The sequence below is a fragment of the Ruegeria sp. AB9 genome, assembly GCF_056542585.1.
Genome location: NZ_JBQGAA010000010.1, coordinates 1 through 113243 on the forward strand (window position 1 = coordinate 1; position 113243 = coordinate 113243).

Below are 113243 nucleotides of genomic sequence, written 5' to 3' on the forward strand. Positions count from 1 at the left end.
GCAGATCCTCTGCAAGGCTCGGTTGGCCGAGAAGCGACATGATCGTGGGAACCCAATCCTCCATTGCGACCAGTTCGCCCGTTGTTGTTCCCGGTTCCACGACGCCGGGCCACTTGATCATCGCGGGAACTTTGAAGCCGCCCTCATAGCCCCCGACACCCTTGTCGGCTCTGAACGGATGATTGCCACCATCGGGCCAGGAATTCGGAGGGGACTTTTCGGTCGCGAAGGAATAGAGCACACCGCGTTGCGCAAATGGTGACGTTTCAAAAAATGTCAGTGGGATGGTCAGCCTGCTCAACATATTCACCGACATTGAGGTGATACAGAACGCCGAGCTGACGCCTTTTTCTTGGAGGTTTTCTTCCATCTACAGGCGGTCTCGCGTTTGACACCACGCGTCTTTGCAACCTCGCCAACGGAAAAACAACCAGCGCTCATACGCTGCCTCATTTCATCTTTGAATCTTCGGAGCCACAGATGGCAACCGTCTTTTCCAGCGGGAATTCGACGGCTGGTCAGAGGTTACCTAGGGGATCAGATGCAACGCTTACGGTGTTCCCGGTCCTTTTTCCTTTGGCTATTATCACAAGCGAGTCCAAGTCTGATGCGCGCAAATCGCATGTTCGCAGCCTTTGACCAGCAACTTGTCCCCCTGCAATGTCATCTGCGGCACAGCATCCACGTTGATCAATGGCACCCAGAACTCGCCCCCGCCATATTTTCCGCCGCCTTCACCGGACACATCCCAGAACAGCTTTTTGCCGATATTCGGAGTTTGAACTTCCTTGCCTGAAGCGTCATAGGCAGAGAGAATCTGGCCACAAAACTTGCTTCCGCACGCTGTGATTTTGATGTGCGAGACCAGATTTTTGCGGTCAGGCTCGGTTTTCCAAACACCCACGATTGGATCCGCGAAGACAGCGACTGGAAGACACACAGCAACAACTGGCAGCAGTCGTTTTTTCAGCCTGTCAATCAAGGCAGTACTCCTTTTTTGGGCCGGTATTCCAGCACCTCTCGCGGATAGAAGCAGCCTCAGGCAGCTTCCCCGTCCGATTGCTGGCGGTTCCACAGCTGAGCATATCGCCCGGACCGCGCCAACAATTCGTCATGCGCGCCCTGTTCGATGATTTCGCCAGCTTCCAGAACCACGATCCGATCAGCCTCGGCAATGGTGCTGAGGCGATGGGCGATGGTAATCACGGTTCGCCCTTCACCTGCACGCGCCAGGGCATCCTTGATGTCCTGCTCGGTATCCGTATCCAGCGCCGAGGTTGCTTCGTCCAGCAACAGGATCGGAGGGTTCTTCAGCAAAGTCCGTGCGATACCCACGCGTTGTTTTTCGCCCCCGGAGAGCTTGAGGCCCCGTTCACCGACCATGGTGTCGTAACCTTCGGGTAGCGAGATGATGAATTCGTGGATCTGCGCCGCTCGGGCTGCGGCCTCAACCTCCTCCGGGGTGGCATCGTCACGGCCATACGCAATGTTGTACCGGATACTATCGTTGAACAGCACCGTATCCTGCGGCACAACACCGATGGCCGCGTGGAGGCTGGTCTGGGTCACATCCCGCACATCCTGTCCGTCGATTTTCAGCGCCCCCTTGGTCACATCGTAGAACCGAAACAGAAGCCGCCCAATGGTGGATTTGCCGGACCCCGTCGCTCCCACGATGGCCACGGTTTGCCCCGCCGGGACGGTCAATGACACACCCTTGAGGATTTCACGCTCTGGGTCATATCCGAAATGCACATTGTCCAAAGTGACTTCGCCGCCGTTCACCTTCAGGTTAGGTGCACAGGCTTTGTCGGTAACTTCGGCGGGTTGTTCGAGCAGATCAAACATCTGCCCCATATCGACCAGCGATTGCCGGATTTCCCGATAAACGGTCCCAAGAAAGTTTAGCGGTACGGTGATTTGAATCATATAGGCGTTAACCATGACAAAATCGCCAACGGTCAGGTTTCCATTCTGAACGCCAATTGCAGCCAGAACCATCACTCCGATCAGACCGCAGGTGATCAGGAAAGACTGGCCAAAATTCAAAAATGCCAGCGAGTAAGCCGTTTTCAGCGCCGCCCCGGCATAAGCTTTCATCGACACATCGTAGCGTTCAGCTTCGCGCCCTTCCGCATTGAAATACTTGACAGTTTCGAAGTTCAGCAAACTGTCAATGGCGCGCTGATTGGCTTCTGTGTCCTGATCGTTCATCTCGCGCCGCAGCTTTACCCGCCATTCGGTGACGGCAAAGGTGAACCAGATGTACAGGCCAATGGTGACGGCGACGACAACCAGATACCAGACATCGAACAGCCACATCAGGATGATCGCGACCAGCAACAGCTCCAGAATCAGTGGCCCGATCGAGAACAGTAGGAAACGCAGCAGGAACTCGACGCCTTTGACGCCTCGTTCGATGATGCGGCTCAGCCCCCCCGTGCGGCGAGAGACGTGGTACCGCATAGAGAGATTATGAATATGCTGAAAGGTCTCGAGCGCCAGCGCCCGCAAGGCCCGTTGTCCGACGGGGGCAAAGGCCGCGTCCCGCAGCTGTTGGAAGCCCACAGTCAGCATCCGCGCCACGCCATAGGCAACCGTCAACCCGACCGCGCCCAGCGCCACCGGCGGCACGCCCTCACCTGCCAGTGCGTCAACTGCCCCTTTGTAGAGGATTGGCGTATAAACCGCGATCAGCTTGGCCAGAACCAACATGCCCATGGCAATGACCACGCGGCGTTTGACCCATGCCTCGTCTTGCGGCCAAAGATAAGGCGCTACCTTACGAATTGTTCGCCAGCCAGAGCTACGCTCGTCGCTCTGCGCCATATCGTCCGAGGTCATAGCAGGTGTTCGTCTCATCACGTACCTTGTCTGCGGTCAGAGATTTACCCCGGCCCGCGTAGGCCAGAGGCGCTGATTATTCAGGTATTGTAAATATCTGACCCGGATAAATCAGATCCGGATCGCGGATCAAGTCGCGATTGGCCTCGAACAGACGCACATAAAGGACACCGTCGCCAAACCTGTCGCGCGAGATGGCCCACAGCGTGTCGCCTTGCTGAACTGTGACAGAACGAATTGCGGGTGTTTCCCCCTGCGCCTCGGTCTGATCGGCTGCAACAGCGGCATCCAACACTTCGACCGGTTCCCGCTTGAACGGAGTTTCGACACGGCTGAGTACCGTCCCGTCCGTGTTCACCGCGTCCACGCGCAATGTGTAGACCCCCGGATCAATACCTTCCAGGTCGCTACGCCAGGATCCATCCTCCTGCGGATCCAGATCGGCGACCAGACGATTGTTCAGGTATAGTCGAACGGCGGCCCCGTCCTGCACACGTCCAGTCAACTGGACATCGCCGGTATCCGAATATCCGATTGTATCCAGTGCGATCTGATCGGGGGGGGTATCCCGCACCACCGGGGGCTGCACCAGTTCAACACCTTCTTCGCCTGACCGCAGCACCGCAATCTGCTGATCAGGTTCGGGTGTCTCTGCACCCCGGTCAGCGTTTTCCGTTTCCTCGGCTTCAGGCTCCGCGGTTTCGGTTCCAATCACTTCAACTTCTGCCGTTTGAGCTTCGGTGGCAGAGTCAGGCTCAGGTTCTGCATCGACTGTCGCGACAGTGGCATCTACGGCATCCGCAGGCGTGTCCTGATCGGCCACAGGTGCTTCTTCAGCGGAGGGTACTTCCTCGACCGGTTTTGGCAAAGCCGCGATCAGATAGTCGTCAGACTGCGTGATCCGTTCCCCATCCTTGCTTTGCAGGACCAACCCCTGAGCCGCGTCGCTGAACGGGATCGAAACGAACTCGGCAAACTGACCGCTGTTGTCCACCGTAAATGTGTGCACGACTTCTCCGTTCAGCAGCACCTCGATCTGGCTGCCGGGCTCTGCATCGCCGGACAATAATGCCGTTCCATCTGTTTCAACAAAAATCTGATCCAGCACCGGAGGGGCAGCGGGTGCCGGTGCGGCGTCTTCCGTCGGTACAGCGGCAGTATTGGTGTCAGAAGCGGCCTCGGCAGCTTCACTTGTGTCCTCGGCGGGCTCAATCGTGGGCTCTTCATCTGTTGAAGCCGCCTGTTCAGTCGGTTCTGGTTCCGAGACCTGCGCCTCAGGCACTTCCGCCTCCTGCCCTTCAGGTTCCGGGGCAACGGCGGATGCGGTTTCCTGCGGGGCGCTAGGCTCTGGCGCTTTGGTGAAAACACCGGATAGATACAATCCACCTGCACCCAATACCGCAACAAGACCCGCAATCACCCCCCAGATGAAATTGCCCGAGCTTCCGTTTCCCGATTTGGCGTCCATTATTTTCCTTTCACTCCACCGAGCAAAAGCTTTGCTTTAAAAAAGCTTTCCGGCGGACAGTTGAGCCAATCTACCAATCCCGCTATCACGGGTCAAAACCTCTGACACAACCCCGGAGCCCCCCTTTTATGTCTCAGAAATCAGTCTGTGTGTATTGCGGGTCACGCAATGGAGCCGAGAAGGCTTATTCTGAAACTGCACGGCAGTTTGGCAGCCTGTTGGCGCAGGAAGGCTGGCGGCTGGTTTATGGAGCCGGAGATGTCGGTTTGATGGGAGAAGTCGCCCGCGCTGCGCAAAATGCAGGTGGCGAGACCTTTGGCGTCATTCCGGTGCATCTGGTCAAGCGAGAAGTCGGGAAAACGGATTTAACCCATTTCGTGATCACCGAGACAATGCACGAGCGGAAGAAGGTCATGATCATGAACGCCGACGCTGTGGTGGTTCTGCCCGGCGGGCCGGGGTCACTGGACGAGTTGTTCGAGGCGCTGACCTGGCGACAGCTTGGCCTGCATGACAAACCTATCGTTGTGGTCAATGTGAACGGCTACTGGGACGCGTTGCATACATTGCTGGACCAAGTGATCGGGCAAGGCTTTGCCGACACTTCTCTGGCAGATTTCATCACTTGGGTTGAAGATGCCGATACAGCCATAGTCGCGTTGCGGGACAAAATCACCTGACCTTGAGAACGGTGCGGGCGGTATAGCCGCCCGCCGTATTGATCAGGCCAGTCGTGCCTTTGGTTGCAAGCTGTGGCGCACCACCTGCTCGACCTTGTGCAAAGGATGATTGGTCAGAGTCTTGTTGACCTCGGCCACGACCTTTCCCAGCACCTCACCGTGCAACCGGCGGCGCAACAGACCCAGAACATGGGGGCTGGCCACCAGAACCAATCGGTCATAGGCCCCTTTCAGCCCCTTACGGTTCAGCAGATTTGCCAGATCCTGCACAAACAGGGACTTTGCATGGGCCTTCCACGTGGGTTCTTCGACTGCTGATTTCTGTTTTGGCCCGCCGTCACTGCGGCGACCTGCGCGGTCCGTCGGTTTTCCGGCTGGGCCGTCCTGCTCCTCGACAGCGACGACGACAAGATTAGGATCGTCGGCATCGGTAATATTCTCCATTACCAGCGCTTTCTCTCCATCTGCAACAATAACCCAAGTTCCCTGTGTAAGTGCGACCATTACGATCTCCTGCTAAGGTTGTTTTCTGGCTGTCCCTCGACCTGCCGGGCATACGGGCTCGTTGACGCACCATCAGTGCGCCGCCCGATCATTGTATGAACTGATGTGCGGTTCTCTCCCTCCGCCCTACAGAGATGTGTACTGGAGAGCCGCAAACAAGATGCGGTCATATAGAAAGGGCCCGTATCGGCGGGTTTTCACCGGCTGTTCATCAACCCTTTAGGCGGTCATTTCAATGACCGTGATTTCGGGGGTCACGCCTAGGCGAACCGGCAGGATTGAACACCCGATACCGCCTGAAACGACCAGATCGCGCCCACTTTCGCGCACATGACCATAGGCATATCGATTGCCGAATTTTGATGGCACAACAGGCGACCAGCCGAACAGACGCACCTGACCACCATGTGTATGCCCCGACAAAGTCAAGGCTACCCGGTCGGACACGCGCGGGAAAACATCGGGCTCATGCGCCATCATCACAACCGGCGCATTATCTGTAACCTGCGCCAAGGTTCCTGACAAATCATCCAATCCCTGAGGTTTGCCTTTGCGCCAGATCGCCAGCTGATCCTCGAGCCCCGCCAACCAAATACCCAAGGTCTCAAGTTTAATTGCTGAATTGGACAGAACAGAAATGCCATGTTGTTCCAGAATATCAGCATAACGATTGGGTCCGGCCCCTCGCCGTTGCGCCTGCTTGTCATCCCACCAGTCGTGATTGCCCAGCACTGAAAAGACACCGTTCTTCGCCTCAAGCCCAGCCAACACCGGTGCCAGATCATGCATTTCTACCGATCCGGAAACGCCCCTGTGGCTTGCAAAGAAATCACCCAGCAGCAAAATGACATCCGGCCCAAGCGCATTCGTGCGCCGCACAATCTTTTCCACACGGTCAAGGCCGACGAACGGCTCACCAACGTGCAAGTCGGCCAGCACGGCAATCCTGAGTGGCGGCGCTGTCCAGTCGTCCCGCTGAATGCGCCATTTGCGCACGCGTAACCGCATCGCTGGTTCAATGAAGAACCCGTAGGTTGCCGAGGCAAGGCCTGCCAGCGTCACCGCCAGCAGGCCCTTTATAAACCGACGTCGGTTCAAGGATTTACATCCGCGATGCGACGTTTTCCCAGTTCACCAGATTGTCGAGGAAATTCGACAGGTAAGCTGGACGCTTGTTGCGGAAGTCGATGTAATAGCTGTGCTCCCACACATCACAACCCAGCAGCGCGGTCTGACCGAAGCACAGCGGGTTCACTCCGTTTTCAGTCTTGGTCACGGCCAGCGAGCCATCGGCATTCTTGACCAGCCACGCCCAGCCCGAACCGAACTGACCAGCACCAGCGGCGCTGAACTGCGATTTGAATTCGTCAACCGAACCAAAGCTCTCGGTCAGGGCCTTCTCCAGCTCACCGGGCATGGCATTACCGCCGGGGCCCATCATTTCCCAGAACTGGTTGTGGTTCCACAGCTGGCTGATGTTGTTGAAGATACCGTTCTGCGCGACTGCGTTTGCGTCGTAGGTGCCGACGATGATCTCTTCCAGTGACTTGCCGTCCCACTCGGTGCCGGCGATCAGCTTGTTGCCGTTGTCGACATATGCCTTGTGGTGCAAGTCGTGGTGATATTCCAGTGTTTCCGCAGACATGCCCTTGGCTGCCAGCGCGTCATGTGCATAAGGAAGATCAGGAAGTTCAAAAGCCATGTCGGCCCCCTGTTTAAATGTAAGTTGCGGTTCCCAACGGTTAAATGCTTTGGCAACCGCCGCAGGTCAAGGGGCGAGACGATAAAACCCGGAGGCAGGCGATGCTGACACAGGCGCGCAAGATGTTCTACCGCGCCCGCGGATACTATGCGGGCAACCTGAACGGCGAGCCATTTCGTCTTGACCCCTATCATTCAAAGTTTTGGCGCAAAGCCTCGGCGGGCGCTTGGGAGCCGGAAACTTTTGCCGTTTTGGATCAGTTCCTATCCCCAGAAAGCGACTATCTGGATGTCGGGGCGTGGATCGGCCCCACGGTCCTCTACGGCGCACGCAAAGCCCGCCGCGTCTGGTGTTTTGAGCCGGACCCCACCGCGTTCCGACACTTGGCATGGAACCTTGATCTGAATGACATTCAGAACGTTTCGGCCTTTGGAGTAGCTTTGTCCGATCAGTTTGGTGTAGCCCGCATGGCTTCTGTGCGCGGCGAGCCAGGGGATTCGACCAGCTCACTTCTGCATGACGGCGCACATGGATCGGATGCGTTGACAATCGAGTGGGATCAATTCGAAAAGACAAATGATCTGTCATGCGTTTCACTGGTCAAAATAGATATCGAGGGGGCGGAATTTTTTGTGGCACCTACTCTGGCCGCTTGGCTAAACGAACAACGCCCCGCCCTGCTTCTATCGCTTCATGCCCCTCTTCTGCCGGAACACGAGCGACGCGAACGTATTAGCGCGTTAATGGATGAGCTGAGTTTTTACTCGAGGCTGTCGGATGACAAAGCGCAGCCTCTTAAAGTTTCGGACTTGCTGACGGAAGACGGCGTAAACCGTTTCCACACGATCCTCTTGCAAGGGTAGAGCGATGGGCACTTTGTTCTTCGTGCACGCGAAGTCATGCTTGTATCATTTAAATGTATCAGATTGATTGTGCACATCAAAATCACAACCAACTGGATAAAATGAAAAGACTATTTTTGATTGCCGCCGCCGTAGTGTTTGCACAAACAGCTACTGCAGAAACAGTTACCTATCATTGCAAGATGACCAAACAAGACGCCCATGGCTGGATTGCGCCAGAGTATGGTTTCCAAGTGGACTCCGCAAAGGCTTCGGCGATGGCGGCAAGCTCGCATCAAGATTGGGCCAAGGCAAAATTTAAAGACCGCGGCGCCAAGGGGTATCGAATAATCTGGAACATCGATCAAAAAATGGTCGCCGGAGGCAATGTCCGTGTTCGATATCAAGCGAACCTGAAAACCTCCGACAACACAGTCGCCGTTCGCATGGCATTTGTGCAAGGGAATTTTGCGAACAAGCCTTTTGGAGTCGGAACCTGTTCCGTGGAAAAATGAGCGAAAGCCCCGATAATACCGGGGCTTCTCCTACTATTCAGTAAACTCCAACCTCACTGCCCGGTTGCGCTGCAACCTTGAGCAGTTTGAAGACGTAGTCCGCAGCCGAACGGAAGCAAACCACGCGGAAGGTCTGTTCATCGTCCATCCAGAACGCACCTGCCACCTGCGCCAGGCGCGAGCGACGGATTTGGCCGGGCTGGAGGGCATCTGCCGACAGATCGACCGGAGCAACCTTGCCCAGCACCTCTCGCGCACTGCCCCCAGAGATGCTAAAGACCGCGCGGGCATCCGAGACATTGACCGCCAAAGCGTGGGTGCCGCTGAGCGCACCGGCCATGTCGGCCAGTTTGGCTTCGACATCGGAGTAAGGCACCAGCACCAACAACTCGTCGGTCGACATCCAGCAGACGCCAGTATCGCCCTTGACCAACGCCTCGCGCTGACCGGGCACTTTCTGCCCGGTTGCATCCTTGACGGCTTTGGCCAGCACCTTATCCGACAGATCACCGCGCAGGGTGATCATACCCTGCAGGCCGCATTCCTCGACCTTGGCGATGCCGTCATAGCTTACGTGGTTCAGTGCGCTGATGGGTTCAGACATTCTGCTTCTCCCCGTCCTTGTCGAAGAAGATCGGATCCACGATCTTGGCTTTATAAATTTTGCCGTCAGTGCCCGGGAACTCGACGATCTCGCCCATGCGGTCGGGACCGTGTTTGATCAGACCCATGGCTATGCCCTTGCCCAGGTTGGCCGAATAGTAAGTTGAAGTCACGCGACCGATCATATTGCGCTGACCGTTGGCGTTGACGCCCTCGCCCACTGCGTAAGCGCCGTCGGGAATAACCGAACCATCCACAGTCTCAAGCCCAACCAGTTTCCAGCGCTCGGGATCGGCCATATGGCTGCGCGAATGGGCGCGCTTACCCAGGTAGTCTTCTTTCTTCTTCGAGAGCGCCCAGTTCAGCCCCAGATCCTGCGGGATCACGGTGCCGTCGGTCTCATCGCCGATCATGATAAAGCCCTTCTCGGCCCGCAGGATGTGCAGGCATTCGGTGCCGTAAGGCATAACACCAAACTCTTTTCCTGCGTCAATCAGTGCGTCCCAGAAGGCCTGACCCTGCGACGCTGGAACGGCGATTTCGTAGGACAGCTCACCTGAGAACGAGATGCGATAAGCACGTGCGTCGAACTCACCGATCTTGCCGTCACGCCATTCCATGAAGGGCAGCGCCTCTTTTGACAGATCCATGCCGCCGCCTGTCTGCGCGTTCAGCTTCTCCAGCACCTTGCGGGCGTTAGGACCGACCACGGCGACTTGTGCGTATTGCTCGGTCACGTTGGCGACGTAGACTTTCCAGTCCCACCATTCAGTCTGCAGCCATTCTTCCATGTGACCATGGATGCGCTCGGCCCCACCAGTGGTGGTGTGGCACAGCCACGTATCCTCATCAATGCGGGCAACAACACCGTCGTCGATCAGGAAGCCGTTTTCCGAACACATCAGGCCATAGCGGCATTTGCCGACCTTAAGCGTCGACATCATGTTGGTGTACATCATGTCGAGGAACTTGCCGGCATCCGGGCCTTTGACGATCAGTTTGCCCAGCGTCGAGGCATCCAGCAGGCCAAGGTTCTCGCGGGTGTTCTTCACCTCGCGATTTACCGCGTCATGAACGGATTCACCAGGACGGACATAGGCATATGTCCGGCGCCAGTGACCGACCGGTTCCCAATCGGCACCGTTCTTGTCGTGCCAATCGTGCATCGGGGTCTGACGGATCGGCTGGAATACATCACCGCGCGCTTCGCCACCGATCGCACCCATCGAGATAGGCGTATAAGGTGGGCGGAACGTGGTTGTACCGACCTTCGGAATTTCAGATTCAAGTGCGTCAGCAAGGATCGCCAAGCCGTTGATGTTGCTCAACTTACCCTGATCCGTTGCCATACCAAGCGTGGTATAGCGTTTGGTATGTTCAACGCTCTCGTAACCCTCACGTGCAGCCAGTTGGACGTCCGAGACTTTGACGTCGTTTTGGAAGTCCAGCCAGGATTTCATACGCAGTTGCACCTCGGCATTGGCGGGCATTAGCCAAACTGCTTCCATCGGCGCTTCGGCAGTTGTTTCACCAACTGGTGCCTTGGTGTTCTTCGGCTTGAAGCCAGCCGCCTTTGCGGCAGCCTTACCGGCAGCGTGGGCGTCAGTCAGGACGTCTTCCAACGCCAGAGGGCCGTTAGACGCGCCTGCGGCAACGACAAACCCCTCTCCGTTCGCACCCAAAGGCGGGCGAGACGGGTCGGGACGGAAATGAGCATTCGCGTCGTCCCAGATCAGCTTGCCGCCGCAATGGGACCACATGTGCACCACCGGAGACCAGCCGCCCGACATGGCGACCGCATCCGCCTCAACCTCTTCACGCGCACCGCCGACGCCTTCCTGATTGCAGATGGCAACCTTTTTGACGCGCTTGCCGCCTTTGACTTTGGCAATCGCCTTTCCCGGATCGACGCGGATACCCATTTGACGGGCTTCTTCCGCCAAAGGTCCTGCCGTTGCCCGGGCGTCAACAATACGCAAAACATCCACACCCGCCTGTTTCAGCGTAATCGCGGTGCGATAAGCGTCATCATTGTTGGTGGCGACGATGACCCGATCCCCCGGAGTCACCCCCCAGTTGACAACATAGTCGCGCATGGCCGAAGCAAGCATCACACCCGGAACATCGTTGCCAGCAAAGGACAAAGGCCTTTCAATTGCGCCTGTTGCAGTTACAACTTGCTTGGCACGAATACGCCACAAACGGTGACGTGGGCCTTGCACGCCCGGCGTGTGGTCGGTCAGACGTTCATATCCCAGCACATAACCGTGGTCGTAAACCCCTGCACCCATACAGCGCGAGCGCATGGTAACGTTGTCCATTGTTTCGAGTTCGGAAACCAATTGTTCCACGAACTTATCCACAGGCTCATCATCAACAGTGCCACCGTCAACCGGAGCGCGACCGCCCCAATGTGCGGTCTGCTCGATTAGCAGTACTTTGGCGCCCGATTGCGCCGCCGCCTTGGCCGCCTGCAGACCGGCCACACCGCCGCCGATTACCAGTACATCGGTGAAGGCATAAAAGTGTTCATAGGTATCCGCATCGCGGTCGTCCTTGTCGGGCGCTTTGCCCAGACCGGCAGATTGGCGGATGATCGGTTCGTAGACGTGTTTCCAGAATGGTTTGGGATGGATAAACGTCTTGTAGTAGAAACCGGCAGGCAGAAACCGGGCAAAGGCCGTGTTCACCGCACCGATGTCGAATTCGAGGTTCGGCCAATGGTTTTGCGAGATCGCGGTCAGACCGTTGAAGACCTCGGTCGTGGTGGCACGCTGGTTCGGCTCGAACCGGTTGCCCTGTCCCAGACCGACCAGAGCGTTCGGCTCTTCCGCACCGCTGGCGACAACGCCGCGGGGCCGGTGGTACTTGAACGACCGGCCCATCATCATCTGATCGTTGGCCAGCAGCGCCGAGGCAAGCGTATCGCCTTCGTAACCCTGCATTGCAGTGCCATTAAAGGTAAAGGTAACCTTTTTCGACCGGTCAATCAGCCGGCCTTGTTTTGCGAGACGGGTGCTCATGGTGCGGACCTTTCGCAGTTGGAAGCATTCGAGCTTCCGGCGGGAGTATTTCGGAAAAGATGAAGCATCAGGAGAGACCTCTCCAGGCCCATCCCGGACGTTTTGTCGTGATGGCGTCCTTGATTTCTTGCGGTGGCTCGGTGGTCTGGGCGGAATAGGTTCCAAAAACCTCGAGCGTTTGCGTACAGCGTGCGGCGTGGAACCACTTGCCGCAGCCATTGGCGTGCCGCCAGCGTTCAAAGTGAACACCTTTCGGGTTTTCACGCGTGAACAGGTAGTCGTGGAATTCGTCATCAGACGAGCCCGGACCGAAACGCTTCAGATGCGCTTCACCACCCGCAGCCAATTCAGTTTCTTCGGCATCTACGCCGCAATAGGGGCAATTCAGGATTAGCATGTTGTCATCCTTTTGGCGGTAGGTCGGCGCGGGGGCCGACCTGAATTCTGTTATCTGGCAACTTCGGGCAGCGCCCTTAGTGTGCCACCCCGGCGGCGACGCTTTCGTCGATGAAGCGACCTTCTTTGAAGCGGTCCAGCGAGAAGGCTTCAGTCAGCGGTGAGTGACCCGTGGCCATCAACTGCGCCATGCCCCAGCCCGATCCCGGAATGGCTTTGAAGCCACCGGTACCCCAGCCACCATTGATGAAGCAGCCTTGCAGCGGTGTCTTCGACAAGATGGGAGAGCGGTCACCGGTCATGTCCACGATCCCGCCCCACTGACGCAGCATCTTCAGACGCGAGATCATCGGGAAGGTTTCGACCAGTGCGCGGACTGTTTCCTCGATATGGTGGAAAGACCCGCGCTGAGTGAAGTTGTTGAACCCGTCGGTGCCGCCACCGATCACCATCTCGCCCTTGTCGGATTGCGACATATAGCCGTGTACGGTGTTGGCCATCACGACGACGTCCATACAGGGCTTGATTGGCTCGGACACAAGAGCCTGCAGTGCAATCGCTTCGAGAGGCAGACGGAAGCCAGCCATCTCGGCCAGTTGTCCTGAGTGCCCTGCCACCACGATGCCCAGCTTGTCACAGTCGATTGCGCCTTTGGTGGTGTCGACACCGACAACGCGGCCGTCCCGGGACCGGACGCCTGTGACTTCGCATTGCTGAATGATGTCCATGCCCATGGCTGAACACGCCCGCGCATAGCCCCACGCCACAGCATCGTGACGCGCGGTACCGCCGCGTTCTTGCCACAGCGCACCCAGTACTGGGTAGCGAGGGCCGTCCAGATTGATGATCGGCACCAGTTCTTTGACACGCTCAGGGGTAATCCATTCGGTCTTCACGCCCTGTAGCGCGTTGGCATGGGCCGTGCGCTGATATCCGCGAATCTCGTGCTGTGTCTGCGCCAGCATCATCACGCCGCGTGGGCTGAACATGATGTTGTAGTTCAGGTCCTGGCTCAGATCCTCGTAAAGACCGCGCGCCTTTTCGTAGATCGCCGCCGAGGGATCCTGCAGGTAGTTCGACCGGATGATGGTTGTGTTCCGCCCGGTGTTGCCGCCGCCCAGCCAGCCTTTTTCGATAACCGCGACATTCTGAATGCCGTAGTTCTTGCCAAGGTAATACGCGGTCGCCAGACCGTGCCCGCCAGCACCAATGATGATGACGTCATACCGTTTCTTGGGTTCGGGCGAGCGCCAGGCGCGCTCCCATCCGGTGTGATAGCGCAGAGCTTCCCGCGCCACAGCAAAGGCTGAATAGTGTTTCATGTGCGAATCCATCCGGTTCGGTGATTGGGCGCAGATATGCCGTGTGACTGCATTTTAACCCTGCCGTGCAACGCCGCAATATCGCACTATTGCGACATGTCGCTCATTCGCGGCCATTTGTCCCTTTTGTCGGACGCCTCACAGGTCTAAGTCAGGGCAACATCTTCGGAGGGACCATGACGTTCTGGGTTCTGATTTTTCTTGTCGCGCTGCTGATTGCAGCTTTCCTGAGCTTTACACTGCTGCGCAAACGCCGCGGGGATGAACCTGCGGCAGCGTACGATCTGCGGGTTTATCGTGAACAGCTGGCCGGTGTGGACCGGGATCTGGCGCGCGGAGTCATTGGCGAGGCAGATGCCGAACGGGTTCGCAATGAAATCTCCCGCCGCATTCTGGCCGCAGATGACCAAATCAAAAAAGATGGCTCGGGCGCAGGGCCATCTCGTGCCGTTTCAGTGTTGTCGATCCTGCTAATCTCGCTCATCATGATCGGCGGCGCGTTGGCGATGTACCATCGCACCGGGGCCGTCGGACTGCCCGATATGCCTCTGACGGCCCGGCTGGAACTGGCAAAGGAAGTGCGCGCCAACCGGCCATCCCAAAACGCCGCGGAAGAACTGGCGACCCCTCCCCAACCTGCGCAGCTGGACGAAAGCTATGCATCGCTTTTGAAGCAATTGCGTGAAACGGTTACGAACCGGCCGGACGATCTGCAGGGTCAGATGTTGCTGGCGCAGCACGAGACGAATGCAGGCAATTTCAAGGATGGGTACACCGCGCAACAAAGGGTGATTGAACTGTCCGGCGACACGGCCACGGCCGATACTTACGCGGATTTTGCTGAAATGATGATTCTGGCGGCGGGAGGATATGTCTCACCCGAAGCGGAACAGGCCCTGATCGAAGCATTGGACCGTGACCCTCGTCACGGACCGGCGCGCTATTATTGGGGGCAAATGCTGGCCCAGATCGGGCGACCGGACCTTGCCTATCGCATGTGGGTTGAAACGTTGCAGGATGCCCCGACAGGTGCGCCATGGGCCGGAGCAATACGGGCTCAGATCGACGAACTGGCGTTTCGAGCCGGCGTTTTCAATGCGCCGGACCTGAGCACAGAACCCGGCCCCAGTCAGGAAGACATGGCCGCCGCAGCCGACCTGAGCCCCGAAGAGCGGCAGCAAATGATCCAGGGTATGGTGGACCAACTGTCTGACCGTCTGGCGACAGAAGGAGGGTCCCCCGAGGAATGGGCTCGTCTGATCGCGGCGTTGGGTGTTCTCGGCGAGGGCCAGCGCGCTATCGACATTCGGGACGAGGCCATGGAAGTGTTTGCCGGCAACTCAGAGGCGCTGCAGATCATCGACGCGGCGGCCCTTCAAGCCGGGATCGCTCAATGATTCACGACGCTTTTGAAGATTTCGCGGCGGCACTACGACCAATGACCGCCCTGATGGGGCTCGACCTTGGAGAAAAGACAATCGGTGTCGCGGTTTCCGACCGGATGCGCGGGGTGGCCAGCCCGCTGGAAACCGTGCGGCGCAAGAAGTTCACGCTCGATTCCGCCCGCCTGATCGAGATTGTGACCGATCGTGAAATTGGCGGCATCCTGTTGGGGTTGCCCAAGAATATGGATGGAACCGAAGGGCCAAGATGCCAGTCAACGCGGGCATTTGCGCGCAATTTGTCCCGCCTGACTGATCTGCCCATCGGGTTTTGGGACGAACGTCTTAGCACAGTTGCGGCAGAAAAAGCACTGCTTGAGGCGGATACGACACGAAAACGTCGCGGACAGGTTATTGATCACGTTGCCGCCGGTTATATCTTGCAAGGGGCGCTGGACAGGCTGCGCTTTCTGTAACGGGTCGGAGACCAGTGATGACGAATATGGTTTGGAAACGGAATGAGGTCGAAAGCCCTTGCGTCCAGATCTGCGTCGTTCACCCAAGCGAACGTATCTGCACCGGCTGTTACCGCACGATTGATGAAATCACGCGCTGGTCCAAGATGGACAGCGGCGAACGCGCCGAGATCATGGAAGACCTGCCAGGCCGGAAACCACGGCTCAGCAAGCGCCGCGGCGGACGCGCAGCGCGTATGAACGGCTCGTAACATCAACTGGTTTGCTTTGGGGACGTGCCCCTATGGTTTTCGGACCTATCGCGATCCGGCCGGTTTGACTCATGCCCCCGCAATTCCGTCTGGAACAGAGCTGCAATTTCAGACCTGCTCATTTTTGCGTCACAGGAGATGTCCTGGGCACGTTGGGCACGTTTCTTGCCAGTCTGGCCCGCCTCGAATCCAGGCGTCTTACGTGTGGTCAATCTTTCTATCAAGAACTTAAGTGTCATCGCAAACTTCCCGCTTCCAATAACTGTGTCACCGCGGGCCGAGTTCGAGCTCCGAGGGGGGGCAGCTCATGAACGCATCTGTTCAACGTGAGTGGAGGCCCGCAGCGACATGGCGTAGGTAAGGGCATTTCCCGTCAAATTTAGGGGGAAAACGCACGCTTTTTGGTCCATTCTGACGTTTCGGCCGAAAAACCCACGGAAAATCCCACAATTCCCTTACGTCACAAATTTGATCCGGCACGGTATCAATCAATACATGCGCAGAGCACGAGGCTGCGGGAGCGGCTAATCGCCTTTGATCGATTCGCGTTCAGCTTACTGAGTTCTGACCAGCAAACGGGGCATTGGGGCCGCCTGATGGCAGCAGATCCACTCACAGCGCGTGAGGTTGCGGTGAAGGTCCTTACCCGGCGGCCAGCCAGGTTTTGGCGTTTTCGATATCCTCGGACGGGAAAAACTGTGTCCGGGTGCCCAACACATGACTGGCCACGCGCTGCGCCATATGCTGCCAGCTTTTGTCACCAACGATGGCCGCGCGGTCCAATTGCCCGATGTGTCGGCTGGCCAGACGAAAATGTGCTGCAAGCGCGGACAGTCCCTGCCAGCCATCGAATTCTCGCAGGTCGATCAGCAGGCGAAAACCTGACCGGTCCTGCAGCAGAGTATCCAGATCACGCTCAGCTTGCTTGTATTCTTCGGGGTCCAACTTACCCAACAGGCTGATCTGCACACATGGGCCGTTCAGGTCGGTCACGTGAATGGATCCCAGCGACTCGCGCATCCAGCGACGCGCGGCTTCAAGCTCGGCCAATTCGAAGACCTGAACAGGACACGGCAGGATTGGGGCAGCCAGTCGGATACTGGTTTGCACCCAGCCCTGATCGGCAACAACTGCGATCCGATCAAACCCACGCCAGTGGCTAAGACCCAGCTTGGTATCAGACCAGGCCGCGCCTATGTCATACCCCTTAAATTCCGGCTGTACGATGGCCAGCAGCCGCACTGAATCGTGTTCAGTGAGTGCCGCCTCGATCGCGGGAACCAAGGTATCCGCGTAGTCGGCGCTGGTGACCTGCCCCGACAACTCGATCTCAATCAACGCACCATCAGAATTCACATGGACCGTAATCATCGGTCAAAACCTCCAAAGCCAAACAATGACAGGAGGTTAGGAGGATTCGATCCATTCGGCTACACCCCCGGCACATTCAGGGCGGAAATAGGCGATCATCCGTCCATCCGACCCTGCGCTTGCCGTGCCTGCCCACGGGGCAACCCCGTGCAAACAGTGGCGGTGTAGCAGGTAAGCCTCGCCAGGCTTGGCTGGCAGCTCGATTCGCGGGCAGGTATCAAAAACCTCCCGACGGGCGGATTGATAGATGTCTGTTATATCAACTTCATGCAGGTGTTCACGTGGCTTCCCTACGAGGACATGCCTGAATGCAGCACCCAAAATATGATGGCTGCCTTCCCACAACACCATGGGTGACGCATCCGGGCTGGCGTCGGTCAACGGTATACCCAAAATCCAGGCGTGCGGTTCATCCACCCGGCGGCGGCGATCCGGACCCATCGGGCGCAAACCGTCCACGTGGGCCGCGTCCCGGTTTCGGCGGTATCGCGCGGCGGCCTCGTATTCCCCCCGACGCGGGCGCGGATATCCCGGATACATCACCGAGACTTGTCCATTGTGAAGCGGCAAGGAACCATAAAGCTCGACGATGAATGACATGGCCGCTCCGGCCAGAGGACCCGAACAGCCAACCCTGCCCCGCGCATCATTGGGCAGCGCATCTACACCAATGAACCACGTTCCGTCACAATCCATCCATTCCGCATGGGCCGGGTCCGCCGTCGCGGCCCGCGCGGCAGGCAATACGTGCGTCACCCACTCTGCCAGCGTCGGATCATATGGAAATTTCACCCAGCCCTTGGCATGGAATTCCGTCATAGCCCAACCGCCTTGCGCAGCATGTTGAGCGCCACCAGGGTAAGAAACACGGCAAACACCCGTTTCAGGGGTTTCGGATCCATCGCATGAGCCAGCTTTACGCCCCATGGCGCGGTGATCAATGTCATCGCCACGACAATGCCGAAGGCCACTAGATTGACCGCCCCAATAGTCAGCGGCGGCCTATGTTCCGGTGCAATATCCAGGAACAAAAAACCGATGACAGACGGTACAGCGATGATCACACCAAACCCGGCCGCAGTTGCGACGGCGCGGTGAATCGCGGTGTTATAGAGGCTCATCAGTGGCACACCAAAACTACCACCGCCAATCCCCATCAGAACCGAAAGGAACCCGACCGCAGGGGACAGGACGGCCCGCTTGATCCCGCCGGGCATGACATCACCCAGTCGCCATTCCGAGCGACCCAGCCCAAGGTAGGCACCGATCACCATTCCAAGAAGGCCGAACAGCGCCTGCAAAGCCTCGGTCCGCAGCGCAGACGCAACCAGAACTCCGACAATCGCACCGACGACGATACCCGGCCCCCAACCTCGCAGGATATTCCAATCAACCGCGCCCTTCTTGTTGTGCGCCAGAACGGATCGCACCGAAGTCACGATGATCGTCGCCAGAGATGTGGCCAGACACAGCTGCATCAACTGTGGGCCGCCATAGCCAAGGGTTTGAAATGCATAGAAAAAGGCGGGCACTAAAACAATACCACCACCGACGCCCAGCAATCCGGCAAGAACGCCGGCCAGCGCTCCGATCCCAAGCAAAAGGCCCAGCATCTGGGCCAGCAACATCGTCTCGGGCATTGTTCCCCCTGCCGCTTAAACTTCTGCCATCGGCGCCACACGGTCCAGCGCCCGCAGCATCACCTCGGGCCCCGCCCCATCCTGCACCGCCCCTTCGGACAGGGCGCGCCGCCAGGCGCGGGCTCCGGGTCGCCCTGCAAAAAGACCCAGCATATGACGTGTGATCTGGTGCAGGCGCCCACCGTTGGCAAGATGCCGATCCACATAGGGCACCATTTGGTGAACGATCGCAATCGGATCGCGCGTTGTTCCGGTGCCAAAGATACGCCGGTCAGCATCTGACAGGACATCGCCAGGCTGGTGATACGCTGCCCGACCGATCATTATACCGTCAAGACCTGCATCCAGATGAGTGACCGCCTCGTCCAGTGAGTTGATACCTCCATTGATCGAAACGTGCAGATCCGGGAATTCAGTCTTCATCCTGTGGACGAGGTCATAATCCAAGGGCGGAATATCCCGGTTTTCCTTGGGGCTGAGCCCCTGCAACCACGCCTTGCGGGCGTGAATCGTTACCCTTTGACATCCCGCCGCTCGGATTTTTTCAAGAAACGCTGGCAGGACGTCTTCGGGTTGCTGCTCGTCCACACCGATGCGACATTTCACGGTGACTTCCACATTCACCGCCTCGCGCATACCCGCCACGCAATCGGCAACCCGGCCGGAGTCTTTCATAAGGACCGCACCGAAAGTGCCGGATTGCACCCTGTCCGACGGACAACCGCAGTTCAGATTGATCTCATCATACCCGGCCTCAGCACCCAAACGCGCTGCCTCCGCCAGTTCCTTCGGATCAGAGCCACCCAATTGCAAAGCAACCGGGTGTTCTTCAGGGGTATAGTCCAGCAGATGCAACGCTCCGCCTCGCACAAGCGCTGGTGCAGTCACCATCTCGGTGTACAGCAACGTTTCCGCACTGAGCAGCCGATGAAAATAGCGACAGTGTCGATCCGTCCAGTCCATCATGGGCGCCACGCTTAAACGCGCTGCTTTTTGTGCGTTATTTTTCAAAGCGTTAACTCCATGGGTCTCTAAATGTCATGTAGTACGATTTCCGTGGACTACGTAGTTTATCCGTGGATTTCCGGGGGTTTTTGATTCGAGCGTGCTACGGTGTAGCACATCCGGAGAACACAAACAGCGCCCGAATGCTTCTGGTTCCTGTGCTGGCATCGCCCTTTTCCTTCATTCCGTTGCCCCCAGGGATGTCGGCTTTCAAACCCAGATTTTTTTTGGATGTTCGAACCGACTTCCCTATCACTGAAACCGAGATGAGATGTATTCCGTGACCAAACCCAACGACAGGCACGGCACTTTCTCGCAGCAATCTCCGTCCCTTAAGTTGTAGCAATGCAGCGCGTGTAGCGTGCCACCAATGACCCGAGTGCTGATCTGACCAACTGGCCATGATCAGGTTGCTTCGAGCCCCGCTGAAGCCGTCGCAATTAATCGATCAGTATTCGAGCAGACAAGTTTGATCGCCGACGTTCCGACATCGGTCTCGAGATATACTCGAGCTCATTGCCCCACACCGCACCTGTCTCACTATTGATTTTTTGGCGCGCGCAAAGAATATGTAAAACTATGATAAGATCAAGGCGGCGAAGATCCGCAGGCAGGCTGACATGACCAAAATAAGGAATATGGAAGAATTTGCGGCCCTCAGTGGGATTTCCCGACCCACGGTTTCCAAGTATTTTCAGGATCCGGACAGTGTTCGGCCCACAACACGGGCCCGCATTGAAGAGGCGCTTGAGCGGTTCGACTATCGACCGAATATCTATGCCGTGAACCAGAACCGGAAATTGACCAAGAATATCGGCATCGTGGTACCTTATCTTGCCGATCCGTTCTTTGCCGAAATCGCGCGATATCTGGAGCAAAGCTGTATCGCAGCAGGCTATCGCCCATCCCTGTTCAGCTCGCATGGCGAACAAAAATTGGAAAACGAAATTCTGGACGGCCTGCAATCCATCAAGCCCGCTGGCGTTCTGTTGGCACCTTTGGGGCGTGTCTCAGACAGATCGGCGATCGAGAAGTTCTGCGCCAGTGTTCCGACTGTTTTGTTTGACAGCAATCTAGATGGCTTGGGTGCAGCTTTTGTTGGATCGGATAATTTCAGCTTTGTCTCACAAACGGTCGAATACATGACCCGTACAGGCGAGCCTCCTTCGTTCTTTGAGATGCGCACGCCGGCAAACCCGAACGCAAACAAACGAAGAAAGGCCTATGTTGACGTAATGGAGCGCCTCGGGTTCGAACCTCATATCATCAAGGTCGACGGCGAAGGTTGGGCATTTGAAGAAATCGGCCACAAGGGTGCGCTGAAAGCCCTGAAAGAAAGCAAACTGCGAACGGACTCGGTGTTGTGCAGCAATGACCGATTGGCGATCGGCTTTCTTGCGGCCTGTTACGAACAGGGGATTCGGGTCGGTCGTAAAGACGACTGCACGTTGCGAGTGGCCTCGAATGACGATCATCCTTTCGCAAAGTTCACATGCCCATCCCTGACAACCGCTGCGCATGACTATGACAACGTTGCCGGGCGCAGCGTCGAAACCCTGTTCGAACTTATTGAAAGTGGAGGGGAATTTGAAACGCGAACGGAGACGCTTTTCCCCGCAAGGCTTGTCTTAAGGGATTCTGCATGAGCCTCATTATTTAACGCGCGTAAAGTTTTTATTGACGCCGCGAAAACTTTTGACCTACTCTCTCTGCACGACATCCAAGCTCAGGGAGGACAGGGATGTATCTGAAGCATGCACTTCGTGCGGCGACTGCGCTGACTTTCGTCGCCACGGCAGCAGCCCACGCGCAATCCATCACAATCGCCACTGTGAACAACGGCGATATGATCCGGATGCAGGGCTATACTGACAAATTCACTGAAGCGACCGGCATCGACGTTGAGTGGGTGACGCTGGAGGAGAACGTTCTGCGCCAGCGTGTGACCACGGACATCACTACCAAGGGCGGTCAATTCGATATCATGACCATCGGCATGTACGAGACCCCAATCTGGGGCGCGAATGGCTGGTTGGTGCCGCTGGAAGGGCTATCCGCCGAATATGATGTGGATGACATCCTGCCTGCGATGCGCAACGGGCTGAGCAATGACGGCACCCTGTATGCGGCACCGTTCTACGGCGAAAGCTCGATGATCATGTATCGCACAGATCTGATGGAAAAAGCCGGCCTGGAAATGCCCGAAGCTCCTACCTGGCAGTTCATCCGCGAAGCGGCAGCAGCGATGACGGACCGCGACAATGACATCAATGGTATTTGTCTGCGCGGCAAGGCCGGTTGGGGTGAAGGGGGCGCCTTCATTACCGTGACCGGGAACTCGTTCGGCGCACGTTGGTTTGACGAAGACTGGAAGCCCCAGTTTGACCAACCTGAATGGAACGAAGCACTGACGTTCTTCGTGGACATGATGGCCGAATCCGGGCCTGCGGGTTATGCTACGAACGGATTCAACGAAAATCTGTCGTTGTTCCAGCAAGGCAAGTGCGGAATGTGGATCGACGCTACTGTTGCGGCATCCTTCGTGACCAATCCTGACGATTCAACCGTGGCCGACAAGGTCGGTTTCGCTCTGGCCCCGAATTCGGAAGGCGTTGATAAGCGATCAAACTGGCTCTGGGCTTGGGCGTTGGCCATTCCGGCAGGTACCCAGCAAGAAGATGCAGCCAAGCAGTTCATCGAATGGGCAACGTCCAAGGACTACATTGAACTGGTCGCCGAAAACGAAGGTTGGGCCAATGTCCCTCCCGGCGCACGCACCTCGCTATATGAGAACCCCGAGTATCAAAAGGTGCCGTTCGCGCAGATGACGCTGGACTCGATTCTATCGGCCGATCCGAACAATCCGACGGTTAAGCCGGTGCCGTACGTCGGCATCCAGTTCGCCGCGATCCCCGAATTCGCAGGCATCGCCACGCAGGTGAGCCAGGAATTCTCGGCAGTTTATGCCGGACAGCAAACAGTAGAAGAGGCATTGGAAAAAGCACAGGCCTTCACTGTTGAGGAAATGGAAGCCGCAGGGTACTGAGGCATCCTCCCCGCGGGCGGGCAGACCACTGCCCCCCGCCACACCCTTCCACAACCCACATTTTTCTCGCAGGCTGAGTTACGCCTGAACAGAGAGGTCTTGCGTCATGGCTACCCAGCATTCCCGATCCGTTGCACGCATGATGATGGCACCAGCAGTGGTCCTGCTTCTTGGCTGGATGCTCGTGCCGCTGACGATGACACTGTATTTTTCTTTCAAAAAATACCTGCCGTTGCGCGGAGGTGATCTGGGCTGGGTCGGATTCGATAACTACGTCCGATTTGTTTCCTCAAGTTCGTTCTGGCCTGCGGTTCAGGCAACACTTACGATCGTGGGTGGCGTGTTGTTCATCACTGTTTTGCTGGGCATCCTGCTGGCGATGCTGCTTGACCAGCCAATGTGGGGACAAGGCGTTGTTCGTATCCTTGTGATCGCCCCGTTCTTTGTCATGCCAACCGTATCCGCGCTGGTCTGGAAGAACATGTTCATGGACCCGGTCAATGGATTGCTGGCTCATCTGTGGCGTTTTTTCGGGGCGGAGCCGATCTCATGGCTGTCCGAGGCGTCGATGACGTCGATAATCATGATCGTCTCGTGGCAGTGGTTGCCCTTCGCGACGCTGATCCTGTTGACCGCAATTCAATCGCTGGACAGCGAGCAACTGGAAGCGGCCGAAATGGATGGTGCGCCGGTTCTGAAACGCTTCTACCACATCGTCCTGCCGCATCTGAGCCGCGCGATCACGATTGTCATTTTGATCCAGACAATCTTTCTTCTGTCGATCTTCGCTGAGATATTTGTAACCACCGGCGGCGCATTCGGCACCCGTACACTCACCTACCTGATCTTCCAGCGCGTGCTGGAAAGCCAGAATGTCGGGCTTGGATCAGCCGGCGGTGTCTACGCCATCATCCTCGCCAATATCGTTGCCATCTTCCTGATGCGCATTGTCGGCAAAAACCTGGACGCGTGAGGAGGTAAGAGCAATGGCCCGTACAGTCACAACCCGCCGCAAGTCGCTGAACACCGCCCTCGCCTGGGCCGTTGGTCTGCTGATATTCTTCCCGATCCTCTGGACCATCCTGACCAGCTTCAAAACCGAAGCGCAGGCGATCGCCAGCCCGCCTTTGTTCCTGAATTTTGATTGGACTCTGGAAAACTATGCCATCGTGCAGGAACGCTCGGACTATATGCGGTTCCTGTGGAATTCGGTCATCATCGCAGGCGGTTCGACCGTTCTGGGTGTGATCATCGCGGTGCCCGCCGCTTGGGCGATGGCCTTTGTTCCGTCTAAACGAACCAAGGACATTCTGCTGTGGATGCTGTCCACCAAGATGTTGCCTGCGGTCGGCGTACTCTATCCGATCTACCTGCTGTTTATCCGTCTGGGGCTGCTCGATACCCGCGGGGGGTTGGTTGTTGTGCTGATGCTGATCAATCTGCCGATCATCGTCTGGATGCTTTACACCTACTTCCGCGAAATTCCAGGCGAGATTCTGGAAGCCGCGCGGATGGACGGTGCCACGCTGAAAGAGGAAATCTTCTATGTTCTGACGCCCATGGCTGTGCCCGGTATTGCCTCGACCGTCCTGCTGAACTTCATCCTGGCGTGGAACGAGGCATTCTGGACGCTCAACCTGACCGCGGTCGACGCGGCTCCGCTGACGGCCTTTATCGCCAGCTATTCCAGCCCTGAAGGCCTGTTCTTTGCCAAGCTCAGCGCGGCCTCGACCATGGCGATTGCTCCAATTCTGATCCTTGGCTGGTTCAGCCAGAAACAACTTGTCCGTGGCCTGACCTTCGGCGCTGTCAAATAAGGAAGATTTCTCATGGGACGTATTCAACTCAAGTCCGTGACCAAAAGCTTCGGCGACGTACAGGTCATTCCTCCGTTGGACCTGACCATTCAGGATGGAGAATTCACTGTCTTCGTCGGCCCGTCGGGTTGTGGCAAATCTACACTGCTGCGCCTGATCGCGGGGCTGGAAGATATTACATCCGGCTCTATCGACATCGATGGGGCGGACGCGACCGACGTCCCCCCTGCCAAGCGCGGTCTGGCCATGGTGTTCCAGTCTTATGCTCTCTATCCGCATATGACAGTGCGGAAGAACATAGCCTTCCCACTTCGTATGGCTAAACTGGATCAGGCCGAAATTGACAAACGTGTTGAAGGCGCGGCAAGTGTCCTGAACCTGACTGATTACCTTGACCGCCGCCCCGGTCAATTGTCCGGTGGCCAGCGCCAGCGGGTCGCTATCGGGCGTGCCATCGTTAGAGAACCTGCGGCTTTCCTGTTTGATGAACCGCTCTCCAATCTGGATGCTGCGCTGCGCGTCGGCATGCGGCTGGAAATCAGCGAACTGCATGAGCGTCTGGCGACCACGATGATTTACGTCACGCACGATCAGGTCGAAGCGATGACCATGGCCGACAAGATCGTCGTACTGCAGGCAGGTGTTATCGAACAGGTTGGCAGTCCGTTGGAACTCTACCGCACTCCCCGAAATCTATTTGTCGCGGGCTTCATCGGTTCCCCGAAGATGAACTTTATCGAGGGCAAAGAGGCTGCAAAACACGGTGCCCATACTATCGGAATCCGCCCGGAACATATTGCTGTGTCAGACAGCGAAGGCACTTGGTCGGGTAAAGTGAGCGTATCCGAACACCTTGGATCTGACACCTTCTTCCATGTCCACGATACCGGTCTGGCCGAAACCATCACGGTACGCGCAGATGGCGAGGTCGACTTTCGTCACGGCGATCACATCCATCTGACACCCCGCGCCGACGTGATCCACCGGTTTGACGCGAAAGGCCTGCGGATCGAATGACACGTCTGGCAGGCAAAACCGCCCTGATCACCGGGGCCGCGCGAGGCATCGGACTGGCCTTTGCCAAAGCCTATGTTGAGGAAGGCGCGCGTGTCGCCATCGCCGACATAGACAGCCAAAGGGCACGGGACGCAGCGGCTGAAATTGGTGAGGCGGCGCTGGCCATCAGGATGGATGTGACCAACCAACAAAGTATCGATGAGGCGGTCGCGCAGACAGCTGCACATTTCGGGCCCATCGATATTCTGATCAATAACGCGGCCATTTTCACCGCCGCCCCCATCGTCGGAATCGAGCGTGCCGATTACAACCGGGTCTTTGATACCAATGTTGCTGGCGTTCTGTTCACGATGCAGGCCGTCGCGCGACACATGATCGAACACGGGGTCAAAGGCAGGATCATCAATATGGCGTCGCAGGCCGGGCGAAGAGGTGAGCCTCTGGTCGCTGTCTACTGCGCCAGCAAGGCGGCGATCATTTCTTTGACGCAGTCAGCGGGGCTGAACTTGATTTCCAGCGGAATCAATGTGAACGCCATCGCCCCGGGCGTAGTCGAAGGCGATCATTGGGACGGCGTCGATGCGTTCTTCGCGAAATACGAAGGCAAACCGCGCGGACAGAAGAAACGCGAAGTCGCGGCAGCCGTCCCATTCGGCCGCATGGCGCGCGCCGAAGATCTGACTGGATTGGCGGTATTCCTGGCGTCTGACGAGGCCAAATACATCGTCGCGCAAACGTACAATGTCGACGGCGGAAACTGGATGAGCTGATGAACCCTTTGGCGAACGCAAAACCTCCGATGCGGCTACTGCGTGACAGCATTGTCGACCTGCCTGCGACTGTCAGAAAGATGAACTATGAGATCTCGGACCTGAAACCGGGGATCGTCCACATTGGGCTGGGCAATTTTCATCGCGCACATCAGGCCTGGTTTATCCATAAGCTGATGCAACAGGGTCTGGCCCATGATTGGGCGATCATTGGGGCCGGTTTGCGCAGATATGACGCCGAGATGCGTGAAAAACTGTTGAAACAAGATTGTTTGACAACGTTGATCGAGCTGGACCCAAAGGGGTTATCCGCCGAAGTAATTGGTCCGATGATCGACTATCTGCCCATTGAGGACAGCAATGCAGCGCTGATCCGAAAGATGACGGACCCGTCAATTCGGATTGTATCTTTGACTGTGACCGAAGGCGGGTATTTTCTGGACGCCAACACCGGTGCGTTCAACACGAATCACGAAGATATTCGCCACGATGCAGAAAACCCCGACCTGCCCCGCACAGCATTTGGAGCCATCGTTGCGGCGCTCGGGCAGCGTCGGAATGACGGTCTGAAACCATTTACTGCACTAAGCTGCGACAACCTTCAGCGCAACGGCGAGATCTTACGCCACTGCATCGTCAGCCTGGCTCGTATGTCCGACCCCGAACTGGCCGACTGGATCGACCAAAACGGCGCGTTTCCCAGTTCGATGGTGGATTGCATCGTGCCCGCCACGACGGAGAAGGTGATTTCAAAATGCCGCGCGCTTGGTGTCGACGACCGCGCACCGGTCTCGCATGAGAACTTTCGGCAATGGGTGGTTGAAGACGAATTCTGCGCTGGACGACCGCCTCTTGAACAGGTTGGTGTAACGCTGACTGACGACGTGCACAGTTATGAAACGATGAAGCTGCGCATTTTGAACGGTGGCCACCAACTGCTTGCAAATGTTGGGGAAATTCTGAATATTCCGACGATCTCTGATTGCATGCAGGACCCTGATATCGTTGCGTTTTTTGCAAAGGTTCAGGCCGAGGAGATTTTACCGCATGTCAAGGCTGTCCCCGGGACAACACCAACGGAATACCTTGCGCTAGTTGAAAGGCGTTTTGCGAATACCGCCATTCTCGACACAACGCGGCGGGTCGCGTTTGACGGATCCGCGCGGCATCCGGGGTTCCTGCTGCCGTCGCTGCGCGATGCATTTGCATCTGGCGCGTCAATGAGCGGGCTCGCACTGGCCGAAGCATTCTGGTGCCGGATGTGTGCGGGCGTTCGTGAAGACGGCTCCGAAATCACCCCGAACGACCCTCAATGGGACGACTTGAGAAATACCGCGGTGGCATCCAAAGCTGAACCAGTTTTGTGGATCGAACAAAGCCAGTATTTTGGTGAATTGGGTCGCGACACACACTTTGCGAAAACCTTTGCCTATTGGCTGACCGCGATCTGGCAACGTGGCTGCCGGGAAGCGATAGCTAATTATGTCGGTCGAGGATCTATGCTAAACTAATTTCGCGCCGCGAAACGTATTGAGTCGCAGTCACACTCCTATATTCCGCCCCAGCAACACGTTGTTTTTCCACAGACTCGGGCGAAATCAGACGCCCTCTGCTTTTGCCACCCGGCTTCTCAATACTGATCCAGTCCGGCATGACTGCAAGGGAATGTCCGCAGTTTTGTGGCTAACAGAGGCACCTGCTCAGAACGAAAATGGGCAACGCTGCACGATACCAGAATGCTGGCGCAGCAGAATAGCTTTCAAAAGATTACGATCTTTGGCATCCCCAAGTGGCCTCGTTCATCGCCCCTCCGCGTAGTCTTGCAAGCCCCGGGCACTGGTGGCCCCGACCAACATCCCTTCTGGTGTGATCATGCTGTTGCAAACCCAACCCTCGGATTAAGGTCGCGCGGAGGTGACGAAATGCATTCCGCGCGGCGAGGGCGGCGACCAATTCAGGCCGGCCTTTTCTTCGATCTTCATACGGCCGGGTGCGCCATTGGTCGTTTGCTGCGACAAACTGCACAGGAAATGACGGATCAGGAAGACCAACTACCACTGGTCCTGTTTGTCCCCGCCGGGTGTGCCGAGCGGCAAATAGGACGATCCATCGCGGTTCAGCAACAGTGTTGGCGTCAGAGCGCTGCCGGGGCGCTTGCCCGGTGCCAATGCACCGGGCGCGTTGGCGGCCAGGCTCATCATTTGCAGTCGTGTGCCCAGACATACGCACGTCGGGGATGCGCTGGCGACAACGGACTGGAGCCATTCCGAGCCATGGGGGCTGGCGTCGCCTGACCCGCTGAGGCTGCGGTTCTGGGCGCATTGGGTGCACTGTTGTTATCCGGGATCGATGGTTCACTGAACTGGCACAATTTCATTGACGGGCTGATGGGGTCACCAACGTCTTGGCCATGATCATGCTGTTGGTGGCAGGTTCCGCGTTTCTGACGCTGGCCATGGGTTCTACCGGGGATGCCACGCGACTGGCCGAATGGACTGGTGCACGGGCCTTAGTCCGTGGATGCCAATCGCTGCACCGACGGTGTTTAAATTGCCAAAGCGATGGGTGTTCCGGGTTCCGTTCGGCGTCGTTGTCGCCTCGCTGATCGTCGGCGGCGTTACGGGTGACGTTCTGCGCGCCATCTTTGCAGGGATCGCGTTGATCATTGCGATCAAGATGTTGTTCCACCGCAACGGCTGGACCATACCCAATCAACTTCCGTCGAATCCGATAACAAACGGTGCAGGTTTCGGGATCAGCCATCTGTCTACCTTTATGGGCATTGGTGGCGGCAATCTGTATAACCTGTTCGTGACCAGCGTTGGACAATCCATTCGTCAGGCCGCTGCCACCTCGGCAGGCCTTGGAGTTCTGATCGCGATCCTGGGTGCGCTGGGCTATGTCAGCCTTCTGGGCGCGGCGCTGGTGGTCCCGCTCTCAATACTGGCGGCCCCATACGGCGCAATGTTCGCCCACAGCCTGCCGCCACGAAAACTGGAGATCACCTTTGGCGTGGTCCTGCTGGTCGTCATTGCCAGAATGGTCTTGGATATCGTATGGTGACATTTCACAGAGGCTTATGTTTGTTGGTGCCGCGCGACGAACCTCTGCGGCTGCGCCTATCTGATCTGCGTCATTGATGGAGGGGGAGTACTCACCACGAATGGCGGATTCGGGAGGCAGCGCCACAGCTTCTCCAGTTTATGTTCAATGGCAGCAATGGCCGTTCACGACCAAGGGCATCACAGTCGTTGGAATTTGAACAACTCCAACCAGATATCAATACCGGTGGCAGGTTGAGCACTGATCCCAATTGTAGATTAGCGTGAAATCCAGCGGTCAAAATCTAGCCAACCTTTGCGCCCCCTGGTATTTCTTCTGGCGGTGTCCAGGCAGCGATCATCAGGTTTCTGCAGCTCAGGGCCTGATGCCGTATCGGCTCATCATCATCTGAACACTACTTTCGATCGTTTCCGTCATCTCCGGTTCGCTCAGAACCTCACCGGTAAAAAGCAACGGCCAGAAGGCGCGCGCTTTGATCAGGCCAATAAACTCACGCCCGGCCTGTTCGGGATCATCAATCTGCAGTTGCCCATCCTCTGCCGCGTCTTTGAGCATGGCTATGAATGTGGCGGTCTTGTCCAGCTTGCCCTGAGCTGCAGCTGCGAGCGCGGGGTTGCGCAAGGTTTCGCTGATTACCATCCGAGCCATCGCAATGACATCGGGCAGCATCAGAATACGCCCTTCCGCCCAGGCCAATTCGGTCAATTGTGCGCGAATATCACGGCCTTTCTCATACCGGATTTCCAGCACTTCAGCAAAACGACTGGACAGCTCGACCACGATGGAGCGGAACAGATTTTCCTTACTTTCGAAATACTTGTACAGCGTGCGCTTGGACACTTCGGCCTGCGATGAAATTCGATCCATGCTAGCCGAAGCAAAGCCCTTCTCCTGGAACTCGGCCACGGCAGCTTCGATGATCTGTGCGCGCTTGGACGCATTCTGTGCGCTGCATTCGTTCATGTCAGAGCTATAGACCTATTGACAGGCCTTGGTCAAACCCTAGGTAAACGCAGGAGTTTACAACGGCAAAATAATATGCCATGAGTAAACCCGCCAGTTTACCAATTGCGGAAACCAGCGCCAACAGGAGATCCCCCATCATGGCTCTTACATTGAACCTGAACGGCAAAACCCACGAGGTTGAGGCCGAACCCGGAACGCCCCTGCTCTGGGTGATCCGAGACGAACTGAAACTGACCGGCACCAAATTCGGCTGCGGCGTAGCGTCCTGTGGGGCCTGCACTGTGCATCTGAACGGTGAGCCTGTGCGCTCGTGCCAGACCTTTATCGAAGATGTCGAAGACGCCGAGATCACCACAATCGAGGCCGTCGGAGATGACAGGATCGGTGCCGCCGTTCAACAGGCCTGGGTCGAACTGGATGTGGTCCAATGCGGCTATTGCCAGTCGGGTCAGGTGATGTCGGCGGTCGGGCTGCTGTCCGGGAACTCCAAACCCTCAGTCGAAGAGATTGATGACTACATGTCCGGCAACGCCTGCCGTTGCGCCACCTATCAACGCATTCGTGCCGGCATCCAGCGCGCGTCTGAAATTCTGGAGGCCTGATCCATGACCATCAACACCTCTCGCCGTGGATTTCTGAAAACTGCCGCTGCTGCCGGTGCCGTCCTGCTGGTCGGCGCCCGTCCAGACGGTGTGCTGGCGGCGGCTTCGTCCGAGACCACTCAGCTCAACCCGTTTGTGAAGATTGATGCCAATGGCACCGTGACCGCCATCGTCAAACACTTTGAAAAGGGTCAAGGTCCCGCGACCGGTTTGCCGACGCTGATTGCCGAAGAAATCGGCCTTTCCATGGACCAGATCGAGTATGAATTCGCACCATCTGATCCGAGTGTTTACAACAACCTTCTGTTTGGCCCCTTCCAGGGCACCGGCGGTTCGACCGCAATGGCGAATTCGTGGCTGCAATACCGTCAGGCCGGTGCAGCCGCCCGCGAAATGCTGATCAACGCCGCCGCGCAAAGCTGGGGCGTGGATGCCTCGGGCATCACTATCGAGGAAGGTATCGTCAAGTCAGGTGACAGATCTGCTCCGATCGCTGAATTCGTGGCCGCTGCGTCTCAGTTGGACGCCCCGGCCGAGCCGCGCCTGAAAGACCCGTCCGAGTTCCGCCTGATCGGCAACGAAGCTGTGCGCCGCAAGGACTCGACAATCAAGGGCAACGGTCAGGCGATGTATGCCATGGACGTTCATCTGCCCAATCAGATGGTCGCTATGATCAAACGTCCGGAGTCGAAGGGTGGTATCGCCCTTGGCTTTGATGACAGCGCATCAAAAGAGGTGAAGGGCTACATCAACTCAGCTGTCCTGCCCAATCAGGCGGGTGTCGCGGTCTATGCCGAAAACACCTGGGCGGCCATTCAGGCGCGCGATGCACTTGAGGTCGAGTGGGATATGTCCGGCGCTGAAACTCGCAACTCGGATCAGATCAAGGCCGAGATCATGACCGCACTGGACGCAGCCCCCACATACAATGTGAACAAGGCAGACGTGGCGGCGGTGTCGGCGGCCATCGACGGGGCGGATAAGGTCATTGAGAAGACCTTCTACTTCCCGCTGCTTGCCCATGCGCCGATGGAGCCCCTGAACTGCACCATCGAGCAGACAGCAGAGGGAGACATCATCCTGCATGATGGCGCACAGATGCCAACCGGCCCGCATATGGCCTATCAGCAGATCTTCCAGCTTCCCGCTGAGAAGATTCACATCAAAACGATGCTGGCAGGCGGTTCGTTCGGACGCCGGGCGACCCCCGATGCAGACTATCAGGTCGAGGCTGCTCTGGCCTTTGTGGCCACAGATCGCTCGCGCCCGGTGAAACTGGTGTGGACCCGCGAAGACGATATTCGCAGCGGCTATTATCGGCCTGCTTTCGGTCACAAGGTTCGCGTTGGTTTGGATGCCGAGGGCAATATCATTGGGTGGCAGCACCAGATTGCAGGACAGTCTGTCATCAAAGGGACGGCGTTCGAAGCTGTTCTGGTTCACGATGGCGTCGACCACAGCTCGGTCGAAGGTGTTTCAGACAGCCCGTACGCCATCCCTGGCATGGCTGTGGGACTGACCGATACACCCAAGGCGACCACGGTTCTGTGGTGGCGTTCTGTTGGTCATACCCACACGGCCTATACAATGGAAACCATGATGGATCTGGTAGCGGAGGCTGCAGGCCGTGATCCAGTTGAGTTCCGCTTGGCACATCTGACCGACGCCAGCAACCCTGACCAGAAGCGCAAGGCAGCCGTCTTGAAGTTGGCGGCTGAAAAGGCAAACTGGGGTAAAGCGCCGGAAGGTCGGTCGCAGGGGATCGCGGTTCACAAATCCTTTGGATCTTACGCGGCCGAAGTGGTCGAGGTCTCTGGCGACCCGGAAAGCGGCATCAAGATCGAAAAGGTCACCTGTGCCGTAGACTGCGGTATTGCCGTAAACCCCGATGTTGTGCGCGCCCAGATGGAAGGTGGCATTGGCTATGGCATTGGTCACGTCATGCGAGATCAGATCACGCTGACCAGCGGCGCCGTGGATCAATACAACTTCCCTGATTACGAACCGCTGCGGATCGGTGATATTGCCGCAATTGACGTGCATATCGTACCTTCGGCCGAAGCACCGACCGGCGTTGGCGAGCCCGGCACACCTCCGTCGGCACCTGCACTGGCTAACGCGATCAATGCCCTGTCAGGTGTGCACGTGGCGCAACTGCCCATGGAAGAGCATGGCGTGAGCTTTGCCTAAAAACAGTGCCCCGCGCCGGGTCAAACTGGCGCGGGGAGTTTTTAAAATCACCGCTGTCAAAATTTGATCAAATTTGGTGACAAAGCAGATCCATTGAAGTAAGTCACTGGGGAGTAGCACCGACGGAGCCCCCAATGGACCTGAGCGCCCTGCACAACTTTCGCGTTGCAGCATGTGATCTGAATGGACAGATGCGCGGCAAACGCGTGCCCCCCGGTTATGCCAACAAACTGGAAAAAGGCGCGGTACGGATGCCTTTTTCAGCACTGAACGTTGATCTGTGGGGCGCAGATATCGACGGAAGCCCGCTGGTCTTTGAAACCGGCGACGCAGATGGCGTCTTGCGTCCAACCGAGCGTGGTCCAGTACCCGTGCCCTGGCTGGAGTCAGAAACCGCGTTGGTACCGATGAGCCTCTATAGTGATGAAGGCGTACCATTCGCGGGTGATCCGCGACATGCTCTGGCCGCCATTCTCGAACGCTATGCGCAGCACGGCTGGTCTGTTGTTGCCGCAACCGAGCTGGAGTTTACACTTGTTGATGCTTCCGGCCCGCAACCGCAACCGCCAGTGAATCCGATAACCGGGCGGCGCCTTTCGGATGAGGCCGTTCTGTCGGTGGCTGAGATGGACGCATTCGAGGCATTCTTTACCGACCTGTACGACGGTTGCGCCGATATGGGTATCCCTGCTCAGACGGCCATATCGGAAAGCGGCATCGGCCAGTTCGAGATCAATCTGAACCATCAGGACGCCATGCGCTGTGCCGACGACACGTGGCTTTTCAAGGCGTTGACACGCGGGTTGGCGCGTAAACACGGATTTGCGGCCACCTTCATGTCCAAGCCCTACGCCGATGATGCAGGCAACGGAATGCACGTGCATTTCTCCGTACTAGATCGGGACGGACGAAATGTGTTCGACAACGGCGGGCCTGAAGGCACAGATTTTCTGCGGTCTGCCGTTGCGGGCTGCGTCGCTGCCATGCCGGGCAGCACGCTGATCTTTGCGCCTCATGGCAATTCATACACACGGCTTATACCGGGCGCGCACGCACCCACAGGGGCTTGCTGGGCCTATGAGAACAGAACCGCCGCCATTCGCATCCCGGGCGGTGCATCGGCGGCACGACGCATCGAACATCGCGCCGCGGGTGGAGATATCAACCCTTATCTGATGCTGACCGCGGTGCTGGGCGCGGCGTTTGCTGGTATCGAAGACGGTCTGGAGCCCCCTGCCCCGATCACGGGGAATGCCTATGACATCGTTGACCTGCCCCAGTTGGTGCCGGATTGGTCGTCTGCAATTGACAGATTCGAATCCGACCCTGTGGTGGCACGGTTGTTCCCCGCCGACCTGATCCGCTATCTGACCATGACCAAGCGACAAGAGGTCACCCGATTTGGGGGCATCCCACCTGAGGATCATTGGCTGAGCTATCTCGAGTCGGTTTGACCCCCCTTGCCGCTTCAATCACTCTCGGCTAGGATTAATTTGATCAAATTTGGTGACACATGAAAATCGGTATTCTACAAACCGGCCACACCCCGGATGTGCTGCAGGACGAATTCGGGGATTATGACGAACTGTTTCCTGCACTATTAGGTGGCAACGGGTTCGACTTCGTGACCTTCGCCGTCGTGGATGGCGCTTTCCCCAATGGTGCAGATGATGCGGACGGATGGGTCATTACCGGCTCGCGCCACGGGGTTTACGAAGACCTCCCCTGGATCGCGCCTTTGGAAGCGCTGGTGCGAGAGATCCAGCAAAGCAGAAAACCAATGATCGGCGTTTGCTTTGGCCATCAGATCATTGCGCAGGCACTGGGTGGCAAGGTCGAGAAGTTCTCGAAGGGATGGGCCGTCGGTCGCACTGAATACGACTATGACGGAAACAAGATCTGGCTGAATGCCTGGCATCAGGATCAGGTTGTTGAACTACCAAAAGAGGCGCGGGTTCTGGGTCAGAGTGCATTCTGCGAAAACGCGATGCTGTCCTATGGAGACACGATCTGGACGGTTCAGGCGCATCCCGAGTTTTCCAATGGCTTTGTCTCGGGCCTGATGCGCACGCGGGGCAAAGGCGTCGTGCCCGAAGACCTGATGAACGCGGCCGCAAATCGCGAAACCGCGCCTGACGACAATGCCAAGATCGCGCGCCACATGGCCGAGTTTTTAAAGAAAGAGAGAGCCTGATGGCTGATTGGACTGACAAGCTACCGGAAGCCGCCAAAGCATACTTCCATGGGCAGCGACTGGACGAAGTTGAATGCATCATTTCAGACCTGCCGGGCATTGCGCGCGGTAAGGCGGTTCCCGCCACGAAATTCGCAAAGCAATCCTATTTCCACCTGCCCGACAGCATCTTCTACCAGACCATCACAGGGGGCTGGGGTGAAGCAGCAGGTGATGACGGTTTCATCGAAAAAGACATGATCCTGAAGCCCGACTTTTCGACCACCTCCGCCGCGCCGTGGACCGGAGACTGGACGCTGCAGGTGATCCACGATGCTTACGACCGGGATGACAATCCGATCCCGTACAGCCCGCGCAACGTCCTGAAGCGCGTTGTGCAGCTTTATCACGACAAAGGTTGGAAGCCGGTTGTTGCGCCAGAGATGGAGTTCTTTCTGGTCGCGCCCAACGTAGACCCCGCTCAGGGCATTAAGCCTATGATGGGTCGTTCGGGTCGCCCGGCGGCCGCGCGGCAAGCCTATTCGATGACGGCAGTGGACGAGTTTGGTCCGGTGATCGACGACATCTATGATTTCGCCGAACATCAGGGGTTCGAGATCGACGGCATCACACAGGAAGGCGGCGCGGGGCAGTTGGAAATCAACCTGCGCCACGGCAACCCGGTGAAACTGGCAGATGAAGTATTCTATTTCAAACGCCTGATCCGCGAAGCTGCGTTACGGCACAACTGCTTTGCCACCTTTATGGCCAAACCGATCGAGGAAGAACCCGGTTCGGCCATGCACATCCATCACTCGATTATCGACATGGAAACCGGTCAGAATATCTTCTCTGGCCCACAAGGCGGTGAGACAGATGCGTTTTATCACTTCATCGCCGGCTTGCAGAACCATCTGCCCGCCGGTCTGGCGGTGATGGCGCCTTACGTGAACTCGTACCGCCGGTATGTGAAAGACCATGCCGCGCCGATCAATCTGGAATGGGCGCGCGACAACCGCACAACCGGTATCCGTGTACCATTGTCCGGCCCCGAAGCACGGCGTATCGAAAACCGCATCGCCGGGATGGACTGCAACCCGTATCTGGGCATCGCATTGTCACTGGCCTGCGGCTATCTGGGATTGATTCAGCAAGAGCGTCCGCGACGTCAATTCTATGGCGACGCTTATGAGGGCGAAGGTGATATCCCACAGGTAATGGGAGAGGCGCTGGATCTGTTCGACGGGGCCACTGCCCTGCATGAGATTCTGGGCCCCGAATTTGCCCGCGTTTATGGCATCGTGAAGCGGGCCGAGTACGAAGAGTTCCTGCAGGTTATCTCTCCGTGGGAACGCGAGCATCTTCTGATCAACGTCTGAGACACACCGTGAACCTGCTACACTCCAATGATCGCAAAGGCGAATACCCTGCCAGCTGGTATGCCGAAACGGCAATCCCGATGGATCGTTTTCCTGCTCTGTCAGAAGACATTAAGACGGATGTGTGTGTTGTAGGCGGCGGCTATACCGGGCTGTCTGCGGCATTGCATCTGGCCGAAGCGGGGTTCGATGTCGTGCTGCTTGAAGCCCACAGAGTGGGCTTTGGTGCGTCGGGTCGCAACGGCGGCCAATTGGGCAGCGCACAACGGATGGATCAGGAAGATCTCGAACGTCTTGTTGGCGATGCGGACGCTGCCAAGCTGTGGAATTTGGCCGAAGACGCCAAGGATCTGGTCAAATCCCTGATCTCGAAACATCAGATCGCGTGTGATCTGAAACCCGGCGTCGCGGTTCTGGGCCTCAGCAAATCAGAGCAGAAAGAGTTGCACGACCACGCGGGCCATCTATCCGAGCGGTATGGCTATGACCAGATCGATTTGTTGGACGAAAACGCGGGTCACGCGCTTTGCCCATCGCCCGCTTATAAGGGGGGATATCTCGACATGGGTGCGGCACATCTGCACCCCCTGAATTTTGCGTTGGGATTGGCGCAAACAGCGATCAAAGCGGGCGTCCGTATCTATGAAAGCACCGAAGTCACAGGGATTGATGAAGCCCAGCCTGCCGTGATCCAAACCGCCAAAGGCAACGTTCGGGCCGAGCATGTCATTCTGGCCTGCAACGGTTATCTGGGCAATCTCAACCGTTCTGTCGCGGCCAGGGTTATGCCTATCAACAATTTCATCGCGGCCACCGAACCCCTTGGCGCGGACGCAGCGCGGGTTTTGACAAGGGATGTGGCAGTTGCGGATACGAAATTCGTAGTGAACTACTTTCGCCTCAGTGCCGATGGTCGCCTCTTGTTCGGGGGCGGAGAAAGCTACGGCTACCGCTTTCCGTCGGATATCGCCGCAAAGGTCCGCAAACCCATGACCGAGATTTTTCCGCATCTGCGCGATGTGAAAATCGATCATGCATGGGGTGGAACTTTGGCCATCACCATGCGACGGATGCCCTATCTGGCCCGCGTTGCACCCAATATCCTGTCGGCTTCGGGCTATTCCGGCCACGGTGTCGGCACCGCGACTCATGCCGGGCAGCTTATGGCCATGGCCATTCAGGGTCAGGCCGAAGGGTTCGACACAATGGCGCGTGTCCCCGCCATGCCTTTCCCCGGTGGCCCTGCCCTCCGCAATCCGCTGCTGGTGCTGGCCATGACGTGGTTCGCGCTGCGGGACCGGCTTGGGATTTGATCCACTTAATCTTCGGCAGATTGGTGAATTTTCGCCACCCCGGCGATTGAGGGCTTGGAATGGCTGCCAATTACCTTTATCTTTCCCAAAGATAGAATTCGGGAAATCCAAATATGACGCTTCCACCAAACGTTCATGCCGCCGAACCCATCCCTACAGCCGCAAAAGAAGCCATCGACGCCCTGATGCTGTCGGGCGACCTGTTCCGCTATACTGCGCCACAAGACGCCCCCGTGGCCTTGCTGGAAGCCGAGTTCGCAGAATTGCTGGGTACGAAATATGCTCTTGCAGTATCGTCCTGTTCGGCCGCGCTGTTTTTGTCGCTCAAAGCTCTGGGCCTGCCCCGCGACGCGCGTATCCTGATCCCGGGTTTCACCTTCGCTGCCGTGCCATCGTCAATCGTCCACGCCGATTGCATTCCGGTTCTGTGCGAAGTGGGCGAAAACTATCGCATTGACATGGCCGATTTCGAGGCCAAGCTGGACGACGTTCAGGCGGTGATCATCAGCCACATGCGTGGGCATACCTCGGATATGGACGCGATCATGGCGTTGTGCGACGCACGTGACATTCCGGTGATCGAAGACGCCGCGCATTCGCTGGGCACCACATGGCATGGCCGCAACATCGGCACGATCGGCAAGGTCGGCTGTTTCTCGTTCCAATCCTACAAGATGATCAACGCGGGCGAAGGCGGCATCCTGATCACGAACGATGCCGATCTGGTCGCGCGCGCCGTCATCATGTCGGGCGCGTATGAACATAACTGGAAAAAACACAAAGGTCCGCAAGGCGACAACTCGCCCGAGCTGGAAGAGGCCTTTGCCCGCTGGCAGAACAAGATGCCGCTGTACAATCTGCGTCTGAGCAACCTCAGCGCCGCCGTGATCCGTCCGCAAATTCCGGAACTGGCGCGCCGCGTCCGCGATGGTCTGGCGAACCACGATTATGTGGCCGGTCGCCTGAACACTTCACCGTATATCGACGTTCCTGCCCCGCTGGCACCCGAGCAGCGTGCGCCGGATTCCATCCAATTTAATCTGGTCGGAATGCAGGAAAACGAAATCCGCGCCTTTGCCGAAGCATCCGAGGCACGCGGTGTCAAAGTTCAGGTTTTTGGTCTAAGCGAAGACAACGCCCGCGCCTTCTGGAACTGGCAGTTCCTGCCGGAGATTTTCGACCTGCCTCTGACGCGCGATATGCTGATGAAGGCATGTGATGTTCGCCTGCCCGTGCGCCTGACCCGCGAAGAGCTGGACGTGATTGCAGACATCCTGCTGGCTTCGGTTGGCGAAGTAACCGGCCCGATGCCGGTTTATGGCACTTAGAACAACAGCTCCTTAAACAAGAAAGGCCCGCGCAGAGCGGGCCTTTTTTCTTTGTCCGGATCAGATCAGTTCAGCTTGGACAGTTTTTTCTGCAGCTCCGCCAGCTGCTTTTTGATGTCGTCCAGATCTTCTTTAGGTTCAGACTTTTCCTCTTCCTTGTCCGGACCGGACCAGCCGCTGGACAGCCCTCCTGTCATCGCTTTCAGGAAAGCCTGTTGCTGCGCCTGCAATGCGTCGAAGCCCGGCATCTGGGACATCGGATTCATGGCGTTCATGTTTTCCATCATCTTGCTTTGGCTTTCGCGCAGCATTTCGAACGAGCTTTGCAGGAATTGAGGCATCATACCCCCGCCCGGCAGCATGTAACTGCGCACCAGATCGTTCAATACATTCACCGGCAGCACGTTCTCGCCGCGGCTTTCATGTTCAGCAATGATTTGCAGAAGATATTGGCGCGTCAGGTCGTCGCCGGTTTTCAGATCGATAATCTGCACTTCGCGCCCGTCACGGATGAACCCCGCGATATCTTCGAGCGTCACGTAATCGCTGGTCTCGGTGTTATACAGCCGACGGCTGGCATAGCGCTTGATCAGCAGCGGTTTTTCTTGGTCCGACACCGGGTTCCCTCCCCAAGGATGATGCGTTGCAGCACAGGTTATGCGAGTGCAGCACAAAAAGAAAGGGCAGGTCAATGGACCTGCCCAACGCGATTGCACCTAATGGGAGGGTTGGGTGCGCTTCGCGGACGTTTCTTACTTTGCAGTTGCAGCTTTCTTAGCCGCAGTAGTGACCTCGTTGGTCGCTTTTTTGACGGCAGCAGTTGCTTCTTCTGCAGCGTCTTTGCCAGCAGCCATCAGCAGCTCAACGGTTTCGGTCTGAACTTTTTTCGCGATCTCAGCGAAAGCAGCCATGTTTTCAGCAGCAACTTCAGCAGACGCGCTTGCGAAGTCGGTTGCGGCTTTTGCGTAGTCAGCAGGCTCTGCCTTGGCTTTCGACATCTCGCTCAGCTTGGCCAGAGTGTCCTTGGTCCATTTGTTCGAGATCTCGGCCGATTTCTCAGCAGCTTCCAGAGCAACGCCCGACAGTTTCTCGTTCAGCGAAGCGGTCGATTTGAATGCGCCTTCCATTGCGGTGGTGTCCACCGGGAACGCACCCATCATGTCTTTCATGATCGCGGTAAAGTCTTGGGTCTTTGCCATTGTCCTAATCCTTTTAGCCTGTCCGGGCCCACCCCGGGTTTCATCAGCTTGAGGACAATATGATTGCTGCATCGCAGCATTACAAGTTTTTTCTTGCTGCGATGCAGAATATTTTAAGTTTCAAAATGAAATCAGCCGTTTGGCTCGGCCACAACATAAGTCCCGGGTGCGTGTGCCAGGCTCGGATGCTTCGAATCGCCCGGTTCGCGAGCCGGGACTTGCTTACCAGACCGTTTTTTCAACCAAGCGTCCCACATGGGCCACCACGACCCCTCGTGAAAATCGGCTTCTTTCAGCCAGGTGCTGGCGTCCGGTTTCAGATCCGGGTTGGTGTAATGGCCATACTTTTTCTTGCTGGGTGGGTTCACGATCCCCGCAATATGCCCCGACTCCGAAACCACGAAAGTTTTTGACCGCGAGCCCATTTTCTGCACGCCACGGTAACAGTCTTTCCATGCCGCAATATGGTCGGTTTCGCAGGTGATGGCCATCAGTGGCACATCCACATCGTCGAGTGTCAGCTTATGCCCCATCAACTCGAAGCCATCGGTGGCGAATTCGTTGCGCTGGCAGAGACCACGCAAATACTCCACCGCCATTTTCGCAGGCAGGTTTGCGCCATCGCCGTTCCAATAGAGCAAATCAAAGGCCGGAGGCACTTCCCCCATCATGTAGCTGCGAATGGCCGGACCATATATCAGGTCGCGCGATCGCAGGAACGACATCGTGCGCGCCATGATCCAGGATCGCAGAACACCTTCCTTGTTCACTTCTTCTTCGATCCCGTCGATGAAGTCGTTTTGCAAGAATGGCGTGAACTCACCCTGATCGGAAAAGTCCGTCAGTGCCGTGAACAGCGTCGCCGATTTGACCGACTTGTCGCCACGTTGTTTCAGCAATGACAAGGTCAGGCTCAGGGTCGTGCCAGCGATGCAATAGCCCACTGCGTTGACCTGTTTGACCTTGCAGATCTTCTTCGCCGTCTCGATTGCGGTCAGGAACCCGTCCTGAATGTAATCTTCCATGCCAGTTTCGGCATAGCTTTCATCCGGGTTCACCCAGCTCACAACGAACAGGGTATAGCCCTGCTCGGTGATCCATTTGATCATGCTGTTCTGAGCTTTCAGATCTAAAATATAGAACTTGTTGATCCAGGGCGGGAACAGAACGATGGGTGTTTCATAAACCGTTTCAGTCGCCGGTTTGTATTGAATCAACTCCATCATTCGGTTGCGATACACAACCTCACCCGGCGAGGTCGCCAGATTTCCGCCAACTTTGAACGCACTTTCATCGGCCAGTTTGACGACCAACTCACCATCATTAGCCTCAAGATCTGAAACCAGATTCTCCAGCCCCTTGATCAGGGATTGACCTTCGGTCTCAACCGCTTTTTGCAGGGCGTCCGGGTTGGTTGCCAGAAAATTCGTCGGTGCCATCATGTCGATGATCTGCTGCGAGAAATACTGCAGGCGTCGTTTGTCCTTGGCATCCAGATCATCCACCGACGAGACAGCCTGCGCAATCGCTTCTGCATTTGTCTGGTATTGCTGGCGGATCAGGCGAAAATACGGGTTTGTTTCCCAAAGAGGGTTGGAAAACCGCTTGTCACTCGACTTGGGCTCTTCGTCCTCCGCTTCGCCCGTTGTCAGCGCTTGCTGCGCTTCGGCAAAGTTCAGAACCGACTTTCCCCAGAATTCTATTTGTTGCTCCAATAGTTTGGCAGGATTTTGCCAAGCCTCGGCCCAATACGCCGTTGCTGCTCGTGCGAAAAGCTCTTGATTCGGGCCATCCAGCGCGGGGGTATGCGACTTTTTTGACGCCATAATTTCGATCAGACGCTTCGAGAGCTGTTCGACCTTTTCCATATTTTCTTTAATGCGTTCAATATGTTCTTCGGACACGTCCGGCATTTGGTCTTCACTTGTTGTCATTTTAACAATTCCCCCCTAACCTCGCTGCCATGCAGAATAACGTCGTGGGTGCTGGGGGGCAAAGCGACGAATGGTCCGAACTCTCAGGATGACACTCAGGAGGCCCCATTTATGCGCTACATGATGACCTACGACCTTATGGAAACCATGCGCAATACCAACCAATGGCTTGGTGCAACCGCCAGCGCGATGGCATCTTATCCGATGTTTTCCATGGTGCCCAACCCTGCGTTCAACTGGATGGCTGCCTGGGGTGAAGTCACCGAGCGGACCTTCCAGCGAATGGTTGTCAAACCGGACTGGGGCATTCGAACCTTTACCTGCGAAGACGGAAAAGACCATCTGGTCGAGATCACGACGGTTCTGGAGCGCCCCTTTGGCGATCTTGTTCATTTCCGCGTCAATGGTCGGGAAGAGCAACCGCGCAAGGTCCTGCTGGTTGCGCCCATGTCCGGGCACTATGCCACTCTGCTGCGCTCGACCGTCAAAAGTCTGCTGGTCAATTGCGAAGTTTACATCACCGATTGGCATAACGCGCGCGATATTCCTGTGTCTGCAGGCAAGTTCGATGTCGAAGATTACACACTCTACCTTGTAGATTTTATGAAAGAACTGGGGCCGGACACACATGTCGTTGCAGTTTGCCAGCCTGCCCCGCTGACATTGGCCGCCACCGCCTATCTGGCCGAAGTGGAACCCAAAGCCCAACCCAGCACTCTGACCCTGATTGGCGGACCGGTTGACCCGGACGCAACGCCAACTGACGTCACCGACTTTGGGCGACGTGTCACGATGGGTCAGTTGGAAGAGACCATGATTCAACGGGTCGGCTTCAAGTACAAAGGCGTCGGGCGTATGGTTTACCCCGGCCTGCTGCAACTGGCCTCGTTCATGTCGATGAATGCGGATCGCCATTCCAAGGCGTTTTCGGATCAGATTCAGCGCGTTATCCGCGACGAAGCCTCGGATCTGGATGCGCACAACCGTTTCTACGATGAATACCTTGCTGTCATGGACATGACGGCCGAATTCTATTTGTCGACGGTCGAACGCGTCTTTAAGAATCGCGAGATCGCGCGCAACGAATTTGTTGTCGCGGGCCACAAGGTGGATATCGGCAAGATCACGGATGTTGCGGTGAAATCGGTCGAAGGTGCGAATGACGACATCTCGGCCCCCGGGCAGTGCATAGCCGCATTGGACCTGTGTACCGGCTTGCCGGATAGTAAGAAAGCCAGCCACGTGGAACCTGGCGCAGGCCATTATGGCATCTTCGCGGGCCGTAGCTGGCGCGACAACATTCGCCCGCTTGTGATTGATTTCATGAACGAAAACAGCCGCAAGAAACGCCGCCGCGCTGCAAACACAAACAAAGTCGCCTGATGAGCAAGGGCGGGCCCGTACGTGATGGCCTCGCTTTTTCCTGCAATTGCGGGCAATTGACGGGACATATCTCGGAACGGAGTGTTCGGCTTGGAACGCATGTCGAGTGCTTTTGTCATGATTGCCGTGCTGCTCAGCTGTATTTCGGGCAACCAGATCCGGCCCCCGGGCCCGTTGACGTTTTTCAGATGGCGCCGGATGAAATTGAAATCAATTCCGGCGGCCAGTTTCTTTCGGCTATGAAGCTCAGCCCAAAGGGCATGCTGCGATGGTACGCAAGCTGCTGCGACGCCCCGCTGGCGACCACACCTCCAACAGCGAACCTTCCGTTTGCCGGTTTTATTGTCGGTAGGATTACCGGCGATGTTTCGGCATTGGGGCCGGTCACAACACGTGGGTTTGTCCCTCGACCCAATGGCAAACAAAAACACGAAAAGGTCAGGTTTGCGGCATTCGGCCTTTTGCGCCGCGCCTTGGGATCACGCCTGTCAGGACGGTGGAAGAACACACCGTTTTTTGACCATGAGACCGGCGAGCCTTCGGTGACACCGAATGTGATTACGAAACACGAACGCGCGACACTTTACCCTTAACCGAACCGTTGCGGGACATTCAGCCAGGTTTCCAGGGATTTGTTCACGGTATCGGGCGCTTCAAGTGTTAGTAGATGCCCGGCATTTTCAACGACCTCCAGCTCTGCCCCCGGTATCAGGTCAGATATGAAGGCATGCCGTTTGACGGGGGTAAGCGTGTCATGCACACCGCACATGACCAAAGTGGGGGCTTTAATGCGGCGCAACGTTCCCTGTTGGTCAGGGCGGCGTTGCAGGGCGCGCATTTGACGTACGAATGTCTCAGCGCCCAGATCATTCGCCATTGTAAAAAGGTCATTCAGGATAGGGATTCGCTTTGGTCCCGGCGCCAACGTGTCGGTCCCAACCATTTGGCGGACGACCTCTTCCAGCCGACCACCCTTGGCACCAATGATCATATCCTCGCGACTGGCGGCGATCTGAGGTGTATCGGCCTGTGCGTCTGTCGACATTAGGCACAGTCGCGACACCCGTTCCGGCGCCCGCCGGATCAACTCCAACGCCACAACACCACCCATGCTCAACCCGGCCAGCGCAAACCGATGTGGAAGGTGATCCAACAGCCCCGAGGCGATTTCCTCGATACGTTCACCTCCGGATACAGGCGCAACGGTGACAGGCCGGGCCCGTGACAGCACCTCGATTTGAGGTCGAAACAGTCGGGCATCACACATCAATCCCGGCAACAACACCAGCGGCTCGATCACGCGGGGGCCTCCATCTGCTCGGCTTTCCGAGTCCTTTCAGTTGTTTTCAGGATGAAAGTTATGCCGCAGCCGGGCAAGGAAAACTTCATGGGTAGGCGATTGATCGAAATGCCGGGAAATCGGCGTAGCGAGCTTGCCGGGCCGTAAGATCTTCACCCGGTTCAGAGCCGGGCTTCAACAGACATCCACGCGGAGCAATGTAGCTGTCGATCCGGCGATGCGGCCTGGGCCGCCACACCAGATTGAACGCACAGAGTTTTGGGAAAAACCAGATCTCGGAGTAATCCAGATGATCGTGCATCCACCACGCCAGATCCCGCCAATCCCTGCCTTGCGCATATTGATCCGCGAACCACGGGATAACAATGGATGCCCCGGCAATCCGTGCGTCGCCTTCCCCACGGTCCCAGATATGGCACTCTAATGGGTTGTCGTTTCGGGCGCAGTTCAGTTTGTTTTCATTCCCAAACTGGTTCAAGGACGGTGAGCGATAGCCCGATCGCACTGCAATCCGGCCAAATGTCTCCTCCAAAGGATCAAGAAGCGTTTCGCAAAACGCACGACCTGTTTCGATCGCCAGATCCGGGTTGTCCGGAATATTCTGTTTTTCATGAAAGTTACCGATTTCCGAGTACAGAAAATCGCGCATGAAGAAGTGCCGGGACAGGCGGACACGACCCAAGGTCTCAAGGCTCCACATGCTGCCCGGCTTACGCATTTTTCATCCTCGCCATTGGTTGGGATTCATTCTACCCCCAAACTTTTCAGCCAATCCAATATGCCTGCAACGGCAGCGTCGGTCTGCCCCGGTGACATCAGCCGCCCTGCAATAACATGCGATGCGGGATCATCCTCAGGACCCATCGTGACCAACTCAACAGTTGCCGGAGCGCCCCAAGCCTCAGCGACCTTGTGGGTCCGGTCCGGGCGCACAACCTGATCGTCATCCGAGAACCAGAACAGTGCAGGTACACGTGCATCAGAGAAGTCCAGCGCATAGACGGCATCAACCAAAACGGACATCGGCACGACCGCTTCCCACGGATAGATTGCGGACCAATACTTGTTTTTCTCCGGATCCGGTCCTGACACATCACGCTCTGACCCCATTAGGATCGGCAACCAATTCCTCGCCCAAGGCAGAGAAGGCACCCATGCCGCGACGGTGTTTACGCCGAAATTCGGAGAAACAAAGACCATACCGAACACATCCTCGCTGAGATCGGCATCCAACGCGGCAGCGGCAGCCAAGGTCCCCCCAGTCGAGGTGGAAATCACGATCACCTTGTCCCCAACCGCGCGCGCCGCCGCTAACCCTTCGGCGGTGTCGTCCATCCAACCCGAAGCTGTACCTTCCGCCATTGCCGGTCCACCCCGACCATGGCCCTGCAACCGCGTGTAAACCAGATTAGCCCCCAACGCGTCCGCCACCAGATCCGGCACTGGCCGGATTTCCTCGGAACTTGCTGAAAAGCCGTGGATATAAAGAACAGAATACGGCGTGCGCTGTTCTTTGAACCCATCTTGCCAGATCACACGCTTTTCGACGTCCGGAACGATGTCGTCAAAGGCAGACTCGGTACTTTCAAAATAAACCTGAACACCTTCGCCAAATTTGCGCGAGTCAAAACTCGGGTGCAGATTCACGTCTTCACGTGGGCCAAACCAGTAGACAAGGCCGCCGAGGACGATCAACGCCAGAAGAATCCGCCCCAGAATCCATCCAAACCGCTGCATCAGGCTTCTCCCAACACGTCCAGAACCGCCGTCTCGATCAAGCCCAGGCACGTCTCGTCCGAGAACCTATGGTCGGCATTCTTGACCAAAAGCAGCCGCATATCTGAACCTGTAGCATGTTCCAGCAGACGCACAGCTGTTTCGGTCGAAACGGCCGTGTCTGCCGTGCCTTGCAGGAAACGAACGGGGAAAGGCAGATTCAACGCCTCTCGCAGAACCAAATTCTGACGTCCGTCTTCGATCATACGCTTGGTAATTACGTAGGGCTCCATATAGTCAGACGGCAGCTCGACATGGCCGACGGTGTCCAGCGCAGTTTTTTGATCGTCGCTGAATGACGCCCAATAACCGTCTTCCGTAAAATCCGGAGCGGCAGCGATCGTGACCATGCCCGCAATCCGTTCCGGCATGGACCGGGCCAACAATAAGGCTTGCCAACCTCCCATTGAGGACCCGACAACAATCAAGGGGCCTTCCGTCAATGCACTTACCGCGGCCAATGTGTCCTGATGCCAATCTCCAATGCAGCCATCTGTGAACGCGCCCGAGCTCTCACCGTGGCCAGAATAATCGAACCGCAGAAACGATTGAGCTCGCGCCTGCGCCCAGGCTTCCAGACGCACGGCCTTGGTACCTTCCATGTCCGATTTGAGCCCACCCAGAAAAACTATGGTCGGTCCTGACCCTTCGCTTTTGTGATACGCCAGTCGCCGCCCCTGCGCCGTTTCCAAAAAATCCGTCGCCGCCATGAAATCCTCTTTCTCTTTGGGCAACATCATGCACGGTAGCAGTTCGGTCGCAATTCCTGAATTCGAGTTCTCGCAACGTCAGCGAAAGCCCCTCTCGACACTTGACAGAAATTGCTGCACCTGCCACATCAGCCGAACACACATAACCCGCAACCGGGCGTTCAGTGGGCGCCAAACCGACGAGGAGAGCCGATATGGCCCTGGACTCACAGTCAGTCTCCCTTACTTTTCCCGATGGCAATTCCCGATCCTTTGACGCAGGTATTACGCCCGCTCAGGTCGCTGCCGATATCTCAACCTCACTGGCCAAAAAGGCCATCTCGGCCACTGTGAACGGACAGCATTGGGACCTTCAATGGCCCATCGATTCCGACGCTCAGATTGCCATCCACACCATGAAGGACGAAGAGCAGGCCAATGAGCTGATCCGTCACGATCTGGCCCACATCATGGCCCGTGCAGTTCAGGAAATCTGGCCCGACACCAAAGTCACAATCGGCCCCGTCATTGATAACGGCTGGTACTATGACTTCGACCGCGCCGAGCCGTTCACGCCCGAAGACCTCGGGCTGATCGAGAAAAAGATGAAGGAAATCATCAACAAGCGCGACGCCGTGACCACCGAAGTCTGGGATCGCCAGCGTGCGATCGATTTCTATACCGCCAATGACGAGCCCTATAAGGTCGAGCTGATCGAGGCCATTCCCGGCGACGAACCGTTGCGGATGTACTGGCATGGCGACTGGCAGGACCTGTGCCGAGGCCCGCACTTGCAGCACACCGGTCAGGTACCCGGAGATGCGTTCAAACTGATGTCCATCGCAGGTGCCTATTGGCGCGGCGACAGTGACCGCGCCATGCTGCAGCGTATCTATGGCGTGGCCTTCACCGGCAAGGAAAAGCTGAAAGCCCACCTGCACATGCTGGAAGAGGCGGCCAAACGCGACCACCGCAAGCTGGGCCGCGAGATGAACCTGTTCCACATGCAGGAGGAAGCCCCGGGTCAGATCTTCTGGCACCCTAACGGCTGGACCATCTACACTCAGCTGCAGGACTACATGCGCAGGCAGCAGCGCAAGGGTGGTTATGTCGAGGTAAACACGCCGCAGGTCGTCGACCGCAAACTGTGGGAGGCTTCGGGCCACTGGGACAAGTATCAGGAAAACATGTTTATCGTCGAAGTGGACGAAGAACATGCCCGCGAGAAAGCGATCAACGCGCTCAAGCCGATGAACTGCCCGTGCCACGTGCAGATCTTCAATCAGGGCCTCAAATCCTATCGTGACTTGCCTCTGCGTATGGCCGAGTTCGGCTCGTGCAATCGATACGAACCCTCAGGCGCATTGCATGGAATCATGCGGGTGCGCGGTTTCACGCAGGATGACGGGCACATTTTCTGCACCGAAGAGCAGATCGAATCCGAGACTGCCGAGTTCATCCGCTTCCTGTCAGAAATCTACAAGGATCTGGGTTTCGAGAAGTTCTCGGTCAAATTCTCCGACCGCCCCGAGAAACGCTCCGGTTCGGATGAGGTTTGGGATAAGGCAGAGACCGCGCTTCTCAGCGCCACGCGCGCCGCAGGAATTGAGCCCGAACTGAACCCCGGTGAGGGTGCATTTTATGGACCCAAACTGGAATTCGTCCTGACCGACGCCATCGGACGTGACTGGCAATGTGGTACGCATCAGGTGGACTTCGTCCTGCCTGAACGTCTGGACGCCACCTATATCGGTGCCGACGGCGGTAAGCACCGCCCTGTGATGCTGCATCGCGCCACACTGGGATCTTTCGAACGCTTTATCGGTATTCTGATCGAAGAACACGCAGGCAAGCTGCCTTTCTGGCTGGCCCCGCGTCAGGTCGTGGTCGCGTCCATTACGTCCGAGGCGGATGACTATGTTGCCGAGGTGGTCGAAACCCTGCGCGCTGCCGGTGTGCGGGCCGAAGCCGACATTCGCAACGAAAAGATCAACTACAAGGTTCGCGAACATTCGGTCGGCAAAGTCCCGGTGATTCTGGCCGTCGGACATCGCGAAGTCGACGAGCGCACTGTCAGTGTCAGGCGTCTGGGTGAAAAACAGACGCAGGTTCAACCGCTTGACGTTGTAACAAATGAGCTGTCGCAGGCGGCCACCCCACCGGATCTGCTGTAACATTCGGCAGTATATCGCTGGAAATCTGGCCCCCGGAATGGGGCCAGATTGAAACATTTCATCCTTTATTCATCAAAAACAGTATATTACGCTGCAAGAGGGCACGCCGCCCCCTGACGTGCTTGTGAGACACGGGCTCGTGAATTCAACTCTGTCCACCAAGCTACTACCTTTGTCATTGTCACAAGCAGACATACCCAGTCATCAAGAGGATTACCGAGATGTCGAACACAGCCAAGTCCCTGGTTATCGCAACCGCAGTCGCAGCCGCCGTATCGGGTGCCGCAACCACAGCAACCGCTCAGGCAAAAGAAAAGTGCTATGGCGTATCGCTGGCCGGTCAGAATGACTGCGCCGCAGGCCCCGGCACCACTTGCGCGGGCACCTCGACCGTCGATTATCAGGGCAACGCATGGACCCTGGTTGACGCAGGTACCTGCGCGGATATCGAACTGCCCGCACAGGCAGACGGCACTCCACGCAAAGGCTCGCTGGAAGCTCAGGATCGCGACCTGCCGGCATAAGAACGGCCTAACGAGTTCAAGGGGGCGGGCACCATCGCCCGCCCCTTCCCTTTCGTGATCAAGGAACTGGCCCATGTTGGATGATGCCCACCGGTCAAATCGCCTGCCCGCAGCGCCAGGTGTTGGATACAAACCGCAACACTTTGCTCAGATACTTGAACACGCACAGCCTGTTGCATGGCTGGAAATCCATGCCGAGAACTATATGGGCGACGGCGGCCGGCCTTTGGCGCAGTTGCGCCACCTTTCCGAACAATTCCCGATCTCGGTCCACGGCGTTGGCTTGTCCATTGGTGGCGAAGGCGCGCTGGACCCCGATCATTTGGCCCGGTTGAAACGTCTGGTCGGCTGGCTGGAGCCCGCCAGCTTTTCCGAGCATCTGGCCTGGTCCACCCATGACACCCATTTCTACAACGACCTGCTGCCCCTGCCCTATACCGACGCAACCCTGACGCGTGTATGCGAGCATATCGATCAGGTACAGGACACTGTCGGGCGGCAGATGCTTCTGGAAAACCCTTCAAGCTACTTGGCATTTGAAGAAAGCACGTGGTCCGAGCCCGATTTTCTGCGTGAAATTGCGCGCCGTACCGGTTGTGGTCTCTTGCTGGATGTGAACAACGTGTTTGTTTCGGCCACCAATCTGGACTTTTCACCTCAGGGCTATATCGATGCCTACCCGTTGGAGAAAGTGGGCGAAATTCATCTTGGCGGCCATGATGAAGACGAAGACGACCACGGCTGTCCTCTGCTGATCGACAGCCACGGGCGCGAAGTCGTCGATCCGGTCTGGGCCCTGTTGGATTACGTGCTGGAACGTTCGGGGCCGAAGCCCGTCCTGATCGAATGGGACACGGACGTCCCCGACTGGCCCGTTTTGCGAGAAGAGGCCGTTCGTGCGCAGGCGGCACTGGAACGGATTCCGGCATGAGTGTATCGCAATCCGAATTTCGCGCGGCCATGATGGATGCCTCGGCACCTGTCCCCGAGGGTTTGCTGGACGCTGAGGCGCAACCAGCCGGTCGTCGTTTCAGCGTTTATCGCAACAATGTCGCGGTTTCTTTGACCGAGGCCATGCATCAGGCATTTCCGGTCATCACCAAGTTGCTGGGGGCACAGAATATGGACGGGCTGGCCGGGATATTTTTGCGTCAGCACCCGCCATCCTCACCATTGATGATGTACTACGGTGAAGCGTTTCCCGAATTTCTGGCTGGAATGCAGCAGCTTTCGCATCTTGGTTACCTGCCGGATGTGGCGCGGCTGGAACTTGCCCTGCGCAACTCTTACCACGCGGCCGACAGTCAGCCTGCTCCGGCGGACGCCTTGGCAGTAGACCCCGAGCAAGTCATGCAGGCCAGGCTACGCTTCGCCCCGGCTATGCAGGTGATCCGGTCGGACTGGCCCGTTCACGCGATTTGGCGCTTTAACACCGAAGCAGGTGCGCCAAAACCGGATGCGCGCGCCGAGGATGTGCTGATCACGCGCCCGGAATTCGATCCCATTCCCCAACTGCTGCCCGCTGGCGGAGCCGACTGGATCGCCCATATGCAAAGTGGCGACATGATCGGCGAAGCGTTTGAGAAAACCGCGGCGGAACTGCCGGAATTCGACCTTGGAACCACTCTGGCACTGCTTCTGCAGGGCGGTGCAATAACTTCTGTGACTATCGAAAGGCTGGAGACATGACTGCCCTGATCTCACTTCACAACAACGTTCTGGGAAAGGTGGACCTTGCGTCCAACTGGCTGACCCCCACGCTGGCGCGGCTGGTCTTTATCGCGGTCCTTCTGGTCTATTACTGGAACTCAGCCATGCTGAAGATCGACGGCTCGATCTTTTCACCGTCCAGCGGAGCCTTCGGTCAGATTTTCCCTAAAGCGGCTGAAGCAGTGCTGTGGGATGTCTCGCAGATGACATTCTTCCAGCGCATCGTCATCTTCTTCGGAACGGTCGCCGAATTCGTCCTGCCTGCATTGCTGCTGGTTGGCTTGTTCACACGTCTGGCCGCTCTGGCCATGATCGGCTTCATCTGGGTACAGACTCTGGTCGATGTTACTGGCCACGGCGTGAAACTGGGCAGCCTGTTCGACGCAGCGCCATCCATTATGGATCAGCGCACAATGTGGACATTCCTGATGCTGGTGATCGTGATCAACGGTGCAGGCCCGATCTCACTCGATCGGATCCTGCGCCTGAAATAACCTAGAAATGCGCTTTGGGCTGGTCCGGTTTACCTGCCGCCAGCCCAAGCACCCCGGCAACTGCGGCAAACGCAATCGGGAACATGGTGAACACACCAAATCCAAATGCATAATACATTGCCCCCGCCGAAATCAGCAGCAAGACACCGGCGATAAAAGCCCGCGCAGGCGCCATAGCCCCCCCGGCAATGGCCAACAAAGGCGCAATGATTGAAACGGCTTGAATCAGATCAGGGTTGTCGACCTGACTTAGAACTCCGTCTATCTCACCGACGTGATCTATCACGACCACCTTCGCATATCCGAAAAACCCGACGATCATACCGATCAGCCCGGCAATAACGCCCAAAATCATGGCGGCATTACGCATTGAACAACCTCGCTTTTACATGCAGGCACATAAGCATCCGCTCAGGAAATACCAAGCCGCGCTTTTGTTTCAGCCGACCAGCCGAGAAGCAGGTTCCCATCTTTCTCGATCAACGGCCGCTTCATAAGAGTCGGATGCACTTTCAGAAGCTCCAGGGGTGCCGTCGCGCGCTGGTTGTCATCCAATCCGCGCCATGTTGTCGACCTTGTATTGAGCAAAGCATCGCCGAACTCGGCAAAAGCCTGCGATAGCACAGATTCCGGCACGCCATCACTGCGGACATCGACAAACTTTGCGTCTGGCAACAATTTCAATGCCTTGCGACAAGTGTCACAGTTCTTTAACCCATAAAGGTACATGTCATTTCTGCTCCTGCATTTGATTGCTTTTTAGGCAAACTTGCCAGTTTCCGGCGGTTATTCTTGATTTTTTACTTCACCGTGCAATGTTGAAAAAGGTGAAACATGTAAATTGGACTGTTCAATAAGAGCGAAACAGTCGGGTTTGCGATGTCGCTCACCACAGCCCCCACCAATTTGTGGGACAATGCGTAAGTAGAAGGAGACACGGGACATGCCAACCGGCACCGTGAAATGGTTCAATACCACCAAAGGCTATGGATTTATTGCCCCTGACGAAGGGGGCAAAGATGTGTTTGTACATATCTCGGCCGTAGAACGGTCCGGCCTGACCGGACTCGCAGACAATCAAAAGGTCTCATACGAGTTGCAGGACGGACGCGACGGTCGCCAAATGGCTGCTGATTTGAAGCCGTTGTAACGACACGCCCGCCAAACGCGGGATGATGAATTAAGGAGGACGGCCAATTTCCGGCCGTCACCCACCCCCCACCGGTCTTGTTCCATTATCCTCGCGCGGGTTTTGCGTCTGCGTGATTGTGCCAATGTTCGCCCATTGCCACGATGCAGGATGTGCCGGTCGCATAGCTCACAACCATGGTCCAATCGCCGTGCTGGTTTGTCCAGACTTCCATGATCTGCTCTGGCCCACGCACGCCCGTCGCCACACGTTCTGCCCCGAATTGCCGTTCAAGTTTCTGATGCAATCGAGGCGTTGGCTCACACAAAATCTCCGCAATGGGCGACTTAGCCTGCGCAGGGGATGCAAGCCCAGAAATTAAATATAGTATCGCAAGCTTCGAAAGATCAGCCATGGAACCAATGTAACGGCTCCACGATAATGTGTATAGACAAAAGCTATGCGATTCCAACTCCTACTTCCGGATAATCTCTTCGAAAGCGCGCCATTCCCGGGCCGTCATTCCCGAGCTTTCTTGCGTAACTGCTTCACCCGCCAGCATGTTTCGAAGGCTTTCGACCATCTGAGCGGATAAGTTGACCGCACCCAGCCGGTCGTCTTCGTAAGCTTTGTAAGCAAACGGCACCCAATCGGCGAAGATCTTGCACATCGCATCAGCGTAGACGCGGATTTCGTACTGCGTATGAGGGTCAGCGCGCGGTCGCAGGAAGTGGAACAGGTTGTGCAGATCCACCTTTTAGGTACTCTTCGATTTTTTCCAATTATTGACCCGTAGTTTCTGTCACCTACACTCGTGAAATCAGATTCAGAAACCGATCATGTCCTCGGTTTTCACCCTCGAGATTTTGCTCCGCACAAATATGTGCGAGCGTCTCCCCCACCGACATCTGAAAGATCGTTTGTTGCACCAACATATGCCTGCAAGATATCTGATGAAATCATGCTCGCGTCCAAAGATGTCATAGTGGCGCTGGCCGAAGGTTTTCTTCCAAATGTCCTCAGGGCATCGGACAAAACGCGCCAACTCACTGTCGGCAGCAAATAGATGGAGCAATAATAATAGGCTACAAAGCTCACAGCGTTAAGACACTGGAAGTATATCACACTGCACTTTTGCACTTAATCGCTTGGTCAAAATGCGAGGAAACGAAGAGCAAAACCCAGAGCGCTTCAGCTATTCGAACATACGACAATATCGTGACGCATCTGAAAACCTCTACGGGTCTCTGGAAGAACATGAATCCGACATGATGGACAAACGGAAGCCCGATCTTCGCTGCGTCAACCCGCGCATAATCAAAACTAGAATTTGGCTTCCGAACGCATTTCTTGCGTTTTGCGTGGCACGGGGAATACGAAAGAAGTACTCTTGCACCATATCAAGCTACTGACAACAATTCCTAGTTCGACCGCGACGAACTACGTAAACGGTTGGAAAAAACATAAAAATTCCTGAAATCGAGGTATTTGCCGATTTCGTGCGTGACCAAAGCACACCACGCAACAGGATCGCAACCGGACTAATGTTGTTTGGTGGCTTGCGCGTGGGAGACTTGTTGTGCTTGCGCCTTTCGGACGTACCAAAGTTCCTCGATCTTGAACGGGTCGGGACTTATTGCGTCACACTCTTGGTTTATGGTGACCCAGCCCCCAACTTGGGCCGTTAAGGTGTAGAATCCGTTCCCGATCACCGCCTAGTGCGGGTGGATTTCCCGGATCTGTATTTGTCTTGTCGATTTCCTGACGGATGGAGTTGTATCTCAGGCCACCTTGGGTATCGCCTGCGTGGCGCAAGTTGTTCGCACCATATGTACCATCTGCGATCCAGTAAGCTGCCAGAACACCAAACCATTTATGACGAACTTCGACGTTACCCGCGGCACCCAAAGGTCCGGGCAAAGCGGTATCTTGTTCGATCCCTACGTGTTTGGCATCCAAAACGATCCCCAAATACCCCTCCACGCCTCATACCGACCTGCTGCCGCGAAATCGAGTGCATCCAGAACGCCGAGGAGGTCCAGATCCAGCTCAGTGGATTGCCTTGCCACGGTTGATGTACCTGAGGTTCCTAGGGGGAAAAAAGATAGAAAGAACCTCCATGACGCCAACCGGTTTCGTCTTGACCAGGCGCTGGTAATGGTTGAGCAGACACATACGCTGGCAGAGCCATAAGCCTTATCTAAAGTACCATGGCGCTGAGTGATGCGGTATGAGACATGACTGCGTCCTTTAGGAAAATGCGACTTAGTAATTGAACCTAAGTCCGATCCCGGCGCCTTGGTCATAGGGGCGATCAGCACCGATCCCGATCAGCACATCTGCATAAAGGGCTACTCCGGGGCTCAGGTTCTTACCGATCTGGAATTCTGCGGTCGCGGGCCAGGCGTCATTCTCCCAATCATAGGGCGCTTTCAAATCTGCTTTGATCCAATACCCCTCACCAAATGGCTGAAGTGCAATTAGGCGCATCGCGGTTTGGCTGACATCGGTCGGTCCATTGTAAGATGCGAAATGCTGGACCAGAGGGATCAGTGTCAGCCCACTGTTTGTGTTTGCAAAGGCGAACCCTCCGAACGGAGCGATTTGATCAGACCCGGTGCCAATGCCCTCATCGGGGTCGCCGAAATCAAGTATCCATTCCAAACCGAGCGCGGATTTGACGGTCCATGTGTCATTCAAGGGACTTTGGGAAGGGAAGTAGATCAGCTTAAAGCTGGTCTTTTCGAACCCATCGAACCTCACTCCCGTCACATTCGTTGAATTGTAATGTAGCTCGTATTTTAGCTTCAGATCGGGGCGCAGCATGTATGCGCCATCGATGAACATATCCTGACGGTCTGCCCCCCCTTCCAGTTCGAAATATTGATAGCGAATGTCCGTGTTGTTAACCGCCGCCAGTGGATTTGACGCGTTTTCCTCGGCTTTGGTGGTAGAAGCCGTCACGAGTAACGCCGAGGTTAAGACTGCCAGATGAAGGGAGATGCGGGTCATAGCACACCTTGGAAAAATTCATGCGACCAGTTAGACGGCGGCGTCTCGGCACCGCCGTCTCAAGTTCGTCATTGCCAGCTAGAAAAGACTTCTCGGGCCAATTCGCTTTCGGGCCTGAGGTTTTCAATTCCCTCATAGGGGACACCCTTGCCGAGCGGTTTGTGAGGGTGCTTTTCGATGGACTTCTGGTGGCGCTTCAACATGTCCTGGAATGACGCCCCGGACCACAGCGAATACCCGACAAGCGGATGTTCTTCACGTGGATCGCGATAGACATTGAAGACAGGGGCGGCCGCGCCGGGCTGACCGGGGGCTGGCAGATGCATCTTGAACTCTTGCTTTACGACCGAGCGCAAAACCGGCCCTTCGTACACATAGACGTAGTCACGGCGCGAATTACCTTCTCCCTCAAGCAATAGTGCGGTCTGGTCGATGCCATCAATGACACGGTCGCGTGGAATATGGTCTGTCGCACCTGCTATACGGGCGAAGGTAGTGAAAAGGTCCGATACATGCACGATGTCGCCTGCCGCGCTGCCCGCCTCGATGGCGCCGGGCCACCGGATGAAGGCATCGGTTCTCACGCCGCCTTCGAGGTGCTGTGTCTTGCCACCGCGATAAATCAGTTGATTAAGGCCTGACGTTCCTTCGTAATGGTACATCAAACCATTGTCAGCCATGATCATAACGACGGTATTATCTGCCTTGCCGGTTTCATCCAGTTTGGCCAGAACCTCGCCGATCCAGCCGTCCAGAACCTGCAATTTGTCTGCATGAAAACCACCGTTGCGAGACACGGCTTGATCAGGATAAGCAAAGTTCAGCGGATAGAGCGGCCAATATTGCATAAAGAACGGATCGTCCTGCGAGGCGAGGTGATCCAGCTGTTCCAATGCCTGTCGCTGGTAGCGCAGGTTCATTTCTTCGTATTTTGCCTGGGTCCATTCTTCGCCAGGTGCCATGTCGACCTCGCGAGCCAGGCCGCCCGCTTCACCTTCAACGCCGGTCACAAGGCCATAGGGTTTGAACCGCTCGTCCAATTGAAACTGGTTGGACTGCCCCGACGGATGGTAACCAAGCATGTTGTTGGCGACCATTGCATCCCGCGTCATCAGGCTAAGCTGAACCTGTTGATGTAAGGGAAAGGCTGCCCAATCGAATCCCTGATTGTGTGGGTAGGCCTGTTCAATATCGCCCTGATGCCATTTGCCGACATGCGCAGTATTGTACCCTTCTTCCTTCAGAATTTCAGCAATCGTGACTTCTTCTGCCGCAAGACCTTCGCCAACCAGAGCAACCTTGACCTCTTCAACGCCCGCTCGCACGGGGTGACGACCGGTTAACATCGCCGTTCGTGTCGGCGTACAGGATGGCTCAGTGTACATTCGCATCAAAGACATGCCTTCCGCAGCGAAATCGTTGATGTTTGGCGTATCGAAACCGGTGACGTAGTTCATTGTCCGGTTGCCCATCTGACCAAAGCTAACATCGTCGATCAAAATGTAGAGGATATTGGGTGGTTTGCCGCCATTTGCATCCCGAATCTCGGAAAGCTTCTGTTCAACTTTTGTGTCTTGAGCGTCCCATTGCTCGCCAAACTGTGCGCGTAGAAACTCAAACTCTCCATCATGAATTATGGGCGCATCCTGCGCAAAGCTTGCGCTTGCCATCAGCACCATGGCTGAGGCTTGTTTCAGTATTGGTCTCATCGGTATCCCCTTCCCTATTTGAATTACATCTTCCCTGCACGTCGCAGCGATTGAGCAATTTCATCCTGAAGACCTTTCAGCGTTTCACGGATATCGCAGGCAAAATTGAACGATTGGCTTCCGGGCTCAGTGTTCAAGGCAAGGTACTCGTCACTGAGAAGTTGGTAGTCCCGGCAGATTTCGTCGAACTCCGTGTCCACACTCCGCAAGTCCGCTATTGCGGATTGGTGGTCAGGAAACTTGGCGTCAAAGACATCAGATTTCATTTGGAAAGCGCGTTTGTAGATTCAGCAGGTTTCCCTAATTGAACGCCGAATTCACTTCTCCCAAAAGGTATATCGGGGCATAATACGGTATAATAGGAGATGTAAATTACTGAAAAAATGAACTTATCGGGAAACACATCAACTTCAATAAATGATGGCAGAACACCTGACGCTAAGGATGTGCGGGCCGCACTTCAGCGATTGGTCAGGTCCTCGACTTTCGATGGCTCACAGCGATTGCAGGACTTTCTTGCATATGTAGTCGAAGAGTCGCTTAACGGCAGGGCTGATGACATTCGCGCCAAGACAATAGCAATGGATGTCTATGGCGGTTCCATATCAGAGATGGCGCGCCGTGAAAACGTGGTGCGGGTAGACGCTGGCCGCCTGAGGCGGAAACTTGTCGAATACTACGCTAAAGATGGCCGTGACGAGTGCACGATGTTTGACCTGCCAAAGGGTGGATATGCTCCGGTGATATCGATAAGGGAAACCGAGGCCGCTCAGCCCGAAAACCCAAAGCCGGACACCAAAGTGCGTGCATGGTCTCGCACGGTCATTGGCAAAGCTGGAATTGTCATTCTAGTTGGTTGTGCCTCTGCATTTGCCTTGATGTGGACAATGCGAGAAGTTCCGCCGAGCTTTCCAGCCGATGACTTGAGTAGTGACGAGCGAGGCGCTATTTTTGACGCATCCCCGATGCGGCTTCAGGCTGTAAACTTAGCGAACTCGGGCAGGGATCTGATCTTTCCCGCCTTAGAGCCCGCGCGACTTAACGCGGCTTTGACCGTGTTTAAAGGGGCAATCGAAAATGATGACAGCTATTTCGGAGGCCATGCAGGAGCCGCGCAGGTTGCAGCAACAATTGCTTTAGTGTCACCGGAACCCGATCTGGCGCGGGAAATGCTCGGCTATGCGGACGCGCAGGCCAACAGGGCCTTAGAATTAGCCCCCGAAACAGGTTGGAGTCAGTCCGCAAAGGCATGGGTCGAGTTTGCCAAAGGTGATTGGACTGAGGCCTTGCAATTTGCACAAAGAGCGCAGCGATTGGCGCCAAACGACGTGCATGTGTTGGAATTTGTATCACTGATCCTACTCTACTCAGGTTCGTTTGAACAAGTTGTAGCGATCAGTGAAGAAGCGCTTTCGAAAATCGCTCTGGAGAGAGGTTACGTGTTTCAGAACGCGATGGGGTCTGCGAAGTTCCACCTAAAAGATTTCGAAGGTGCAATATCCGCTTTTGAACAGGTGACCCAGAAAGGCGGCCCCGTCGGACCTGTATCTGTTGCTTATCTCATGGCATCACATCAGATGTTGGGAAACGATAGTGAAGCTCAGACCCTGTCAGAACAATTCTCACGTGACTGGCCTAACAGTCGAGTGGACAAGTTGTTCGAGAAACTCTTTGCAGACCCGAAGTATGGGCAAGAACTTGGTGACGCTATGAAACAAGCCAATTGGATTCCAAATAACTGATGCTTTAGTTGACGTTTCAGCGTTCGTAAGCTCACCCTTTGGCTCTAGACGACCGTTCTAATCCTTGCAATCAGCGGCTGGTGGCAGCCCGAAGCGGACCTTCACAATCAAGCTCTACAAACTCGGCAATGCGGGGCTTTGCTGCTAACCGGTTGCCCTCGCTGAATGTCCGAAACTCGAAAAAGACCCGACGCTTCGCCGGGTCAGTTGGTGACTACGGGGAACGCCACTCCGTAGTGTGGTGGTCAACCCAATCAGGTCCGGGGAATCCCAGTACACTGGACAGCTACATTTGTCGATCTTGGAAGAAGACGGGGTCTGGTTCAAAAAAGACCGCTCGTGCCAATAACCTTCAATACGGAAAATTCTTCACTCACCTGCGACGGGTCTTCGATATTTACGGATAAAGGTAAGAACATTTTTCGTTACCCCTGATAAATCAGCTCAGAACGTTTGGTTCCTGGGTATCCAACTGAATTTGCGGAGCCCCACGCCTTAAATACTCGTGTAAGCAACATTTCGGCCCGACTGACCGCAACAATCGCCTATTGATCAAACGCCAGGAATCCAGATCGAAACTGGGAAAAAATGTATCGGCATCTAGGACCTGAATTTCGACCTCGGAAATCATCAGCCTATTCGCCATTGGGATCATTTCTTCGTAAACTCGTGCTCCGCCGATGCCATAAATTCGATCAAAACCCGCATCGGAGGCGATCTGAACGGCCGCGGTCACCGAGGGAGCCACAAGGTCCGCAGCATCAGACTGTGAGGAAACAACGATATTTAGGCGCTTTGGCAGCGGCTTTACCGGAAGGCTTTCCCACGTGTTACGTCCCATGATGAGGGCACCGCCAAGCGTTTCCCGCTGAAAGGACTTCAAGTCCTCGGGAAGATGCCAGGGGATATCGCCATTTCGTCCGATTGCTCCATTTTCGGCACGCGCCACGATCAATGTAATCATTTCTTAGACCGCCACTGGCGCTGGGATCGCGGGTTCGGGATCATAGTCGACGATCTCAAAGTCCTCGTAGCGAAAATCAAATATGGATGACACATCGCGCTTGATGCGGATGGTTGGCAGCCTTTTTGGCTTGCGGCTAAGCTGCAATTTCACCTGATCCATGTGGTTGGAGTAGATGTGGGCATCTCCAATTGTGTGCACAAAATCACCCACTTTGTAGCCAGTAACATGAGCGAGCATCACAAGAAGTAACGCATAGGATGCAATGTTGAATGGAACGCCAAGGAACATGTCGGCTGACCGTTGGTAGAGCTGAAGGTGCATGCGACCGTTCAAGACCCGAACTTGCCAGATTGTATGGCAAGGAGGGAGTGCCATGCGCGGAACATCTCCGGGATTCCATGCAGAAACAATGAGACGGCGGCTATCGGGTGTGGACTTTATCGTTTCGATTAGCTGTGTGATCTGGTCAACTCCCCTTCCTAAGTACAGGGGTTCACCATCCTTCACCTGCCCGGTCGGTTGAAGGGTGGGGAAAGCTCGCCATTGACGGCCATATACAGGACCCAGATCACCATTTTCGTCAGCCCATTCGTCCCAAATCGTGACACCATTATCGTTCAAATATTTGATGTTGGTGTCGCCGGCCAGGAACCACAAAAGTTCGTGAATAATTGAGCGCAGGTGTAGCTTCTTGGTAGTTACCAAAGGAAAACCATCCGCCAATCGATAGCGCGACTGCAAGCCGAACAACGAGATTGTTCCCGTACCCGTGCGGTCGGTTGATTCTTCACCACATTCTAGAATGGTGTTCAATGCATCTAGATACTGCTTCAACTTTGTCCTCGTCTTTCTTTCCGCAGCTTGGACGCCATCGCCCCAAAGCTTATACCATGGTGCAATTGCATCGAGGTTCTCACGGACCTAATCTCGGAACGAGATCTGTCTATGCGGCACGATAAATTAAACAAAACTTAGCCGCCCCAACCATCCTCGTTTGAAAAAGCCTGACATCTCAAAAATGGGGAGTAAGCTTCCCACTTTATCACAAATAGATGACTTAAAACTATTTTTTACAAAATAGGGAATTCGAACATCACCTAACACCTTCCAATACCACTGCGTATAGATGTTTGCAGGCAGGTTCATCCGCGCCAGACCCTGCTGCCCGTCCTGGCTGATCATCGACTCGTAATTGTCATAGCACCGGGTGCTGTCGGCCTTGAGGATGTCCAGAACCCACGCAGCCTCTTGACCTTCCTGAGCCGAGCCACGGCCCTGATTATTCACTTCTGACTGGGCCGCCACATGTTCCGGTGCGGGAACAAAGAACTCACGGTCCAGAACTGAACAACGTGCCGAATATTCATTTACAACTGCCGTCCGGTGCCGGATCCACTGTCGCGCCACAAAGACAGGCAGTTTTACGTGCAGTTTGACTTCGCACATCTCAAAAGGGGTCGAATGCCAGTGCCGTACCAGATACCGGATGAGGCCTTCGTCATTCTGAACCGATCGGGTTCCTTTGCCGTAAAACATACGTGCGGCCTGACAGATGGCAGCATCATTACCCATGTCGTCGATCACGCGGACAAAACCGTGATCCAGAACCTGATGCGCGGTATACAGGTGATCTACCATTCCCGCTGAAACGACGCGACGTGTCGGATGCGATTGCGCGCGTTGCGCTTCGATCTCGGCCTGTTGGTCAGTGGACAGCGGCATCAAACTTTTTCTTCCTGGCAATGAGTCGCCCCCTACTATATCTCGCCAATCGCAACACCGGAACCGCGATATATGCCGTAACCTGCGCAATTTTCGATTTGCAATGCCCTGCACTCTCGACACATTTGGTCGGCGCGCTAAGCTCATGGCAAATTGAGTCGGAAAAGGATGGCCAAAATGGCGCTGACATATCTCCACACCATGATCCGCGTGAAGGATCTGGAAAAATCCATGGCGTTTTATGAACTTCTGGGCCTGAAGGAAACGCGCCGATATGACAGCGAAGCCGGGCGCTTTTCACTGGTCTTCTTGGCCCCTCCAGGACAAGAAGACGCGCCGATCGAACTGACTTATAACTGGGATGGCGACGACAACCTCCCAAGTGACAGTCGCCACTTTGGCCACCTCGCTTATGGCGTAGACAACATCTACGAGGTCTGCCAGCACCTTCAGGACAATGGCGTTACGATCAATCGCCCTCCGCGTGACGGTCGTATGGCCTTTGTGCGTTCACCAGACAATATCTCGGTTGAGCTTCTGCAGAACGGTGACGCGCTCGAACCGGCCGAGCCCTGGGCCAGTATGGAGAGCTCCGGCCACTGGTAATCCGGTGGATCATAGCGTTGGGGCTGGTCGTACTGGCCAGCCCGATCAAGGCCGAACAATGTCGTCTGGCCCTGGCACTGGCGATGGACATTTCCGTCTCGGTCGACGATGCCGAAGACGCGCTTCAACGGCAGGGGCTGGCCGCTGCCCTGCTGGCACCAGAGGTTCAGGAAGCCTTCTTTTCATCTTCTTTACCCGTCGCATTGGCTGTTTACGAATGGAGTGGGCAAACTACTCAGCATGTCATTGTGAACTGGCGTCTGATTGAAAATCAGGGCGACTTGCTGGCTGCCGCCGCCCGGATCAGCCAGTCAACCCGGTCCAACGAAAGCTCAGCCACTGCCATGGGGCACGCGCTGAGATTTGGGGCCGAGTTGCTGCGCAGCGCGCCGGATTGCCTGTTCCACACCATTGATCTGTCCGGTGATGGGTCCAACAACGACGGTTATGGTCCGCAAATCGCTTATAATCGGTTCTTTTTCCAAGAGATCGTGGTCAACGGGCTGGTCATCAACGCAGCGGATTTCGAAGGAGAATTGTTCCTAATCCCTTTCTTCGAGAACAATGTACTGCACGGTCCCGGTGCTTTCTTGGAGGTGGCCCAAGGTTTTGAAGACTTCGAACGCGCCATGCGAAAAAAGCTGAAACGGGAATTGAGTGGTTTGCAGATTGGTGGATTCGATGAAGACCGCCATAATTGAGCGTTCGATCGCCTTTTTCTGTGGGTGTGTTCTCGGGACCCTAATTTGGGCAAGGCCGCCGTGCTCGCGCACCTGTTTTGGACGGCTTAGTTCCGTCCGATGCGTGGACCTAATCAGTAGATATACCTGATCTGATCCGTCCAATACCGTTCAACGCGTCGCAACGACGTGGTGATATCGTCGATACCTTCAAGCTCCAACACCCCTCTGCTTTGCAACCCTTCGGCGTGACGTGCAAACAGATCGGAAACGATATCACGAATTTCCCTGCCCCTCGGCGTCAGACGCACACGTACCGAACGGCGATCAATCTCACATCTCTGGTGATGCATATACCCCATCTCGACCAATTTCTTCAGGTTGTAGCTGACATTGCTGCCCTGATAGTAACCACGGCTTTTCAGCTCACCGGCCGTCACTTCATGATCGCCAATATTAAACAGCAGCAACGCCTGAACCGCGTTGATTTCCAGCACGCCGACGCGCTCGAATTCATCCTTGATGACGTCCAGCAGCAACCGGTGCAGCCGCTCAACAAGGGCCAGCGCCTCAAGATAGCTGGTTATGAACCCTTTGACCCCCAGCCCGGAGACCTGCATTTCCAAACTCATCCGACCCTCCGATTCAGTCGTGCTGTTTGAGACACGATGAACCGAAAATCCGAAAAATCGGTTAAGCTGGGTTTTTATTTATTTCTGAAAGGTTTGTGCGATATCCGAAATCAAGCTGGCAAACTGGTCCGGCGGCTGCACCTGACCTGTGACCCATTGATACAGGTCCTGATCATTCTCTTGCAGCAGCGCGTCATAAACATCCAGCCCGGCCACGTCCATCTCGGCCAGATTGCGATCTGCATAGGCGGACAGGATAATGTCCATCTCTTTGATCCCGCGTCGCATGGACCGCATTTTCATACGCTTGATGCGCACATCCCGGGGTTCGCTCAATTCTTCTGCTCCAGCATCAGGCGCATTTTCTTTTCCAGCCGTGCCGCACGTTCGGCACTCGCGCGCATCTCACCGCGAATGGCGCGCAGTTCGGCCACGGCGGTTGACAGTTCCATACCGCCTTCACCCTCTTCCACGGGTGCGTCCATGCCTTCGCCCTCACCGGTCAACAGCCACATAATCGAGACGTTGACCATTCCTGCCATCATCGACAATCGGTTCGCACGCGGCTCGGACAGATCGTTTTCCCAATCGGCTATTGTCCCTTTCTTGACACCAAGCCGGCGTGCCAATTCAGCTTGCGTCATTCCGGCAGCTTCGCGAGCGCCCGCCAAACGGTCCCCAAATGTTGCTGACTCCGGACCATACCAGTCGTTTTCATCATTCATTCGGGTCTCCAATTCACATTATCTATACGGCTTGATCGTCATTCCGGCGCACCCTATGACAGTCAGGTTGAACATACAAACCGAGGCCACCCATGAGTTTCCTGTCTGCGACACTGTCACGCGTTAAACCTTCGCCCACCATCGCTATGACAGCCAAGGCAGCCGAACTTAAGGCCGCCGGGCGCAATGTCATCGGGCTGAGCGCGGGTGAGCCGGATTTCGACACGCCTCGGAACATCAAAGACGCCGCTGTTGCGGCAATTGCCGCGGGCAAGACCAAATACACCGCACCAGACGGCATTCCCGAGCTGAAACAAGCGGCCTGCGCAAAGATGAAGCGCGATCATGGGCTAGATTATACGCCTGCTCAGATCTCGATCGGAACCGGTGGAAAGCAAACGCTGTACAACGCCTTAATGGCAACCATGAATGACGGCGACGAGGTTATTATCCCCGCGCCCTATTGGGTAAGTTACCCCGACATGGTTTTGCTGGCAGGTGGAACGCCGGTTGTTGTTGAAACGACACTGGGGAACAGCTTCAAGCTGACTGCGGAGCAACTGGAGGCCGCAATCACCCCAAAGACAAAGTGGTTCATCTTCAATTCGCCTTCGAACCCGACGGGCGCAGGGTATAGCCGGGATGAGCTTAAGGCTTTGACCGATGTCCTGATGCGCCATCCGCATGTCTGGATCATGTCGGACGACATGTACGAACACCTGGCATATGACGGGTTTGAATTCTGCACCCCTGCCGAGGTTGAACCCGGTCTGTATGACCGGACGCTCACCTGCAACGGGGTATCCAAAGCCTATGCCATGACCGGTTGGCGCATCGGCTACGCGGCCGGCCCTGTCGAAATAATTGCGGCGATGCGCAAGATCCAGTCGCAATCAACCTCGAACCCCTGCTCGGTCAGCCAGTGGGCGGCGGTTGAAGCGCTGAATGGGACGCAGGCGTTTCTGGCCCCGAACAACGAGACGTTCAAACGTCGGCGTGATCTGGTGGTTCGGATGTTGAGTGAGATTGATGGTATCACCTGCCGTACACCTGAAGGCGCGTTTTATGTTTACCCTTCGATCGCAGGACTGATTGGCAAAACGACGCCTGCCGGAACGGTCATCGAAAACGATGAGGTTTTTGCCAATGCCCTGCTGGAAGAGGCGGATGTTGCTGTTGTGTTTGGCGCGGCCTTTGGCCTTTCGCCAAATTTCCGGGTCAGCTACGCTACATCCGATGCGGCACTGACCGAGGCCTGCAGTCGCATCCAGCGTTTTTGCGCGTCTCTGAGGTAAACATGTCCGCCGATCTTCCCGAATACTACTTTCGCATTCGTGAAAACGGGGCAGCCGTATTTCGGATCGATACGGAAAACCGACAGCGTCGGATTGAGATGGACCAGATTGCGGTCGTCAACATCCGAAACGGCGAGGTCAAACCGCAAGGACAGCGGACGCTTTCAGATCGGGATCACGCCGAAATCGACCGCTGGATGGAAGAGCGCCGGGCCTTACTGGCCCAGCGCGACATCGACGACATACATCGCGCTATCGACCACCTGAACCTGACCACGCAATGGGCACAATCTAAGGCAAGCGACGAACAGCTTGAGGATGTGACCGACCGCTTATTGATGGCGATGCACGATCTACGCACAGTTCTGGTCCGTAAAAAGGCTGACCGACTTAGCAAAAATTAAGCGGGCTCAGCCGGTGCCTGCATCTGCCGCACCGAGTGCATCCAGAACCGGGCCATCAGCAAAACAGCTGCAAAGGCCAGACCGAGAACCAGCCCCAACCATATGCCGATTCCGTCCATCTGTCGGACAAATCCGAAATAGTACGATGCCGGGATGCCAATGACCCAATAGCTGAGTGCAGCCATGACCATGGGAATCTTTGCATCTTGCAATCCACGCAGCAGACCCAGCGCAATCACCTGAGCGCCATCGACCAGTTGAAACAAAGCCGCCATGGCAAGCAAACCGGTCCCGATTGCCAGGATTTGCCCGCGCTGCGGGTCATCCGCCTCCATGAACAATGAAATCAGCGGTTCGGCACAGGTCAGAAACAGAATAATCGTCAGAATGGACATGACCAGAGACATGCCCGTTACGGCAATTGCACCTTTTTCAAGATGCGCCCTGTCCCGTCGGCCCAGCGCATTGCCTGCTCTGATCGTGGCGGCGTTTGACAACCCCAGATGCACCATAAAGGTCGCCGAAGCCAGGTTCAGCGCGATCCCATGCGCGGCCAGAGGGACCTGACCCAGCCAACCCATCATTACGGCTGATGTTGCAAACAGCGACACCTCGGCCAGGGTGGTCAGGCCGATAGGTACGCCCAACTTCCACACGCTGGCGAACATTTCCCAATCCGGCCGCCAGAAGCGTTGGAAGAGGCTGTGCTCGGGCAGTGTCCGAACCACGTAGAAAACAACCGCCACCAGTGAAACAACCTGCGTCGCGATCGACGCGATCGCCGCCCCCATCACGCCCAGTTCCGGTGCGCCCCAATTGCCGAAGATAAGCGCATAGTTGGTCACCGCGTTCACAAATGCCGCCGCGACCGTGATCCACAGAACAATCTGCGTCCGTTCCAATGCCGCAAGGTAGGACTTCAGCACCATCACAAGCAGGGCCGGAAACAATCCCCAACCAGCGACACGCAAATATTCAGACGCCGTTTCAGCGACTTGCGGCTCCTGTTTCATGGCGATCAGGATCGGATAGGACCACCACAGCAAAGGCATTACTGCCACAGCGTACAAAAGTGACAGCCACAAACCCATACGGGTCGAGCGGCGAATGCTGGTTTCGTCCCCTTCCGCCGCTGCGGTGGCAACCATTGGCATGACTGCCCAGCCAAACCCCGCACCAAACAAAAACAGCACGAAATAATAGCTGCTGGCCAAGGTGACCGCCGCCAGCGCCTCGACCCCGTACCAGCCCAGCATGATGGTATCGGTCAAACCGATGGCAAACTGCGCCAGATGGCCCCCGACCAGCGGCAGGCCAAGCACTGCAATCGCCCGGAAATGGGCCGGATATGTCATCACTTTTGTCATTGCACCAGCCTTATGCGCGGGCTTGGCGCGGGACAAGAGTAGATCAGCAATATTTCAATATGAGACTCTGATGCCCACTCGCATGATAAGAGCGGGCACCCTGGCGATTAACGGGCGTCCGGATGCAATGTTGTGCCCAATATATGCTCAGACCGGTGAATGACGTGATGCGCCTGCCCTACGATCAATGGATCGGGCTCATCTACGATGTCGTGATCCTTACCCGGGTAGTCCAATGTCGACAGGAAATGCCGCATGCAGTTCAGGCGCGCACGTTTCTTGTCATTCGATTTGATGATCGTCCACGGCGCGTCCGCTGTGTCAGTGTAGAAGAACATCGCCTCTTTGGCTTCGGTATAGTCATCCCATTTGCTAAGGCTGGCCTTGTCGATGGGCGACAGCTTCCACTGTTTCAGAGGATCAGTTTCGCGGCTTTTGAAACGGCGCTGCTGCTCTTCCTGAGTAACCGAGAACCAGTATTTGTACAGCTGGATGCCTGAGCGTACCAGCATCCGCTCCATTTCCGGTGTCTGACGCATGAACTCCAGGTATTCGTTGGGCGAGCAGAAGCCCATCACCCGTTCAACACCCGCTCGGTTGTACCAGGACCGGTCGTAGAACACCATTTCGCCAACTGTAGGTAGTTCCTGAATATAGCGCTGATAATACCACTGCCCCTTCTCTTCCCAGGTGGGTTTGTTCAAAGCGACCACCCTAGCCTGACGCGGGTTCAGATGCTCCATGAACCGTTTGATGGTACCGCCCTTGCCAGCGGCATCGCGCCCCTCAAACAACAGAACGAACCGCTGCCCTGTCTCCTGCGCCCACAACTGAACCTTCAGCAGCTCTGCCTGAAGCTTGGCTTTTTGCGCTTCATAGGCGGATCGCGCCATCTTGCGGCCGTAGGGGTACTTTCCGCTTTCAAACGCCTGCCTGATTTTTTCGGGGCTGGGCGTTGCGGGCTCTGTAGTATTGGCCGGTACGGCCTTGATCTGAGGGGTTTTCACTTCGACCGGAGCAATGGCTTCCATACATCTTTTCCTTTTTCTACTGTCCTGAGAGAGGGCTAGCAGAAAGGCCGTGGATGCGCATTGATTGGGGTCAAATTGATACCTCAAAAACCCATAAATTCTACACCGGTTCAGCGGTTCCAATCGGGGTTTCCAATACACACCTGTTCTTGTCGGATTGAACGGCAGTTCCATCTGCATCCGTGCATCGCCTGATCTTGCTCCACATCTTGCGGATCGCTTTTTTCATGTCCCACGGCCAATGGGGCCGTGGCCAAAGTTGGTGCCCCAATGGTTTGCCGCAGTGGCCATTCACCTCTTACCTCTGACTTTATCGGTGGCCCCAATCGTCAGGGTTGTCAGAGTTGTTCGGCGACAAACCCAGTTCGTCCCCATCCGTCGAACATCCCAGGCCCAGAACCGTCCGGTTCGCATAAGAGAAGTAAGAACAGACCTGATTGATTTCGAGGATTTCCCCATCATCCCACCCCGCCTCGCGCAAAGCAGCCACATCCGCCTCGACCAGATCGCCCGGAGCCTCAGTAAGTTTTAGTGCATAGGTCATCGCCGCCACCTGCGCTGCATCCAGTGGGGCGGCTGCCGGATCGCGCGCCTCAATTGCCGCGCGGATCGCATTTCCTCTCGCTTTGTCGCCAAGCAACCGCTGCAAACCGGCGAAATGATGTTCGACGCAATATCCGCATCGGTTCAGAGAGCTGACCCACACGCCCAGCACCTCGAGAAACCATTTCGGTATCTTGTTGCCCGAATGATGCAGCACCGCCTTGTAGATCGCCATATGGCCTTCCATCGAATGCGGCCGCAACGAATGCGCCATCATGATGTTGTCCACATTGTTTTCGGGACCGGTGACGCGGTCGTAGAGTTTCTTCAGCCTGCCCGTGGCCTGTTCGAAAGGGATGGTGTTGATCCAGCTCATGTGAGTTTCCGTTGCGGTTTTTTGTTTGATGTCCTGAGACTATGTGCGTGTTGAGAAATTGGCGAGGAAAACCGGACGAGACTCTTGCACCAAAGCTCTGACAGGTCATCCTTTTACAAACCCACGGCAAAAGAGCATGGGATTGAAGTCAGCCCAAACCGGAACCCGCGTCATCAGAGCTAAATCACGTCCGGTGCAGTCCCGCAGGTGGAACTCTGACGCTCGATACGGGCGACCAAATGCAGCCAAGGTCAGGACCCATTGGTTTCCCGGTGGTCACATGTTCCATTATTCGAAAAACGAGCGGCGAACAGTCTGATCTCTTTTGACCAGGAACAGATACAACTACGCGGCTTTGGCGGATCAATCCTCCCGCACAAAGCCGCGCGACAGCGAAGGCCGCGTTATCGAGGTCCTGAGCTTAGTTGCTAACTTCCGCCTGAAGCTCGCGGAAATACCCTATGGTTGCGACCAGACCTTCTTTCAGCTGAACTTTGGGCTCCCAGCCCAGCAGGGTCCGCGCCAGAGTTATATCGGGCTGACGCTGTTTCGGGTCATCTTCCGGCAGCTCCCTAAAGTTGACGGGGGTTTCCGCCCCCGCAAGCGTCTGCACTTCGCTGGCCAGTTCGTTCATCGAGAACTCATTGGGATTGCCCAGATTGACCGGGCCGGTGACGTCCTTGTCGGTCTCCATCAGGCGGATGAAGCCTTCGATCAGGTCATCCACGTAACAGAAAGACCGGGTTTGCGTGCCGTCGCCAAAGATTGTGATCGGTTCGCCGGTCAGGGCCTGCATGATGAAATTCGACACAACGCGCCCATCGGCGGGGTGCATTCTGGGACCGTACGTGTTGAAGATGCGGGCCACCTTGATCTCCAGCCCCATCTGCCGGTGATAGTCGAAGAACAGCGTCTCGGCGCAGCGTTTGCCCTCGTCATAGCAGGATCGCGGACCAACCGGGTTGACGTTGCCCCAATAATCTTCGGTCTGCGGATGGATGGTCGGGTCGCCGTACACCTCAGAGGTCGAGGCTTGGAAGATCTTGCATTTCAGCCGTTTCGCCAGACCCAGCATATTGATCGCGCCGTGCACGCTGGTCTTGGTCGTCTGCACCGGATCGTGCTGGTAATGCACGGGCGAAGCAGGACAGGCGAGGTTATAAATCTCGTCCACTTCCACAAACAACGGAAAGGTCACATCGTGGCGCATGAACTCGAACCGCGGGTTGCTGTGCAGATGGTCGATATTGCGCTTGGTGCCGGTGAACAGGTTGTCGACGCACAAAACCTCATGCCCCTGATCCAGAAGCCGGTCGCACAGATGCGAGCCCAGAAACCCGGCCCCACCGGTTACGAGAACACGTTTTCGACTGTTATAAAGGCGGGCCATTGCAAATCCTTAATCGTTAAATCCAAGCCAGCTTGTCACGGGGAAGCCGGGTCTTGGTCTGATTAGTAAACCGAAGGGATTTGAATTGCAGTAGATTTTGGTTTTTTGAGGGCGCGTGTGGTGTGGGTGTGTCTTCCTATCCGTCCAGTGCATGCTGCTAGGCATCTTGCACGCGCCCGCTCCGCTTCCTTGGTTTGGCGCGATGAGTGTGACTATTTAGGAAGGGTGTTCAAACCAATCTAAAAGCTAATGATGGGATGGGAGCGAGTATCCACCCTGAACTTGCCTTGGCTTGAACGAGATGGCCCGCAAACTCATTAAACACTGTCCGAATCTAACTACTTAAAGAATAGAATTATGGCTTGAATGGCCGCAGCGATAGCAATCACCCAAGTCAATCGCCTGATTGCAGTATCATGGCCCCGCGCTTCTGCGGCTTTGTGCTGTGCTTCTTCAAAGTGAGACACACTTACAAGAGCCTTTCCGGTCAAACGATAACGGCCCGCAACCTTTTCCAAATCGTTCGAAGAAACTAGCGAATCCAGCACAAATTCCAGCTCTGTTAAATAGTAGTCGTGGTCATCAAGACCCCAAAACCGACTAGTGAAGATGTGGTCGCCCAAGTCTATATGAGAAAACTCTTTCGCGAGGGCGTTAACACCACTCTTCTTAGAAATGCCTCGACGCCAGTTGATGGCTTTTCCAAGAATCTCCATACGTTTAGCTGAAAATTGAAAGTCCCTCTTGAACTTTCTTTGTGCTCGAGCCTCTTGAGATTCATTAAACCAATTCACCAATACGTGTCGTTGAAGAACTTCGCTAACAACAAAAAACACTGGGTTGTTAAAGGAAAACTCGGTTCTCCCATAAACTCTTTGGATACGGTAGGACGCTCGTCCAACCAGCGAATACGGAAGGCAAGCGTCTGCCATTCTGCCATCTGGCCACAGAGCTTCTTCGGTTGGCGAGTAAGCCCCTACCATCCCATTCGCGAGGGGTGGCGAAGTTGGCAGGAACCTTATGTTTTTGTCGCAATCAAGATTAATCCAAAAATAAGTAAAATTGTTGTTTTGCTCAGATGGCGAGTACCTTTCGGGAACTTCTCGACAAGTTGCTAGACGCACTCCCAATCGAAGTGCCAAAAAAGTCAATAAATTCATTAAATTATACGTCTAACTCCTCCACAAACCGCGCGTTCTCCTGAATATACTGGAACCGCAGTTCGGGTTTCTTGCCCATCAGGCGCTCAACCAGATCGCCGGTCTCGCCGGGTTCGTCCTCGTCGATGGTGACCCGGATCAATTTCCGGGACGCCGGGTCCATCGTGGTCTCTTTCAGGTCCTTGGCGTCCATCTCGCCCAAACCCTTGAAGCGCGAGACGTCGATCTTGCCCTTGCCGCCCAGACCTTTCTCAAGCCACTCGTCCCGCTCGGCCTCGTCCAGGCAATAGACGCGCTTTGCGCCCTGCGTCAGGCGGTACAGAGGCGGGCAGGCCAGATACAGATGGCCCGCGTCGATCATGGGACGCATCTGGGTAAAGAAGAACGTCATCAGCAGCGCCGCGATATGCGCCCCGTCCACATCCGCGTCGGTCATGATGATGATTTTGTCATAACGCAGGTCGTCGACGTTGAACTTGGTGCCAAGCCCGACACCCAGCGCCTGCGTCAGATCGCTGATTTCGGCATTGGTGCCCAATTTCGAACTGGCCGCGCCCAATACGTTCAGGATTTTACCACGCAGGGGCAGCAGGGCCTGCGTTTTGCGGTTCCGGCCCATCTTGGCGGACCCGCCCGCCGAGTCGCCCTCGACGATGAATAATTCGGTGCCGTCCCGTGTTGAACTACTACAGTCCACCAACTTGCCGGGGAGACGAAGTTTCTTAGTGGCGGACTTGCGTTGTGTTTCCTTCTCGGCCCGTCGGCGCAGGCGTTCCTCAGCCCGCAGGATGAGGAAGTCTAAGATAGCGCCGGCGGATTTCGTGTCGGCGGCCAGCCAGTTGTCGAAATGGTCGCGGACCGAGTTTTCGACCAGCCGCTGCGCCTCGACCGTCGCAAGGCGGTCCTTGGTCTGGCCGACGAATTCCGGTTCAGAGATGAAGCACGACACCAGAGCACAGCCACCGGCCATCAGGTCATCGCGGGTGATCTGCGCAGCCTTCTTGTTGTTGATCAGCTCGCCATAGGCCTTGATGCCCTTGAGCACTGCGGCCCAGAACCCTGCAACATGGGTGCCGCCTTCGGGTGTTGGGACGGTGTTACAGTATGACTGGATGAAGCCATCACGCGAGGGCGTCCAGTTGATCGCCCATTCGACCTTGCCGGGGGTGCCAAATTTCTCCTGAAAATCCACGGTGCCTGCAAAGGGCTGCTCGGCATAGGTGGACGAACCGTTCATCGTCTCTTTCAGATAATCGGAGAGCCCGCCGGGGAAGTGGAAAGTGGCCTCAGTAGGCGTTTCGCCGTCGTCGATGGCGGATTTCCAGCGGATTTCGACGCCCGAGAACAGGTAGGCCTTAGAGCGGATAGATTTGAACAGGCGCGCCGGTTTGAATTTGTGGTGACCAAAGATTTCCGCATCCGCGTGGAACGTGACAGTCGTGCCGCGCCGGTTCGGGGCTGCGCCGATCTTTTCCACAGGGCCCAACGGGATTCCGCGCGAAAACCGCTGTTCGAACAGCGTCTTGTCACGCGCCACCTGTACGACCATCGAATCCGACAGCGCGTTGACCACAGACGCACCCACGCCGTGCAAACCACCCGAAGTCTGGTAAGCCTTGCCCGAGAATTTGCCACCTGCGTGCAGGGTGCACAAGATCACCTCAAGCGCGGATTTGTCCAGGAACTTGGGATGCGGGTCGATCGGAATGCCGCGCCCGTTATCCCGCACGGTCAGGGCATAGTCCGCATGCAGCTCAACCTCGATCCGGTTGGCATGGCCCGCGACCGCTTCGTCCATCGAGTTGTCGAGAATCTCGGCCACCATATGGTGCAGCGCGCGTTCATCGGTGCCGCCAATATACATGCCGGGGCGTTTGCGGACCGGTTCCAGACCTTCGAGAACCTCAATCGAGGAGGCGTCATAGGTAGTGGTCGCTTCTGGCGTCAACAGATCGTCGGGCATGGGTGCTGCTCTTGTTTTTGAGTTTCCCCCATTATGGCAGGTGATGTGGTCCGGGGGAAGAGGGACGCGAGGTGTTGTGGATGGTTTCGGGCGGGTGAGTAAATGGCCCCTGTGCCGCAGTAGGCCCCATTTTGCATCATCAGGCATCGCACTGGCCACCTTTTGCGATGAAACACCATTCACGGTAGTGATCGACGATCCGTCTGCAAACTCCGGCTCATAGCGGCTGCAGTTTCGCCTTGAGGATTTTCGTTGCCTAAACCGTTGATCCCGTTCACACTTACCCAATCACAACAACGGGTACTTGAGGTTCGGGCGTCCAAAACCTTTTCGATCGAAAACAGATTTGCAGGACGGGAGGACGACATGAAAACACTGACCTTTGGGCTGACCTTAGCCATGCTCGCGACCCAAACATTAGCACAACAGACGCTCAGCCTGGCGTCACCGATCCCGGACGGGGCGGAAACGCGGTTTTGCTATTACAAGGGGCTGGCTTATTCCCCGGATTCCTTCATCGTGATCTTCGGCGACAATACCGTCACGGACACGATCAGCACACGAGAGGAGCGGTTGCTGCGTTGTGTGAGCAATGACAAAGGTAACATGCACTGGAAACCACAGAGCACGTTTCAGGTAGGCCGATAAGACAGACGCGCCACCATCATCGAAGGCTTAACGGTCGGATCAGACCGCCATTCCAATCAGCGCGACTCCGGCGGCCATGAGTACGGCGGCACCCAGCCGTCGTATCCAGTTGCCTTCCTTGAGGAATATGAACCCGATCAGTGCTGCGAAGATGACCGAAGTTTCGCGCAGCGCCGAAACTGCGCCCAATGGTGCGAAGTTCTTGGCATACAGCACCAGACCATAAGCTGTCATTGAAACCAGCCCGCCAAGAATACCTGTCATCCATATTTTGACTGGCAGGTCTTTTAAGGTCGCAAGTTTCCGAACCCCGACAAAACCGGCTATGAACAGATGCAGAAACGCCCCCCACGCCCAATAGCTGAGCGTATTGCCCGATAGCCGAACCCCGATCCCGTCAACGACCGAATAGATCGAGATGCAGAACCCGGTGCCCAGCGCGAACACCAGCGCGCTGCGCCCTACGCCCGAGCGTAGCGCTTTCCAGCTGCTCAGCTGAATGCCAACGGCGATCAAGGCGATACCGATCCAGGCCTGAAAAGGCAGCACTTCTCCGACCAGGACCATTGCCCAAAGCGAAACCAGCGCCGGAACAATTCCGCGGGCAATGGGATAGACCACACTCAGATCACCATGCTGATAGGCCTTACCCAGCATGAAATAATAGCCGAAATGCACGATAGTCGAGAGCAGGATATAGGTAAAGCTCTCTGCGCTTGGCAGCGGCAGCACCATCACCATGACCGTCGCAGGCAGCACGTGACCTAAAGCGACCAAACCCAACATGGTGGTTCGATCAGCGGCCGTTTTCACGATCGCATTCCAAACCGCATGCAACAAAGCAGCCGAAAGAATAATGAGGACGACGAACAGGGTCATGCCCGGACCTTTCCCGCAGAGATTGTGCGCATCAAGGGTCGGTTGCCCTATTCACATGGCGCGATGTCGACCAAGTCGCAGATTCGTGTCAAGCCCGTTTCAATTCGGCTGGCTTGTCAGCCAAGTCTCGATTTTCGTGACTGGCCCTTCCCAACCCGGTTCCATGAACAGGAAATGGGCATGACCCTGGACCAGCAAAAAGGTTCCGCGATCCTCATAGCGCTCTGCCAGTGCGCGGCAGGTATGGGGATTAACAGCCCTGTCTTCGGCACCTGAGACCACCAAAACGGGGCAGTCAACCTTGTCGAAATCAACCTTGATTGCGTGGTGGTCATCGAACATCCAAAAGAACATCTCAAACATCACACGCCCGCTTTCAGCCCCCAGCTGATCGTACACCTCATGCTGTTGCGCCTCACCCATCTTATTGAGCGCGAACGGTGCCATCAGTTCGAACTCGACCCGCATGGGCTGTTTCCAGAAGGCCCCGCCCTCCATCAAAGCGCGCGGCACCGCCCGCTCATCGTCGGTTTCAGGTAATGTTCCCCAGGGCGCATTCGGATTGATCAGAACGATGGCGCTGGCCAAACCCCGGGACGCCACTTGTTGCGCCACGACCCCGGCAATGGCATGCCCCAGAATGACAGGTTTGCTGTTCAGACCCTGAACAAATTCCGCTATGTCGTTTGTGTAGTCCATGACGCTGGTATCGGTCAGACCCGGGTCAGGGTCCGCTTTGGGATCGCCGCCGTGGTAACGCAAGGCAGGAACGTGTACCGTCCAACCCCGGTCGCGAAAAAAAGCTGCGTAATCCTGCATGCACCAGGGTCCGGCAAAAGCTCCGTGGATCAGAACAATCTCTTTGGTCATTGAAACCTCCCTCTGCGCTGTTTCCAGTATGGGGATGTGGTAAGATGTTACAACTGCTCGTGATCCCTGTTGCAGGACACACAGTAGGTCCTAAAATCGGGCATATGAGTTTCATAGCCGATAACCAACTGCCGCTGCTAATCCTGTTTTTCCTCATGGGATCCATCGGCACCGCATTTCTGTTTCGTAAACCTGCGGGGCATCGAGCATGGAAACTGGCCGATCTGGTCTGGGTCGTGCTGGGTGGCTTCGGCGCATTGGTGGCCGTTTTGGCGGGGCTTTATACCTCTGACAGCTCACGGTTGGATCGTCAGATCGACGTGGCCTACGCAGCAACGCTGGCTTTCGACCGCGACGCCGCACGGTTCCGACTGCGGTTCTGCGACCCCGCCTACGACCCGGACACAGCGGTTCTGTGCGACAAGGTCGAATTCCTGTCGGCCTCAACCGCCAGCAACTCGGAATTACCCTTATTCATCGCCGTCACAAACGAGGTTGCCCCACTGCAAGGCCTGCATTTCCTGTTTGGACGCCAGTCCAAGGATGAAATGGAGGAAATTCGCGGCATGGCAGCAAAGGCTGATGCCTTCGACATCGATCAGTTTCTGGTCTTCACCTCTATGGACGAGAAAACTCAGGCGGCCATCGATAACATGCGCCGCAAGGTTCCGGCGATCGCCGGAGACTACCTGATCCTTGCTCAGAGCTATGACGATCTGATCGAGCAGGTCAGCAAACTGAAAGAAGAATGGGAATACCTGCAGGACAATGCCCATATTCTGGTCTTACAGATTGTGGCCCTGTGCCTTGTCAGTTTTGCAGCCCCGTTCCGGCTGGGAAAATCTCTGGTTGAATTGCGTGCGACCCTTAACGCCGGTAAGATTGCGCCAGCACCTGCGGATCGGTCCCCAGAAAATAGCGCAGAAGTGTCCATAGATTCCGCGCGCCCCGCCGAAACCACCCCACCCGCTCATAGCGCTCCGCACTCGTAAAGGCGCGCGCGTCCAGAATCGTGATGCGAGGTAACGCACGCACCAGCGCCACATCCTCCATCAGCGGTTGGTCCGGAAACCCTCCTGCCGCTTGATATATATAACGTGGCACCAGCAGGCCCTGATCTCCGTATGGCAACCCAAACACCCGGCTGCGCAGATTGGCCCAGCCAGCCACCCATGCCGGAGCGAGCCCGCGCGCGCGGAACGCCAACCGGAAAGCGGCCGGTTTGTTTGAAGGTAGATGGGCGCTTACGGTCTCGCTCCACCCTTTCTGCAATACAGTGTCCGCATGAAGGATCAGCAGCCAATCACCTTTGGCCTGCGTGCACCCACGGCGTAGCTGTCCACCTCGTGATGGCGTGCCTGACACAATCTCGGCACCAGCCTCTTCCGCAATATCCAGCGTGTGGTCAGTTGATCCAGCGTCACTGACGATCAGTTCCCGGATCAACCCGGTGTGCAGACCTTCCATCAAAGCTTCCAGACACGCGGGCAATGCATCGGCGGCATTAAGGGTCGGTATCACAACGGAGATAGGGGCAGGCACGTCTGATAACCTCTGGTCTTGGCATCGGATCTTCCTATATCACGAGGCCTGAGGAAATGACGAGGACCAAGCCATGCCCACCCGCCGCATACTGCGCCTGACCGGCTCGGACACCGAAAGCTTTTTGCAGGACCTGATTACCAACGACATTAAGGGGTTGAACAACGGGCTGGTCTACGCTGCTTTGCTTACTCCGCAGGGAAAATACCTGGCGGATTTCTTCCTGAAACGAGATGCCGATGGTATCCTTCTGGATGTGGCCGAGCACCTTGCGGACGATCTGGTCAAACGTCTGGCGATGTACAAATTGCGTGCAGATGTAGCGATCGAGGGCACAGATCTGAACCTGCAACGCGGCATCGGAGCGGCGCCGGATACTGCCCTGCCCGATCCCCGTCACACAGACATGGGCTGGCGCAACTATTCCGCCGCCCCTGAAGGCGATGACGGATCCGATTGGGATGCACTACGCGTCCGGCACTGCATTCCCGAGGCAGGCACAGAGCTGACCCCGGACAGCTATATCCTTGAATCCGGGTTCGAAGCGCTGAATGGCGTTGATTTCAAAAAGGGCTGCTATGTCGGTCAGGAAGTGACCGCGCGCATGAAGCACAAAACCGAACTGCGCAAAGGTCTGCGGCGCGTCGTTGTGCAGGGCGCGGCCCCGGTGGGAACCGAGATCACGGCAAACGGCAAACCCGTCGGAACTTTGTACACGCAAGCCGGCGGGCAAGGGATTGCATACCTGCGATTTGATCGCGCAAGGGGTGAGATGCGGGCGGACAACGCCACGGTGCGTCTGGAAAACTGAGCTGATCTTGTTGCGAAATCGGCACGTCCAACACAGCAGCTTGTATCGTAAAGTTTGAACCTATCGTCGTGCGCTGCCACAGTGCGGGTAAACAGGGCAAACCGGATTTCTGCATGTTTCGACTTTATTCCGCGATCTGGCGTGCCAGTGCTGGGCGGCAAATAATCTTAATCCTGCTTTCCATTGCCATTGCCGGCCTTGCCGCCGTACCGCTGGAGTTTCAGCGCGACATCATCAACCACCTGACGTCCGACGATGTCGGCATCGAAAAGCTGATCCAGCTGGGCATAGGCATGATGGCGGTCATCCTGCTGAGCCTCGTGTTGAAATGGATATTGGGGTTTCGAGCCGGCACCCTGGGCGAAGACATGATCCGGCTGATCCGCCAGCGCTTACTGTGGCGATCGACTGACCTGAAGGAAACCGGCGAAAGCCTGCGCAAAGGCACCATGACCACAGCCATTTCGGCTGAGGCTGAAGAACTGGGTAAATTCGCGGGCGGCGCATTCTCGGACCCGGTTGTTCAGATTGGAACGCTGATCAGCGTCATTGGCTATATCTCTTCCACTCAGCCGGGTCTGGGTCTGATCGCGTTTTCTATGATCGTTCCGCAAATCATCATCGTTCTGGTCTCGCAGCGCAAAGTGAACACTTTCGTGGCGGAACGTGTCCGTATTCTACGCGGTGCCACGGACCGGCTGACGACCGAGGACATTGAAGCCGTCGAGCGGGATATCAATGCCATGTTCGATGACATATACGACACGCGACGTCGGATGTTCCTTTGGAAACTGTCAGCAAAATTCCTGCTGAGTGTGATTAATGGGGCCGGCACCGTCGGCATCCTGATGCTGGGTGGCTATTTGGTCCTGCAAGGGAAAACGGATGTCGGCACCGTGGTGGCTGCCACTAGCGGGCTCAGCCGCATTCAGGGACCCACAGCGTTTTTGATTGCATTCTATCGCCAGGTCAGCGCCAATCGCATCAAATACGAGTTGATGCTGGAGCTTTTCGGCCCGGATCCAACACGCTATCGTTACCGCCCTTCCGCATAAAAAAGACCGCACGGCGGGTGCCTGCGCGGTCTGATGTGAAAAGTGACAAAACGTCACGCGCGTTCGGAGTATTCCATCGTTTCCGTGTTCACGATGATCATTTCATCCTGACCGATGAACGGCGGAACCATGACTTTCACGCCGTTGTCCAGCACCGCAGGCTTGAATGAGTTCGCCGCAGTTTGACCTTTTACCACCGGCTCGGTCTCGACGATTTTACAGGTCACTTTCTGCGGCAGCGTCGCGTTCAACGCCTCGCTTTCGTAAAATTCGACAACGATGGTCATTCCGTCCTGCAGAAACGGGCGGCGTTCACCCAGCAATTCTGCAGGCAATTCAATCTGTTCGTAGGTCTCGGCGTCCATGAACACAAGCATCCCGTCGGATTCGTACAGGAATTGCTGGTCCTTTTGCTCAAGACGCACACGTTCGACTTTGTCCGCAGACCGGAAGCGTTCGTTCAGCTTCGAGCCGTTGCGCAGGTTGCGCAGTTCGACTTGTGCAAAAGCCCCGCCTTTGCCGGGCTTTACATGGTCAACCTTGACCGCTGCCCACAGGCCATCGTTATGCTCAAGCACATTGCCGGGGCGAATTTCGTTCCCATTTATCTTGGGCATTGCATAAATCCTTCACAAACGGTTGATGCGTCAGTTGCGCTCCCTATATCTGGCGGGATCACACCTGACAAGACAACGAAACCTAGTGCTGCAGGTGCAGCGAGATATGCAAATGACGCAACGCAACTATGCATTTCAAGTGTATCCGAATCACGCTTAATAGGTCATAAGGACCCTCACGCCGAAAATGCAAGAGCAAGAACAACAAGGGAAACGAGATGAGAGATTTCGTTGACGGCACTGCCTTTAACAATGAGCAAGGCAATCGTGCCCGTAAACTTTTCGCGGCCGTTGTGTTGGCTGCGCTGGACGATGCAATTGCCGATGACAAGAAGTATGGCAACGGTCCGGAACAGATTGCCCGTTGGGCCCGGTCGCGCGATGGCCGCGAGGTTTTGTCCTGCGCGGGTATTGACCCGAATGAGCGGGTTGTGGACGGGTTGATGGAATTCGTTGGACGTGGTGTGCGCACCTCGGTTGCGCTGTCGCGTGAAGAAAGCGAACGCCGCAATGCTGCACAACAGGCCGAAGCCGCCTGATCCAAGGCGTTTTCGTAGTGAAAAAACGCGCTCTGCCTATCAGAGCGCGTTTTTCTATTTTGGGTTCCCTAGCATTCAGTATGTTAGATCAAAAGAACAACAGCCATTGCCGCACCACCCAGATTTCAGCCGCCAGCATGGTCGCAAACAGCGTTTTTCCCCAAACCGGCAATCCGCGCTGCCACAGCAATACATATGCAGCCAGACAGACCGCGGCTGACACTGGCGCCACCCACAGGGCATGATGGTCACTGTCCCAGTAACTGACAGGGCTGTGAAACACCCAGTCGCTGAAGGGCCAGAATTGTGGTCGTCCGTCGCCAGCATGAAGCAGAAAATCTGTCGCAAGATGCAACAGACCTGCCGCTGCCCCGACAGCCAGGACACGCCAACCTTTCCAAACTGCCAATAACAATACTGCCCCCCAAATCAGGAAGGAATTGTCTATGGCGAATACGGTCTGCCAGGTCGGGGAAAAGTAAAGCTGCTCAAAAACCACCTGTTCCGGAATGCCCAAAACAAACAGGGACACGCCCGCCATGAGGTACAGGGACATATCCGGCAGCAACGCTCCGACCAACGCAGCCCACAGGATACGCCCTTGCGGAGGCCGGGCAAACGCGGCGGCCCCGATCAAAAGATGCGCTGGCGTGTTCATCCGGGGCTTTCCCTTTTGGCTCAAATCATATCATCTGCGCCTCGACGTATAGGAGACAAGACATGGTTCGCGCCATCATGATTCAAGGCACCGGCAGCAATGTCGGAAAATCGGTTCTGGTGGCCGGTCTGGCGCGCGCCTACACGCGCCGTGGGTTTCGGGTGGCGCCATTCAAACCGCAAAACATGTCGAACAATGCAGCCGTCACCGAAAACGGGGGCGAGATTGGCCGCGCGCAAGCCCTTCAGGCCCGAGCGGCCAAACGGGCAACTCACACGGATATGAACCCTATTCTGTTGAAGCCTGAAACCGATACCGGCGCGCAGATCATCGTTCAGGGGCAACGGGCGGGCACAATGAAGGCCGGGGACTATCGCAAGGACAAGTCCAAATTACTAGGAGCTGCTCTGGAAAGCTTTGATCGGCTCTGCGCCGATGCTGATCTGGTTCTGATCGAGGGCGCGGGCAGCCCGGCTGAGACCAACCTGCGCAAGGGCGACATCGCAAATATGGGATTTGCCTGCGCCGCGAGTATTCCGGTTGTTCTGGTCGGGGATATTCACCGCGGCGGCGTGATCGCGCAGATTGTTGGCACCCAGGCAGTGCTGGACGAGGGCGATCTGGCGCAGATCAGGGGGTTTGCCGTCAATCGGTTCAAAGGAGATGTGTCCCTGTTTGACGAAGGGCGCGATGACATCTCCGCTCGTACAGGCTGGCCCTGTCTCGGGGTCGTGCCATGGTTTCACGACGCCTGGAAGCTGCCGGCCGAAGACATGATGGACATCCGTTCTCATGCCGGCGGCGCGTGCAAGGTCGTAGTGCCTCAGCTGGAGCGTATGGCGAATTTCGACGACCTCGATCCGCTTTCGGCTGAACCCGGCGTGAGTGTCGAGATCATCCCCGGCGGACGCCCCCTGCCCGGCGACGCTGATCTGGTTCTGTTGCCGGGAAGTAAATCCACCATCGGAGATCTGACCTATTTCCGGGCACAAGGCTGGGATATCGACCTTTATGCCCATGTCCGCCGGGGCGGACATGTTCTGGGCCTGTGCGGGGGTTATCAGATGCTGGGTAAAACCATTTCCGATCCCGGTGGAGTTGACGGCAGACCCGGCAAAACTGACGGGTTGGGATTGCTGGATGTCGATACGGTCATGGGTGGCCAGAAACAGGTCATCCTGCGTACGGCCCACGCCCTGCCCGAACGCGAACCAGTCAGCGGGTACGAAATCCACATGGGTCACACCGACGGTCCAGACTGTGCCCGCGCATGGTTGGAGGTCGAAGGGCGACCAGAGGGTGCTGCCAGCAAAAACGGGCGGATCATGGGCAGCTATTTACACGGTATTTTTTCATCCGACGCATTCCGCGCGCGCTATTTGGCAACGCTGGGTGCGACTTCGGATACTGCCTACGAAGACGGTGTGGAACAGGCGCTGGACGATCTTGCCGATCATCTGGAACGCCATATGGATCTTGAGTTGCTACTGAGCCTCGCACAGTCGCCGCAGCGCGGCTGAAACTTATTCCATCTCTTTCGCGGCCAGGGCGCGTGCGATTTCCCGCCGCACCATCTTGCGCACGTTTCGCGTGATCCGTTCGCCCATGGCACCCTGCAGCTCCTGCCGCACAACTTCTGCGATCAGGTCGCGCAAAGTTTCTTCATCCATGTCGATCGTCGCGACCTCTTCCGCCCTGTCAGCGGCAGGCCCATTTTCGGCCTGTTGGGTCGATCGAATGAACTCCACGTGTTGGGCTGTGTCGGCCTCCGGCTGCGGATCGCTCGGTCCTTCCACCGCAGTCAGAACGGCAGTCCTTCCAGCGGCGAACTCCTCTTCGACATTCCATGGCAGAGCCTGTGTCGGTGTGCCCGAATAGGCATCTGCGCTGTCGCCATCCGGTTCCCACTGATCCTCGGTTTGCGCTATTGCCGCTTCCAACGCCTCGATCTTGGCGCTCAGGCTGATCGCAGGGTCATCTGAAGAGCTGGACTTTGCGACACTTGTCTCCGTCTCGTCAGCCGCAGCGTTGGCCGGATCGCCCGCCCGAACAATGTCGCAGGCGCGCAGCAGCATCGGCTTGGCCGAGTCGGCAACACCAGGTTTCGGCTTGGCAGGAATCGCTTCGGGCTGTGCTGGTTTGCTGATGCGTAGCGCGTCTGTCAGCACCAACCGCCCCGGCTTGCGCGCTGCACCCTGTTGATCCGAGGCGGATTTACCGCGACTGTCTTCACTGACCAGACGTTTGACCGAAGACAGAACGTCTTCGATCCCTGCTTTCACGACATTATCAGACATTGTTCTCTACCGCTCTATCGTTGGATCGAGTGTAGCCAAACAATCCGAGCCCTACAACAAATAGTATTACCGGTTAATCCCGACGCAACGCTTTGAGAACTCGATCCAGATCCTTGCTCTGTTTGCTGACACGCGCGGGGGCTTTCTTGACCAGGTTGTAGTACAAAGTCGGGTCGTAGATCTGAACTGCCAGACCCAGACGTTCTGCCGTCAAAAGGCCTTGCGCCTGCAAAAGCTGATACGCCGCGCGGGACCGTTCCGTTCGCGATGCCACTTCGGCCAGCTGCGCGTCCAGCAAATCCTGCTGGGCATTCAGAACATCCAACGTTGTCCGGGCACCCAAGGTCGCTTCTTCCCGGATGCCATCAAAAGCGACTTGCGAGGCGCGAACCCGTTCCGTTGATGCCCTGAGGCTGGCGCTGGCCGCCTGAAACGCGGCATACCGGTCTGTTACGCCCTGCGTAATGTCCTTCTGTACATTCAGAAGGTTCGCGCGCGACGCGTCCCGGTTGGCCATAGCGCGCCGCACATTCGCGGCCAAGCGGCCACCGGCATAAATGGGTTGGTTGAAATTCAGCGAAACGGTTGCGTCATTCACGTAATCGTCGTTGTCATAGCTTTCCCTCACGCCCGCATCCGCGTTCAGGCTGACATTCGGCCCAAGGTTGGCCCGTTGTTGCTGTACAATCAGATCAAACGCACGGACCTGATGCTGCGCCGACAGGATCGCCGGATGGTTGCGCTGCGCGAGGCTAACCGCCTCTGCCTCACTCCGTGGCAAATTAGGCAGGCTCGGTTGACCAGCTGTCCGCCCAGGCGCCTTACCAACCGCATTTACATATTCAGCCTGCGCAATGCTCAATTCACCGCGTGCGACCGCAAGATCCGCCTGCGAGCTTGCCAGCTGCGCCTCGGACAGAGCGACGTCAGTACGTGTAACCTCACCGACCTCAAAGCGGTCATTCGATGCGCGAAGCTCTTCCGCCGAAACATCCACGTTGTTCTGGCGAATTGTAACAGTCTCTTCCTGAAGCAGCACACCCAGATACGCGTTCGTAGCACGGATAAGGACCTGTTGCTCGATATCGATAAGGGTTTGCCGGGTCGACAGCACGGTTTCCTGCGCCGATTGCTTGCCCAGAACCGAAGCGCCGCCATCATACAGAAGCTGCCCAAGTGTCAGACCGGTGAAAAAACGGGACGGCTCGCTCGTCGTGACTACGTTGTTGGTCCGTGACCGGGTGTAGTCCTGACTGACCTGCACAGTCCAGTTGATGATTGGGCGCAACGCGGAAAGCGCGATCGCCACGTCTTCATCAGCTGCTCGCAACAGCGCCCGGTTCTGCTCCAGCAAGCCGCTCGTGTTATATGCACCAATGAAGGCGTCTGTTATATTATCAGCCCACACCGCGCGCCCTGGCATTACGCTCATGGCAAGTCCTGCGGTCACTGCGAATGCCCTGACCAGCTTGCCTGTCGCTGAACCACGCATACCGAAATCCTCTCAAATCGAAATTACACTGCCCTGCAGGCAGTTTGCGGTCTTCTTTTCAACTAATCAAGGCGGCAGAAAAATCTATCGGCGGACTATAGCGAAAATGCACACTCTGCCGAAAAGCTCTCTAGTATCGGTGCACTGGCGTTGAACGCATCCCGCCAGCTGACGCGGCCACCGGTCTTTCGACCGATCCGTACGGTCCCAAGATTGCCTTCGACAAACAGGCAAGCGATCCGGCCGTGTTCCTTGAGCTGATCCAACAGAGCTTCGGGAACCCGTTCGACGCCGCCCTGCACCATAATTGCATCGTAAGGACCATGCTCAGCCACGCCCTGCTCCAACGGACCTACATGGATAATGGCATTGTCCACGTCTGCCTCGGCCAGAAGGTTTTGTGCCTCTGCTGCCAGCGAGTCGTCGCTTTCCACACCAACAACCAATTGCGCCATTCGCGCGGTCACGGCAGTGGAATACCCCGTCGCAGGAGCGATATCGAGAACCATCTCGTCGTTCGAAATGTTGAGCGCATCCAGCATTTTCGCCAGTGTTCTCGGCTCGAGCATACTGCGCCCGTCACCCAGATCGACTACGCCGTCGACATAAGCAGCTTCTCGCTGCGCGTCAGGTACGAAATTTTCGCGCGGGACATTCAGCATCGCCTCTATGATCGGGAACTTGGTAACATCTGAAGGTCGAATCTGTGTATCGACCATGGTGCGGCGCCGGGCTGCGAAATCTGTCATAGGATCTCTCGTCTTATTCCCAAAGTTATCCGGCTTGTGCCACATCCTGAACCGCCCAGCAACGGCCCTGTTGACGCAACCCGCTTACGTCTTTGCGTTTGCGGTCGCAGGCTTTGGTAAATTTCAATCTAGTCGTCGAAATTGCGCGCAATCCACTGGACGCCCTTTAGGAAAGCTGTTAAAACCCCAAGCACACCACAGCAAGTATTTGATTTTGCTTGAAAAGGCGAGTTGGCGGAGTGGTGACGCAGCGGATTGCAAATCCGTGTACACCGGTTCGATTCCGGTACTCGCCTCCAAATTTCATGCAGAATTAAGATACAGTTTACCCGGAGACGTTCGGATCTCGGATTAAAGTGCCTTCGCCGATCTTGCTTCGACCGCATCAAAACAGCACCGTGTATACATAAGACATGTGGTGTCTCCACGCGTCTTTGCAACTGCTGCTATGCAGCGCCGTGTTTTTTTACCTTTCTCGCCCCGCCACCATATGGGAAATATTATGTCCTAAAATCAATCAAAAACGAAATTTCATGACAAGGCGGGCAGGATGAATTAGGAGTTTAAGAAAGAAAGTAAGTTCTGGACGTATTGTGGAACACATAACCTTTACCTTCGAGATGGGAGTCGTTTGCGCCCTTCTGGCTTTCACCGTTTTTCTGTTCGTATCCGAAATCGTCAGAATCGACCTTTCCGCCATATTGGTTCTGGTTCTCATCGGCTTGCTCAGCTACGCGCCGGGTCTTCAAAATCTTGCGGATGTCCCCCGTCTGTTTGATGGGTTTGCATCCAATGCTGTCATCTCGATCATTGCGGTGATGATCGTCGGTGCGGGTTTGGACAAGACGGGTATCATGAACAAGGTAGCTGCCGTCATCCTCAAATATGGTGGTAAATCCGAAGGCAGAGTTGTGCCAATCATTTCCGGAACTGTTGGCGTTATTTCCTCATTCATGCAGAATGTCGGCGCCGCCGCTCTGTTCCTGCCGGTTGTCAGCCGCATTTCTTCACGGTCAGGTATCCCCCTATCGCGTCTGCTGATGCCGATGGGATTCTGCGCCATTTTGGGTGGCACCATGACGATGGTCGGTTCTTCGCCTCTTATCCTGCTCAACGATCTTGTCCTGACGGCTAACGACGGTTTACCGGACTCGCAGAAAATGGAGCCCTTCGGCCTTTTCTCGGTCACACCGATCGGGGCAGTTCTGATCCTGACAGGAATAGGCTATTTTCTGCTTTTGGGTCGCTGGGTTTTGCCTGCAGCTGAAGGGCCGGACAATACAGGCACCGGACAAGGGACACAGGAATACCTGCAGCGGGTCTATGGGCTCAAAGCGGATGTGTTTGAGGTCGTGGTGCCTGAGGACAGCCCTTTGGTTGGTGAGATCCTGGCCGATATCAACCATGAAAACCACCTGTATATCATTTCGACCTTCTATCGCGGCAAGACTTCGATGGTTCAGGTGTTGACGGCCGAAATTGCGGCACCCTGTCGGTTGGCCATCGTCGGGCGACGTTGGGAAGTGGAGGTATTCGCTAAGAAGTTCGGACTGACCGTTCTGCCAGACCTGGACATTTTCGTCGAAGAGTTCGCCCCCACCAATGCGGGGGTTGCCGAGGTGGTCGTCACGCCAGACAGCAAGCTGATCGGCAAATGCCCCCGCGAGCTTTTGTTCCGCAAGACCTATGGCATGTCGCTGCTGGCCATTCACCGGGGCGAAGAGACGCTCAGCCATGTCGAGACGGACGACCACAAATCCACTCAGATCGGACTCGAGAAATTCCAGGCGGGTGATATGCTTGTGGCGCATACCAGATGGGACAACCTGATGCGGATCAAGCGTGATCCGGATTTTGTTGTTGTGACGACTGACTTTCCACAAGACGAGCTGAGGCCGCAGAAGGTCGGCTGGGCGCTGGCATTTTTTGCCATTTCACTGTCCTTGATTCTATTCACAGATGTCCGGCTTTCGCTGTGCCTGCTGACCGGAGCGGCAGGCATGATGCTGACACGGGTGCTGAGCGTGGATGAGGCATACCGGGCTGTTGGATGGAACACCGTTTTCCTGCTTGCCTGCCTCATACCATTGGGGCAAGCCGTGCAGAACACTGGCACCGCTGCATGGATTGCGCAGCAGATCATGGTAATTCTGGACGGCTGGCCGCTCTGGTCACTGCAAACCGGTATCGCCATTCTGGCTACAGCCTTTTCGCTGGTCATGTCGAATGTCGGGGCTACGGTCCTGCTCGTGCCGCTTGCAGTGTCGATTGCGGTGGCGGCAGGAGGGAACCCATCCGTCTTTGCTCTGACAGTCGCCATCTCCACCTCGAACAGCTTCATCATTCCAACCCATCAGGTGAACGCGCTGATCATGGGGCCGGCAGGTTACAAAGTGATGGATTTCGTGCGCTCGGGCGGAGTTATGACGGCTCTGTTTTTGGTCGTCTCGCTGGTTATGATCAACCTCATATATTAAGGCGAAAAGATCGGTTGTATTCGATGGCCTTTTCCCTCGTTCAAAAAGGCTCAGCTAAGGCAACCCGTCATCACGGTGGGCTACCCTCCATAAGATGTTGATAATCGCCGGGCTCATCCCAGACTAATCCCCTGCACACGATGCCGCCCATCGCCGTCCAGAGGTCGCTTTTTCTCCCTCGGCATAAATGTTACGCGCGACTCGCTTGACAAGCAGGCCAGCGGTGCCGCATGTCCCTTTCGTTGGTGTCGGCGACAGCCGATGAAAAGGGAATGCGTCAACGGGTTTACCGCCAAACGCAGCCGCCCCCGCGACCGTGAACGGAGAGGGTGCCCAATGCCACTGGCCACAGGCCGGGAAGGCGGGACATCCGACAGAGGCCCGCCTCTGGTATCTGCAAGCCGGGAGACCTGCCAACAACCGAAGTTGAAACCGGGCGGGGTGTTCCGGTGTCGGGTCCGTGACCAATCGTGGCCCGCATGAAACCCCGTCCCCCGCGAAGAGGATTTGGGGGGATGAGAGACATGACCGAAACTACACCAGTCGAGTTGCTGGTCTGTACCACCTGCCGGCGCGGGTCGCCTGTTGAAGATGACGCGCAGCGGCCTGGCACGTTGCTGCACAAGGCGCTTGAGCAAGCTGACCTGCCCGAGGGCATCACCCTGAAAGCCGTAGAGTGCCTGTCGAACTGTGACGAAGGCTGCTCCATCGTATTGCGCGGAGGTCCGGATCGCTGGACTTTCGTGTACGAGCACCTCAACGAAACCGACCATGTCGAGACCATCGTGGAGGGTGCCACGAAGTACCTCGCGACCGAGGATGGCCTGGTCAAATGGCGTGAACGCCCCGAACATTTCCGCAAAAACTGCGCAGCCCGCATTCCCCCGATTGGAGCCCCGAAATGAGCACTCTTGAAAAACTCCCCGTCACTGTGATCACCGGCTTTCTGGGCTCCGGCAAGACCACGCTGGTCAAGCACCTGATGCAGAACCCGCAAGGCAAGCGCCTTGCCGTTGTGGTCAACGAGTTTGGCGATGTGGGCGTCGATGGCGACATCCTGAAATCCTGCGCCATCCCTGATTGCCCAGCAGAAAATATCATGGAGCTGGCGAACGGCTGCATCTGCTGCACGGTGGCCGATGATTTCATCCCAACCATCGAGGCACTGATGGCGCTGGAGCCGCGCCCCGATCACATCCTGATCGAAACCTCGGGACTGGCGCTTCCAAAGCCACTGTTGAAAGCGTTTGACTGGCCCGATATCCGCTCGAAAATCACCGTTGATGGCGTGATCGCGCTGGCGGATGCCGAGGCCGTCGCTGCCGGTCGGTTTGCTCCGAATGTCGAGGCTGTGGACGCCCAGCGCCTGGCCGATGACTCGATCGACCATGAAACGCCCCTCTCCGAAGTGTTCGAGGATCAGATCTCGTGTGCCGACATCATCTTGCTGACCAAGCCGGATCTGGCCGGCCCGGAAGGTGTCGCAAAGGCCAAAGAGGTCATCGCAGCCGAAGCCCCGCGCCCGCTGCCGGTGGTTGAAGTCGCCGAAGGTGCCGTAGACGTACGCGTCGTGCTGGGCCTTGAGGCTGCCGCCGAAGATGACATGGACGCCCGGCCGAGCCACCACGACGGTCACCACGACCACGAGCATGACGATTTCGAAAGCATCATTGTCGAACTGCCTGAACAGACCGACCCGGCCCAACTTGTTGCCAATATCGAACGTCTGGCCAATGAGCTGAACATCCTGCGCGTCAAAGGGTATGCCGCCGTTCAGGGCAAACCCATGCGCCTGCTGGTTCAGGCTGTCGGTGCCCGCGTCCGTCATCAGTATGACCGCCCTTGGGCGCCCGGCGAGGAACGCCGCTCGCGTCTGGTCGTGATCGCCGAGCATGATGACATCAAAGAAGCCGCAATCCGCGATATCCTCGTGGGCGTGACCGAGGCAGCCGAGTAAAACCCATGCACGTCGTCTTCCGCGAAAGCCACGGGCTCGAGGAAACCGAGACCCCGACCGATCTGGGCCAAAGCCCGGCGGATCTGGTGGTGCTGTCGTTCTCCGATAGTGACCTTGGCGCTTTCGCGGCAGGTTGGCATCGTGGTGGCGGGCCTGAGGGACGTATGCCGACCTTGCGGCTGGCAAATTTGACGGCGCTGAAACACCCGCTGTCGGTCGATACCTATGTCGAACAGACGCTCGAAGGTGCCAAAGGCATCCTGATACGACTGATCGGCGGCGTGCCCTATTGGTCTTACGGCCTTCAACAGGTTCTGGCGTTGGCCCAATCTAAGGGCATCGCCCTGGCCGTTTTACCAGCGGACGGGCGCGAGGATAACCGGCTGGATGACTATTCCACCCTGCCCGTCTCGACCCTGCGACGCCTGTCGCATCTTTGCGACACGGGTGGCGAGGTCGCGGCCCAGGCTGCACTGGCGCAAATGGCTCTGGCAGCGGGGCTCTATGCAGGACCTGTTATGGGGGCCAAAACGCTGCCTGAATGCGGTGTCTGGTGTCCTGATCAAGGCGTAATCCCGGCGGAAAAAGCGTTCGAAGGCGATCGGAAACGCATTCTCGTCACCTTTTATCGTGCTTATCTGACTTCGGCGGACACCGCTCCGGTAGCGGCCTTGATCCGAAGCCTGCGCGCCCGCGGGTTCGATGCAGTGGGCCTGTTTGCTCCGTCGCTCAAGGCCCCTGCAGCCGCCGACTGGCTGCGGGAACAGGTTGTTGCGCTGAACCCATCCGCAATTATCAACGCCACTTCATTCTCGGGCAAAGGTGCGTCGGGAACGTCGCCGTTGGACGCGGCAAATGTACCTGTGTTTCAGGTCGCCCTCGCCACCTCGCGCCGCAAGGCGTGGGCCGAGGCGGAACGCGGGCTTTCCCCCGCGGATCTTGCCATGCATGTGGTACTGCCCGAAGTGGACGGACGGATCTCGGCGGGCATTGCGTCTTTCAAAGAACCCGGCAAGCGTGATCCGCATCTGGAATACGCGCGCTTTGCGCACCGGGCCGAACCGGACCGGATCGAAGCGATCATCGACCGTGTTTCCGGCTGGCTTGCTCTGAACGACAAACCCAAGGCAGACCAGATTCCTGCGCTGGTGCTGTCCACCTATCCCGGCAAAGACTGGCAAATGGCCCATGCGGTTGGCCTCGACGCGCTGGCGTCGGCCGAAGCGATGCTGGCCGACCTAAATAGCGAAGGCTATGACACCGCGACTGCCGAGCCGATTGCCGACACGCTTCTGGACACCCGGATATCGTGGTCGCTTGAGGACTACCTAACCGCACTCGCTGAGTTGTCCGAGACCCTGCGCGCCGATCTACGCACCGTATGGGGCAGTCCCGATAACGACCCAATCTTCGCACATGGCGCATTTAACTTCACCGCCCTGCGCCGGGGCAAAGCGTTGGTCGCACTGCAACCTGAACGCGGCACGCCCGAGTTGCGTGATGACGAGTATCATGACCTCTCGCGCACCCCGCGCCATAGCTATGTGGCGTTTTACCTGTGGTTGCGCAAAGGGCTGGGCGCGGATGCACTGATCCATATCGGCGCGCATGGCACTCTGGAATGGCTGCCAGGCAAATCGGTCGCCTTGTCAGCAGATTGCTGGCCCGAGGCGTTGATCGGCGATCTGCCGGTGATCTATCCCTTTATCGTCAACGACCCCGGCGAGGCCGCCCAAGCCAAGCGCCGGATCGGAGCTGTCACGTTGGGCCACATACCGCCCCCGATGAAGGAAAGCGGCACGCCGGATCGGATGGTGAGGCTGGAGTCCCTGTTGGATGAATTCTCGAACGCTGACGGGCTGGACCCCAAACGCCGCGACCGCCTGCAAGAAGATATCAGGGACGAGGCGCAGGCCATTGGTTTGGAAAGTGATCTTGGCCTCAATCAGGCGACTTGCACCGCCGAGGCTATCACACGCATCGACCGCTTTGTCTGCGATATCAAGGAAAGCCAGTTTGGCGACGGGCTGCATATCTTCGGGCGCGTGCCCGAGGTGACGGGCAATTTCGATCCAGCCCCTTCGGCGCACGCCGAACGCGACGCGCTGATCAAAGCGCTCGCGGGCAAACGGATCGAGGCCGGGCCATCGGGTTCGCCCTATCGCGGTCGGTCAGATGTTCTGCCCACCGGGCGAAACCTCTACACCACCGACCCGCGTTCAGTCCCGACCCGTGCAGCTTATACCCAAGGTGTCAAACTGGCCGAGGAACTGGTGCGCCGCCATCTTCAGGAAGAAGGCGATTACCCAAAGGGGCTGATCGTCGATCTATGGGGGTCGGCCACCATGCGCACCGCCGGAGAAGAGTTCGCCATGGCGCTGCACCTGCTGGGCGTCAAACCCGTGTGGGACAAAGGTTCCGAGCGGGTTTCCGGCGTAGAGGTGCTACCGATTACCGACCTGAGCCGCCCTCGTCTGGACGTGACCTTGCGAGTCTCGGGCCTGTTCAGGGATGTTTTCCCGACACTGTCGGCTCTCTATGGCCAAGCGGTTCGCGCATTGGCAGCGCGCGATGAAGCATCAGACTGGAATCCCTACGCTGGTCAGGAACCGGCGGTGCGGGTCTATGGACCTGCCCCGGGAAGCTACGGTGTCAACATGACCCAACTGTCCGAGGTGTATACCGACGAAGCCCGCGTTGAAGCCGGTGAGGCGTGGCTTGAGGCCAGCTCGTTTGCATTGGAAGGTGAACACATCTCACAGGACAAAGACGGTATCGCCCAACGCGTTGCAAACGCAGACAGCTTTGTCCACTTGCAGGACCTGACCGAAACCGATCTTCTTCTGGCCAACGACTATGCCACGCATGAGGCCGGCTTTGCCGCTGCCAAGAAGATCGCTGGTGGAACCGCACAGCTATACCACCTGGACAACACCAATCCCGAAAACCCGCGTGCCCGCACCTTGCCCGAAGAGATCAGCCGTGTCGTCCACGCCCGTGCCGCCAACCCAGGCTGGATCGCCGGAATGCAACGCCACGGGTTCCGTGGAGCGGCTGAAATCGCGGCGACGCTGGATCACATGGCATCGTTCGCGCATTTGTCGGGCACTGTCGCACCGCATCTTTTTGACCTCTATCACGATGCCACGTTGGGCAACGAAGAGGTGGACGCGTTCTTGCAAGAGGCCAATCCCAAAGCTCATCAGGCCATGCAGGACCGGTTCCGCGCGCTGCTGGAGGCCAGGCTTTGGAATACGCGCCGGAACTCTATCCGGGCTGATTTGGAGGAATTGAGATGAGTGCACCGATTGTTCAGGGCTGGTGCCCCGGCGCCCATCGTCCGATGATGTCCGGTGACGGTCTGGTCGTCAGGGTCAGACCCCGGTTGGCGCGCCTGGATGCCGATCAGGCACTGGGACTGTGCGATCTGGCGGACCGCTTTGGCAACGGCTCGATCGATTTGACCAATCGCGCCAATCTGCAATTGCGGGGCGTGGAAGAAGACGACCACCGGCCTCTGCTCAAAGAGCTTGCTGCGCTGAACCTGCTGGATGCGGAGCCCGGTATCGAAATACGCCGCAATATTCTGGTTACTCCGCTCTATCAGGCGGGCGATTTGACCGCTCGGTTGACCCGTGAACTGATTGACCGGCTTGCGGACCTGCCGGCCCTACCCGCAAAATTCGGCTTTGCAATCGACACGGGCCCCGAACGACTGCTGGCGTCGGATTCGGCTGACATTCGTCTGGAAACAGGTGCCGACGGTCTGATCCTGCGCGCCGATGGATGCGAAACAGGCCGAAGTTTGACCGAGGCCGACGCCATTGACCACGTGATCGCGTTGGCACGTTGGTTTGCTGAGACCTACACACCCGAGACACGCCGCATGGCGCGAGTCATGGACGCCTTGCCGCAGGAATGGCAAGGATGTGCGCCCGGTTCAGTTGGCGCGAAGCTTCAACCCGGCCGCTGTGAACTGGGTGCTCTTTACGGCGCGGCTTTTGGGTCGCTGCCTGCGCGCAAGCTGTATGACCTGATCGAGAACAGTGGTGCTTGCGCCCTGCGCGTCACGCCGTGGCGGCTGATCCTGCTAGAAGGCGGGGCGGCGATACCTGCCCCGGCGTTTGTCGAAGATGGAACCGATCCGTTGATGACCACCGACGCCTGCCCCGGCGCACCGTTCTGCCCGCAGGCTCAGGCAGAGACGCGCGACGTCGCCCGGGCGTTGGCTTCGCGGGTTTCCGGACGCCTCCATGTTTCAGGTTGCCGCAAGGGGTGCGCTCGCATGGGTCCTGCCGACATCACATTGGTGGGCGCAAACGGACGATTTGATCTTGTAAAACAGGGCCGCGCGGGGGATGAGCCCTGCCAGCGCGGGCTGGCCCCGGAAACACTCATGACCATGGACTTCACCTGATGCCCTATACATACGAAACCGATGGCGCGGCGATCTACAAGGAAAGCTTTGCCACCATCCGGTCAGAGGCTGATCTGGCCCGTTTTGATGCCGATGAAGAGCAGGTTGCCGTTCGGATGATCCACGCCGCCGGAATGGTCGGGCTGGAAGAGTTCGTTCATTTCTCGCCCGGATTTGTGTCGGCCGCCCGCACTGCGTTGGAGGATGGCGCGCCGATCCTGTGTGACGCGCGCATGGTCAGCGAAGGCGTCACCCGCTTTCGCCTGCCCGCCGATAACGAGGTGATCTGCACCCTACACGACGAGCGCGTACGCCCGCTGGCTGCCGAGATGAGCAACACCCGATCCGCCGCCGCGCTGGAGTTGTGGCGTCCGCATCTGGAGGGCGCGCTTGTCGCCATCGGCAACGCGCCCACCGCACTGTTCCATTTGCTGAACATGCTGGAAGACCCCGAGTGCCCGCGCCCCGCTGCGATCATCGGCTGCCCGGTTGGCTTTGTCGGCGCTGTGGAATCCAAGGACGCGTTGTGGGAGGCACAACCGGTGCCGTCCTGCATTGTCAAAGGGCGTCTTGGCGGCAGCGCCATCACCGTGGCGGCCATCAACGCCATCGCTAGCCGGGCAGAATGACCATGGGTACCATATACGGTGTGGGCCTTGGCCCCGGCGACCCGGACCTGATGAGCGTCCGGGCGGATCGCCTGCTGCGCAATGCAAAGCATGTGGCGTTTTTTCGAAAACCCGGTCGCAGTGGTCAGGCGCGCAAGATCGTGAACGGTATGATCCCCGAAGGTGCAGTCGAGTTCCCGATGGAATACCCTGTAACTACAGAGATCCCGGTGACAGATCCGCGCTATAACGAATTGCTGGCTGCGTTTTACGAAGACTGTACCAAGCATCTGAAAACCCTGTCGGAACAGGGTGAGGATGTCGTCGTTCTGTGCGAGGGCGATCCGTTCTTCTACGGCTCGTTCATGCATCTTTACAATCGTTTGCGGGAAGATGCTCCGGTTGAAGTTGTGCCAGCCATCACCGGCATGTCCGGAGCCTGGACTGCGACAGGTGATCCGATCACATGGGGTGATGATGTGCTGACCGTGCTGGTTGGCACCCTACCCGAAGACACTCTGGCCGAACGCATGGCTCAAACCGATGCTTTGGTTGTGATGAAAATCGGGCGGAACATCGACAAGGTGAAACGGGCTTTGAAGACTGCGGGCCTGTATGATCGGGCATGGATCGTCGAATATGCGCAGATGCCGAACCAGACCGTGACAAAGCTGTCCGAAGCCTGCGAGAAGATCACCCCGTATTTCTCGATCATCGTCGTGCACGGTCAGGGACGGCGACCATGAGCGGCTGGGTCAAAATTGCCGGTCTGGGGCCGGGTGACGAGGCGCTTGTTACACCAGAAGTAACAGCCGCGCTGGCCGAAGCCACCGATGTTGTGGGCTATATCCCATATGTGGCGCGTATTGCCGAGCGCCCAGGCCTTACACTGCATGCCAGTGACAACCGGGTCGAAATCGACCGCTCGCAACACGCGCTGCAAATGGCTGCCGATGGCAAACGGGTGGTCGTTGTATCCTCGGGCGATCCCGGCGTGTTTGCCATGGCGGCAGCCGTCTTCGAAGCGCTGGAGCACGGCCCCGCGGAATGGCGCGACCTTCGGATCGATGTTCTGCCGGGGATCACGGCGATGTTGGCTGCATCCGCGCGCGCGGGCGCCCCGATGGGGCATGATTTCTGCGCCATCAACCTCAGCGACAACCTCAAACCATGGTCATTGATCGAAAAACGCCTGCGCCTTGCCGCACAGGCGGATTTCTCGATGGCCTTTTACAATCCGCGCTCGAAGTCCCGCCCGGAAGGCTTTGTAAAAACGCTGGAAATCTTGCGTGAAGAGTGTGAGCCCGAACGTCTGATCCTGTTCGCCCGCGCCGTATCGCGGGCCGATGAAGAGATGCGCATTTCGACACTGGCCGAAGCCACGCCCGACATGGCGGATATGCAGACCGTGGTGATCGTGGGGTCATCCCGAACGCGCGTCATCGAGCGCGATGGCGCACCCATCGTTTACACCCCTCGCTTCACTCCTGGTGAGGATCAGGGATGAGACAGCCAGTCCAGAACCTGTGCAACACTCGAAAGCTCTGTCCGCTGTGGCAGAACCGGGCGGTCGATCATCAGTACCGGCAGCCCCAGCGCCCGCGCCGCGTCCAGCTTGGCGCGTGCACCAGAGCCGCCAGCGTTCTTGGACACGACCAGCTGCGTCTGATGGCACTGCATCAGCGCTCGGTCGTCAGCTTCAGTAAATGGCCCTCGGGCGACGACCACCTCTGCGTTCGGCAAAGGCAAAGTGTCAGGTTCATCCACAAGACGCAGCAGGTATCTGTGCTGAGGCTGGGCCGTAAACTCTTCAAGATGCATCCGACCAACGGCGAGAAACACGCGCCGTGTGTCACCGGACAGTGCGTCTACGGCTGCCGCGATGTCAGGGACATGACGCCAGTTGTCGCCGGTCTGCGGCGTCCACGCAGCTCGGGTCAACGCCGTCAAACGCGCCTGCATCGTACCGCAAGCTTCTATTGCGTTCCGGCTCATTTGGGCGGCAAACGGGTGGGTCGCATCCACAACATGGGTGATGGCGTTCTCACGGATATAGGCAGTCAGACCTTCCGGACCGCCGAAGCCGCCAACCCGCACAGGCAAGGGCTGCGGGCGCGGGTTTTCTACCCGTCCGGCGTAGGAATACACAGCAGCAATCTCTCGTTCCGCAACGGCTTTGGCCAATGCATTGGCCTCAGTCGTACCGCCAAGGATCAGGAGGTTGGTCATGTCTGAAACTCCGTGGCTGACGGTCATAGGCTTGGGTGAAGATGGGCTTGATGGCCTGTCGGCTGCAAGCCGTCAAGTGCTGGACCGGGCCGAAGTGATCATGGGGCCGCCGCGTCACCTGTCGTTACTGCCCGAAACCGGGGCAGAACGCATCGAATGGCCGGTGCCATTCTCGGATGGATTACCGATCCTGCAAGGGTTGCGCGGAAAACAGACCGTTGTTCTGGCCTCGGGTGATCCGTTCTGGTTTGGCGCAGGCTCAGTCATCGCACGCAATTTCGATGCCGGAGAGTGGACCGCTCTGCCCGGCCAATCCACTTTTTCGCTGGCCGCAGCGCGACTCGGCTGGCCCCTGGAAAGCACCCTGACCTTCGGTCTGCACGCTGCTCCTCTGACCCGTTTGCGGCCTCATCTGGCTCCGGGCCTCAATGCGATCCTGTTGCTGCGCGACGGAAAAGCCGTGGCGGAACTGGCAACATATCTAACTGAGACCGGCTTTGCCGACTCTGCCCTGCACGTAATGCAAGCCCTCGGCGGTCCGCGCGAAAGCTCTCGAACCGTCACCCTGACCGAAGCCTTGCTGGGCACGTTCGACCATCCCGTCTGCGTCGGGCTGGAAGTTACTGGCACAGGTCCTGCCCTTTCCAAAGCCTCTGGCAAACCAGACGACATTTTCGAGACTGACGGACAGATCACCAAACGACCGATCCGCGCGCTGACTCTTTCTGCGCTTGCCCCACAGCGGGGCGAGCATCTGTGGGATATCGGCGGAGGCACGGGTTCGATCAGCATCGAATGGCTGATGTGTGATCCCACCCTGACTGCTACCAGCATCGAGCCGCGTGCTGAAAGAGCCGAGCGCATTCGTCGAAACGCCGATGCATTGGGGCAGGATCGGTTGAATGTCATCCACGGCACCGCACCAGACGCGCTGTTCGGTATCGACATGCCGGATGTCGTTTTCATCGGTGGAGGTTTGAGTGCCAACCTGCTTGCCTGGCTGAGAGATGCACTTCCAAAAGGCACACGCCTTGTCGCCAATGCAGTCACATTGGAAAGCGAAGCGCTACTTGCACGATGGCACGAAGACTTGGGCGGCGACCTGTTGCGAATCGAGCTCGCACAATCTTCCCCGCTGGGTCCACGCCGCGGCTGGAAATCCGCTTATCCGGTGGTGCAGTGGAGCGTGACGCTATGATCGTTGCCGGATTGGGTTTCTCGTCTGCCGCCACCCCAGGCAGCTTGCGCGCCGCGTATGACGCCGCAGCCGCGAGCCATGATGTGACCGCCCTGGCAACCGTCGCCGACAAGGAAGGCCATTCCGCCCTGACAACCTTCGCCGAAGAGTTATCCCTTCCCCTGCATTTCGTTGCCGCAGCCGAACTGGCCGGGCTACGCACACTCACCTGCTCGACCCGTAGCCGCGCCACCTATGGCACCGGAAGCGTAGCCGAAGCATCCGCATTGGCCGCTGCCGGACCCGGCGCGCGGCTGTTCTCACCCAGACAGATTTCACACGACCGGCTGGCGACCTGCGCCATAGCCATCGGAGGACAGACATGACCGTTCATTTCATCGGCGCCGGACCGGGCGCTGCCGACCTGTTGACGCTGCGCGGACGCGATATCATCGCATCCTGCCCCGTTTGCCTCTATGCAGGCTCGCTGGTTCCGGAAGAGATCCTGAGCCACTGCCCCCTAGGTGCAAAGATCGTGAACACAGCACCAATGGATCTGGATCAGATCATGGCCGAGATTGATGCGGCACATAAAGCAGGTCAGGACGTGGCACGCTTGCATTCAGGCGACCTGTCGGTCTGGTCGGCGATGGGTGAACAAATCCGTCGCCTGAAAGAAATGGGCATCCCGGTCAGTGTGACCCCAGGTGTGCCGTCCTTTGCCGCAGCCGCTGCGGCTTTGGGCACCGAACTGACTTTGCCCGGGCTGGCGCAATCCGTGGTGCTAACGCGGACACCTGGGCGTGCATCCTCAATGCCCGAGGGCGAGACACTTGAGAACTTCGCCCGCACTGGGGCGACACTGGCCATACACCTTTCCATCGGGAATCTGGACAGTGTCATTGCCGATCTGACACCAGCCTATGGTGCCGATTGTCCGGTCGCCGTGGTCTATCGCGCAAGCTGGCCGGATGAACGGATCATACGCGCAACGCTGAAAACGTTGAAAGACTCGCTGGACGAAAGCATCTCGCGCACCGCTTTGATCATGGTCGGCCCTGCGCTGGCCGGTGAGGGTTTTGACGAAAGCTGCCTCTACTCCAAAACCTACGACCGGCGTTACCGCCCACAAAGCGCGGACAGCCCCTGGTCAAGCTGGAGCCACGGCGATGATTAACCCCCCCGGAATACTGATTTCGGCCCCTTCGTCGGGCACCGGCAAAACAACGGTCATGCTGGGCCTTTTACGCGCGCTGGCCGAGGATGGTCTGACCGTGCAGCCATTCAAGAGCGGGCCGGATTACATCGACCCCGCCTTTCACCGTGCGGCGGCAGGGCGGGCTTCGTTCAATCTGGACAATTGGGCCATGGGTGATCCGTTGCTCAACGCAATCTCGGCTCAGGCCGAAGGAGCGGATATCGTGGTGGCCGAAGGCTCGATGGGACTGTTCGACGGCGTGGCCAAACCCGGAGAGCTGGGCCATGGGTCGAGCGCCGAGACCGCTGAACGGATGGGGTGGCCGGTCGTTCTGGTTCTGGATGTGGGTGGTCAGGCGCAATCTGCTGCGGCCACGGCTCTGGGGTTCAAGATGTACAACCCCGATCTATCCTTTGCCGGTGTAATCCTGAACCGCTGCGCAAGCCCGCGCCATGAACGCCTGACCCGATTAGGGATGGAGCGCGCAGGCTTGCCGGTTCTGGGTGTGCTGCCGCGCCGGGGCGATCTGACGCTGCCTGAGCGGCATTTGGGGTTGATTCAAGCTGTCGAACATCCGGATCTGGAAAGCGCTATTGTCGGGTATGCGGCATTTTTACGCGAACACGTGGATCTCGAGGCGATTAAACGGGCGGCTTCCTCAGGCCCGGTTGGGCCATCGTCAGCCGCGCTGCCGCGTCCCCCGGCTCAGCGCATTGCATTGGCACGGGATGCAGCTTTTTCCTTTACCTATCCGCATTTGCTGGAAGGCTGGCGCGCGGCTGGGGCCGAAATCCTGCCCTTCTCACCCTTGGCTGATGAAGCTCCGGCGGCGGATGCCGATCTGGTCTGGCTCCCCGGCGGTTATCCGGAACTGCACGCTGGAACTTTGGCTGCTGCGCACACGTTCCTCAGTGGTCTGCGGAAACATGCAGAGAAAAAGCCAGTGCATGGGGAATGCGGTGGGTACATGGCGCTTGGTCAGGCCCTGATCGATAAGGATGGCGTCCGGCATGAAATGGCAGGCTTGCTGGGGCTGGTGACGTCTTATCAAAAACGCAAATTCAATCTTGGCTACCGCAAAGCCGAACTCCTGGCCCCCTTGCCAGGGTTTGCCGAAGGTACAGCGCTCCGCGGGCATGAGTTCCACTATTCCTCGATCGTGGATCAACCTGACGCGCCGCTCGCACGCGTGTTTGATGCCGAAGGTGCAGAAGGACCTCAGACAGGGTCCTCGCGTAGCCACGTCACCGGTACGTTCTTTCATCTAATCGCGGAGGCATCTGAATGAGCGGGTTTGTCTCTTTCGTCGGTTCCGGCCCCGGTGATCCGGAATTGCTGACGCTGAAGGCCGTCAACCGGATGCAGAAAGCCGACGCCGTGCTGTTCGATGACCTAAGCAGCGGGCCAATACTGAGCCACGCGCGCGAAGACGCGGATCTTGTGGGTGTCGGCAAACGTGCCGGTCGCCCCTCACCGAAACAGGACCATGTCAGCCGGTTGCTTGTGGACTACGCTCAGACTGGCCAACATGTCGTGCGGCTGAAGTCCGGCGATGGCGGCATGTTCGGGCGTCTGGAAGAAGAGCTTACCGCCCTGCGTGAAGCAGGCATTGAATATGAGATTATCCCCGGCATCCCCTCTGCCGTAGCGGCTGCAGCGGCCGCAGGCATTCCGCTGACGCGACGTCTGACCGCACGACGGGTGCAGTTTGTCACCGGACATGACGTCAGTGGCGCATTGCCGGACGATCTGAACCTAACTGCACTGGCCGATTCTCAGGCCACCACCGTCGTGTTCATGGGTAAACGCACCTTCCCTCTGCTGGTTGATGCATTGCAATCACACGGCCTGCCGCTGGATACACCTGCTCTGATGGCTGAATCCGTTTCGACCCCAGATCAAAAGCTGCAACGCGCCACTATCGGAGCTTTGGCCGAACAGCTGAAATCCGAAATCGGTCAAGCCCCGGCGCTGATCCTTTATGGGCCGCTGGCGGAGTTCGAAGATGATTGAATTGAGCCTGATTGGCATCGGCACCGGCAACCCGGATCATGTGACCTTTCAGGGCGCACAGACAATCCGGGCCGCGGACCTGATCCTGATCCCTCGCAAAGGGGAAAACAAAGCCGATCTGACCGGATTGCGCGAACAGATCATTGCGCAGGTCGCAGAAACCCCGCCGCTGATCGCCTATTTCGACATCCCCAAGCGCCGCGCGGATGACGGATATCTGCGGGGCGTCGACGAATGGCATGACGCCATTGCCTTGCGCTGGCAGGAGGCGATGGACGCTCACCCTGAGGCGCGGCATATTGCATTACTGATCTGGGGGGACCCGTCTCTTTATGACAGTTCACTGCGCATCGCGGCACGGCTGGACCCACAGCCCAACACTAAGGTAATCCCCGGCATCACCGCCTTGCAGGCGCTAACTGCGGCTCATGCGATTCCGATCAATGATCTGGGTGCACCCTATGTTGTGACCACCGGACGCCGTATCCGGGATGGGGGGTGGCCTGACGCTGCCTCGAAAGTCGCGGTTATGCTGGACGGGGAATGCTCGTTCCGATCCCTTGACATGACAGACTATGACATCTGGTGGGGCGCCTATGTGGGTATGAAAGAACAACTGCTGATCAGCGGCCCTCTGGATCAGGTCGCACAGCAGATCCTGGACACCCGCACCCGGGCTCGTGCGGATCATGGATGGATCATGGACATTTACCTGCTGCACAAGCGCGAGGGATAGCCCCGCGCGCCGAACACGGGTTTGTGAGTGCGCGAAACGAACAAGTCTGTCACACAGGTCTCAGCAAGAAATCGGAGACACGATGATGATGAAAACCTTCGTTCCCCTGCTCTGCCTGATCGCTTTGCCCCTCTGGGCACAAAACGCCCCTGAGGGCTGGGCCGTATTCCCGACTGAGAAGCCCTATGATGAGTTGGTCGACGCCACCAAAGCAGCGATCAAGGAAAACGGACTGATTGTCGTGACGCATGCGGGCCCTACCAAAGCAGCAGCAGCGCGTGGGATCACCATTCCGGGCAACCGTGTGATCGGGGCCTTCAACAATGACTACGCAGTACGGGTTCTGGACACTTCGACCCATGCGATGATCGAAGCTCCGATCCGGTTTTACGTTACCGAAAACGAAGACGGGACTGCTACTCTGTCCTACAAGACCCCAAGTTTTGTGTTTGCGCCTTATGCTTCGGAAGGTGGGCAAGATCTGCTGGATATTGCCGCAGAACTTGACACAAAGTTTCAATCGATTGCTGAAGAGGCAGTCAAATAGTCACACTGGCGTGAACCGTCTTGCGTCCGGAGGCGTCCTCCGCAATCTGCTTCGAAACGGATTTTTCGGAGCATAACTGATGCAGGACCCCTCGCCCCGCGCCGCAGATCTTCTGGCCCAACGCCTGTATGAAGCGGGGTGCCGCCACGCCTTTGGAATGCCCGGGGGCGAAGTGCTGACGTTGGTCGACGCGCTGGAAAAGGTTGGCATCACCTTTCATCTGACCAAGCACGAAAATTCTGCAGGCTTCATGGCCGAGGCCGTGCATCATCGCGACGGTGCACCTGCGATTTTGGTGGCCACCCTGGGTCCGGGCGCCATGAACGGCATCAATGTTGTGGCCAATGCGCTGCAGGATCGAGTGCCGATGATCGTGCTGACAGGGTGTGTCGATGCGGATGAAGCGCTGACCTACACGCATCAGGTCATGGATCACAGCCAGGTCTATCGCTCGATCACAAAGGGCACGTTTACACTGACAGCCAAGGGCGCGGATGTTGTGGCCGACAAGGCGGTGTCTTTGGCTATGCAACCACGCCCCGGTCCGGTCCATATCGATGTTCCGATCTCGGTTGCCGACACGCCTGTGACTGGTGTGAAACGTCGCCGCCTTGCCAAGATCGCCCCGGTCAGCCCCGGCGGCGAATGTCTGGAAAAAGCCCGCCGCTGGGTGGCCGAGGCCGAACGCCCTATCGCCATAATCGGGCTGGATGTTCTCTACGACGACTCACGCAGTGTCGTGCAGGCGTTTTTGGAACACTTCGGCATTCCGTTTGTCACCACCTACAAAGCCAAAGGAGCGGTACCCGAAGATCACCCCCTGTGCCTGGGCGGTGCAGGCCTGTCTCCGCTGGCTGACAAGCATCTGGTGCCTTTGGTCGAACAATCGGATCTGGTGCTGTGCCTGGGATATGATCCTATCGAAATGCGCCCCGGCTGGCGCGAGATCTGGGATCCGGAGGATAAGCGCGTCATTGATATCTCTGCCGTGGTCAATGATCACTATATGCATCAGGCTGGATTGAACCTTGTGGCCGACACGGGCGAGACACTGGAGGCAATTGCCAAGGGCAACCCTGCCCGTGAAACGTGGCCAGGAAACGAGCCTGCGCAGGTCAAAAGCGCACTGGCACAGGCCTTCCCTACCGATGACGAGTGGGGTCCGGCAGCGGTCATCGCACAAACCCGCGCGGTTTTGCCGCCTGAAACACTGGCCACCGCCGACAGCGGCGCGCATCGCATTCTGCTGAGCCAGATGTGGGAGTGCAGCGAAGAACGCGGGTTGATCCAGTCCTCGGCGCTATGCACCATGGGTTGCGCTGTTCCGATGGCCATTGGCCTGAAACTGGTCGAGCCCGACCGCCCTGTGATCAGCTTCTCGGGCGATGCCGGGTTCCTTATGGTTGCCGGCGAGTTGTCGACTGCGGCTGAAATAGGCGGCAACCCGATCTTTCTGGTATTCGTCGATGCCAGCCTTGCGTTGATTGAGTTGAAACAACGCCAGCGACAGATGGGCAACACGGGTGTCGATTTCGGCCATCATGACTTCGCGGCCATGGGCCGGGCCTTTGGTGGCAATGGCCACACGGTCCGCAACCGGGCAGAGCTGCGCGATGCACTGGAAGCTGCTGTAAAAGCTGAAACATTTACTGTTATTGCTGCTGAAGTTGAGCGTGGAGGTTATGATGGCCGCATCTGAAGGTCCGCTGAAGGGCGTCAAGATTCTGGATCTAAGCCGGATTCTTGCAGGCCCTACCTGCACGCAACTGCTGGGCGATCTGGGTGCAAGCGTCATCAAGATCGAAAACCCGGCAACCGGGGGCGATGACACGCGGCAATGGGGCCCGCCCTATGTGGCAGATGCCGAGGGCAACCGCTCGGACCTGAGCGCCTATTTCATGTCGGCCAATCGCAACAAGAAATCCGTCGCGCTGGATATCGCCACAGCGGAAGGTCAGGCCGAGATCCGGCGGCTGGCATCACACGCGGATATCCTGATCGAGAACTTCAAACCGGGCGGTCTGGCCAAGTATGGGCTGGACTACGCCACCTTGTCGCAAGAGTTTCCTAGCCTCGTTTACTGCTCAATCTCGGGTTACGGTCAAACCGGGCCGAACGCCAGCAAACCTGGTTATGACCTGATGGCGCAGGGCTATGGCGGGATCATGTCGCTGACCGGCGATCCTGACGGTGCGCCCATGAAGGTGGGCGTAGGCATCGCCGATGTGATGTGCGGAATGTACGCGAGCGTTGGGATTCTGGCCGCACTGCGCCATCGTGACCTGACCGGAGAAGGTCAGCAAATCGATCTGGCATTGGTGGATGCCCAGATTGCCTGGCTGATCAATGAAGGCGTGAACTATCTGACGTCAGGCAATGTCCCGCAGCGACGTGGCAACGGGCACCCCAATATCGTGCCCTATGACGTCTATGAAACCGCCGATGGACACGTGATTCTCGCCGTCGGAAATGACGGACAGTTCAGAAAGCTTTGCAGTTTCATCAATACTCCCGAACTGGCTGACGACCCGAGATTTGCGACCAACCCGGCCCGTTTGGAACACCGTGATGCGCTGAATGCAATTCTTCGCCCTGCCGTGAAGGCACTGGATACTCAGACCGTTATTTCCGGTCTTGAAGCCGTCAAAGTGCCCGTAGGTCCGGTGCAGATGCTGGATCAGGTTTTCAACACGGAACAAGTGGCAGCGCGACATATGCAGATCGCCATGCAGGCCCAGCCGGGTCAGGTCAACCTGATTGGGAATCCTCTGAACCTGTCTCGCACACCTGTAACATATCGTAACGCTCCACCGGTCTGCGGGGCCGATACCGAAGCCGTTCTGAACGCCGAAAACCCGTTCGAGGATTGAAATACTTGCACATTTAGGCGGCATGTTGCTGAAACATGCCCTTGAATCGGCGGTTTTTTTCGTCTTTTACGCACACGACATTTCACCAATTCGAGAGCAGGGTCGATACTGTTACGCCGCTCTCGCACACTCTGTTACATCGAACAGTGTCAAATATCGCAATCAGATTGGACCCAAGTATGAAACAAGACGTTTTTGGACAGATGAACACCCTGACCCAGCCGGCAGCCGTCGAAGCCTGGAACGGTGTTCTGCTTGGGTTCATGGCTCATGCCGCAGTCACCCCTCAGCACCTGGGCAAAGTGCTCGAGCTGGAGCCTGACTTTGCGCTGGGTCACGCGGTCAAAGGTCTGTTCATGGCATTGCTTGGGCGGCGCGAGATGATGGCGGTTGCCGTCGAAGCGCTGGCGGCAGCCAACGCGGCGATGGAACGTCAGCCTACAACTGCCCGCGAGCGCCTGTATGTGGATTCGCTGGCCCTCTATCTCGCTGGCCAACAGACTCAGGCGGTTCAGAAATTCGAGGCGATTCTGCGGGATCACCCGCAGGATACACTGGCAATGAAGCTGAGCCACGCAACCCGCTTTGTACTTGGTGATGCCGACGGAATGCGCCGCTCGATCGAACGGGTCATGCCAGCTTACGAGCCGGATCATCCGGGCCGCGGCTATCTGCTGGGCTGCCATTCCTTCGCGCTGGAAGAAACCGGCGCTTATGAGAAAGCCGAGATCGCAGGTCGCCAAGCGCTGTGGATGGTGTCCGACGATGCGTGGGGCCTGCACGCGGTGGCCCATGTGCATGAGATGACAGGCAATGCGCAGCTGGGCCTTGACTGGCTGGCCGGGCGTGAGGCTGCATGGGCACACTGCAACAACTTCCGCTATCACGTCTGGTGGCACAAGGCACTGATGCATCTGGATCTGGGTCAGGTCGATCAGGTGATGGAGCTGTATGACAACCATATCCGGAAGGATAAAACCGACGATTACCGCGACATCTCGAACGGCACTTCGCTGCTGATGCGGCTTGAACTCGAAGGTGTAACCGTCGGAAATCGCTGGGAAGAACTGGCCGATCTGAGTGCTGCGCGCACCGAAGACGGCTGTCTGATCTTTGCTGACTTGCATTACCTGCTGGCGCTGACCGGTGACAACCGGGCCGACGCCACCGCCAAGATGCTGAACCGCATGAACAAGGATGCGGCGCGCGCCAATGACGACACCACCCGCCGTATGGCCGACCCCGGTGTCGCGGCCGCCATGGGTCTTGAAGCCTTTGGTGACGGCCATTACGGCACGGCGTTTGATCATCTGCTGGCGGCGCGCGCTTCCATGCAACTGGCCGGCGGTAGCCACGCGCAACGTGATGTATTTGAACGCATTACCATCGATTCCGGCCTTCGGGCCGGACGCCTCGATGCGGTCGAGCGCATTCTGGACGACCGTCGCGCCAAGCGCGCCGGGGGCGAAGACAATTATGCCATCGCGCGCCGTGCCCTGATCGACGCGGCTCGCGACAGCGGCGACGTACAAAGCGTCCCCGCCGAATAACAAGAAGACCAAGAAGGACAGAGAACGTATGGCGACCATATCGCCCGCTTCTGATTTTGTACCCGCTGCGGCCCCGGCCGCAGCCCCTGCCAGCACGCGCGACCCGCGGCTGGACTTTTATCGCGGCATTGCGATGTTCATCATCCTGATTGCCCATATTCCCAACGATCCCTGGGCCAAGTGGATTCCGGCACGGTTCGGCTATTCCGACGCGACCGAGATCTTTGTGTTCTGTTCCGGCATGGCCTCGGCCATCGCCTTTGGCGGGGCGTTCCTGCGCAAAGGTTGGTGGATGGGAACCGCTCGTGTGGCGTACCGTATCTGGCAGGTCTATTGGGCGCATATTGCACTGTTCTTCTTTGTTGCCATGACCATGGCGGCGCTGGATCAGACCGGCGCGTTCGAGAAATCCTATGTCTCGTCACTGAACTTGCAGCATTTCTTCAATGATCCCGCGCCGCAGATGGTCGGGATTTTCACGCTGACCTATGTGCCGAACTACTTCGACATTCTGCCGATGTATCTGGTGGTTCTGGCACTGATGCCGCTTTACATGGCACTCTACCGTGTCAGTTTCTGGCTGATGGCCACAGTTTGCGTGGCCATCTGGTGCATCGCCCAGACTGGCGCGCTGGCCCTTCCGGCCGAACCCTGGTCCGAACGTCAGTGGTTCTTCAACCCGTTTGGTTGGCAATTGCTGTTCTTCACCGGCTTCGCCTTCATGCGTGGCTGGATTCCGGCGCCACCGATATCAAAAACACTGATCTGGGCCGCCGCTTTATTTCTGATCCTGTCCGCTCCGTTCGGGTCGTGGAAAGTCTTTACCTGGATCAACAACGCCGTACCCGAGCTTGGTGCAATAATCCGCCCGGGTTGGCCTTTGACCGAGGAACTACGCGGCAAAACCGAATTTGGTCTGCTGCGTTACGTCCACTTCCTGTCTCTGGCCTATCTGGGTTGGGTCGCGGCGGGTGAACATGGTCACCGCCTGATCGCCACTGGTCACAGCTTAGGGGCCCGTATCTGGCAGGTCCTGCTGACCGTGATTACCAAGGTCGGTCAGCAGTCCCTTGCTGTCTTTGTATTTTCCATGGCCGCAGCCCGGTTGATCGGCGTAGCGCTGGATCAGACTGGGCGGGATGTTGCCAGTGTTTTCGTCGCCAACATGGTTGGCTTTGCGATGATCATCGGCGTGGCCTATCTGGCCGCGTGGTTCAAGTCACAACCCTGGAAGTCGAAGAAATGAACTTTACCCGTCGCGCATTCCTCGCCTCGACGACCGCCTTGGCCTTTGCCCCGTCCGCCTATGCGACCGGCGGTGAGGTGCCTTTTGATCGCGATTATGTGATCGAGATGGCCCGCGAGCTGGCCAGCCGTCCCTATGCGGAGCGCGAGATGGTGCCTCAGGAATGGCAGGATCTGACTTATCAGCAATACCGCTCGATCCGGTTCCGGTTGGACCGCGCGCTGTGGTACGAGACCGAGACGCCGTTCAACGTCGATTTCTTCACGCCGGGTCTATATTTCCCAAGAACCGTCCAGGTGGAAACGGTTGAGAATGGCATGACCACGCCCGTCGCCTTTGACCTAGGGATGTTCGACAAGTCCGAAGACGTTCCCCAATTGCCCATCGATGACACGTTGGGCTTTTCTGGTCTGCGCCTGCGCACAGAGATGCACCGCCCCGGCAAGACCGATGAGTTCTGCGTCTGGCAGGGGGCCAGCTATTTCCGCGCCATCGGCCTGCACGAAGTTTATGGCCTGTCAGCGCGTGGACTGGCCCTGAAGACTGGCGATCCGGATGGCGAGGAGTTCCCCGAATTCATCCGTTTCTGGCTGGAACGTCCCGAACCGGGTCAGCGCAATATGGTCGTGCATGCATTGATGGACAGCCCCAGTGTGACCGGTGCCTATCGCTTCAATGTCACTGCAGGCGCGGATTGCATCATGGATGTCGAGGCAACGCTGTTTCCGCGCGAAGAACTACCTCATGTGGGCATAGCACCCGGAACCTCGATGTTCCTGTTCGATCAGACCAACCACAGCCGGTTCGACGATTTCCGCCCTGCTGTACACGACAGCGATGGGCTGCTGATCCGCAATGGCGCGGGCGAGGTTCTGTGGCGGCCGCTGGCCAACCCAACCCGCCTGCAAATTTCGTCCTTCGTTGACACAAACCCGCGTGGTTTCGGGCTGTTGCAGCGCAAACGAGAATTCTCGGACTATGCCGATCTCGAGGCGAATTATCACAAGCGCCCCGGTCTTTGGGTTGAACCGAATGAGGATTGGGGCAAAGGCACTGTGACGCTGGTTGAGATACCGGCGGATCAGGAAATCTATGACAATATCGTCGCCTATTGGCGACCAGCTGAACCATATGCAGCAGGCAGTCAGGTTGATCTGTCCTATCGCCTGATCTGGGGGGAAGAACCCCAGCGCACGCCGATGCCGCGTGTGATTAACACCGCGATGGGCGAAAACACTTTTGGCGAAGGTCGTCTGGCCGTCATCGATTTCGAAGACAGCGAGCTGTTCGAAGAACTCGACGCAATTTCGATCTTTGTGGATTCGCCGCATGCGGAAACTTCGGACGGTGTCCTTCAGCGCAATCCTGATACCGGTGGCTTGCGGCTGGCCTTCTCGTTCGAACCAGGCGAGCGTACCCATGTGGAACTGCGCGCGCAATTGTTGAAAGACAAACAGCCTGCCTCAGAGGTCTGGCTATACCGCTGGACCACATGAACCGCGATCTGCATATCATGCCGCCCAAGGCCCCTCTGGCGATGCCCGCGCAGAACTTTGGCGCGCGGTTCCGGGACGCGGATGCGCCATCGCGCGCGCGCATGTCTTCGGCCGGGTTCTGGCGCGCGCTGGCGTTTTCTCCGGCGATGGCGGCAACCCTGGGATTGCTGTGGATCATGAGTGACTGGTTCAGTGCCGAGGGGATCAATCTGATCGAAGGCATCCTGCTTGCACTGATATCCTTCAACTTCTTCTGGATCTCGTTCACAGTCTGCACGGTGCTGCTTGGCATGGTGTCGCTGTCTCGACAGGAACCGCCCAAGCGGGAGCACAAATCGCAACCACTTCGGGTGGCCCTGTTGACCCCTGTGTATAACGAGGTGCCATGGAACGTGCTTGGCAACGCACGCACCATGCTGGAAGATTTGCAGACGCGCGGCGGGCAGCACCATTATGCCATGTTCATTCTATCGGACACGCGCGACCCAGAAATTGCCGCTCAGGAACAGGCCAGCGTTGAAGCCTTACGTACCACCTTGGCCCCGGGACTAGAGCTGTACTATCGCCGCCGCGAACAGAACACCGATCGCAAAGTGGGCAACATTGCCGACTGGGTCAGCCGCTGGGGTGCAGATTGGGATGCGATGCTGGTGCTGGATGCAGACAGCCTGATGACCGGGCGCGCAATCTATCGCCTGACCGATGCGCTGGCCCGTGATCCCGGGGCTGGTCTGATCCAAAGCTACCCGCAACTGATTGGTGCTCAATCAGTCTTTGCCCGGATGCAGCAATTTGCCAATGGCGTCTACGGCATCGCCTTTGCCGAAGGGCTGGCCCGCTGGTGCGGGCAAGAGGGTAATTATTGGGGCCACAACGCAATCATCCGCACCAAAGCCTTCGCCACCAGTGCGGGGCTTCCCAAGCTGCGCTCGATCAATGGTCAGGACAAACTGATCATGAGTCACGATTTCGTCGAGGCCGGTCTGTTGCGCCGAGCCGGTTGGGCAGTGCGCTTCCTGCCACGCATTCGCGGGTCTTATGAAGAAACACCACCCACCCTGATCGACCATGCCATGCGTGATCGGCGTTGGTGTCAGGGCAATCTGCAGCACCTGAAACTGCTGGGCTCATCCGGTTTCCGGGCTGTCTCGCGTTTTCACATGTTCCACGGCGCGGTCGGATATCTGATGTCGCCGCTTTGGTTTGCCCTGCTGTTGATGTGGGCGCTGATCGGTCAGGGC

General features: G+C 57.0%; 113 protein-coding genes, 1 tRNA gene, 2 pseudogenes and 1 riboswitch (1 of these 117 running past the window's edge). Of the genes and pseudogenes, 62 read left to right on the forward strand and 54 right to left on the reverse strand.

Translation table 11 applies throughout. The features are described 5' to 3' along the window. From ACR0K5_RS17620 to ACR0K5_RS17635, 4 genes are all read right to left on the reverse strand, one after another. Positions 1–370: sulfatase-like hydrolase/transferase (locus ACR0K5_RS17620; RefSeq protein ID WP_480630959.1), on the reverse strand; the 370-nt coding region annotated here is incomplete at its 3' end. A gap of 216 nt (positions 371–586) precedes the next feature. Beyond that, a complete protein-coding gene (locus ACR0K5_RS17625) occupies positions 587–982 on the reverse strand; it encodes a DUF2147 domain-containing protein (RefSeq protein WP_480630960.1) in 396 nt (131 codons plus the stop codon). Positions 983–1038: 56 nt separating this feature from the next. Then, positions 1039–2862, reverse strand: coding sequence for an ABCB family ABC transporter ATP-binding protein/permease (locus tag ACR0K5_RS17630; RefSeq protein ID WP_480630961.1), 1824 nt, complete (start codon positions 2860–2862; stop codon positions 1039–1041). A gap of 58 nt (positions 2863–2920) precedes the next feature. Then, entirely contained in the window at positions 2921–4312 is a 1392-nt protein-coding gene (locus ACR0K5_RS17635) for a LysM peptidoglycan-binding domain-containing protein (protein ID WP_480630962.1), read from the reverse strand. Between the two features lie 128 nt (positions 4313–4440). On the opposite strand from ACR0K5_RS17635, the gene ACR0K5_RS17640 reads away from it, so the two are divergent. Then, entirely contained in the window at positions 4441–4992 is a 552-nt protein-coding gene (locus ACR0K5_RS17640; protein ID WP_480630963.1) for an LOG family protein, read from the forward strand. 42 nt (positions 4993–5034) lie between these two features. On the opposite strand, the gene ACR0K5_RS17645 is transcribed toward ACR0K5_RS17640, so the two are convergent. The 3 genes from ACR0K5_RS17645 to ACR0K5_RS17655 all read right to left on the reverse strand — a co-directional run bounded on the left by ACR0K5_RS17645 (position 5035) and on the right by ACR0K5_RS17655 (position 7198). After that, positions 5035–5496: a host attachment family protein gene (locus tag ACR0K5_RS17645; RefSeq protein ID WP_480630964.1), complete on the reverse strand. Its 462-nt coding sequence runs from the start codon at positions 5494–5496 to the stop codon at positions 5035–5037. 219 nt (positions 5497–5715) lie between these two features. Then, positions 5716–6594: a metallophosphoesterase gene (locus ACR0K5_RS17650; protein WP_480630965.1), complete on the reverse strand. Its 879-nt coding sequence runs from the start codon at positions 6592–6594 to the stop codon at positions 5716–5718. Between the two features lie 4 nt (positions 6595–6598). Continuing rightward, positions 6599–7198: a superoxide dismutase gene (locus ACR0K5_RS17655; RefSeq protein WP_113789565.1), complete on the reverse strand. Its 600-nt coding sequence runs from the start codon at positions 7196–7198 to the stop codon at positions 6599–6601. 101 nt (positions 7199–7299) lie between these two features. Between ACR0K5_RS17655 and ACR0K5_RS17660 the strand changes: the two genes are divergently transcribed. Together ACR0K5_RS17660 and ACR0K5_RS17665 are read left to right on the forward strand one after the other, a co-directional pair. Then, on the forward strand, positions 7300–8061 hold the full coding sequence (locus ACR0K5_RS17660) for an FkbM family methyltransferase (protein WP_480630966.1): 762 nt from the start codon (positions 7300–7302) through the stop codon (positions 8059–8061). A 53-nt stretch (positions 8062–8114) separates the two neighbouring features. Beyond that, positions 8115–8555: a hypothetical protein gene (locus tag ACR0K5_RS17665; protein ID WP_480630967.1), complete on the forward strand. Its 441-nt coding sequence runs from the start codon at positions 8115–8117 to the stop codon at positions 8553–8555. A 37-nt stretch (positions 8556–8592) separates the two neighbouring features. Here ACR0K5_RS17665 and ACR0K5_RS17670 read toward each other — a convergent pair whose 3' ends face one another. The 4 genes from ACR0K5_RS17670 to ACR0K5_RS17685 form a co-directional block, all read right to left on the reverse strand. After that, positions 8593–9159, reverse strand: coding sequence for a sarcosine oxidase subunit gamma (locus tag ACR0K5_RS17670; RefSeq protein ID WP_480630968.1), 567 nt, complete (start codon positions 9157–9159; stop codon positions 8593–8595). Further along, entirely contained in the window at positions 9152–12181 is a 3030-nt protein-coding gene (locus ACR0K5_RS17675; RefSeq protein ID WP_480630969.1) for a sarcosine oxidase subunit alpha family protein, read from the reverse strand. The genes ACR0K5_RS17670 and ACR0K5_RS17675 overlap by 8 nt, the downstream gene beginning before the upstream one ends. Positions 12182–12248: 67 nt before the next feature. Next, entirely contained in the window at positions 12249–12578 is a 330-nt protein-coding gene (locus ACR0K5_RS17680; RefSeq protein ID WP_480630970.1) for a sarcosine oxidase subunit delta, read from the reverse strand. 76 nt (positions 12579–12654) lie between these two features. Beyond that, on the reverse strand, positions 12655–13899 hold the full coding sequence (locus tag ACR0K5_RS17685; protein WP_480630971.1) for a sarcosine oxidase subunit beta family protein: 1245 nt from the start codon (positions 13897–13899) through the stop codon (positions 12655–12657). Positions 13900–14075: 176 nt separating this feature from the next. Here ACR0K5_RS17685 and ccmI point away from each other — a divergent pair, with 176 nt between their 5' ends. The 3 genes from ccmI to ACR0K5_RS17700 are packed head-to-tail and all read left to right on the forward strand — an operon-like array spanning position 14076 to position 16008. Further along, on the forward strand, positions 14076–15296 hold the full coding sequence (gene ccmI / locus ACR0K5_RS17690) for a c-type cytochrome biogenesis protein CcmI (RefSeq protein WP_480630972.1): 1221 nt from the start codon (positions 14076–14078) through the stop codon (positions 15294–15296). Further along, entirely contained in the window at positions 15293–15757 is a 465-nt protein-coding gene (gene ruvX / locus ACR0K5_RS17695) for a Holliday junction resolvase RuvX (protein ID WP_480630973.1), read from the forward strand. Before ccmI ends, ruvX begins: the two co-directional genes overlap by 4 nt. 17 nt (positions 15758–15774) lie before the next feature. Then, positions 15775–16008, forward strand: coding sequence for a DUF1289 domain-containing protein (locus tag ACR0K5_RS17700; RefSeq protein WP_480630974.1), 234 nt, complete (start codon positions 15775–15777; stop codon positions 16006–16008). Positions 16009–16650: 642 nt separating this feature from the next. Here the strand turns inward: ACR0K5_RS17700 and ACR0K5_RS17705 are convergent. From ACR0K5_RS17705 to dusA, 4 genes are read right to left on the reverse strand one after another with little or no spacing between them, the layout of a single operon-like run. Further along, a complete protein-coding gene (locus tag ACR0K5_RS17705; protein ID WP_480630975.1) occupies positions 16651–17379 on the reverse strand; it encodes a SpoIIAA family protein in 729 nt (242 codons plus the stop codon). Positions 17380–17415: 36 nt separating this feature from the next. After that, on the reverse strand, positions 17416–18198 hold the full coding sequence (locus tag ACR0K5_RS17710) for a hypothetical protein (RefSeq protein WP_480630976.1): 783 nt from the start codon (positions 18196–18198) through the stop codon (positions 17416–17418). After that, positions 18195–19019 carry a sulfite exporter TauE/SafE family protein gene (locus ACR0K5_RS17715; protein WP_480630977.1) on the reverse strand — a complete coding sequence of 275 codons (825 nt, stop codon included), beginning with the start codon at positions 19017–19019 and terminating at the stop codon, positions 18195–18197. Before ACR0K5_RS17715 ends, ACR0K5_RS17710 begins: the two co-directional genes overlap by 4 nt. Positions 19020–19034: 15 nt before the next feature. Next, positions 19035–20030 (reverse strand): tRNA dihydrouridine(20/20a) synthase DusA, encoded by a 996-nt coding sequence (gene dusA / locus ACR0K5_RS17720; RefSeq protein ID WP_480630978.1) that lies wholly within the window; start codon positions 20028–20030, stop codon positions 19035–19037. A 596-nt stretch (positions 20031–20626) separates the two neighbouring features. Between dusA and ACR0K5_RS17725 the strand changes: the two genes are divergently transcribed. The 7 genes from ACR0K5_RS17725 to ACR0K5_RS17755 all read left to right on the forward strand — a co-directional run bounded on the left by ACR0K5_RS17725 (position 20627) and on the right by ACR0K5_RS17755 (position 28185). Continuing rightward, positions 20627–21670: a LacI family DNA-binding transcriptional regulator gene (locus ACR0K5_RS17725; RefSeq protein WP_480631099.1), complete on the forward strand. Its 1044-nt coding sequence runs from the start codon at positions 20627–20629 to the stop codon at positions 21668–21670. A gap of 95 nt (positions 21671–21765) precedes the next feature. Then, positions 21766–23070 carry an ABC transporter substrate-binding protein gene (locus ACR0K5_RS17730; RefSeq protein WP_480630979.1) on the forward strand — a complete coding sequence of 435 codons (1305 nt, stop codon included), beginning with the start codon at positions 21766–21768 and terminating at the stop codon, positions 23068–23070. A 106-nt stretch (positions 23071–23176) separates the two neighbouring features. Then, positions 23177–24043: a carbohydrate ABC transporter permease gene (locus ACR0K5_RS17735; RefSeq protein WP_480630980.1), complete on the forward strand. Its 867-nt coding sequence runs from the start codon at positions 23177–23179 to the stop codon at positions 24041–24043. A 13-nt stretch (positions 24044–24056) separates the two neighbouring features. Then, positions 24057–24887 carry a carbohydrate ABC transporter permease gene (locus ACR0K5_RS17740; protein ID WP_480630981.1) on the forward strand — a complete coding sequence of 277 codons (831 nt, stop codon included), beginning with the start codon at positions 24057–24059 and terminating at the stop codon, positions 24885–24887. A 12-nt stretch (positions 24888–24899) separates the two neighbouring features. Further along, positions 24900–25904 carry an ABC transporter ATP-binding protein gene (locus tag ACR0K5_RS17745; protein ID WP_480630982.1) on the forward strand — a complete coding sequence of 335 codons (1005 nt, stop codon included), beginning with the start codon at positions 24900–24902 and terminating at the stop codon, positions 25902–25904. Further along, entirely contained in the window at positions 25901–26674 is a 774-nt protein-coding gene (locus ACR0K5_RS17750) for an L-iditol 2-dehydrogenase (protein ID WP_480630983.1), read from the forward strand. Before ACR0K5_RS17745 ends, ACR0K5_RS17750 begins: the two co-directional genes overlap by 4 nt. Then, positions 26674–28185 (forward strand): mannitol dehydrogenase family protein, encoded by a 1512-nt coding sequence (locus ACR0K5_RS17755; RefSeq protein ID WP_480630984.1) that lies wholly within the window; start codon positions 26674–26676, stop codon positions 28183–28185. The genes ACR0K5_RS17750 and ACR0K5_RS17755 overlap by 1 nt, the downstream gene beginning before the upstream one ends. 540 nt (positions 28186–28725) lie before the next feature. Here ACR0K5_RS17755 and ACR0K5_RS17760 read toward each other — a convergent pair. Beyond that, the gene (locus tag ACR0K5_RS17760) at positions 28726–28893 is read right to left on the reverse strand and encodes a gamma-glutamyltransferase (protein ID WP_480631100.1); all 168 of its coding nucleotides are present in this window, start codon (positions 28891–28893) and stop codon (positions 28726–28728) included. 301 nt (positions 28894–29194) lie between these two features. Between ACR0K5_RS17760 and ACR0K5_RS17765 the strand changes: the two genes are divergently transcribed. Beyond that, a complete protein-coding gene (locus ACR0K5_RS17765; RefSeq protein WP_480630985.1) occupies positions 29195–29737 on the forward strand; it encodes a sulfite exporter TauE/SafE family protein in 543 nt (180 codons plus the stop codon). A gap of 354 nt (positions 29738–30091) precedes the next feature. On the opposite strand, the gene ACR0K5_RS17770 is transcribed toward ACR0K5_RS17765, so the two are convergent. Further along, positions 30092–30700: a TetR/AcrR family transcriptional regulator gene (locus tag ACR0K5_RS17770; RefSeq protein ID WP_480630986.1), complete on the reverse strand. Its 609-nt coding sequence runs from the start codon at positions 30698–30700 to the stop codon at positions 30092–30094. Positions 30701–30840: 140 nt separating this feature from the next. On the opposite strand from ACR0K5_RS17770, the gene ACR0K5_RS17775 reads away from it, so the two are divergent. The 7 genes from ACR0K5_RS17775 to ACR0K5_RS17805 all read left to right on the forward strand — a co-directional run bounded on the left by ACR0K5_RS17775 (position 30841) and on the right by ACR0K5_RS17805 (position 39688). Further along, the gene (locus ACR0K5_RS17775) at positions 30841–31305 is read left to right on the forward strand and encodes a (2Fe-2S)-binding protein (protein ID WP_480630987.1); all 465 of its coding nucleotides are present in this window, start codon (positions 30841–30843) and stop codon (positions 31303–31305) included. A gap of 3 nt (positions 31306–31308) precedes the next feature. Further along, positions 31309–33495 carry a xanthine dehydrogenase family protein molybdopterin-binding subunit gene (locus ACR0K5_RS17780; protein ID WP_480630988.1) on the forward strand — a complete coding sequence of 729 codons (2187 nt, stop codon included), beginning with the start codon at positions 31309–31311 and terminating at the stop codon, positions 33493–33495. Between the two features lie 134 nt (positions 33496–33629). After that, positions 33630–34949 (forward strand): glutamine synthetase family protein, encoded by a 1320-nt coding sequence (locus tag ACR0K5_RS17785; protein WP_480630989.1) that lies wholly within the window; start codon positions 33630–33632, stop codon positions 34947–34949. A 59-nt stretch (positions 34950–35008) separates the two neighbouring features. Next, positions 35009–35689 (forward strand): type 1 glutamine amidotransferase, encoded by a 681-nt coding sequence (locus ACR0K5_RS17790; protein WP_480630990.1) that lies wholly within the window; start codon positions 35009–35011, stop codon positions 35687–35689. Then, positions 35689–37047, forward strand: a complete 1359-nt coding sequence (locus tag ACR0K5_RS17795; protein ID WP_480630991.1) for a glutamine synthetase family protein — start codon at positions 35689–35691, stop codon at positions 37045–37047. Before ACR0K5_RS17790 ends, ACR0K5_RS17795 begins: the two co-directional genes overlap by 1 nt. 8 nt (positions 37048–37055) lie before the next feature. Further along, positions 37056–38360 (forward strand): NAD(P)/FAD-dependent oxidoreductase, encoded by a 1305-nt coding sequence (locus ACR0K5_RS17800; RefSeq protein ID WP_480630992.1) that lies wholly within the window; start codon positions 37056–37058, stop codon positions 38358–38360. Positions 38361–38473: 113 nt separating this feature from the next. After that, positions 38474–39688 (forward strand): DegT/DnrJ/EryC1/StrS family aminotransferase, encoded by a 1215-nt coding sequence (locus tag ACR0K5_RS17805; protein ID WP_480630993.1) that lies wholly within the window; start codon positions 38474–38476, stop codon positions 39686–39688. Between the two features lie 65 nt (positions 39689–39753). Here ACR0K5_RS17805 and phaR read toward each other — a convergent pair whose 3' ends face one another. The 3 genes from phaR to ACR0K5_RS17820 all read right to left on the reverse strand — a co-directional run bounded on the left by phaR (position 39754) and on the right by ACR0K5_RS17820 (position 42821). Next, positions 39754–40305: a polyhydroxyalkanoate synthesis repressor PhaR gene (gene phaR / locus ACR0K5_RS17810; RefSeq protein ID WP_480630994.1), complete on the reverse strand. Its 552-nt coding sequence runs from the start codon at positions 40303–40305 to the stop codon at positions 39754–39756. Positions 40306–40440: 135 nt separating this feature from the next. After that, a complete protein-coding gene (locus ACR0K5_RS17815; RefSeq protein WP_480630995.1) occupies positions 40441–40887 on the reverse strand; it encodes a phasin family protein in 447 nt (148 codons plus the stop codon). A gap of 131 nt (positions 40888–41018) precedes the next feature. Beyond that, a complete protein-coding gene (locus ACR0K5_RS17820; protein ID WP_480630996.1) occupies positions 41019–42821 on the reverse strand; it encodes a PHA/PHB synthase family protein in 1803 nt (600 codons plus the stop codon). A 111-nt stretch (positions 42822–42932) separates the two neighbouring features. Here ACR0K5_RS17820 and phaZ point away from each other — a divergent pair, with 111 nt between their 5' ends. Continuing rightward, positions 42933–44204 carry a polyhydroxyalkanoate depolymerase gene (gene phaZ / locus ACR0K5_RS17825; RefSeq protein ID WP_480630997.1) on the forward strand — a complete coding sequence of 424 codons (1272 nt, stop codon included), beginning with the start codon at positions 42933–42935 and terminating at the stop codon, positions 44202–44204. Continuing rightward, positions 44204–44797 carry a DUF6151 family protein gene (locus tag ACR0K5_RS17830; RefSeq protein ID WP_480630998.1) on the forward strand — a complete coding sequence of 198 codons (594 nt, stop codon included), beginning with the start codon at positions 44204–44206 and terminating at the stop codon, positions 44795–44797. Before phaZ ends, ACR0K5_RS17830 begins: the two co-directional genes overlap by 1 nt. Here ACR0K5_RS17830 and ACR0K5_RS17835 read toward each other — a convergent pair. The 4 genes from ACR0K5_RS17835 to ACR0K5_RS17850 form a co-directional block, all read right to left on the reverse strand. Continuing rightward, complete coding sequence (locus tag ACR0K5_RS17835; RefSeq protein WP_480630999.1) at positions 44794–45504, reverse strand: alpha/beta fold hydrolase; 711 nt, start codon at positions 45502–45504, stop codon at positions 44794–44796. The genes ACR0K5_RS17830 and ACR0K5_RS17835 overlap by 4 nt on opposite strands. An 85-nt stretch (positions 45505–45589) precedes the next feature. After that, positions 45590–46204 (reverse strand): hypothetical protein, encoded by a 615-nt coding sequence (locus ACR0K5_RS17840; protein WP_480631101.1) that lies wholly within the window; start codon positions 46202–46204, stop codon positions 45590–45592. 44 nt (positions 46205–46248) lie between these two features. Next, positions 46249–47241, reverse strand: coding sequence for an alpha/beta hydrolase (locus ACR0K5_RS17845; RefSeq protein ID WP_480631000.1), 993 nt, complete (start codon positions 47239–47241; stop codon positions 46249–46251). After that, entirely contained in the window at positions 47241–47990 is a 750-nt protein-coding gene (locus ACR0K5_RS17850) for an alpha/beta fold hydrolase (RefSeq protein ID WP_480631102.1), read from the reverse strand. Before ACR0K5_RS17850 ends, ACR0K5_RS17845 begins: the two co-directional genes overlap by 1 nt. Positions 47991–48184: 194 nt before the next feature. On the opposite strand from ACR0K5_RS17850, the gene thrS reads away from it, so the two are divergent. The 5 genes from thrS (at position 48185) to ACR0K5_RS17875 (ending at position 52871) form a co-directional block, all read left to right on the forward strand. Further along, positions 48185–50143 carry a threonine--tRNA ligase gene (thrS, locus tag ACR0K5_RS17855; RefSeq protein WP_480631001.1) on the forward strand — a complete coding sequence of 653 codons (1959 nt, stop codon included), beginning with the start codon at positions 48185–48187 and terminating at the stop codon, positions 50141–50143. A 221-nt stretch (positions 50144–50364) separates the two neighbouring features. Next, positions 50365–50667, forward strand: coding sequence for a BufA1 family periplasmic bufferin-type metallophore (locus tag ACR0K5_RS17860; RefSeq protein WP_171177392.1), 303 nt, complete (start codon positions 50365–50367; stop codon positions 50665–50667). A 73-nt stretch (positions 50668–50740) separates the two neighbouring features. Then, on the forward strand, positions 50741–51598 hold the full coding sequence (gene bufB, locus ACR0K5_RS17865; RefSeq protein WP_480631002.1) for an MNIO family bufferin maturase: 858 nt from the start codon (positions 50741–50743) through the stop codon (positions 51596–51598). After that, positions 51595–52356, forward strand: coding sequence for an HvfC/BufC family peptide modification chaperone (locus ACR0K5_RS17870; protein ID WP_480631003.1), 762 nt, complete (start codon positions 51595–51597; stop codon positions 52354–52356). Before bufB ends, ACR0K5_RS17870 begins: the two co-directional genes overlap by 4 nt. After that, entirely contained in the window at positions 52353–52871 is a 519-nt protein-coding gene (locus ACR0K5_RS17875) for a DoxX family protein (protein WP_480631004.1), read from the forward strand. The genes ACR0K5_RS17870 and ACR0K5_RS17875 overlap by 4 nt, the downstream gene beginning before the upstream one ends. A 1-nt stretch (position 52872) precedes the next feature. Here ACR0K5_RS17875 and ACR0K5_RS17880 read toward each other — a convergent pair whose 3' ends face one another. Continuing rightward, positions 52873–53241, reverse strand: a complete 369-nt coding sequence (locus ACR0K5_RS17880; RefSeq protein ID WP_480631005.1) for a hypothetical protein — start codon at positions 53239–53241, stop codon at positions 52873–52875. Positions 53242–53282: 41 nt separating this feature from the next. Then, positions 53283–53600 (reverse strand): ArsC/Spx/MgsR family protein, encoded by a 318-nt coding sequence (locus ACR0K5_RS17885; protein WP_480631006.1) that lies wholly within the window; start codon positions 53598–53600, stop codon positions 53283–53285. Positions 53601–53814: 214 nt separating this feature from the next. Between ACR0K5_RS17885 and ACR0K5_RS17890 the strand changes: the two genes are divergently transcribed. Next, positions 53815–54021 carry a cold-shock protein gene (locus ACR0K5_RS17890; RefSeq protein ID WP_008758035.1) on the forward strand — a complete coding sequence of 69 codons (207 nt, stop codon included), beginning with the start codon at positions 53815–53817 and terminating at the stop codon, positions 54019–54021. Between the two features lie 85 nt (positions 54022–54106). Here the strand turns inward: ACR0K5_RS17890 and ACR0K5_RS17895 are convergent, their stop codons facing one another. The 6 genes and pseudogenes from ACR0K5_RS17895 to ACR0K5_RS17920 form a co-directional block, all read right to left on the reverse strand. Further along, on the reverse strand, positions 54107–54307 hold the full coding sequence (locus ACR0K5_RS17895; RefSeq protein ID WP_480631007.1) for a hypothetical protein: 201 nt from the start codon (positions 54305–54307) through the stop codon (positions 54107–54109). Positions 54308–54475: 168 nt separating this feature from the next. Further along, positions 54476–54757: pseudogene (locus ACR0K5_RS17900) on the reverse strand (FAD-dependent thymidylate synthase); the annotation flags it as partial. Between the two features lie 884 nt (positions 54758–55641). Further along, on the reverse strand, positions 55642–55971 hold the full coding sequence (locus ACR0K5_RS17905; protein WP_480631008.1) for a hypothetical protein: 330 nt from the start codon (positions 55969–55971) through the stop codon (positions 55642–55644). Between the two features lie 294 nt (positions 55972–56265). After that, the gene (locus ACR0K5_RS17910; RefSeq protein WP_480631009.1) at positions 56266–57012 is read right to left on the reverse strand and encodes a hypothetical protein; all 747 of its coding nucleotides are present in this window, start codon (positions 57010–57012) and stop codon (positions 56266–56268) included. Positions 57013–57080: 68 nt separating this feature from the next. Then, positions 57081–58721, reverse strand: coding sequence for a sulfatase-like hydrolase/transferase (locus tag ACR0K5_RS17915; protein WP_480631010.1), 1641 nt, complete (start codon positions 58719–58721; stop codon positions 57081–57083). A 23-nt stretch (positions 58722–58744) separates the two neighbouring features. Then, the gene (locus ACR0K5_RS17920) at positions 58745–58987 is read right to left on the reverse strand and encodes a hypothetical protein (RefSeq protein WP_480631011.1); all 243 of its coding nucleotides are present in this window, start codon (positions 58985–58987) and stop codon (positions 58745–58747) included. A gap of 534 nt (positions 58988–59521) precedes the next feature. Between ACR0K5_RS17920 and ACR0K5_RS17925 the strand changes: the two genes are divergently transcribed. Continuing rightward, positions 59522–60463, forward strand: coding sequence for a tetratricopeptide repeat protein (locus ACR0K5_RS17925; protein WP_480631012.1), 942 nt, complete (start codon positions 59522–59524; stop codon positions 60461–60463). A 439-nt stretch (positions 60464–60902) separates the two neighbouring features. On the opposite strand, the gene ACR0K5_RS17930 is transcribed toward ACR0K5_RS17925, so the two are convergent. The 3 genes from ACR0K5_RS17930 to thyX all read right to left on the reverse strand — a co-directional run bounded on the left by ACR0K5_RS17930 (position 60903) and on the right by thyX (position 63152). Then, on the reverse strand, positions 60903–61427 hold the full coding sequence (locus ACR0K5_RS17930; RefSeq protein WP_480631013.1) for a dihydrofolate reductase: 525 nt from the start codon (positions 61425–61427) through the stop codon (positions 60903–60905). A gap of 3 nt (positions 61428–61430) precedes the next feature. Further along, positions 61431–62264 (reverse strand): thymidylate synthase, encoded by an 834-nt coding sequence (locus ACR0K5_RS17935; RefSeq protein ID WP_480631014.1) that lies wholly within the window; start codon positions 62262–62264, stop codon positions 61431–61433. Positions 62265–62390: 126 nt separating this feature from the next. Beyond that, positions 62391–63152: an FAD-dependent thymidylate synthase gene (gene thyX, locus ACR0K5_RS17940; RefSeq protein ID WP_480631015.1), complete on the reverse strand. Its 762-nt coding sequence runs from the start codon at positions 63150–63152 to the stop codon at positions 62391–62393. 177 nt (positions 63153–63329) lie between these two features. On the opposite strand from thyX, the gene ACR0K5_RS17945 reads away from it, so the two are divergent. Together ACR0K5_RS17945 and ACR0K5_RS17950 are read left to right on the forward strand one after the other, a co-directional pair. Continuing rightward, positions 63330–63758, forward strand: a complete 429-nt coding sequence (locus ACR0K5_RS17945) for a VOC family protein (protein ID WP_480631016.1) — start codon at positions 63330–63332, stop codon at positions 63756–63758. 17 nt (positions 63759–63775) lie between these two features. Further along, the gene (locus ACR0K5_RS17950) at positions 63776–64459 is read left to right on the forward strand and encodes a DUF1194 domain-containing protein (RefSeq protein ID WP_480631017.1); all 684 of its coding nucleotides are present in this window, start codon (positions 63776–63778) and stop codon (positions 64457–64459) included. 113 nt (positions 64460–64572) lie between these two features. Here ACR0K5_RS17950 and ACR0K5_RS17955 read toward each other — a convergent pair whose 3' ends face one another. The 3 genes from ACR0K5_RS17955 to ACR0K5_RS17965 all read right to left on the reverse strand — a co-directional run bounded on the left by ACR0K5_RS17955 (position 64573) and on the right by ACR0K5_RS17965 (position 65795). Continuing rightward, positions 64573–65070 carry a MarR family winged helix-turn-helix transcriptional regulator gene (locus ACR0K5_RS17955; protein ID WP_480631018.1) on the reverse strand — a complete coding sequence of 166 codons (498 nt, stop codon included), beginning with the start codon at positions 65068–65070 and terminating at the stop codon, positions 64573–64575. Between the two features lie 78 nt (positions 65071–65148). Beyond that, positions 65149–65373, reverse strand: coding sequence for a succinate dehydrogenase assembly factor 2 (locus ACR0K5_RS17960; RefSeq protein ID WP_480631103.1), 225 nt, complete (start codon positions 65371–65373; stop codon positions 65149–65151). A gap of 29 nt (positions 65374–65402) precedes the next feature. Further along, positions 65403–65795 carry a helix-turn-helix domain-containing protein gene (locus tag ACR0K5_RS17965; protein WP_480631019.1) on the reverse strand — a complete coding sequence of 131 codons (393 nt, stop codon included), beginning with the start codon at positions 65793–65795 and terminating at the stop codon, positions 65403–65405. Between the two features lie 92 nt (positions 65796–65887). Between ACR0K5_RS17965 and ACR0K5_RS17970 the strand changes: the two genes are divergently transcribed. Together ACR0K5_RS17970 and ACR0K5_RS17975 are read left to right on the forward strand one after the other, a co-directional pair. Further along, positions 65888–67090, forward strand: a complete 1203-nt coding sequence (locus ACR0K5_RS17970; RefSeq protein WP_480631020.1) for a pyridoxal phosphate-dependent aminotransferase — start codon at positions 65888–65890, stop codon at positions 67088–67090. 2 nt (positions 67091–67092) lie between these two features. Beyond that, complete coding sequence (locus ACR0K5_RS17975; RefSeq protein ID WP_480631021.1) at positions 67093–67494, forward strand: hypothetical protein; 402 nt, start codon at positions 67093–67095, stop codon at positions 67492–67494. On the opposite strand, the gene ACR0K5_RS17980 is transcribed toward ACR0K5_RS17975, so the two are convergent. From ACR0K5_RS17980 to parE, 7 genes are all read right to left on the reverse strand, one after another. Further along, positions 67491–68861: an MATE family efflux transporter gene (locus ACR0K5_RS17980; RefSeq protein WP_480631022.1), complete on the reverse strand. Its 1371-nt coding sequence runs from the start codon at positions 68859–68861 to the stop codon at positions 67491–67493. The two genes, ACR0K5_RS17975 and ACR0K5_RS17980, sit on opposite strands and share 4 nt — an antisense overlap. 107 nt (positions 68862–68968) lie before the next feature. Next, the gene (gene ppk2 / locus ACR0K5_RS17985) at positions 68969–69892 is read right to left on the reverse strand and encodes a polyphosphate kinase 2 (protein ID WP_480631023.1); all 924 of its coding nucleotides are present in this window, start codon (positions 69890–69892) and stop codon (positions 68969–68971) included. A 100-nt stretch (positions 69893–69992) separates the two neighbouring features. Beyond that, positions 69993–70121, reverse strand: coding sequence for a hypothetical protein (locus ACR0K5_RS17990; RefSeq protein ID WP_480631024.1), 129 nt, complete (start codon positions 70119–70121; stop codon positions 69993–69995). Between the two features lie 81 nt (positions 70122–70202). Next, positions 70203–70811: a carboxymuconolactone decarboxylase family protein gene (locus ACR0K5_RS17995; RefSeq protein WP_480631025.1), complete on the reverse strand. Its 609-nt coding sequence runs from the start codon at positions 70809–70811 to the stop codon at positions 70203–70205. A gap of 421 nt (positions 70812–71232) precedes the next feature. After that, positions 71233–72201: a UDP-glucuronic acid decarboxylase family protein gene (locus ACR0K5_RS18000; protein ID WP_480631026.1), complete on the reverse strand. Its 969-nt coding sequence runs from the start codon at positions 72199–72201 to the stop codon at positions 71233–71235. A gap of 338 nt (positions 72202–72539) precedes the next feature. Then, positions 72540–73037 (reverse strand): hypothetical protein, encoded by a 498-nt coding sequence (locus ACR0K5_RS18005; protein ID WP_480631027.1) that lies wholly within the window; start codon positions 73035–73037, stop codon positions 72540–72542. Between the two features lie 328 nt (positions 73038–73365). Then, on the reverse strand, positions 73366–75324 hold the full coding sequence (parE, locus tag ACR0K5_RS18010; RefSeq protein WP_480631028.1) for a DNA topoisomerase IV subunit B: 1959 nt from the start codon (positions 75322–75324) through the stop codon (positions 73366–73368). A gap of 366 nt (positions 75325–75690) precedes the next feature. On the opposite strand from parE, the gene ACR0K5_RS18015 reads away from it, so the two are divergent. Further along, positions 75691–75972 (forward strand): hypothetical protein, encoded by a 282-nt coding sequence (locus tag ACR0K5_RS18015; RefSeq protein ID WP_480631029.1) that lies wholly within the window; start codon positions 75691–75693, stop codon positions 75970–75972. A gap of 39 nt (positions 75973–76011) precedes the next feature. On the opposite strand, the gene ACR0K5_RS18020 is transcribed toward ACR0K5_RS18015, so the two are convergent. Together ACR0K5_RS18020 and ACR0K5_RS18025 are read right to left on the reverse strand one after the other, a co-directional pair. Beyond that, positions 76012–76851: an EamA family transporter gene (locus ACR0K5_RS18020; protein ID WP_480631030.1), complete on the reverse strand. Its 840-nt coding sequence runs from the start codon at positions 76849–76851 to the stop codon at positions 76012–76014. Positions 76852–76950: 99 nt separating this feature from the next. After that, complete coding sequence (locus ACR0K5_RS18025; RefSeq protein ID WP_480631031.1) at positions 76951–77721, reverse strand: alpha/beta hydrolase; 771 nt, start codon at positions 77719–77721, stop codon at positions 76951–76953. A 104-nt stretch (positions 77722–77825) separates the two neighbouring features. Here ACR0K5_RS18025 and ACR0K5_RS18030 point away from each other — a divergent pair. Next, positions 77826–78581 (forward strand): annotated as a pseudogene (locus tag ACR0K5_RS18030) (hypothetical protein); the annotation flags it as partial. Between the two features lie 7 nt (positions 78582–78588). Here ACR0K5_RS18030 and ACR0K5_RS18035 read toward each other — a convergent pair. After that, a complete protein-coding gene (locus ACR0K5_RS18035) occupies positions 78589–79263 on the reverse strand; it encodes a TIGR04283 family arsenosugar biosynthesis glycosyltransferase (protein WP_480631032.1) in 675 nt (224 codons plus the stop codon). Between the two features lie 73 nt (positions 79264–79336). Here ACR0K5_RS18035 and ygfZ point away from each other — a divergent pair, with 73 nt between their 5' ends. Both ygfZ and ACR0K5_RS18045 read left to right on the forward strand, forming a co-directional pair. Next, positions 79337–80074, forward strand: a complete 738-nt coding sequence (gene ygfZ, locus ACR0K5_RS18040) for a CAF17-like 4Fe-4S cluster assembly/insertion protein YgfZ (protein WP_480631033.1) — start codon at positions 79337–79339, stop codon at positions 80072–80074. A 113-nt stretch (positions 80075–80187) separates the two neighbouring features. Continuing rightward, positions 80188–81129, forward strand: a complete 942-nt coding sequence (locus ACR0K5_RS18045; RefSeq protein WP_480631034.1) for an ABC transporter transmembrane domain-containing protein — start codon at positions 80188–80190, stop codon at positions 81127–81129. Positions 81130–81182: 53 nt separating this feature from the next. Here ACR0K5_RS18045 and efp read toward each other — a convergent pair whose 3' ends face one another. Further along, positions 81183–81746, reverse strand: a complete 564-nt coding sequence (gene efp / locus ACR0K5_RS18050; protein WP_480631035.1) for an elongation factor P — start codon at positions 81744–81746, stop codon at positions 81183–81185. A 218-nt stretch (positions 81747–81964) separates the two neighbouring features. Between efp and ACR0K5_RS18055 the strand changes: the two genes are divergently transcribed. Continuing rightward, positions 81965–82285, forward strand: coding sequence for a DUF6280 family protein (locus tag ACR0K5_RS18055; protein WP_170572372.1), 321 nt, complete (start codon positions 81965–81967; stop codon positions 82283–82285). An 88-nt stretch (positions 82286–82373) separates the two neighbouring features. Here ACR0K5_RS18055 and ACR0K5_RS18060 read toward each other — a convergent pair whose 3' ends face one another. After that, complete coding sequence (locus ACR0K5_RS18060; protein ID WP_480631036.1) at positions 82374–82943, reverse strand: cobalamin biosynthesis protein CobQ; 570 nt, start codon at positions 82941–82943, stop codon at positions 82374–82376. A 62-nt stretch (positions 82944–83005) separates the two neighbouring features. On the opposite strand from ACR0K5_RS18060, the gene ACR0K5_RS18065 reads away from it, so the two are divergent. After that, on the forward strand, positions 83006–84463 hold the full coding sequence (locus ACR0K5_RS18065; protein WP_480631037.1) for a cobyric acid synthase: 1458 nt from the start codon (positions 83006–83008) through the stop codon (positions 84461–84463). A gap of 3 nt (positions 84464–84466) precedes the next feature. Here the strand turns inward: ACR0K5_RS18065 and ACR0K5_RS18070 are convergent, their stop codons facing one another. From ACR0K5_RS18070 to ACR0K5_RS18080, 3 genes are all read right to left on the reverse strand, one after another. Continuing rightward, positions 84467–85240, reverse strand: a complete 774-nt coding sequence (locus ACR0K5_RS18070; protein WP_480631038.1) for a hypothetical protein — start codon at positions 85238–85240, stop codon at positions 84467–84469. A 73-nt stretch (positions 85241–85313) separates the two neighbouring features. Further along, a complete protein-coding gene (locus ACR0K5_RS18075; protein WP_480631039.1) occupies positions 85314–86732 on the reverse strand; it encodes a TolC family outer membrane protein in 1419 nt (472 codons plus the stop codon). Between the two features lie 95 nt (positions 86733–86827). Further along, on the reverse strand, positions 86828–87481 hold the full coding sequence (locus ACR0K5_RS18080) for a protein-L-isoaspartate O-methyltransferase family protein (protein ID WP_480631040.1): 654 nt from the start codon (positions 87479–87481) through the stop codon (positions 86828–86830). A gap of 225 nt (positions 87482–87706) precedes the next feature. Between ACR0K5_RS18080 and ACR0K5_RS18085 the strand changes: the two genes are divergently transcribed. The 9 genes from ACR0K5_RS18085 (at position 87707) to cobJ (ending at position 98447) form a co-directional block, all read left to right on the forward strand. After that, positions 87707–87780 (forward strand) — tRNA-Cys (locus ACR0K5_RS18085). 321 nt (positions 87781–88101) lie between these two features. Beyond that, on the forward strand, positions 88102–89958 hold the full coding sequence (locus tag ACR0K5_RS18090; protein ID WP_480631104.1) for an SLC13 family permease: 1857 nt from the start codon (positions 88102–88104) through the stop codon (positions 89956–89958). A gap of 226 nt (positions 89959–90184) precedes the next feature. Further along, a riboswitch (cobalamin riboswitch) is annotated at positions 90185–90390 on the forward strand. Between the two features lie 92 nt (positions 90391–90482). Beyond that, a complete protein-coding gene (locus tag ACR0K5_RS18095) occupies positions 90483–90863 on the forward strand; it encodes a DUF1636 family protein (RefSeq protein ID WP_480631041.1) in 381 nt (126 codons plus the stop codon). Beyond that, positions 90860–91915: a cobalamin biosynthesis protein CobW gene (gene cobW / locus ACR0K5_RS18100; protein ID WP_480631042.1), complete on the forward strand. Its 1056-nt coding sequence runs from the start codon at positions 90860–90862 to the stop codon at positions 91913–91915. The genes ACR0K5_RS18095 and cobW overlap by 4 nt, the downstream gene beginning before the upstream one ends. Before the next feature lie 5 nt (positions 91916–91920). Beyond that, the gene (gene cobN, locus ACR0K5_RS18105; RefSeq protein ID WP_480631043.1) at positions 91921–95214 is read left to right on the forward strand and encodes a cobaltochelatase subunit CobN; all 3294 of its coding nucleotides are present in this window, start codon (positions 91921–91923) and stop codon (positions 95212–95214) included. Further along, a complete protein-coding gene (locus ACR0K5_RS18110; protein WP_480631044.1) occupies positions 95211–96332 on the forward strand; it encodes a cobalamin biosynthesis protein CobG in 1122 nt (373 codons plus the stop codon). Before cobN ends, ACR0K5_RS18110 begins: the two co-directional genes overlap by 4 nt. Beyond that, positions 96332–96961, forward strand: coding sequence for a precorrin-8X methylmutase (locus ACR0K5_RS18115; RefSeq protein ID WP_480631045.1), 630 nt, complete (start codon positions 96332–96334; stop codon positions 96959–96961). The genes ACR0K5_RS18110 and ACR0K5_RS18115 overlap by 1 nt, the downstream gene beginning before the upstream one ends. Beyond that, positions 96958–97686 (forward strand): precorrin-2 C(20)-methyltransferase, encoded by a 729-nt coding sequence (locus ACR0K5_RS18120; RefSeq protein ID WP_480631046.1) that lies wholly within the window; start codon positions 96958–96960, stop codon positions 97684–97686. Before ACR0K5_RS18115 ends, ACR0K5_RS18120 begins: the two co-directional genes overlap by 4 nt. Then, complete coding sequence (gene cobJ / locus ACR0K5_RS18125; protein ID WP_480631047.1) at positions 97683–98447, forward strand: precorrin-3B C(17)-methyltransferase; 765 nt, start codon at positions 97683–97685, stop codon at positions 98445–98447. The genes ACR0K5_RS18120 and cobJ overlap by 4 nt, the downstream gene beginning before the upstream one ends. Here cobJ and ACR0K5_RS18130 read toward each other — a convergent pair. Beyond that, positions 98438–99169 carry a cobalt-precorrin-6A reductase gene (locus ACR0K5_RS18130; protein ID WP_480631048.1) on the reverse strand — a complete coding sequence of 244 codons (732 nt, stop codon included), beginning with the start codon at positions 99167–99169 and terminating at the stop codon, positions 98438–98440. The two genes, cobJ and ACR0K5_RS18130, sit on opposite strands and share 10 nt — an antisense overlap. Between ACR0K5_RS18130 and cbiE the strand changes: the two genes are divergently transcribed. The 13 genes from cbiE to mdoH all read left to right on the forward strand — a co-directional run. Then, the gene (cbiE, locus tag ACR0K5_RS18135; protein WP_480631049.1) at positions 99168–100367 is read left to right on the forward strand and encodes a precorrin-6y C5,15-methyltransferase (decarboxylating) subunit CbiE; all 1200 of its coding nucleotides are present in this window, start codon (positions 99168–99170) and stop codon (positions 100365–100367) included. The genes ACR0K5_RS18130 and cbiE overlap by 2 nt on opposite strands. Next, positions 100364–100732 (forward strand): cobalamin biosynthesis protein, encoded by a 369-nt coding sequence (locus tag ACR0K5_RS18140; RefSeq protein ID WP_480631050.1) that lies wholly within the window; start codon positions 100364–100366, stop codon positions 100730–100732. The genes cbiE and ACR0K5_RS18140 overlap by 4 nt, the downstream gene beginning before the upstream one ends. Then, positions 100729–101523 (forward strand): precorrin-4 C(11)-methyltransferase, encoded by a 795-nt coding sequence (cobM, locus tag ACR0K5_RS18145; protein ID WP_480631051.1) that lies wholly within the window; start codon positions 100729–100731, stop codon positions 101521–101523. Before ACR0K5_RS18140 ends, cobM begins: the two co-directional genes overlap by 4 nt. Then, positions 101516–102832 carry a cobyrinic acid a,c-diamide synthase CobB gene (locus ACR0K5_RS18150; protein ID WP_480631052.1) on the forward strand — a complete coding sequence of 439 codons (1317 nt, stop codon included), beginning with the start codon at positions 101516–101518 and terminating at the stop codon, positions 102830–102832. The genes cobM and ACR0K5_RS18150 overlap by 8 nt, the downstream gene beginning before the upstream one ends. After that, positions 102829–103557: a uroporphyrinogen-III C-methyltransferase gene (gene cobA, locus ACR0K5_RS18155; RefSeq protein WP_480631053.1), complete on the forward strand. Its 729-nt coding sequence runs from the start codon at positions 102829–102831 to the stop codon at positions 103555–103557. Before ACR0K5_RS18150 ends, cobA begins: the two co-directional genes overlap by 4 nt. Beyond that, on the forward strand, positions 103550–104293 hold the full coding sequence (gene cobF, locus ACR0K5_RS18160; RefSeq protein WP_480631054.1) for a precorrin-6A synthase (deacetylating): 744 nt from the start codon (positions 103550–103552) through the stop codon (positions 104291–104293). Before cobA ends, cobF begins: the two co-directional genes overlap by 8 nt. Before the next feature lie 88 nt (positions 104294–104381). After that, positions 104382–104840 carry a DUF302 domain-containing protein gene (locus ACR0K5_RS18165; RefSeq protein WP_480631105.1) on the forward strand — a complete coding sequence of 153 codons (459 nt, stop codon included), beginning with the start codon at positions 104382–104384 and terminating at the stop codon, positions 104838–104840. A 79-nt stretch (positions 104841–104919) separates the two neighbouring features. Beyond that, positions 104920–106539, forward strand: coding sequence for a thiamine pyrophosphate-binding protein (locus ACR0K5_RS18170; RefSeq protein ID WP_480631055.1), 1620 nt, complete (start codon positions 104920–104922; stop codon positions 106537–106539). Next, a complete protein-coding gene (locus ACR0K5_RS18175) occupies positions 106526–107710 on the forward strand; it encodes a CaiB/BaiF CoA transferase family protein (protein ID WP_480631056.1) in 1185 nt (394 codons plus the stop codon). Before ACR0K5_RS18170 ends, ACR0K5_RS18175 begins: the two co-directional genes overlap by 14 nt. Positions 107711–107889: 179 nt before the next feature. Beyond that, complete coding sequence (locus ACR0K5_RS18180; RefSeq protein WP_480631057.1) at positions 107890–109260, forward strand: tetratricopeptide repeat protein; 1371 nt, start codon at positions 107890–107892, stop codon at positions 109258–109260. Between the two features lie 28 nt (positions 109261–109288). Further along, entirely contained in the window at positions 109289–110506 is a 1218-nt protein-coding gene (locus ACR0K5_RS18185; protein ID WP_480631058.1) for an OpgC family protein, read from the forward strand. Further along, on the forward strand, positions 110503–112002 hold the full coding sequence (locus ACR0K5_RS18190) for an OpgD/OpgG family glucan biosynthesis protein (protein WP_480631106.1): 1500 nt from the start codon (positions 110503–110505) through the stop codon (positions 112000–112002). Before ACR0K5_RS18185 ends, ACR0K5_RS18190 begins: the two co-directional genes overlap by 4 nt. Next, on the forward strand, positions 111999–113243 hold the 5' portion of the coding sequence (gene mdoH / locus ACR0K5_RS18195) for a glucans biosynthesis glucosyltransferase MdoH (protein WP_480631059.1). It continues 627 nt past the right edge of the window; 1245 of the gene's 1872 nt are visible here — the first part of the coding sequence; its start codon is at positions 111999–112001; its stop codon lies off the right edge, out of view. Before ACR0K5_RS18190 ends, mdoH begins: the two co-directional genes overlap by 4 nt.

What these genes read in the sequence shown, in the direction of transcription:
- ACR0K5_RS17675 (WP_480630969.1), bottom strand. Translation starts at nt 12,181, where the DNA reads ATGAGCACCCGTCTCGCAAAACAAGGCCGGCTGATTGACCGGTCGAAA.
- ACR0K5_RS17765 (WP_480630985.1), top strand. Translation starts at nt 29,195, where the DNA reads ATGCCAATCGCTGCACCGACGGTGTTTAAATTGCCAAAGCGATGGGTG.
- ACR0K5_RS18060 (WP_480631036.1), bottom strand. Translation starts at nt 82,943, where the DNA reads ATGAACACGCCAGCGCATCTTTTGATCGGGGCCGCCGCGTTTGCCCGG.
- ACR0K5_RS18110 (WP_480631044.1), top strand. Translation starts at nt 95,211, where the DNA reads ATGAGTGCACCGATTGTTCAGGGCTGGTGCCCCGGCGCCCATCGTCCG.
- ACR0K5_RS17770 (WP_480630986.1), bottom strand. Translation starts at nt 30,700, where the DNA reads ATGAACGAATGCAGCGCACAGAATGCGTCCAAGCGCGCACAGATCATC.
- ACR0K5_RS18130 (WP_480631048.1), bottom strand. Translation starts at nt 99,169, where the DNA reads ATGACCAACCTCCTGATCCTTGGCGGTACGACTGAGGCCAATGCATTG.
- ACR0K5_RS17700 (WP_480630974.1), top strand. Translation starts at nt 15,775, where the DNA reads ATGACGAATATGGTTTGGAAACGGAATGAGGTCGAAAGCCCTTGCGTC.
- ACR0K5_RS17820 (WP_480630996.1), bottom strand. Translation starts at nt 42,821, where the DNA reads ATGACAACAAGTGAAGACCAAATGCCGGACGTGTCCGAAGAACATATT.
- ACR0K5_RS17670 (WP_480630968.1), bottom strand. Translation starts at nt 9,159, where the DNA reads ATGTCTGAACCCATCAGCGCACTGAACCACGTAAGCTATGACGGCATC.
- cobJ (WP_480631047.1), top strand. Translation starts at nt 97,683, where the DNA reads ATGAGCGGCTGGGTCAAAATTGCCGGTCTGGGGCCGGGTGACGAGGCG.
- ACR0K5_RS17645 (WP_480630964.1), bottom strand. Translation starts at nt 5,496, where the DNA reads ATGGTCGCACTTACACAGGGAACTTGGGTTATTGTTGCAGATGGAGAG.
- ACR0K5_RS17795 (WP_480630991.1), top strand. Translation starts at nt 35,689, where the DNA reads ATGGCTGATTGGACTGACAAGCTACCGGAAGCCGCCAAAGCATACTTC.
- ACR0K5_RS17890 (WP_008758035.1), top strand. Translation starts at nt 53,815, where the DNA reads ATGCCAACCGGCACCGTGAAATGGTTCAATACCACCAAAGGCTATGGA.
- ACR0K5_RS18190 (WP_480631106.1), top strand. Translation starts at nt 110,503, where the DNA reads ATGAACTTTACCCGTCGCGCATTCCTCGCCTCGACGACCGCCTTGGCC.
- ACR0K5_RS17845 (WP_480631000.1), bottom strand. Translation starts at nt 47,241, where the DNA reads ATGCAGCGGTTTGGATGGATTCTGGGGCGGATTCTTCTGGCGTTGATC.
- ACR0K5_RS17815 (WP_480630995.1), bottom strand. Translation starts at nt 40,887, where the DNA reads ATGGCAAAGACCCAAGACTTTACCGCGATCATGAAAGACATGATGGGT.
- ACR0K5_RS17755 (WP_480630984.1), top strand. Translation starts at nt 26,674, where the DNA reads ATGAACCCTTTGGCGAACGCAAAACCTCCGATGCGGCTACTGCGTGAC.
- ACR0K5_RS17840 (WP_480631101.1), bottom strand. Translation starts at nt 46,204, where the DNA reads ATGTGGAGCCTTGAGACCTTGGGTCGTGTCCGCCTGTCCCGGCACTTC.
- ACR0K5_RS17710 (WP_480630976.1), bottom strand. Translation starts at nt 18,198, where the DNA reads ATGACGGAATTCCATGCCAAGGGCTGGGTGAAATTTCCATATGATCCG.
- ACR0K5_RS17790 (WP_480630990.1), top strand. Translation starts at nt 35,009, where the DNA reads ATGAAAATCGGTATTCTACAAACCGGCCACACCCCGGATGTGCTGCAG.
- ACR0K5_RS17740 (WP_480630981.1), top strand. Translation starts at nt 24,057, where the DNA reads ATGGCCCGTACAGTCACAACCCGCCGCAAGTCGCTGAACACCGCCCTC.
- ACR0K5_RS17880 (WP_480631005.1), bottom strand. Translation starts at nt 53,241, where the DNA reads ATGCGTAATGCCGCCATGATTTTGGGCGTTATTGCCGGGCTGATCGGT.
- ACR0K5_RS17640 (WP_480630963.1), top strand. Translation starts at nt 4,441, where the DNA reads ATGTCTCAGAAATCAGTCTGTGTGTATTGCGGGTCACGCAATGGAGCC.
- thrS (WP_480631001.1), top strand. Translation starts at nt 48,185, where the DNA reads ATGGCCCTGGACTCACAGTCAGTCTCCCTTACTTTTCCCGATGGCAAT.
- ACR0K5_RS17655 (WP_113789565.1), bottom strand. Translation starts at nt 7,198, where the DNA reads ATGGCTTTTGAACTTCCTGATCTTCCTTATGCACATGACGCGCTGGCA.
- ACR0K5_RS18095 (WP_480631041.1), top strand. Translation starts at nt 90,483, where the DNA reads ATGACCGAAACTACACCAGTCGAGTTGCTGGTCTGTACCACCTGCCGG.
- bufB (WP_480631002.1), top strand. Translation starts at nt 50,741, where the DNA reads ATGTTGGATGATGCCCACCGGTCAAATCGCCTGCCCGCAGCGCCAGGT.
- ACR0K5_RS17780 (WP_480630988.1), top strand. Translation starts at nt 31,309, where the DNA reads ATGACCATCAACACCTCTCGCCGTGGATTTCTGAAAACTGCCGCTGCT.
- ACR0K5_RS18065 (WP_480631037.1), top strand. Translation starts at nt 83,006, where the DNA reads ATGGTTCGCGCCATCATGATTCAAGGCACCGGCAGCAATGTCGGAAAA.
- ACR0K5_RS18170 (WP_480631055.1), top strand. Translation starts at nt 104,920, where the DNA reads ATGCAGGACCCCTCGCCCCGCGCCGCAGATCTTCTGGCCCAACGCCTG.
- ACR0K5_RS17715 (WP_480630977.1), bottom strand. Translation starts at nt 19,019, where the DNA reads ATGCCCGAGACGATGTTGCTGGCCCAGATGCTGGGCCTTTTGCTTGGG.
- ACR0K5_RS17990 (WP_480631024.1), bottom strand. Translation starts at nt 70,121, where the DNA reads ATGAAAAAAGCGATCCGCAAGATGTGGAGCAAGATCAGGCGATGCACG.
- cobW (WP_480631042.1), top strand. Translation starts at nt 90,860, where the DNA reads ATGAGCACTCTTGAAAAACTCCCCGTCACTGTGATCACCGGCTTTCTG.
- cobA (WP_480631053.1), top strand. Translation starts at nt 102,829, where the DNA reads ATGAGCGGGTTTGTCTCTTTCGTCGGTTCCGGCCCCGGTGATCCGGAA.
- ACR0K5_RS17665 (WP_480630967.1), top strand. Translation starts at nt 8,115, where the DNA reads ATGTATCAGATTGATTGTGCACATCAAAATCACAACCAACTGGATAAA.
- ACR0K5_RS17980 (WP_480631022.1), bottom strand. Translation starts at nt 68,861, where the DNA reads ATGACAAAAGTGATGACATATCCGGCCCATTTCCGGGCGATTGCAGTG.
- efp (WP_480631035.1), bottom strand. Translation starts at nt 81,746, where the DNA reads ATGCCCAAGATAAATGGGAACGAAATTCGCCCCGGCAATGTGCTTGAG.
- ACR0K5_RS18120 (WP_480631046.1), top strand. Translation starts at nt 96,958, where the DNA reads ATGACCATGGGTACCATATACGGTGTGGGCCTTGGCCCCGGCGACCCG.
- ACR0K5_RS17915 (WP_480631010.1), bottom strand. Translation starts at nt 58,721, where the DNA reads ATGAGACCAATACTGAAACAAGCCTCAGCCATGGTGCTGATGGCAAGC.
- ACR0K5_RS17920 (WP_480631011.1), bottom strand. Translation starts at nt 58,987, where the DNA reads ATGAAATCTGATGTCTTTGACGCCAAGTTTCCTGACCACCAATCCGCA.
- ACR0K5_RS17970 (WP_480631020.1), top strand. Translation starts at nt 65,888, where the DNA reads ATGAGTTTCCTGTCTGCGACACTGTCACGCGTTAAACCTTCGCCCACC.
- ACR0K5_RS17965 (WP_480631019.1), bottom strand. Translation starts at nt 65,795, where the DNA reads ATGAATGATGAAAACGACTGGTATGGTCCGGAGTCAGCAACATTTGGG.
- ACR0K5_RS18140 (WP_480631050.1), top strand. Translation starts at nt 100,364, where the DNA reads ATGATCGTTGCCGGATTGGGTTTCTCGTCTGCCGCCACCCCAGGCAGC.
- ACR0K5_RS18185 (WP_480631058.1), top strand. Translation starts at nt 109,289, where the DNA reads ATGGCGACCATATCGCCCGCTTCTGATTTTGTACCCGCTGCGGCCCCG.
- ygfZ (WP_480631033.1), top strand. Translation starts at nt 79,337, where the DNA reads ATGCCCACCCGCCGCATACTGCGCCTGACCGGCTCGGACACCGAAAGC.
- ACR0K5_RS17785 (WP_480630989.1), top strand. Translation starts at nt 33,630, where the DNA reads ATGGACCTGAGCGCCCTGCACAACTTTCGCGTTGCAGCATGTGATCTG.
- ACR0K5_RS17745 (WP_480630982.1), top strand. Translation starts at nt 24,900, where the DNA reads ATGGGACGTATTCAACTCAAGTCCGTGACCAAAAGCTTCGGCGACGTA.
- phaZ (WP_480630997.1), top strand. Translation starts at nt 42,933, where the DNA reads ATGCGCTACATGATGACCTACGACCTTATGGAAACCATGCGCAATACC.
- ACR0K5_RS18025 (WP_480631031.1), bottom strand. Translation starts at nt 77,721, where the DNA reads ATGACCAAAGAGATTGTTCTGATCCACGGAGCTTTTGCCGGACCCTGG.
- ACR0K5_RS17775 (WP_480630987.1), top strand. Translation starts at nt 30,841, where the DNA reads ATGGCTCTTACATTGAACCTGAACGGCAAAACCCACGAGGTTGAGGCC.
- ACR0K5_RS17995 (WP_480631025.1), bottom strand. Translation starts at nt 70,811, where the DNA reads ATGAGCTGGATCAACACCATCCCTTTCGAACAGGCCACGGGCAGGCTG.
- ACR0K5_RS18165 (WP_480631105.1), top strand. Translation starts at nt 104,382, where the DNA reads ATGAAAACCTTCGTTCCCCTGCTCTGCCTGATCGCTTTGCCCCTCTGG.
- ACR0K5_RS17885 (WP_480631006.1), bottom strand. Translation starts at nt 53,600, where the DNA reads ATGTACCTTTATGGGTTAAAGAACTGTGACACTTGTCGCAAGGCATTG.
- ACR0K5_RS17730 (WP_480630979.1), top strand. Translation starts at nt 21,766, where the DNA reads ATGTATCTGAAGCATGCACTTCGTGCGGCGACTGCGCTGACTTTCGTC.
- ACR0K5_RS17870 (WP_480631003.1), top strand. Translation starts at nt 51,595, where the DNA reads ATGAGTGTATCGCAATCCGAATTTCGCGCGGCCATGATGGATGCCTCG.
- cobM (WP_480631051.1), top strand. Translation starts at nt 100,729, where the DNA reads ATGACCGTTCATTTCATCGGCGCCGGACCGGGCGCTGCCGACCTGTTG.
- ruvX (WP_480630973.1), top strand. Translation starts at nt 15,293, where the DNA reads ATGATTCACGACGCTTTTGAAGATTTCGCGGCGGCACTACGACCAATG.
- ACR0K5_RS18115 (WP_480631045.1), top strand. Translation starts at nt 96,332, where the DNA reads ATGCCCTATACATACGAAACCGATGGCGCGGCGATCTACAAGGAAAGC.
- ACR0K5_RS18015 (WP_480631029.1), top strand. Translation starts at nt 75,691, where the DNA reads ATGAAAACACTGACCTTTGGGCTGACCTTAGCCATGCTCGCGACCCAA.
- cobN (WP_480631043.1), top strand. Translation starts at nt 91,921, where the DNA reads ATGCACGTCGTCTTCCGCGAAAGCCACGGGCTCGAGGAAACCGAGACC.
- ACR0K5_RS17660 (WP_480630966.1), top strand. Translation starts at nt 7,300, where the DNA reads ATGCTGACACAGGCGCGCAAGATGTTCTACCGCGCCCGCGGATACTAT.
- ACR0K5_RS18070 (WP_480631038.1), bottom strand. Translation starts at nt 85,240, where the DNA reads ATGTCTGATAATGTCGTGAAAGCAGGGATCGAAGACGTTCTGTCTTCG.
- ACR0K5_RS17685 (WP_480630971.1), bottom strand. Translation starts at nt 13,899, where the DNA reads ATGAAACACTATTCAGCCTTTGCTGTGGCGCGGGAAGCTCTGCGCTAT.
- cobF (WP_480631054.1), top strand. Translation starts at nt 103,550, where the DNA reads ATGATTGAATTGAGCCTGATTGGCATCGGCACCGGCAACCCGGATCAT.
- ACR0K5_RS17960 (WP_480631103.1), bottom strand. Translation starts at nt 65,373, where the DNA reads ATGAAAATGCGGTCCATGCGACGCGGGATCAAAGAGATGGACATTATC.
- ACR0K5_RS18150 (WP_480631052.1), top strand. Translation starts at nt 101,516, where the DNA reads ATGATTAACCCCCCCGGAATACTGATTTCGGCCCCTTCGTCGGGCACC.
- ACR0K5_RS18055 (WP_170572372.1), top strand. Translation starts at nt 81,965, where the DNA reads ATGAGAGATTTCGTTGACGGCACTGCCTTTAACAATGAGCAAGGCAAT.
- ACR0K5_RS17830 (WP_480630998.1), top strand. Translation starts at nt 44,204, where the DNA reads ATGAGCAAGGGCGGGCCCGTACGTGATGGCCTCGCTTTTTCCTGCAAT.
- ACR0K5_RS18180 (WP_480631057.1), top strand. Translation starts at nt 107,890, where the DNA reads ATGAAACAAGACGTTTTTGGACAGATGAACACCCTGACCCAGCCGGCA.
- ACR0K5_RS18045 (WP_480631034.1), top strand. Translation starts at nt 80,188, where the DNA reads ATGTTTCGACTTTATTCCGCGATCTGGCGTGCCAGTGCTGGGCGGCAA.
- ACR0K5_RS17635 (WP_480630962.1), bottom strand. Translation starts at nt 4,312, where the DNA reads ATGGACGCCAAATCGGGAAACGGAAGCTCGGGCAATTTCATCTGGGGG.
- ACR0K5_RS17805 (WP_480630993.1), top strand. Translation starts at nt 38,474, where the DNA reads ATGACGCTTCCACCAAACGTTCATGCCGCCGAACCCATCCCTACAGCC.
- ACR0K5_RS18020 (WP_480631030.1), bottom strand. Translation starts at nt 76,851, where the DNA reads ATGACCCTGTTCGTCGTCCTCATTATTCTTTCGGCTGCTTTGTTGCAT.
- parE (WP_480631028.1), bottom strand. Translation starts at nt 75,324, where the DNA reads ATGCCCGACGATCTGTTGACGCCAGAAGCGACCACTACCTATGACGCC.
- ppk2 (WP_480631023.1), bottom strand. Translation starts at nt 69,892, where the DNA reads ATGGAAGCCATTGCTCCGGTCGAAGTGAAAACCCCTCAGATCAAGGCC.
- ACR0K5_RS17955 (WP_480631018.1), bottom strand. Translation starts at nt 65,070, where the DNA reads ATGAGTTTGGAAATGCAGGTCTCCGGGCTGGGGGTCAAAGGGTTCATA.
- ACR0K5_RS18000 (WP_480631026.1), bottom strand. Translation starts at nt 72,201, where the DNA reads ATGGCCCGCCTTTATAACAGTCGAAAACGTGTTCTCGTAACCGGTGGG.
- ACR0K5_RS17680 (WP_480630970.1), bottom strand. Translation starts at nt 12,578, where the DNA reads ATGCTAATCCTGAATTGCCCCTATTGCGGCGTAGATGCCGAAGAAACT.
- ACR0K5_RS17850 (WP_480631102.1), bottom strand. Translation starts at nt 47,990, where the DNA reads ATGGCGGCGACGGATTTTTTGGAAACGGCGCAGGGGCGGCGACTGGCG.
- thyX (WP_480631015.1), bottom strand. Translation starts at nt 63,152, where the DNA reads ATGCCGCTGTCCACTGACCAACAGGCCGAGATCGAAGCGCAACGCGCG.
- ACR0K5_RS17910 (WP_480631009.1), bottom strand. Translation starts at nt 57,012, where the DNA reads ATGACCCGCATCTCCCTTCATCTGGCAGTCTTAACCTCGGCGTTACTC.
- ACR0K5_RS17975 (WP_480631021.1), top strand. Translation starts at nt 67,093, where the DNA reads ATGTCCGCCGATCTTCCCGAATACTACTTTCGCATTCGTGAAAACGGG.
- ccmI (WP_480630972.1), top strand. Translation starts at nt 14,076, where the DNA reads ATGACGTTCTGGGTTCTGATTTTTCTTGTCGCGCTGCTGATTGCAGCT.
- cbiE (WP_480631049.1), top strand. Translation starts at nt 99,168, where the DNA reads ATGTCTGAAACTCCGTGGCTGACGGTCATAGGCTTGGGTGAAGATGGG.
- ACR0K5_RS17735 (WP_480630980.1), top strand. Translation starts at nt 23,177, where the DNA reads ATGGCTACCCAGCATTCCCGATCCGTTGCACGCATGATGATGGCACCA.
- ACR0K5_RS18075 (WP_480631039.1), bottom strand. Translation starts at nt 86,732, where the DNA reads ATGCGTGGTTCAGCGACAGGCAAGCTGGTCAGGGCATTCGCAGTGACC.
- ACR0K5_RS17945 (WP_480631016.1), top strand. Translation starts at nt 63,330, where the DNA reads ATGGCGCTGACATATCTCCACACCATGATCCGCGTGAAGGATCTGGAA.
- ACR0K5_RS17930 (WP_480631013.1), bottom strand. Translation starts at nt 61,427, where the DNA reads ATGATTACATTGATCGTGGCGCGTGCCGAAAATGGAGCAATCGGACGA.
- ACR0K5_RS17875 (WP_480631004.1), top strand. Translation starts at nt 52,353, where the DNA reads ATGACTGCCCTGATCTCACTTCACAACAACGTTCTGGGAAAGGTGGAC.
- ACR0K5_RS17705 (WP_480630975.1), bottom strand. Translation starts at nt 17,379, where the DNA reads ATGATTACGGTCCATGTGAATTCTGATGGTGCGTTGATTGAGATCGAG.
- ACR0K5_RS18090 (WP_480631104.1), top strand. Translation starts at nt 88,102, where the DNA reads ATGGGAGTCGTTTGCGCCCTTCTGGCTTTCACCGTTTTTCTGTTCGTA.
- ACR0K5_RS18080 (WP_480631040.1), bottom strand. Translation starts at nt 87,481, where the DNA reads ATGACAGATTTCGCAGCCCGGCGCCGCACCATGGTCGATACACAGATT.
- ACR0K5_RS17630 (WP_480630961.1), bottom strand. Translation starts at nt 2,862, where the DNA reads ATGAGACGAACACCTGCTATGACCTCGGACGATATGGCGCAGAGCGAC.
- ACR0K5_RS17860 (WP_171177392.1), top strand. Translation starts at nt 50,365, where the DNA reads ATGTCGAACACAGCCAAGTCCCTGGTTATCGCAACCGCAGTCGCAGCC.
- ACR0K5_RS18175 (WP_480631056.1), top strand. Translation starts at nt 106,526, where the DNA reads ATGGCCGCATCTGAAGGTCCGCTGAAGGGCGTCAAGATTCTGGATCTA.
- ACR0K5_RS17750 (WP_480630983.1), top strand. Translation starts at nt 25,901, where the DNA reads ATGACACGTCTGGCAGGCAAAACCGCCCTGATCACCGGGGCCGCGCGA.